This is a genomic window from Ruegeria sp. BG8, from assembly GCF_056538325.1.
Window position 1 is genome coordinate 57,672 of the sequence record NZ_JBQFSZ010000010.1, and the last position, 83,495, is coordinate 141,166.

General features: G+C 56.6%; 98 protein-coding genes and 1 tRNA gene (1 of these 99 only partly in view). 27 read left to right on the forward strand and 72 right to left on the reverse strand.

Annotated features, from left to right (window positions below; all coding sequences use genetic code 11):
- The 12 genes from ACR0DG_RS17495 to urtA form a co-directional block, all read right to left on the reverse strand.
- On the reverse strand, window positions 1-948 hold the 5' portion of the coding sequence (locus ACR0DG_RS17495; protein WP_480707246.1) for a TadA family conjugal transfer-associated ATPase. Its footprint begins 354 nt before the window's first position; only the first 948 of its 1,302 coding nucleotides appear in the window; its start codon is at window positions 946-948; the stop codon falls past the left edge of the window.
- 147 nt (window positions 949-1,095) lie between these two features.
- Window positions 1,096-2,298, reverse strand: a complete 1,203-nt coding sequence (locus ACR0DG_RS17500; RefSeq protein WP_480699616.1) for a CpaE/TadZ family protein — start codon at window positions 2,296-2,298, stop codon at window positions 1,096-1,098.
- An 11-nt stretch (window positions 2,299-2,309) separates the two neighbouring features.
- Window positions 2,310-2,948, reverse strand: a complete 639-nt coding sequence (locus ACR0DG_RS17505; protein WP_480699618.1) for a TadE/TadG family type IV pilus assembly protein — start codon at window positions 2,946-2,948, stop codon at window positions 2,310-2,312.
- The gene (locus tag ACR0DG_RS17510; protein WP_480699620.1) at window positions 2,945-3,451 is read right to left on the reverse strand and encodes a TadE/TadG family type IV pilus assembly protein; all 507 of its coding nucleotides are present in this window, start codon (window positions 3,449-3,451) and stop codon (window positions 2,945-2,947) included. The genes ACR0DG_RS17505 and ACR0DG_RS17510 overlap by 4 nt, the downstream gene beginning before the upstream one ends.
- Entirely contained in the window at window positions 3,448-5,001 is a 1,554-nt protein-coding gene (locus tag ACR0DG_RS17515) for a pilus assembly protein TadG-related protein (protein ID WP_480699622.1), read from the reverse strand. Before ACR0DG_RS17515 ends, ACR0DG_RS17510 begins: the two co-directional genes overlap by 4 nt.
- A 28-nt stretch (window positions 5,002-5,029) precedes the next feature.
- The gene (gene cpaB, locus ACR0DG_RS17520) at window positions 5,030-5,884 is read right to left on the reverse strand and encodes a Flp pilus assembly protein CpaB (protein WP_480699624.1); all 855 of its coding nucleotides are present in this window, start codon (window positions 5,882-5,884) and stop codon (window positions 5,030-5,032) included.
- A gap of 192 nt (window positions 5,885-6,076) precedes the next feature.
- Window positions 6,077-6,271 carry a Flp family type IVb pilin gene (locus tag ACR0DG_RS17525; protein WP_480699626.1) on the reverse strand — a complete coding sequence of 65 codons (195 nt, stop codon included), beginning with the start codon at window positions 6,269-6,271 and terminating at the stop codon, window positions 6,077-6,079.
- A gap of 390 nt (window positions 6,272-6,661) precedes the next feature.
- The gene (gene urtE / locus ACR0DG_RS17530; RefSeq protein WP_480699628.1) at window positions 6,662-7,357 is read right to left on the reverse strand and encodes an urea ABC transporter ATP-binding subunit UrtE; all 696 of its coding nucleotides are present in this window, start codon (window positions 7,355-7,357) and stop codon (window positions 6,662-6,664) included.
- Window positions 7,358-7,360: 3 nt separating this feature from the next.
- Window positions 7,361-8,101, reverse strand: coding sequence for an urea ABC transporter ATP-binding protein UrtD (urtD, locus tag ACR0DG_RS17535; protein ID WP_480699630.1), 741 nt, complete (start codon window positions 8,099-8,101; stop codon window positions 7,361-7,363).
- Window positions 8,098-9,327, reverse strand: a complete 1,230-nt coding sequence (gene urtC, locus ACR0DG_RS17540) for an urea ABC transporter permease subunit UrtC (RefSeq protein WP_480699632.1) — start codon at window positions 9,325-9,327, stop codon at window positions 8,098-8,100. Before urtC ends, urtD begins: the two co-directional genes overlap by 4 nt.
- Window positions 9,328-9,330: 3 nt before the next feature.
- Window positions 9,331-11,283 (reverse strand): urea ABC transporter permease subunit UrtB, encoded by a 1,953-nt coding sequence (gene urtB, locus ACR0DG_RS17545; protein ID WP_480699634.1) that lies wholly within the window; start codon window positions 11,281-11,283, stop codon window positions 9,331-9,333.
- 61 nt (window positions 11,284-11,344) lie between these two features.
- A complete protein-coding gene (urtA, locus tag ACR0DG_RS17550) occupies window positions 11,345-12,625 on the reverse strand; it encodes an urea ABC transporter substrate-binding protein (protein WP_480699636.1) in 1,281 nt (426 codons plus the stop codon).
- 339 nt (window positions 12,626-12,964) lie between these two features.
- Here urtA and ACR0DG_RS17555 point away from each other — a divergent pair, with 339 nt between their 5' ends.
- From ACR0DG_RS17555 to ureG, 8 genes are all read left to right on the forward strand, one after another.
- Complete coding sequence (locus ACR0DG_RS17555) at window positions 12,965-13,843, forward strand: urease accessory protein UreD (RefSeq protein ID WP_480707248.1); 879 nt, start codon at window positions 12,965-12,967, stop codon at window positions 13,841-13,843.
- A 1-nt stretch (window position 13,844) separates the two neighbouring features.
- Complete coding sequence (locus ACR0DG_RS17560; protein WP_170655068.1) at window positions 13,845-14,147, forward strand: urease subunit gamma; 303 nt, start codon at window positions 13,845-13,847, stop codon at window positions 14,145-14,147.
- Between the two features lie 15 nt (window positions 14,148-14,162).
- Window positions 14,163-14,324, forward strand: coding sequence for a peptidase M23 (locus ACR0DG_RS17565; RefSeq protein ID WP_480699640.1), 162 nt, complete (start codon window positions 14,163-14,165; stop codon window positions 14,322-14,324).
- Complete coding sequence (locus ACR0DG_RS17570) at window positions 14,321-14,626, forward strand: urease subunit beta (protein WP_480699642.1); 306 nt, start codon at window positions 14,321-14,323, stop codon at window positions 14,624-14,626. Before ACR0DG_RS17565 ends, ACR0DG_RS17570 begins: the two co-directional genes overlap by 4 nt.
- Entirely contained in the window at window positions 14,626-16,386 is a 1,761-nt protein-coding gene (ureC, locus tag ACR0DG_RS17575; RefSeq protein ID WP_480699644.1) for an urease subunit alpha, read from the forward strand. The genes ACR0DG_RS17570 and ureC overlap by 1 nt, the downstream gene beginning before the upstream one ends.
- A 374-nt stretch (window positions 16,387-16,760) precedes the next feature.
- Window positions 16,761-17,213: an urease accessory protein UreE gene (locus ACR0DG_RS17580; RefSeq protein ID WP_480699646.1), complete on the forward strand. Its 453-nt coding sequence runs from the start codon at window positions 16,761-16,763 to the stop codon at window positions 17,211-17,213.
- Window positions 17,197-17,850, forward strand: coding sequence for an urease accessory protein UreF (locus ACR0DG_RS17585; RefSeq protein ID WP_480707250.1), 654 nt, complete (start codon window positions 17,197-17,199; stop codon window positions 17,848-17,850). Before ACR0DG_RS17580 ends, ACR0DG_RS17585 begins: the two co-directional genes overlap by 17 nt.
- Window positions 17,847-18,506 (forward strand): urease accessory protein UreG, encoded by a 660-nt coding sequence (ureG, locus tag ACR0DG_RS17590; protein WP_480699648.1) that lies wholly within the window; start codon window positions 17,847-17,849, stop codon window positions 18,504-18,506. The genes ACR0DG_RS17585 and ureG overlap by 4 nt, the downstream gene beginning before the upstream one ends.
- Before the next feature lie 53 nt (window positions 18,507-18,559).
- On the opposite strand, the gene ACR0DG_RS17595 is transcribed toward ureG, so the two are convergent.
- The 8 genes from ACR0DG_RS17595 to ACR0DG_RS17630 all read right to left on the reverse strand — a co-directional run bounded on the left by ACR0DG_RS17595 (window position 18,560) and on the right by ACR0DG_RS17630 (window position 25,765).
- Complete coding sequence (locus ACR0DG_RS17595; protein WP_480699650.1) at window positions 18,560-20,344, reverse strand: SulP family inorganic anion transporter; 1,785 nt, start codon at window positions 20,342-20,344, stop codon at window positions 18,560-18,562.
- A gap of 64 nt (window positions 20,345-20,408) precedes the next feature.
- Window positions 20,409-22,088: a bifunctional protein tyrosine phosphatase family protein/NAD(P)/FAD-dependent oxidoreductase gene (locus ACR0DG_RS17600; RefSeq protein WP_480699652.1), complete on the reverse strand. Its 1,680-nt coding sequence runs from the start codon at window positions 22,086-22,088 to the stop codon at window positions 20,409-20,411.
- A 21-nt stretch (window positions 22,089-22,109) separates the two neighbouring features.
- A complete protein-coding gene (locus ACR0DG_RS17605) occupies window positions 22,110-22,994 on the reverse strand; it encodes an MBL fold metallo-hydrolase (protein WP_480699654.1) in 885 nt (294 codons plus the stop codon).
- Between the two features lie 22 nt (window positions 22,995-23,016).
- Window positions 23,017-23,454: a DUF6691 family protein gene (locus ACR0DG_RS17610; RefSeq protein WP_480699656.1), complete on the reverse strand. Its 438-nt coding sequence runs from the start codon at window positions 23,452-23,454 to the stop codon at window positions 23,017-23,019.
- Between the two features lie 3 nt (window positions 23,455-23,457).
- Complete coding sequence (locus ACR0DG_RS17615; RefSeq protein WP_480699658.1) at window positions 23,458-23,892, reverse strand: YeeE/YedE family protein; 435 nt, start codon at window positions 23,890-23,892, stop codon at window positions 23,458-23,460.
- Entirely contained in the window at window positions 23,889-24,101 is a 213-nt protein-coding gene (locus ACR0DG_RS17620) for a YgaP family membrane protein (protein WP_480699660.1), read from the reverse strand. The genes ACR0DG_RS17615 and ACR0DG_RS17620 overlap by 4 nt, the downstream gene beginning before the upstream one ends.
- 101 nt (window positions 24,102-24,202) lie before the next feature.
- Window positions 24,203-24,877, reverse strand: coding sequence for a Crp/Fnr family transcriptional regulator (locus ACR0DG_RS17625; RefSeq protein WP_480699662.1), 675 nt, complete (start codon window positions 24,875-24,877; stop codon window positions 24,203-24,205).
- Window positions 24,878-24,991: 114 nt separating this feature from the next.
- Window positions 24,992-25,765 (reverse strand): FadR/GntR family transcriptional regulator, encoded by a 774-nt coding sequence (locus ACR0DG_RS17630; protein ID WP_480699664.1) that lies wholly within the window; start codon window positions 25,763-25,765, stop codon window positions 24,992-24,994.
- Between the two features lie 332 nt (window positions 25,766-26,097).
- On the opposite strand from ACR0DG_RS17630, the gene ACR0DG_RS17635 reads away from it, so the two are divergent.
- The 3 genes from ACR0DG_RS17635 (at window position 26,098) to dld (ending at window position 31,041) form a co-directional block, all read left to right on the forward strand.
- Window positions 26,098-27,150, forward strand: a complete 1,053-nt coding sequence (locus ACR0DG_RS17635; protein WP_480699666.1) for a TRAP transporter substrate-binding protein — start codon at window positions 26,098-26,100, stop codon at window positions 27,148-27,150.
- Between the two features lie 128 nt (window positions 27,151-27,278).
- Window positions 27,279-29,345, forward strand: coding sequence for a TRAP transporter large permease subunit (locus tag ACR0DG_RS17640; protein WP_480699668.1), 2,067 nt, complete (start codon window positions 27,279-27,281; stop codon window positions 29,343-29,345).
- Window positions 29,346-29,358: 13 nt separating this feature from the next.
- The gene (gene dld / locus ACR0DG_RS17645; protein ID WP_480699670.1) at window positions 29,359-31,041 is read left to right on the forward strand and encodes a D-lactate dehydrogenase; all 1,683 of its coding nucleotides are present in this window, start codon (window positions 29,359-29,361) and stop codon (window positions 31,039-31,041) included.
- A 210-nt stretch (window positions 31,042-31,251) separates the two neighbouring features.
- Here the strand turns inward: dld and ACR0DG_RS17650 are convergent.
- The 4 genes from ACR0DG_RS17650 to ACR0DG_RS17665 form a co-directional block, all read right to left on the reverse strand.
- Window positions 31,252-31,328: transfer RNA gene (locus tag ACR0DG_RS17650), tRNA-Arg, on the reverse strand.
- A gap of 64 nt (window positions 31,329-31,392) precedes the next feature.
- The gene (locus tag ACR0DG_RS17655; RefSeq protein WP_480699672.1) at window positions 31,393-32,775 is read right to left on the reverse strand and encodes a sensor histidine kinase; all 1,383 of its coding nucleotides are present in this window, start codon (window positions 32,773-32,775) and stop codon (window positions 31,393-31,395) included.
- Window positions 32,776-32,793: 18 nt separating this feature from the next.
- The gene (locus tag ACR0DG_RS17660; RefSeq protein WP_480699674.1) at window positions 32,794-34,212 is read right to left on the reverse strand and encodes a dihydrolipoyl dehydrogenase family protein; all 1,419 of its coding nucleotides are present in this window, start codon (window positions 34,210-34,212) and stop codon (window positions 32,794-32,796) included.
- A gap of 4 nt (window positions 34,213-34,216) precedes the next feature.
- On the reverse strand, window positions 34,217-34,948 hold the full coding sequence (locus tag ACR0DG_RS17665) for a TVP38/TMEM64 family protein (protein WP_480699676.1): 732 nt from the start codon (window positions 34,946-34,948) through the stop codon (window positions 34,217-34,219).
- A gap of 296 nt (window positions 34,949-35,244) precedes the next feature.
- Between ACR0DG_RS17665 and rpmH the strand changes: the two genes are divergently transcribed.
- From rpmH to ACR0DG_RS17725, 12 genes are all read left to right on the forward strand, one after another.
- The gene (gene rpmH, locus ACR0DG_RS17670) at window positions 35,245-35,379 is read left to right on the forward strand and encodes a 50S ribosomal protein L34 (protein ID WP_005980833.1); all 135 of its coding nucleotides are present in this window, start codon (window positions 35,245-35,247) and stop codon (window positions 35,377-35,379) included.
- Between the two features lie 26 nt (window positions 35,380-35,405).
- On the forward strand, window positions 35,406-35,831 hold the full coding sequence (gene rnpA / locus ACR0DG_RS17675) for a ribonuclease P protein component (protein ID WP_480699678.1): 426 nt from the start codon (window positions 35,406-35,408) through the stop codon (window positions 35,829-35,831).
- The gene (gene yidD / locus ACR0DG_RS17680; RefSeq protein WP_480699680.1) at window positions 35,828-36,067 is read left to right on the forward strand and encodes a membrane protein insertion efficiency factor YidD; all 240 of its coding nucleotides are present in this window, start codon (window positions 35,828-35,830) and stop codon (window positions 36,065-36,067) included. The genes rnpA and yidD overlap by 4 nt, the downstream gene beginning before the upstream one ends.
- Before the next feature lie 48 nt (window positions 36,068-36,115).
- A complete protein-coding gene (locus ACR0DG_RS17685; RefSeq protein ID WP_480699682.1) occupies window positions 36,116-37,732 on the forward strand; it encodes an acyl-CoA dehydrogenase family protein in 1,617 nt (538 codons plus the stop codon).
- A gap of 44 nt (window positions 37,733-37,776) precedes the next feature.
- Window positions 37,777-38,670 carry a tRNA 2-thiocytidine(32) synthetase TtcA gene (gene ttcA, locus ACR0DG_RS17690; RefSeq protein WP_480699684.1) on the forward strand — a complete coding sequence of 298 codons (894 nt, stop codon included), beginning with the start codon at window positions 37,777-37,779 and terminating at the stop codon, window positions 38,668-38,670.
- Window positions 38,671-38,740: 70 nt separating this feature from the next.
- Window positions 38,741-40,282 (forward strand): putative bifunctional diguanylate cyclase/phosphodiesterase, encoded by a 1,542-nt coding sequence (locus ACR0DG_RS17695; RefSeq protein WP_480699686.1) that lies wholly within the window; start codon window positions 38,741-38,743, stop codon window positions 40,280-40,282.
- A 123-nt stretch (window positions 40,283-40,405) separates the two neighbouring features.
- Window positions 40,406-42,235 (forward strand): membrane protein insertase YidC, encoded by a 1,830-nt coding sequence (gene yidC / locus ACR0DG_RS17700; RefSeq protein ID WP_480699688.1) that lies wholly within the window; start codon window positions 40,406-40,408, stop codon window positions 42,233-42,235.
- Entirely contained in the window at window positions 42,232-42,969 is a 738-nt protein-coding gene (locus ACR0DG_RS17705) for an MOSC domain-containing protein (protein ID WP_480699690.1), read from the forward strand. Before yidC ends, ACR0DG_RS17705 begins: the two co-directional genes overlap by 4 nt.
- On the forward strand, window positions 42,966-43,619 hold the full coding sequence (gene yihA, locus ACR0DG_RS17710; protein ID WP_480699692.1) for a ribosome biogenesis GTP-binding protein YihA/YsxC: 654 nt from the start codon (window positions 42,966-42,968) through the stop codon (window positions 43,617-43,619). The genes ACR0DG_RS17705 and yihA overlap by 4 nt, the downstream gene beginning before the upstream one ends.
- Window positions 43,620-43,678: 59 nt before the next feature.
- Window positions 43,679-44,542 carry an acetylglutamate kinase gene (argB, locus tag ACR0DG_RS17715; protein WP_480699694.1) on the forward strand — a complete coding sequence of 288 codons (864 nt, stop codon included), beginning with the start codon at window positions 43,679-43,681 and terminating at the stop codon, window positions 44,540-44,542.
- Window positions 44,543-44,590: 48 nt separating this feature from the next.
- On the forward strand, window positions 44,591-45,247 hold the full coding sequence (locus ACR0DG_RS17720) for a ferredoxin (RefSeq protein ID WP_480699742.1): 657 nt from the start codon (window positions 44,591-44,593) through the stop codon (window positions 45,245-45,247).
- Complete coding sequence (locus ACR0DG_RS17725; protein ID WP_480699696.1) at window positions 45,244-45,741, forward strand: SixA phosphatase family protein; 498 nt, start codon at window positions 45,244-45,246, stop codon at window positions 45,739-45,741. The genes ACR0DG_RS17720 and ACR0DG_RS17725 overlap by 4 nt, the downstream gene beginning before the upstream one ends.
- A 47-nt stretch (window positions 45,742-45,788) precedes the next feature.
- Here the strand turns inward: ACR0DG_RS17725 and ACR0DG_RS17730 are convergent, their stop codons facing one another.
- The 33 genes from ACR0DG_RS17730 to rpmC all read right to left on the reverse strand — a co-directional run bounded on the left by ACR0DG_RS17730 (window position 45,789) and on the right by rpmC (window position 70,646).
- On the reverse strand, window positions 45,789-46,580 hold the full coding sequence (locus ACR0DG_RS17730) for an amino acid ABC transporter ATP-binding protein (RefSeq protein ID WP_480699698.1): 792 nt from the start codon (window positions 46,578-46,580) through the stop codon (window positions 45,789-45,791).
- A 12-nt stretch (window positions 46,581-46,592) separates the two neighbouring features.
- Complete coding sequence (locus ACR0DG_RS17735) at window positions 46,593-47,891, reverse strand: amino acid ABC transporter permease (protein ID WP_480699700.1); 1,299 nt, start codon at window positions 47,889-47,891, stop codon at window positions 46,593-46,595.
- A gap of 3 nt (window positions 47,892-47,894) precedes the next feature.
- Window positions 47,895-49,127: an amino acid ABC transporter permease gene (locus ACR0DG_RS17740; protein ID WP_480699702.1), complete on the reverse strand. Its 1,233-nt coding sequence runs from the start codon at window positions 49,125-49,127 to the stop codon at window positions 47,895-47,897.
- A 125-nt stretch (window positions 49,128-49,252) separates the two neighbouring features.
- Window positions 49,253-50,269 (reverse strand): amino acid ABC transporter substrate-binding protein, encoded by a 1,017-nt coding sequence (locus tag ACR0DG_RS17745; RefSeq protein WP_480699704.1) that lies wholly within the window; start codon window positions 50,267-50,269, stop codon window positions 49,253-49,255.
- Between the two features lie 207 nt (window positions 50,270-50,476).
- Window positions 50,477-51,184 (reverse strand): ATP12 family chaperone protein, encoded by a 708-nt coding sequence (locus ACR0DG_RS17750; protein WP_480699706.1) that lies wholly within the window; start codon window positions 51,182-51,184, stop codon window positions 50,477-50,479.
- Window positions 51,185-51,188: 4 nt separating this feature from the next.
- On the reverse strand, window positions 51,189-51,860 hold the full coding sequence (locus ACR0DG_RS17755; RefSeq protein WP_480699708.1) for an HAD-IA family hydrolase: 672 nt from the start codon (window positions 51,858-51,860) through the stop codon (window positions 51,189-51,191).
- A complete protein-coding gene (locus ACR0DG_RS17760) occupies window positions 51,857-52,900 on the reverse strand; it encodes an RluA family pseudouridine synthase (RefSeq protein ID WP_480699710.1) in 1,044 nt (347 codons plus the stop codon). Before ACR0DG_RS17760 ends, ACR0DG_RS17755 begins: the two co-directional genes overlap by 4 nt.
- Window positions 52,901-53,022: 122 nt before the next feature.
- Window positions 53,023-54,333 (reverse strand): replication-associated recombination protein A, encoded by a 1,311-nt coding sequence (locus tag ACR0DG_RS17765; protein ID WP_480699712.1) that lies wholly within the window; start codon window positions 54,331-54,333, stop codon window positions 53,023-53,025.
- Window positions 54,330-55,715: a trypsin-like peptidase domain-containing protein gene (locus tag ACR0DG_RS17770; protein ID WP_480699714.1), complete on the reverse strand. Its 1,386-nt coding sequence runs from the start codon at window positions 55,713-55,715 to the stop codon at window positions 54,330-54,332. Before ACR0DG_RS17770 ends, ACR0DG_RS17765 begins: the two co-directional genes overlap by 4 nt.
- A 163-nt stretch (window positions 55,716-55,878) precedes the next feature.
- On the reverse strand, window positions 55,879-56,769 hold the full coding sequence (locus ACR0DG_RS17775; RefSeq protein WP_480699716.1) for a DUF2950 family protein: 891 nt from the start codon (window positions 56,767-56,769) through the stop codon (window positions 55,879-55,881).
- A gap of 1 nt (window position 56,770) precedes the next feature.
- Window positions 56,771-58,066 carry a DUF3300 domain-containing protein gene (locus ACR0DG_RS17780; protein WP_480699718.1) on the reverse strand — a complete coding sequence of 432 codons (1,296 nt, stop codon included), beginning with the start codon at window positions 58,064-58,066 and terminating at the stop codon, window positions 56,771-56,773.
- Window positions 58,067-58,186: 120 nt separating this feature from the next.
- Window positions 58,187-58,609: a 50S ribosomal protein L17 gene (gene rplQ / locus ACR0DG_RS17785; RefSeq protein ID WP_170392888.1), complete on the reverse strand. Its 423-nt coding sequence runs from the start codon at window positions 58,607-58,609 to the stop codon at window positions 58,187-58,189.
- A gap of 118 nt (window positions 58,610-58,727) precedes the next feature.
- Window positions 58,728-59,744 (reverse strand): DNA-directed RNA polymerase subunit alpha, encoded by a 1,017-nt coding sequence (locus tag ACR0DG_RS17790; RefSeq protein ID WP_058276312.1) that lies wholly within the window; start codon window positions 59,742-59,744, stop codon window positions 58,728-58,730.
- Between the two features lie 115 nt (window positions 59,745-59,859).
- On the reverse strand, window positions 59,860-60,249 hold the full coding sequence (gene rpsK / locus ACR0DG_RS17795; protein WP_008757289.1) for a 30S ribosomal protein S11: 390 nt from the start codon (window positions 60,247-60,249) through the stop codon (window positions 59,860-59,862).
- Window positions 60,250-60,264: 15 nt separating this feature from the next.
- Window positions 60,265-60,633, reverse strand: coding sequence for a 30S ribosomal protein S13 (gene rpsM / locus ACR0DG_RS17800; protein ID WP_170332212.1), 369 nt, complete (start codon window positions 60,631-60,633; stop codon window positions 60,265-60,267).
- Window positions 60,634-60,841: 208 nt separating this feature from the next.
- Window positions 60,842-61,858 carry a DUF1254 domain-containing protein gene (locus ACR0DG_RS17805; protein ID WP_480699720.1) on the reverse strand — a complete coding sequence of 339 codons (1,017 nt, stop codon included), beginning with the start codon at window positions 61,856-61,858 and terminating at the stop codon, window positions 60,842-60,844.
- A gap of 79 nt (window positions 61,859-61,937) precedes the next feature.
- Window positions 61,938-62,582 carry an adenylate kinase gene (locus ACR0DG_RS17810; RefSeq protein WP_480699722.1) on the reverse strand — a complete coding sequence of 215 codons (645 nt, stop codon included), beginning with the start codon at window positions 62,580-62,582 and terminating at the stop codon, window positions 61,938-61,940.
- Entirely contained in the window at window positions 62,579-63,943 is a 1,365-nt protein-coding gene (gene secY / locus ACR0DG_RS17815; RefSeq protein ID WP_480699724.1) for a preprotein translocase subunit SecY, read from the reverse strand. Before secY ends, ACR0DG_RS17810 begins: the two co-directional genes overlap by 4 nt.
- Before the next feature lie 109 nt (window positions 63,944-64,052).
- A complete protein-coding gene (gene rplO, locus ACR0DG_RS17820) occupies window positions 64,053-64,526 on the reverse strand; it encodes a 50S ribosomal protein L15 (protein ID WP_480699725.1) in 474 nt (157 codons plus the stop codon).
- Window positions 64,527-64,679: 153 nt separating this feature from the next.
- Window positions 64,680-65,168, reverse strand: coding sequence for a hypothetical protein (locus ACR0DG_RS17825; protein WP_480699726.1), 489 nt, complete (start codon window positions 65,166-65,168; stop codon window positions 64,680-64,682).
- A 117-nt stretch (window positions 65,169-65,285) separates the two neighbouring features.
- Window positions 65,286-65,501, reverse strand: a complete 216-nt coding sequence (locus ACR0DG_RS17830; RefSeq protein WP_480699727.1) for a DUF1127 domain-containing protein — start codon at window positions 65,499-65,501, stop codon at window positions 65,286-65,288.
- Window positions 65,502-65,684: 183 nt separating this feature from the next.
- Window positions 65,685-66,113: a GFA family protein gene (locus tag ACR0DG_RS17835; RefSeq protein WP_480699728.1), complete on the reverse strand. Its 429-nt coding sequence runs from the start codon at window positions 66,111-66,113 to the stop codon at window positions 65,685-65,687.
- A gap of 187 nt (window positions 66,114-66,300) precedes the next feature.
- A complete protein-coding gene (rpmD, locus tag ACR0DG_RS17840; RefSeq protein ID WP_008757946.1) occupies window positions 66,301-66,489 on the reverse strand; it encodes a 50S ribosomal protein L30 in 189 nt (62 codons plus the stop codon).
- 12 nt (window positions 66,490-66,501) lie between these two features.
- Window positions 66,502-67,071: a 30S ribosomal protein S5 gene (rpsE, locus tag ACR0DG_RS17845; RefSeq protein WP_155148691.1), complete on the reverse strand. Its 570-nt coding sequence runs from the start codon at window positions 67,069-67,071 to the stop codon at window positions 66,502-66,504.
- A 174-nt stretch (window positions 67,072-67,245) separates the two neighbouring features.
- Window positions 67,246-67,605, reverse strand: a complete 360-nt coding sequence (rplR, locus tag ACR0DG_RS17850) for a 50S ribosomal protein L18 (RefSeq protein WP_170356678.1) — start codon at window positions 67,603-67,605, stop codon at window positions 67,246-67,248.
- Between the two features lie 11 nt (window positions 67,606-67,616).
- Window positions 67,617-68,150, reverse strand: coding sequence for a 50S ribosomal protein L6 (gene rplF / locus ACR0DG_RS17855; protein WP_170574987.1), 534 nt, complete (start codon window positions 68,148-68,150; stop codon window positions 67,617-67,619).
- Window positions 68,151-68,161: 11 nt separating this feature from the next.
- A complete protein-coding gene (gene rpsH, locus ACR0DG_RS17860; protein ID WP_068340741.1) occupies window positions 68,162-68,554 on the reverse strand; it encodes a 30S ribosomal protein S8 in 393 nt (130 codons plus the stop codon).
- Between the two features lie 13 nt (window positions 68,555-68,567).
- Window positions 68,568-68,873 carry a 30S ribosomal protein S14 gene (gene rpsN, locus ACR0DG_RS17865; protein WP_068340744.1) on the reverse strand — a complete coding sequence of 102 codons (306 nt, stop codon included), beginning with the start codon at window positions 68,871-68,873 and terminating at the stop codon, window positions 68,568-68,570.
- 19 nt (window positions 68,874-68,892) lie between these two features.
- Entirely contained in the window at window positions 68,893-69,453 is a 561-nt protein-coding gene (gene rplE / locus ACR0DG_RS17870; protein WP_480699729.1) for a 50S ribosomal protein L5, read from the reverse strand.
- Window positions 69,446-69,757 (reverse strand): 50S ribosomal protein L24, encoded by a 312-nt coding sequence (rplX, locus tag ACR0DG_RS17875; RefSeq protein ID WP_170356681.1) that lies wholly within the window; start codon window positions 69,755-69,757, stop codon window positions 69,446-69,448. The genes rplE and rplX overlap by 8 nt, the downstream gene beginning before the upstream one ends.
- Window positions 69,758-69,759: 2 nt before the next feature.
- The gene (rplN, locus tag ACR0DG_RS17880) at window positions 69,760-70,128 is read right to left on the reverse strand and encodes a 50S ribosomal protein L14 (RefSeq protein WP_008757934.1); all 369 of its coding nucleotides are present in this window, start codon (window positions 70,126-70,128) and stop codon (window positions 69,760-69,762) included.
- A 76-nt stretch (window positions 70,129-70,204) separates the two neighbouring features.
- Window positions 70,205-70,435, reverse strand: coding sequence for a 30S ribosomal protein S17 (rpsQ, locus tag ACR0DG_RS17885; RefSeq protein ID WP_170356682.1), 231 nt, complete (start codon window positions 70,433-70,435; stop codon window positions 70,205-70,207).
- A gap of 4 nt (window positions 70,436-70,439) precedes the next feature.
- Window positions 70,440-70,646: a 50S ribosomal protein L29 gene (gene rpmC / locus ACR0DG_RS17890; protein WP_010437082.1), complete on the reverse strand. Its 207-nt coding sequence runs from the start codon at window positions 70,644-70,646 to the stop codon at window positions 70,440-70,442.
- 245 nt (window positions 70,647-70,891) lie between these two features.
- On the opposite strand from rpmC, the gene ACR0DG_RS17895 reads away from it, so the two are divergent.
- On the forward strand, window positions 70,892-71,680 hold the full coding sequence (locus ACR0DG_RS17895) for a hypothetical protein (protein WP_480699730.1): 789 nt from the start codon (window positions 70,892-70,894) through the stop codon (window positions 71,678-71,680).
- A 17-nt stretch (window positions 71,681-71,697) separates the two neighbouring features.
- Here ACR0DG_RS17895 and ACR0DG_RS17900 read toward each other — a convergent pair whose 3' ends face one another.
- Both ACR0DG_RS17900 and ACR0DG_RS17905 read right to left on the reverse strand, forming a co-directional pair.
- Window positions 71,698-72,318: a 2OG-Fe(II) oxygenase family protein gene (locus tag ACR0DG_RS17900; RefSeq protein WP_480699731.1), complete on the reverse strand. Its 621-nt coding sequence runs from the start codon at window positions 72,316-72,318 to the stop codon at window positions 71,698-71,700.
- A gap of 40 nt (window positions 72,319-72,358) precedes the next feature.
- Window positions 72,359-72,907, reverse strand: a complete 549-nt coding sequence (locus ACR0DG_RS17905) for an amino acid synthesis family protein (RefSeq protein WP_480699732.1) — start codon at window positions 72,905-72,907, stop codon at window positions 72,359-72,361.
- 170 nt (window positions 72,908-73,077) lie between these two features.
- Between ACR0DG_RS17905 and ACR0DG_RS17910 the strand changes: the two genes are divergently transcribed.
- A complete protein-coding gene (locus ACR0DG_RS17910) occupies window positions 73,078-73,542 on the forward strand; it encodes a hypothetical protein (RefSeq protein WP_480699733.1) in 465 nt (154 codons plus the stop codon).
- An 84-nt stretch (window positions 73,543-73,626) separates the two neighbouring features.
- On the opposite strand, the gene rplP is transcribed toward ACR0DG_RS17910, so the two are convergent.
- Genes rplP through rplB form a run of 5 tightly spaced genes read right to left on the reverse strand, consistent with a single transcriptional unit; the run spans window position 73,627 to window position 76,271 of the window.
- Complete coding sequence (rplP, locus tag ACR0DG_RS17915) at window positions 73,627-74,040, reverse strand: 50S ribosomal protein L16 (RefSeq protein WP_058283513.1); 414 nt, start codon at window positions 74,038-74,040, stop codon at window positions 73,627-73,629.
- A 12-nt stretch (window positions 74,041-74,052) separates the two neighbouring features.
- Entirely contained in the window at window positions 74,053-74,763 is a 711-nt protein-coding gene (gene rpsC, locus ACR0DG_RS17920) for a 30S ribosomal protein S3 (RefSeq protein ID WP_008758042.1), read from the reverse strand.
- A complete protein-coding gene (gene rplV / locus ACR0DG_RS17925) occupies window positions 74,763-75,143 on the reverse strand; it encodes a 50S ribosomal protein L22 (protein WP_039538267.1) in 381 nt (126 codons plus the stop codon). The genes rpsC and rplV overlap by 1 nt, the downstream gene beginning before the upstream one ends.
- A gap of 3 nt (window positions 75,144-75,146) precedes the next feature.
- Window positions 75,147-75,425 carry a 30S ribosomal protein S19 gene (gene rpsS / locus ACR0DG_RS17930; RefSeq protein ID WP_005980699.1) on the reverse strand — a complete coding sequence of 93 codons (279 nt, stop codon included), beginning with the start codon at window positions 75,423-75,425 and terminating at the stop codon, window positions 75,147-75,149.
- Between the two features lie 3 nt (window positions 75,426-75,428).
- Window positions 75,429-76,271, reverse strand: a complete 843-nt coding sequence (gene rplB, locus ACR0DG_RS17935) for a 50S ribosomal protein L2 (RefSeq protein WP_480699734.1) — start codon at window positions 76,269-76,271, stop codon at window positions 75,429-75,431.
- Between the two features lie 386 nt (window positions 76,272-76,657).
- Between rplB and ACR0DG_RS17940 the strand changes: the two genes are divergently transcribed.
- Together ACR0DG_RS17940 and ACR0DG_RS17945 are read left to right on the forward strand one after the other, a co-directional pair.
- Window positions 76,658-76,885 (forward strand): hypothetical protein, encoded by a 228-nt coding sequence (locus ACR0DG_RS17940; RefSeq protein WP_480699735.1) that lies wholly within the window; start codon window positions 76,658-76,660, stop codon window positions 76,883-76,885.
- A 96-nt stretch (window positions 76,886-76,981) separates the two neighbouring features.
- Window positions 76,982-77,926 (forward strand): class I SAM-dependent methyltransferase, encoded by a 945-nt coding sequence (locus tag ACR0DG_RS17945; protein ID WP_480699736.1) that lies wholly within the window; start codon window positions 76,982-76,984, stop codon window positions 77,924-77,926.
- An 85-nt stretch (window positions 77,927-78,011) separates the two neighbouring features.
- Here ACR0DG_RS17945 and ACR0DG_RS17950 read toward each other — a convergent pair whose 3' ends face one another.
- From ACR0DG_RS17950 to ACR0DG_RS17985, 8 genes are all read right to left on the reverse strand, one after another.
- Window positions 78,012-79,049 (reverse strand): aldose epimerase family protein, encoded by a 1,038-nt coding sequence (locus ACR0DG_RS17950; RefSeq protein WP_480699737.1) that lies wholly within the window; start codon window positions 79,047-79,049, stop codon window positions 78,012-78,014.
- A gap of 112 nt (window positions 79,050-79,161) precedes the next feature.
- Window positions 79,162-80,190, reverse strand: a complete 1,029-nt coding sequence (locus ACR0DG_RS17955; RefSeq protein ID WP_480699738.1) for a fatty acid desaturase — start codon at window positions 80,188-80,190, stop codon at window positions 79,162-79,164.
- Between the two features lie 170 nt (window positions 80,191-80,360).
- Entirely contained in the window at window positions 80,361-80,657 is a 297-nt protein-coding gene (locus ACR0DG_RS17960; protein WP_008757532.1) for a 50S ribosomal protein L23, read from the reverse strand.
- Window positions 80,654-81,271 carry a 50S ribosomal protein L4 gene (rplD, locus tag ACR0DG_RS17965; RefSeq protein WP_170429267.1) on the reverse strand — a complete coding sequence of 206 codons (618 nt, stop codon included), beginning with the start codon at window positions 81,269-81,271 and terminating at the stop codon, window positions 80,654-80,656. Before rplD ends, ACR0DG_RS17960 begins: the two co-directional genes overlap by 4 nt.
- A complete protein-coding gene (gene rplC, locus ACR0DG_RS17970; protein WP_008758167.1) occupies window positions 81,268-81,993 on the reverse strand; it encodes a 50S ribosomal protein L3 in 726 nt (241 codons plus the stop codon). Before rplC ends, rplD begins: the two co-directional genes overlap by 4 nt.
- 15 nt (window positions 81,994-82,008) lie before the next feature.
- Window positions 82,009-82,323, reverse strand: coding sequence for a 30S ribosomal protein S10 (gene rpsJ, locus ACR0DG_RS17975; protein ID WP_008756422.1), 315 nt, complete (start codon window positions 82,321-82,323; stop codon window positions 82,009-82,011).
- A gap of 371 nt (window positions 82,324-82,694) precedes the next feature.
- The gene (locus ACR0DG_RS17980) at window positions 82,695-82,874 is read right to left on the reverse strand and encodes a hypothetical protein (protein WP_480699739.1); all 180 of its coding nucleotides are present in this window, start codon (window positions 82,872-82,874) and stop codon (window positions 82,695-82,697) included.
- A 295-nt stretch (window positions 82,875-83,169) separates the two neighbouring features.
- On the reverse strand, window positions 83,170-83,495 hold a 326-nt coding region (locus ACR0DG_RS17985; RefSeq protein ID WP_480707061.1), incomplete at its 5' end, for an EF-Tu C-terminal domain-related protein.

An 83,495-nucleotide genomic window follows, 5' to 3' on the forward strand; every position in this document is an offset into this window, starting at 1 on the left:
GGTCATCGAGCCGTCGTGGCCGGTGTTCATAGCTTGAAGCATATCAAACGCTTCCGAGCCTCGCACCTCGCCTACAACAATACGATCCGGGCGCATCCGCAGCGCGTTGCGAACCAGGTCACGTTGTGCCACCGCACCAGTGCCGTCCAGACCCGCTGGGCGGGTTTCCATGCGCAACACGTGTTCTTGCTGCAGCTGAAGTTCGGCCGCGTCTTCGATGGTAACGATCCGTTCATTATGGCCAATATACGAGGACAAAGCGTTCAGCATTGTCGTCTTACCAGAACCTGTACCGCCTGAGATCAGCACGTTCATTTTGGCTTCGACCAGACCCTTCAACAACTCAGCGGCACTATCGTTCAGAGCTTCGTTCTGAACCAAACGCTGCATCGTCAAAGGCACGCGTGCAAACTTACGAATGGAAAGGGCCGGACCATCCAGCGCACAGGGGCGAATGATGGCATTTACACGGCTGCCGTCTTCCAGTCGCGCATCAACCCAAGGCTGGCGTTCATCAATACGACGGCCAACGCGGCTGACAATCTTGTCGATAATTCTCAGCAGGTGCCGCTCATCCCGGAACCGTGCTGCAGTCTTTTCAAGAATACCTGCGCGCTCAACGAAGATCTGTTCATGACCATTTACGAGGATGTCGTTGATCGTCGGATCAGCAAGCAGCGGCTCAAGTGGGCCAAGGCCAAGTACCTCGTGCATCAGCTCTTCGACCAGTTGCTTGATCTCGTCGCTGCGCATAGCGCGGCCTTCAGCGCGAAGCAGATCTGTGGCGTGTTTGCCGATCTCACCGCGCAGTGTATCTTCTTCAACCTTGTCAATGACGGCGAGGTTGAGCTTGTCCAGCAACGAGTTGTGCATCCGGGCTTTCAGGTCAATCCGGTCAAGCTCACGCTCTTGCATGGCAGCTTTCTTCTCGGCGCCAAAGGCAGCCATGTCTGAAACTTTGGCCTCTGCCGGCTTTGGATCCAGGGGAACAACCTTGGCAGCGTTAGGAGTTGGACGACCCGGTCTGTCAAATTCACGAAACATTATATCAACCTTTTACTTTATCTTCCGTCACAGCTTCAGAAGCGGGTTCCGTTAGTTATTCATGCGCGGTGGCAGCGATGCTCTGGTATCGTCCGCCAGTTTTTTAATCGCACGTGTCGCTGGAGCGCGGTTGGAGACTTCCTGGAGCGGAATTCCGCGGTCTACGGATTCACGCACAGTCCGGTCATCCTTCGGCACCCAATAAGAAAAGTCCTTTTCAAGCAACTTGGTCGCAGCGCGATGATGTGCGGCTGGGAACAGCGGTTTTTTCTCAAGGCTTGCAACCAGTTGGATATCAAGCGCTGGGTTTTCGCTGTGGTAAAAATCAATCAGCTTACGCGCCGAGCGTACCGATGGAACGGCCACGTCGGTCACAAGATACAGCCGGTCGGCCTGTGTCAGCACCGGGGTGATCCATTCCACCAAGGCACGCGGCAGGTCCACGATCACATAGTCATGCGAACGCTTGAGGCTGTCGAGAATTGCGTCAATCTGTTCGTCCTTGATGGCCGACAAAGGACCATAGCGGGAAGGCGCGGCCAGAACGTCGACACCGCAAGGCGCCTTTGTCATTGCCTGCTCAAGGAAAGCGCTGTCGGGGATGCTTTCTTCCATCGCCATACGCCACATGGCGTCGCTTTCTTCAACATCCATCAGGGCCGCGATCGAGCCAAACTGGAAGTCCAGGTCGACAACTGCAACTTCATTTGCGGCTTTCTTCTTAAAGAAGCCCTCTTTCTGTTGCAGCTCGTTCGCCATATTCGCGGCAACCAGCGACGATCCGACGCCACCGCGGGATTTCGCAACGGCGATTACTTTCCCAAGGGTTGCGTGCCCGCCCCACACCGCAGGCAATTGCGCCTGACGACGGGTCCGAATTGCATCGACCTGGGGTACGATTTCTTCATTAATGGCTTTGCGCGGCAAAACCTCATCCACACCCAACTTCGAAAGCTGCCGTGCTTTTTCCAGCGGCATATCTTCGGGTGCCAGCGCGATGATGATTGCGTTGGGCATCCGCGCGTCACAGATGCTTTTGGCTGTCTCCAGCATCTTGTCGCTGTCTTCTTCGACATCAAACAGGACAACATCGTTCAGCGCAGTGAGTGAAATTGCCGATCCGTTCACACCCGAGACAGTGTCTTTTCGTCCCGTGAACTGGCAGTTCTCCTGCTCGGCGAGTGATCCCTCGATGGCCGAATAGATCTCTTCGTCCGGCGAAATCAACAATACTGAAATATTTTTTCCACTCATTATACTTCTCCTTACTCTGCTGCCCCGATGCCCAAGTCTTCGGCAGGTACCGAAGTGCTCATCGCGGGAAGGGAAATGCTGTTTGGGGTATTGGAAGTGACCGCCGGGCTGCTGGACGCAAGCGCAGCCAAACCAGCCAGCGGCATTACGAAATCAAAATTGACGTTGATAAGTTCGGCCGTAACAACCGGGGTGTAAGGTCCGCCCAGGAAACCAAGGCGCGAGTCATGTGTATAAGCAAACTGTACGTTGGCAGGCGTTGTACCTGGCGGCAAAAGCGCCTCGATCTCATCCCAGATACGCTCTCCATAAGCTGTGTTGATGTCTAGCGTACACGGCGCAGGCAATGTCGGCGTTGCGCAGATACCGCCCGTGCGGCACAGGGTGCCAAATCTTGTGTCACCCGGCGCGCCGTTGACAAGCTCGTGCGTGGCAGGCAGCGCCCCACATTGTGCAGGACCGACAGTTGCCAAGCGTGCAGCTTTCTGCATCGCCTTCTGCGCCGTCGTTGTCGACCAATACAGGCGGCCGTAGTCCACGATGCCGAACATCAACAACAGGAACATTGGGATAACCAGGCCAAGCTCGACCAGTGCGGCACCACGTTCCTGTCTGCGGAACGCGCGGAGTATATGTGTTAAGCGTTTCATATGCCAAACACCCTGCTTTGATCCGAAATTTCCATGTTCAGCGGGCCCAATGCATCACCAAACAAGCCAAACACGTTGCCAAACAGAAAATCGACCCGAACCTGTGCCGTAACTTCAACGACCGAGGCCGGATTGACCCTGTAGTCACCATCGCGGCGCACGCAAGTTGGAGTCACGTCTACGATTGACGTTCCGACGGGCATGATCGATGTACCACCCAATTGATTGGTAACGATCTCAGTTGCCGTCGTTTCAAAACTCCCGCCCAGTATGACCGGGCCTGTCGCTGTGGCGCACAAGTCGATCGGTGCGGTGCGAGCAATCATACGCGATGCATCGCGAACTCCAGCAGCTGCGGCCTGATGGGCCCAGGTTATACGACTGCCTTCAATGATTACCGCGATAAACAATATCAACAGCGGCAGGACCATCGCGAACTCGACCATCGGCGCGCCAGATTCGCAGCGCTTCAGACGTAGAATTTGAGCAACAAGACGTTTCACCGGTACAACCTCACTACATCACGGAAAATACCGTCATCATCATTACCACCCAGTCCGCCACCGCCGACTTGTTCAACAACTTCGAGAAAGATGTCGAAATCGGTGCCCGAGTCGCTATCCAAAGGTTGGATCAAGAAGCCTTTTATGTATTCTTCCACCGGGACATCTTCAGCGCGGCCTTGTACGTTGTTTGCTGCACAATCGATAGCCGCCAGGATGAACGTCCGACGATCAGGGTCTGTAGAGGCCGGCGTATTACACTGCGGTATTCCGCTCTCGGCGCGATCGGGTGACAGAATTGGTCCTCCGGCGGCCTGAGCGATTTCTTCCAAATACAGTTGGTAGCGCGTCGTGTTCGCCGGCAAATTCCGAATGGCGTCTGCTGCCAAGCTTGTGTTGACGGTCAAATCATCATTTGGTCCATTGCCATAGTTAAAGTCTTCATAGCGGGCCCGACCAGTGGACCAATCACCGTCACCGAACCGACCATCTCCGCCTGGGAAACTGCAGGAATCTGTTGCGAAACAATCATCCGGTTGTAGCGGAAGAGTATTTGTCGAGATTTCCGGCTGACCGCTGATACAGCTATTCCCACCACCGTTGCCGTTGCCGTTACCGTTACCGTTACCGTTACCACTCGGTTGAACAAACCCAGAGATTACGTTTGGTCCAGGTGCATAGGCAGGGTCGTTTCTAAAGCTATTCAAAGTCGCTTCGAAATAGTCAAACCTGGAGTTGTAGATCGCACCGGCAATACCCTGACGCTGTCCAGGCTCGGTGTCGACGCCACGTTGAGCAACGCAACCCCCGATGTTTCCCTCTGCCGCAATCAGACAAATATAAAGGCTTGAGCCATTCAAACCGGCGCACGGACCCAGTGGGTTGATGCCAAAGTCTTCAGGGTCAAGAAAGCCAAAGTTGCCGGGACCCCAAGGCGCGTTTGCCTGGCCAGTCCGCAGCTTGATTGCGGTTCCAATATTGGCGTTCGCCGTCCAACCCGGAGGGATGCAGAACATCAGTGGCGTTACATCACAGGCGTAGGACGTAAAACCGGCAATCGCCTGAGCGCTCACTTCCGAGTCACGAGGGGTCGCACCCAATAGAGTGGCCAGTGCCCTCGTAAACGGCAGGAAAACTGTGCGCGGAGTCGCTGTAACTTCGACAAGAACGGCGTCTCTGGGATTGGTAGTCACAAAGCTAGTTACCGAAGCCTCATCACGCGCATCGTCCGGAAGATTTGTCAAAAACCTCAGAGAAAAATCTGCCGCAGAATTTAGCGTCTGACTGCCTTCCGCGAAAAGCTGTTCGTCCTCGATCATCGCAGCTGCAGCAGCCTCGGCTCGGGTAATGGCGTCACCATTTCCGTCCAATTCACCCGCCGCAGCCAAGGCAACGTGATCTGCGTAGGACTGCAAATCCGTCTGGGTCGAGACGACACGGCCAAGATCAAAAGTCAGGGCGATGAAGCCGAAGATAAACACCAGGCTCATGCCGACGAAAACCAGAATTGCGCCACTTTCGTCGTTCCTGAACTTTTTAACCGTACGCATCTCAAACCCTCCGGAACACTCGTTAAACTTAGTTCACTGTGCTGGACGTATCCGTTACAGGAACCTCTTCCTCTTCATCCGCGGTGATCGCTACTTTCTGTTCCTGGACATCGGTAATCCCGCGACGAACCGTAACAACAGGTTGCACTGTTTCTTCGTCAGTCGGCGATTTTTCCAGCAGAATGTCGCTGAGACGTACAGCCTCGAGCGGTTTATCTTCCTCGCCTTGCAAGGACCGCAGCGAAAGGCTCAGTTGTCCCGCCTTTTGCGCCAGCGCTAGCCGCTGACCTTGATCAGGCGTTACCTCTACGGTGACAGTACGCGCGACACCGGGTTGATCCAGTTCTTCATCCGCCGTTTGGTCAACGCCAATGATACGGATGTTTTGCAAAATCGTGATAGCTCGCAGTTGATCGTTTTGACCACGCGTCAAAACGACATCAACATAATCGCCTGGCGTTACAAAGCCACCAACACCCGTCTGAGCGTTAACGCTGATCGCCATCGCCCGATTGTTTTCTCCAATCGTCTGAACGATTGTAACTTTCTCGCCAAATTCCGAGACTTTCGAAGCCAATAGAATTTCGCCCTGCGCCATTGCACGTTTAGCACGACGAGGTTCCCCACCAGTTTCGGGCAGCACAGACTCAAAACTTGTGAATACGCCCGCTGGAACCGAGTCCACCGGCCATTCGATCGTGGTCAACTTGTGACCTTCGATCGGTGTGCCAAACGCGATATCTTCCGCCACCGCCACAACTCGGACGATCGACGCATCAGCAGCTGCTTCTTGCTCTCTTTGCAATTGATCTTGGGCGATTAGGACGGCGCCGCCGGCCAAACCGACACCCAGGAATGTCATTAGAAAAGACTTTACACGCATTGTGCCCTCCAAACTCCGAAGTCGGTTCAGGCCATCAGACTGGGGCGAGATGCTGTTTATAACTTCACAAGTCGACTGATGAACTGAGAAAAACCATCTAAATCTTGGTGGGATGCCCCGCCCAAAAAAGGCGGGATATCAGATTTTTTTGTCTTCTTCGATCTGTTACAAATCGAAGAGCCCAACTTCGTCTTAGCCCGACGCCGCAGAGCGCTGAGCCGCATTGTCCGCATCTTCAAAGTTCGAGCTAGTTGTGTCGGCCAGGTTGGTCAGAACGCTGCCGCCAACGACAATCGCAACAAACAGCGCAATGCCGTATTCAACCAAGGTTGCACCGCGCTCGTCGTCACGCAGCTTCAGGAAAATCGAGCGAATTGAATTCTTCATAATTTGTACTCCAGACTGTTTTACCAAGTGCGAAATCTCCGCACACACACGAGGTACACATCCCCGTTAATAAAATTGATACCAATCGGTGTTCATCTAAACCTCCCCCCAAACGAAAAGGTTTTCCCGTATAACGGGAATTTTCTTTCGAATTGGGCAGATTTGTGGCCGGAGTTTGGTGGAAATCAATCAAATACACCGAGATTCCCCGGAATCAGGGTGTGGTCGAATCGTATTTAAGGAGTTTTCACAGATTTAAGGTGGCGAACCTCATATGCTGCGTAAGTTCACGGAAGTAACGCGTCGCGTGATCGTATTGAGCTGAGGAACACAAAAGCCCACCGTATTCGGCGGGCCTTAGTTCACATACTACATCAACAAAATTAGGCGTCAGACCGTGACGCCCTGTAGCACCTGATCGCGTGACAGCTCTTGTCGGGTGCCTTCCATCAAAATCTCGCCCCGTCTGAGGACGACGAACCTGTCTGCCAGGTCGTAGGCAAAATCAAAATACTGCTCGACCAGAACGATCGCCATCTCACCTTTGGTTCTGAGGTGGCGAATAACGTCTCCGATCTGCTGTATGATATTAGGCTGTATTCCTTCGGTGGGTTCGTCCAGCAACAACAAGCTCGGCTTGGTGATCAATGCCCGGGCGATGGCCAATTGCTGCTGCTGCCCCCCGGACAGGTCTCCGCCCCTGCGGTTTTGCATTTGGTTGAGAACCGGGAACAGGTCGAAAATCTCGTCTGGGATAAAGTGCTGATCTGATGGAAGGCACGCGAACCCAGTCTCCAGGTTCTCGCGCACTGTCAAAAGCGGAAAGATCTCTCTTCCCTGCGGAACATAAGCGACACCTTTCCAGGCCATTCGATGGGCGGGAAGTGCTGGCAGGGTTTCACCATTCAGCTCAATCGATCCGCCCGAACGCGGATGCGTCCCTGAGATCGCTTTGATCAGGCTTGTCTTGCCAACGCCGTTTGTGCCCATGACACAGGTCACTTCACCCACTGCGGCCTCCATCGAAATGCCGTATAGGATTTGCGAGTGACCATAGTGCAAAGTCAGATCATTCAGTTTCAGCATCGCTCAACGCCCCAGATAGACGTCGATGACGTCCTGATTTGATGTGACATGGTCCAATGAGCCCTCTGCCAGAACTGAGCCTTCGTGCAAGACTGTGACCTTGCAATTCAGGCGGCGGACGAATTCCATATCATGCTCCACCACAACCACGGCACGGGTTTTGGCAGCCTGCACCAGCAGATCAGTGGTGTGTTCCCGTTCCTGCGGGGTCATCCCGGCGGCAGGTTCATCAACCAGCAACAATCGCGGTTCTTGCGCCAGTAACATCCCAATCTCGAGCCATTGCTTCTGACCATGGCTGAGTTCACCAGATTTGCGGCTCAATTCATCCTTGAGGCCGATCTCGGCAGCCAATTCTTCAACCTTCTCCAGATCGGCCGAAGACGGACGGTAGAACAGGACACCCAGCCAGCCGCGCTTGTTCTTCAACGCCATCAGCAGGTTTTCCTGGACGGTCTGATCCTCGAACACGGTGGGTTTCTGGAATTTCCGCCCGATCCCCGCCTGCGCGATCTTGGCCTCGCTCATACGCAGAAGGGAGACAGATTTCTCGCCCCAGATCACCCTACCCTCATCAGGCCGGGTTTTGCCGGTGACGATATCCATGAAGGTCGTCTTGCCTGCCCCGTTCGGTCCAATCACGGCACGTAGCTCTGCATTGCCGATCTGGAAAGACAGGTTGTTAATCGCACGGAAGCCGTCGAAGGTGACCGAAACGCCGCTGACCTCTAGCAGAGTACTCATTCCGTGGCCTCCTTTTCGCGCAATGCGCTGTCATCAGGCCCGAGGGCCGCGCCGTGGCGCTGTGGCGCGCGGCGGTTGGTCCAAAGGTCGAACAACCCGCCGATACCCTTGGGGGCGAACAGCGTCACCAGCACGAAGGACACGCCCAGCAGCACCTGCCACCAGTCGACCCATTTGATCGTGTAGAAGCCCAGCGGAATGTCCGGGGCCTGTCCGCCGGTGAACCATGTGCTGAGCAAACTCACAAACGCCGCGCCGATCACCGCGCCATACAGGCGGCCGCGCCCGCCTATGGCGACCCAGACGGCCAGATAGATCGAGGCGATCGGGGCCATTTCCTCGGGGTTGATGATACCCGCTTGCGGGTAATAGAGCGCGCCCGCGATTGCCGCGATGCAGGCGGTCAGGGTGAAGACGGCCAGCTTGTAAACCTCGACCGAGTAGCCAAGGAATCGCACCCGTGCCTCGTTATCGCGGATGCCACGGATGACCGAGCCGAATTTGCCCGACACGACCCACGCGGCCAGCATATACCCCAGGCCTAGGGCCAGTGCCGAGGCCCAGAGGAACCACATCGACACCACATCCTGCGAGGCGGTGACGCCGGGCAGGTTCTGCAGGCCAGACAGGCCATTGTTGCCGCGCAAGCCGCTGTCGTTCTGGAACAGGTACAGGGCCAGCGCCAATGTCATCGCCTGTGTCAGGATCGACAGGTAGACGCCGGTGACACGGCTGCGGAAGGCCAGCCATCCGAAGATCAGCGCCAAAAGGCCCGGCACCAGCACGACCAGCGCCAGTTGCAGAAACAGACTGTCCGAGAAAGCCCAGATCAGCGGGAACTCAGACGAACCAACCACGCCGAAGATTTGCGTGCCGATGGCGTCTACGACCTCGGCTGAGGTTGGCGGGATGTCGGCCTGCGAAAGCGACTCGACCACGATCAGGCGAGTGCGCTCATACATCAGCCACATGCCGATCATGTAGCCGCCAAGCCCGAAGAACGCAAAATGGCCCAGTGAGAGGATGCCGGTGAAGCCCCAGACCAGATCCATTGCCACGGCAATCAGGCACAGGCACAGGGTCTTGCCCAGCGTCTTGACAAAACTGGTCGAGATCACGCCGATCCCGAACCCTTCGGACAGGACGGTTACGCCGAGGGTGAACAGGGACAGGATGGCCAGAAAGACCAGCACGGAAGGGTTCTTGGCGACAAAGCTGCGTTCCATGGCTCAATCCCCCGCCGCGCGGCCTTTGAGGGCGATAATGCCCCTTGGCCGGAACTGGATGAAAATTATGATGAAGATGATCATGTAGGTCTGCGCTGCAAGGGTATTCGACGGGTTCATCCACTCGATCCCCTTTTGCAGGAAGCCGATCATGCCTGCGCCCGCCAGCGCGCCCCAGATGTTGCCGACGCCGCCAACGACCACGGTCATGAAACTTTGCACGATATAGTCGCTGCCCAGATCCGAGGTGACCTTGGCGAACAGGCCAATCGCAACCCCGGCGATTCCTGCGATGCCGGATCCCAGCCCGAAGGTCAGCATATTCACCCGTCCCGGATTGATCCCCATTGACCCGGCCATACGCGGGTTTTGCGTCACCGCACGCATTTCAAGCCCCAGCCGGGTGCGCTTCATGATATAAAGAAACAGTCCCAGAAAGATCATCGCCAGAACGAAGATCGCGATGCGGATATAGCTGATCGAGACCACATCGTTCAGCACCCATGCCCCGTCCAGCCAGCCGGGCGCAGTCAGCGGCCGGGCCTGCGTGCCAAAGATGTTCTTGGCCAGCTGCTGCAGCGCAATCGAGATACCAAACGTCGCAAGAAGCGTCTCCAGCGGGCGAGAATAAAGCCAACGGATCACCAACCGCTCCATCGCGACGCCCATGGCGAAAGTGACGGCAAAGGCCATCGGGATGGCGACGATGATCGACAGCGTATGGTCGGGGATAAACTGCTGCACCACATAGCCGGTATAGGCGCCCATCATGATGAACTCGCCATGGGCCATGTTGATCACGCCCATCACGCCGAAGGTGATGGCAAGACCGATAGCGGCGAGGAAATAGATCGAGGCCAGAGAAATCGCGTCCAGCGTCAGATCGAGGGTCTGGTTCAGACCGACCTTCAACTCAATCTGTTCCAGTGCCTGTACCGCGGCGGCGGTCACTTCGGGTGAAGGTTCCGTATAGGTGTCAAAGAACACATGTTCAGCCAGTGCCGCGTCTATGTCGGCCTCAGTCACCAAGGCGGGAACGATCCCGGCCTCGGCCAAGGCTGCATAGGCCCGAGCGCGCGTGTCATCCATATTCAGTTGGGCAACCGGAACGTCACCAACGCGGCCACCGTCGATGTTGGCCGCAAGAGCTGCCCGGATATCATCTGGTGAAATGCGCGGAGGTGCCAGATCGCTGGTCACCAGCAAGTCATACGCCTCATCGCGCGATAATTCACTGCCGCCCGGCTCCAAAACGGCGGCTATATTCGCATCAGACGGCAATTCCGACGCTGCCTGTCGTGTCGTGACGATCAAGGGGTTCAACGCCCCACGGACGTCGACACCCAGATCGTCGGACATTTGCTCAATCGCGGCCACGCGCACGGCGGTATCCTCGTCATACCCAATCGTCAGTAACCGTTCGAGCCGCTGTTTCTGAGCCTTCAGATCAGCGTCGGGTTCATCGTCAATTGAGGCGCGCAAAGGGTTCAAAAGAACACCTTCGGGATCGCGTGCTATAGATTCAAGTGCGGCCAGTCGTTTTGCGCGGTCCGGATCAGTCAGCTGGAACTGCACCAACGCCGTTCCGATCAACGCGCGGATGCCGCTGTTGGGTTTCAACTGTTTCAGGTCGGATTTCTCGAACGTGCCGACAACCTCTCCGGTGTCGAAATCGGTCAGCTCATACGACCGCCCCTCACCCTTTTTCCCGGCAAAGAACAGACCATCCGACTTGCGCATCCACATGTCTTTGGCGGCCCATGTCTCAAGCATCACTTGCGCTTGCGGCAACCCGCTGGACGCAATCGCATCGATCGCTGGCCCGATCGTCTTGCGCGAGCTTTTGGCGATGATCTCCTGATGCTCTTGCAGGATCGGTTGCAGACCGGCCTCTTGCGCGTTGGCAGTCAGGCAGGCGCATAGAATTGCGAGGCCCGCAAGGAAAAGTCGTAACATGTGGTGAAACCCGAGGTGTCTTTAGGGCAAGGCGGGCGATAACACCCGCCTTGCGTAAGGTTTAGTAGTTCGACAGGGTCTGAACGCAGGTCTCGGTCTCGGTGTTGTACATACCGCAGCCCAGTTCTTTCCAATCCGACTTCAGAACCGCCGATTCCGGCAGGAAGTCGGTCCAGGCATCGCCCGGTACAACGTCGGTTTCGCTGATGATGTCGAACTGACCGTCTTCCTGAATCTCACCGATCAGAACCGGTTTGGCCAGGTGGTGGTTCGGCAGCATGACAGCAGTACCACCGGTCAGGTTCGGGAATTCCTGGCCGTACATGGCAGCGCGTACATCATCAACTTCGGTCGAGCCCGCAGCAGTGGCCGCGTTCACCCACATGTTGAAGCCGATATAGTGGGCTTCCATTGGGTCGTTGGTCACGCGATCTTCGCCCATGGTGGCTTTCCATGTTTCGACGAATTCTGCGTTGGCATCGGTATCGGCAGACTGGAAGTAGTTCCACGCCGCCAGGTGGCCCACAAGGTTGGTGGTATCCAGACCAGACAGTTCCTCTTCACCGACCGAAAACGCAACAACAGGAATGTCATCAGCCGATACGCCCGCAGCGGCCAGTTCTTTATAGAAGCCGATATTGGCGTCACCGTTGATGGTCGAGATTACGCCGACTTTTTTACCATCCGCACCCAAGGCGACCACGTCCGCCACGATCTTGGACCAGTCAGAATGACCGAAGGGTGTGTAGTTTACAAAGATATCCTCTTCCGCGATTCCTTTACCCTTCAGGTAGCTTTCGAGAATGTTGTTGGTGGTGCGGGGATAGACATAGTCTGTACCCAGCAGGGCAAACTTTTCAACGCCCAGTTCGTCCAGGAAGTAATCGGTCGCAGGAATTGCCTGCTGGTTCGGTGCGGCACCGGTGTAGAAAACGTTCTTGGACGACTCTTCGCCCTCATACTGAACCGGGTAGAACAGCAGGCCGTTCAGCTCTTCGATGACCGGCAGAACCGACTTACGGCTAACGGAGGTCCAGTTTCCAAAGATCACATCCACTTCGTGCACGGTCAGCAGCTCACGCGCTTTTTCCGCAAACAGCGGCCAGTCGGATGCGGGGTCGACCACAACGGCTTCCAACTGTTTACCCAGCAGTCCGCCTTTGGCGTTTTGCTGGTCGATCAGCATCAGCATCGTGTCTTTCAACGTGGTTTCCGAAATCGCCATGGTGCCCGACAGCGAGTGCAGCACACCGACCTTGATGGTATCTTCTGCCGACAGCGCAGCAGTGGCCATTGCAGCAAATACAACCGATCCGGCGAGCGTGGATTTGAGAGATTTCATGTAGTCCTCCTGGGCGGGGCCGGGAGAGAGGGCTTGCGCTTGTGCGCACTCTTCTTCTACCTGATCCCCGCAACTGTTGTTGCGATCCGTGTGGCGGTTGTGTTCGAGGTCCAATTCGCGCAGCCGTCACACACCCCCGGTAGTTGTTTGCCCGGCAGGCCCCATACGCATTCTGCAACGCGGCAAAATAGGCAAACTGGCGGGCGAAAGATTTGATCACGCTCGCCCCGTTTGCACAATTTTTAACCTAAATGCCGGATGTGTGATTAAAAATTAATCCAACAGGGCTGCTCGGCGCACAAAAGCGACAGGACACAATAGAGTTTCGACATCGCAGCGGTGAAAAAAGCGCCAGACGAAAAACACCCGAAGGCTGCCGCGATTACACACCAATCCCCGATAACGCCCGTGACGCAGGCAACACCGCCTCGTGCCGAAGGACGAATTACGCTGAGTACCAAGCCGCTGGGTAAGCGCAGCGTCATTGAAGGCTTTCGCCAGTCCGGATCATATAAGTGCCTGTTCCCTCACGGCGCGGACACACATCTGGATGCGGTGCTGCTGAATACGGCCGGGGGTGTGACCGGCGGCGATCGTTTCCTGTTTTCAGGCAAGGCGGCCTCGGGCACTACGATGACGCTGACCACGCAGGCGTGCGAGCGCGCCTATAAAGCCCAACCGGGGCAAACGGGTCGGATAAGGAACACGGTGACGGTTGAACCAAATGCACGCGTTAACTGGTTGCCGCAAGAAACGATACTTTTTAACGGCAGCGCCTTAGATCGGCGCCTGATCATCAACCTTGCGCCACAGGCTTCGGCGTTGATGGTAGAGCCTTTGGTATTTGGCCGCCCTGCTATGGGCGAGGTCCTGACAGATATTCACCTGCAAGACAGGATCGAGATTCGGCGCTCGGACACGCCGATCTTCATTGATGCCTTGTCTTTCGAAGGCGATTTGAACGCGCATTTGTCACGACCCACGATTGCTAATGGCGCAGGGGCGATGGCGCTGGTCGTCTTCACCTCGCCAACAGCCGAAGGGCAGTTGGATCCGATCCGTGAACTGTTGCCGACAACAGGCGGCGCAAGCCTGCTGCATGACGACCTGCTGGTTATCCGCTTGCTGGCAGATGACAGCTTTACCCTTCGCCGCACTTTGATGCCGATCCTTCGGCGGCTGAACAACGATACCCTCCCACGATGCTGGATGCTCTGACATGAATTTGACGCCCCGAGAAAAAGACAAACTGCTGGTCGCCATGGCCGCCGAGGTCGCCCGTAAACGGCTGGCCCGAGGCGTCAGGCTAAACCACCCCGAGGCAATCGCCCTGATCACCGACGCCGTGGTCGAAGGCGCCCGCGACGGGCGGTCCGTCGCCGACATGATGCAGGCCGGAGCCGAAGTGATCACTCGCGATCAATGCATGGAGGGTGTGCCCGAGATGATCCACGAGGTTCAGGTCGAAGCCACCTTTCCCGATGGCACCAAGCTGGTGACCGTTCACAACCCCATTCGCTGACAAAAGGAACCAAAAATGACCCGTATGCTTTTCCCCGCCCTGATCCTTGCAGGCCCCGCCGCAGCGCATAATGACACACATGTTCACGCGCATGGATCAGACTATGCCACGTTGGGTGTTGGTCTTGCCGTCGTTGCGCTGGCTGCTTTGGCACTGATGGTGAAGCTGAACAAATGATCCCCGGAGAGCTCTTCCCGGCGGACGGTGAAATCACCCTGAACGCCGATGCCGAGGCGATCACCCTTATGGTCGCCAATACCGGAGACCGCCCGGTTCAGGTCGGCTCGCACTATCACTTTGCGGAAACCAATCCGGCGCTGGATTTCGACCGCGCCGCTGCGCATGGCCTGCGTCTTGACATCGCGCCGGGCACTGCAGTGCGGTTTGAGCCGGGACAAAAACGCGAAGTCACACTGATCCCCATTGGCGGCGGACGCCAGATCTACGGGTTCAATCAAAAGGTAATGGGGGCGCTCTGATGCCAGCAACGATAAAACGGTCCGATTACGCAGCGATGTTCGGCCCCACCACTGGTGACAAGCTGCGTCTGGCTGATACCGATCTGGTGATTGAGGTTGAACGCGATTTGTCCGCCGAGCGCGCGGGCGCAGCCGCGACCGGCGGAACCGGAGACAATGCTCTTTTATATGGTGAAGAGGTCAAGTTCGGCGGCGGCAAGGTGATCCGCGACGGGATGGGGCAGTCTCAGGTTACACGCGCCGCGGGGGCCGTGGATACCGTCATCACCAACGCGCTGATCGTTGATCACTCGGGTATCTACAAGGCGGATGTGGGCCTGAAAGACGGGCGTATTGCCAAGATCGGTAAGGCCGGAAACCCCGACACGCAACCCGGCGTCGACATCATCATCGGCCCCGGCACTGAGGCTATCGCAGGCGAAGGACGCATCCTGACCGCAGGCGGTTTCGACAGCCACATTCACTTCATCTGCCCACAACAGATCGAGGATGCGCTGCATTCCGGGCTGACCACCATGCTGGGCGGCGGCACCGGCCCCGCGCATGGCACCTTGGCGACCACCTGCACACCCGGCCCCTGGCATATCGGGCGGATGTTGCAGGCGGCAGATGCATTTCCGATGAACCTTGCGTTTGCCGGAAAGGGCAACGCCTCGCTGCCCGCCGCGCTGGAGGAGCAGGTCAAAGCCGGGGCCTGCGCCCTGAAGTTGCACGAAGATTGGGGCACGACCCCTGCCGCCATCGACTGCTGCCTATCAGTCGCGGATGCGATGGACGTGCAGGTGATGATCCACACCGACACGCTGAACGAGTCCGGTTTCGTAGAAAACACCGTGGCAGCCATGAAGGGCCGCACGATCCACGCATTCCATACCGAGGGCGCAGGCGGCGGTCACGCCCCGGATATCATCAAGATCTGTGGTGAGAACCACGTTCTGCCCTCGTCCACCAATCCGACGCGACCTTTCACCGTAAACACGGTCGAAGAGCATCTGGACATGCTGATGGTGTGTCATCACCTCGACAAATCCATCCCCGAAGACGTGGCCTTTGCCGAAAGCCGCATCCGGCGTGAGACCATCGCGGCCGAAGACATCCTGCATGACATGGGGGCGTTTTCGATCATCGCCTCGGATAGTCAGGCCATGGGTCGAGTCGGAGAGGTTCTGATCCGCACATGGCAGACCGCCGATAAGATGAAGAAGCAACGCGGTCGACTGCCAGAAGAAACAGGCGACAACGACAACCTGCGTGTGCGCCGCTATATCGCCAAGTACACGATCAACCCTGCCATCGCGCATGGCCTGAGCCGTGAGATCGGCAGTATCGAAGAAGGCAAACGCGCCGACCTTGTTCTGTGGAACCCAGCCTTCTTCGGTGTAAAGCCCGAGATGGTTCTGCTGGGCGGCACAATTGCCTGCGCTCAGATGGGCGATCCCAATGCTTCAATCCCGACGCCGCAGCCGGTCTATAGCCGCCCGATGTTCGGGGCCTACGGGCGCTCGGTCGAAAATTCGGCCATCACCTTTGTTTCCGCAGCGGCCCAAGCAGATGGGATCGGCGACAGCCTGGGTCTGGCGAAACAGACAGTCGCCGTGCAGAACACGCGCAATATCGGCAAGCGCGATCTGCTGCTGAACGATGCCACACCCGAGGTCGAGGTTGATCCCGAAACCTATGAAGTGCGCGCAGACGGAGAGTTATTGACCTGCCAGCCTGCCGAGGTTCTGCCGATGGCACAGCGCTATTTTATGTTCTGACCAAAAAAGGTGCCGCGCTGCAACAAAGGCAGCGCGGTCATGAGCGAAGACACACTAGTTAATGAGGCCAGCATGATATTTACTAAAAACCATGAGAGGACCAGCGTCTCAGAGGGTCCACATGGCACATTCTGCGACAACACCACAGGCGGGTCCTTCGTTAGCCGCACTGATCGCATGGCTCGGCTGGTCAGTCATTTGCGCACTCAATTGAATAGCCGAAGCACAATCGAAGGTTCAGAAAGTCGGCAACCTATAATCGCTAGGCAACGAGGAACCGGGCAAACGCTGCCTCACACAAGATTGGATCGTAAACGGCGTTTTCGCGAACTCAGTCTGGCTCCGACCGGGTCCGCCGCAGGGGGGCTATACTGATGAATGCCCTGCTGTGTACGGCCCGCCAGTATCACGATCACACCCATGGTGAACCTGCCGACCTCTTATCGCTGACCTATGAGGATCGCTTTCTGCGGCGCAAGGTCCTGACATGCGAAAGCGGTGAGCAAATTCTGATCGACCTTTCGAAGACAACCTCACTGGACCATGGTGGCGCGCTGATCCTTGATGACGGTCGGGAAGTTGGAATACAGGCCGCGCCGGAAGCGCTGCTTGAGATTACTGCGCCCGACCTAACCCGCATCGCGTGGCATGTAGGCAACCGACATACACCCTGTCAGGTAGGGTCGGACCGGCTGCTGATACAGGTCGACCATGTCATCCGTGACATGCTTTTGAAACTCGGCGCGACAGTGCGCGAAGTGCGCGAGCCCTTTACGCCCGAAGGTGGTGCCTATGGTCATGGCAGGACGCATGGTCACGCCCACTGACGCCGATATCCTGACGCTGACGCAGTGGCTGTCGCCTGCCTATCCGGTTGGCGGCTTCGCCTATTCTCATGGGCTGGAATGGTCTATCGAGTCCGGCCGCGTGCGCAATGTAAAAGATACAGGCGATTGGATTTCAGACGTCCTGACGCACGGCACAGGCCGAAACGACTGCATCTTTCTGATTGCCGCATACAACGCGGACTCACCCCAAGACTTGTGTGATGTTGACCAACGCGCGCGTGCGTTTTGCGCCTCGGCTGAACGGCTGCTTGAGACCCGCCTGTTGGGCGAGGCCTTTGGCAACGTAACGGCCGGGATTTGGGAACTGGACGTGCAATCCTTGACCTATCCAGTGGCCTTGGGACACGCTGCGAAACTACAGAACCTACCCCTGGCGTTGACCGCGCAGATGTATCTTCAGGCATTCATGTCCAACCTCGTCGCTTGCGCAACGCGTCTTGTGCCTCTGGGCCAAACCGAAGGACAGCGTATGATCCGCGACCTGACGCCTCTTTGCCAGCAAATCGCGAGCGATGCTTTGGACGCCGATCCCGATGATCTTGGATCGACCGCCTTTCTTTCCGACATCGCGTCGATGAAACACGAAACTCAATATTCAAGGATGTTCCGAACATGAGCAGCATGAACGGCCCTCTGCGCGTGGGCATCGGTGGCCCTGTTGGCGCGGGCAAAACCACTTTGACCGCCGCCCTGTCCGAAGCTTTGCGCGACAAACTATCGATCGGTGTCATCACCAATGACATCTACACGCGCGAAGACGCCGAAGCCCTGATGCGCATGCAGATTCTTCCGCAAGATCGCATTATTGGCGTCGAAACGGGGGGATGTCCTCACACAGCAATCCGCGAGGACGCCTCGATCAATCTGGCCGCGGTTGCTGAGATGCAATCCCGCCACCCCGAGATTGATGTCGTGCTGATCGAAAGCGGCGGCGACAATCTGTCTGCCACTTTCAGCCCGGAATTGGCGGATGTGACCTTGTACGTGATCGACGTGGCAGCGGGCGAGGAAATACCCCGTAAAGGTGGCCCAGCGATCACGAAATCGGACATCCTGATCATCAACAAAACAGACCTCGCGCCATATGTCGGAGCGTCGCTTGAAGTCATGGATCGCGATGCAACGCGAATGCGCAATGGCCGACCGTTCGTCTTTACATCTTTGAAAAGCAGGAACGGCGTCGATGAGATCGTCGATCTATTGGCGAAAATCGGCGGCCTGTCTTTTTCATCAGAGGCCGAGGACGCAGCTCGCATAGCACAAGACGCTTAGGGTGTCGCAGTCATGCGAGCCGCCGCAGGTTGGGCTGCGCCACTTTGTGGGGGTTATACAACTTCTTGCCCTTTAGCTGATATCCTTGTTTTCTGATCGTGTGACGGTCGGCAGCGAAGTGCATTACCGCCCATCAGGCTTTGCCAAGCGTCAAATTGTGACAAGTAGACGTTTCCATTCAGCTGCTCCAGAAAGTGCGAGCGCTTCAGCCTGTCCATAACTGGGCCTTTGACCTCGGAAAGGTGCAAACCGACCCCCATATCAATCAGCCGCCGGTTTACGGCTTCAAGGCTTTCGAGGGCAGAAAAATCCACCTCATTCACGGCAGAGCACATTAGTACGACGTTCTGCACTCCGCCTCCGTCGGTGACTCTTTTTTGGATCAGATCTTCAAGAAAACGCGCATTTACAAAGTACAGGCTTTCATCGACGCGCAACGTGACAAGCGACGGATCCGTTTCCACTTGATGTCGAAGAATGTTTCTAAAATGCTGCGTTCCGCTCACAAGACCCACTTCGGCAACATGTGGGCGCGACGTCTTGTACAGGTGCAAAAGAACTGAAATCGCCACGCCCGAGGCAACCCCCACTTCGACCCCCAACCCAAGCGTCAGAAGGATTGTTGCGGCAACAGCGGTAAAATCTGCCCGCGAATAGCCCCAGGTCTTTTTCAGGATCGACAAATCTACAAGGCTAAGGACAGCGACAATGATCGTTGCCGCAAGTGTCGCCTTGGGCAGAAAGTAGACCAATGGCGTCAGCGCTACTGCCGCAATCGCAAGTCCGACCGCCGTAAAAGCCCCCGCAGCCGGTGTCTCGGCCCCGGCGTCATAGTTTACGACCGATCTGGAGAACCCGCCTGTTACGGGATATCCACCCGTGAAGGCCGCACCCAGATTTGCGGCACCCAGCCCAATCAGCTCCTGATCGGGGTCGATACGCTGCCGTTTCTTGGCAGCCAGCGTCTGGGCAACCGAGACGCTTTCGACAAAACCGATGATGGAAATCAGGATGGCGGGAACTGCAAGTGCCTGCAGCAACTCAACCGAAAAACCCGGCGCGGTAAGCGGAGGCAGGCTTTGCGGCACCGAACCGACGATCTGCACGCCATGATCCGCAAGGCCGAACCACCAGACGCAAGTGGTCGTCGCAACGACGGCTGCGACTGGTCCAGCTTTGGTCAGGATGTCGGCTGCAATCGGAGCAAGGCCCAGAGCATTCAGAAATGGCCTCAGGTGTTTACGGGCCCAAAACAGAAATCCAGTCGCTGCGATACCAATTGCAACCGTAATCCAGTTGGTTTCGGGCAGATGCTGTGCAAGTGATCCCAACATTTCAGGCAAAGTGTGCCCGTGCGCAGAAACACCCAGGATATGTTTAAGCTGACTGGTCGCGATCAGAAGGCCAGAGGCCGTGATAAACCCGGCAATCACCGGGTGGCTTAGGAAATTGGCCAGAAAGCCCAACCTCAACACACCCATCAGAACAAGAAACGCCCCAGACAGAAAAGCCAGTGTCAGGGCCGCCACCGCGTAGCCGACCGTACCCTGTTCTGCCACCTGCCCGATGGCAGTCGCTGTTAACAAGGATACAACGGCGACCGGGCCGACCGCCAGCGCCCGGCTAGAGCCGAAGATCGAATAGAGTATGATTGGCACAATCGACGCGTAGATCCCGGCCTCGGGCGGCAACCCCGCCAATAGCGCATACGCCAGTGATTGTGGGATCAGCATGATGGTCACGATCAACGCCGCGACAAGATCGTTTGAAAAAGCACCGCGCGTATAGGTGCGGCCCCAGTCCAAAACCGGGACATACCGGCGAAGTCGTTCGTTCATATGCCTCTTCCAGTGATCCAAGCGGGCCGTGCCGACAGCACGGCCCGCATTGGCAGGTATTCCATTATTCGGGTGCGACCTTCAGTTTTTCGGGCCGCGCCATCCACTCTTTGCCGCGTAGCATGGCCTTCCAGTAGATCGGCGGCAGTAAGCTTTCCTTAAGGAACCACGCCATGCGACTGGGCTTGGTGCCGTCAATAACGAAACGGGGAAAGCTTGGCTTCAGCGCGCCGCCATAGCCGAATTCAGCCAAAACGATTTTGCCGCGTTCAACCGTCAATGGGCATGACCCATAGCCGTCATATTGCGCCACTGCCGACCGTCCCGCGATATCCGCCACGATGTTATCGGCAACCGTTGGGGCCTGTTTTCGCGCAGCCGCAGCCGTTTTGGCGTTGGGCGCATTCATCACATCCCCAAGCGACCAGACGTTTTCGTAACTCTTGTGGCGCAGCGTTGCCTGATCCACGTCGATCCAACCGGCAGCATCCGCAAGTGGCGAAACCCGCACGAAATCCGGTGCCGTCTGGGGCGGACACACATGGATCATGTCGAACTCGACTTCGACCGTTGTGGGATCGCTTTCCGGCTTGGCCACTTGGAAAACGGCCGTTTTGGCCGGACCGTCTATGGACACCAGATTGTGGAAGTAGTTCAGGGTTGCGTCGTATTTCTCGATATATTCCTGCAGAGCGGGAACATAGTCCTTAACCCCGAACAACACGCCGCCCGCATTCATGAACTGAATGTCGATATCTTTCAGGACACCCCGCCGGAACCAAGAGTCGCCAGACAGGTACATCGCTTTTTGCGGGGCGCCTGCGCATTTGATCGGCATCGGAGGTTGCGTAAAGACAGCACGACCCTTGCGCATCTGCTGAACCAATTGCCAAGTATATGGCGCAAGGTCATAGCGGTAATTGGACGTCACCCCGTTCCGGCCCAGCGTTTCTTCCAGCCCCTCAACTTTGCCCCAATCCAGTTTAAGGCCCGGGCAGACGACCAAACGGTCATACTTGACGACCCGGCACCCATCCAACACGACCGCATTGTTCTTGGGCTCAAACGCGGCAACCGCGGCCTTGATCCAATGTACGCCCTTGGGGATCAGGCTTCCCATGGTCTTTGCCGTGGTCTGCGCGTCAAAGATACCGCCGCCAACCATTGTCCAGCCGGGCTGATAATAATGGATATCCGCGGGGTCGATCACCGCAACGTCCAGATCGGGCTGACGTGACTTAAGGCTGGCTGCAACCGAAATGCCGCCTGCCCCCGCACCAACAATCACCACCTGAAAATGCGCATCCCCGGAATCGGTCGGTGTCTTGCCGCCATTTGCAATCCGCCGGGCAACACCGTTCATGTCGTACCCGGCCTCTTTGGTGGCCATAAGGATCTTAGACATGGGGCGTTTGGGTGCCTCGTGAAACGACCAAAGCGTGGCCGACCGCGTCCCAGTGCGGCAATAGGCCAGGACCGGGCGCTGCACCTCTTCCAGCGCATCGGCAAAGGCTTTGACGTCCTGATCCTTTACCAGACCGGCCTTAACCGGCACGTACCGCGCCTCGATCCCGGCTGCCTCAGCCGCGGCAGCGATTTCCTTGAACGAAGGTTGATCGGCGCCCTCTCCGTCAGGGCGGTTGCAGATGATGGCGCGATATCCGTGCGCCGCGATTTCCTTAACGTCATCAATCGCAATCTGCGGGCTGACGGCGAATTTGTTTGTAATTGCACGAAGTTCCATGAGTCTCCTCCCTATTGCTGCTCAAAGACCGTTCACCGGCACTTTCAACATCGGGTTTCCGTCAGGGTCCTTCGGCACCTCTCCGGCGCGCATGTTTACCTGCAGTGAAGGAATGATGAGGTTGGGCATCGACAGCGTCGCATCGCGTTCCGTGCGGAACTTAACAAAGTCTTCCTTGGACTTGCCGCCGCCGACATGAATGTTGGTTGCCTTTTCCTCGGCAACGCTGGTTTCCCATGCGATCTCGCGCCCATTGGGCCCATAGTCATGGCACATGAACAAACGGGTTTGGTCGGGCAGCGATAGCACCTTTTGGATCGAGTCGTACAAGACCCCGGCATCCCCGCCCGGAAAGTCGGCGCGCGCCGAGCCACCATCCGGCATGAACAGCGTATCCCCGACAAAGGCCGCATCGCCCATGACATGCACCATACATGCAGGGGTATGCCCCGGCGTGTACATTGCAAAGGCCCGCATATTTCCGACCATGTAGGTGTCGCCGTCTTCGAACAACGCATCGAATTGCGACCCGTCGCGCTGAAACTCGGTCCCTTCGTTAAAGACCTTGCCGAACGTGTCCTGTACAACTGTTATCTTTGAACCGACACCGATTTTACCACCCAGCTTCTGCTGAATGTAGGGCGCGGCAGACAGGTGATCTGCGTGGACATGCGTTTCGATGATCCACTCGAGCTTTAGGTCTTTCTCCTGAATGACTCGGATCAATTCGTCGGCATGATCAAAAGTGATGCGTCCGGCTGCGTAGTCGATGTCCATAACACTGTCGACAATTGCGCAGGCGTCTGAGGTTGGGTCTTTGACGATATAGCTGATCGTATTGGTTGCTTCGTCGAAAAACGCGAAAACGTCTGGTTTAACGCTTAGGTCAACGGGATAGGTCGTCATGTCAGTCTCCTCCGAATAGTCATCAGGTATTGGCCCGAATACCGGGCAGTGTTGCGGATTGCAGGGTGCGGGCGATGGCAATACCCGCGATAAGGGCGCCTACGAATGCGAAGACTTCCCATCTGCCAGTGCCCAGCGCCGGCAGTGCACCACCGGGGCAAAAACCTGCGATGCCCCAGCCGATGCCAAACAGGGCCGAACCACCAACAAGTTTCGCGTCGATCTCTTTAGCTGATGGCAGATGGAAGCCCCCTGCCAAGACAGGTGTTTTGCGACCCAGAACCAGCTTGTAGCCGATGAAAGTGGTCACCAAGGCACCGCCCATGACAAAGATCAACGAGGGATCCCAAGCTCCAAAAACGTCAAAGAAATTCAGAACTTTGGCAGGGTTCGACATCCCTGAAATCGAAATGCCGATGCCAAAGATCAGCCCCACCAGATAAGTTGCGACAAGCCTCATTTCCTACCCTCCGATCACGTGACGGGTGATGAACACGGTGAGGAAGGTGAACAGCATGAAGGTGACAGTCGCGACGATCGATCGAACACTCAGCCGCGCCATACCGCACACCCCATGCCCCGAGGTGCACCCCGAGCCAAAGGTCACTCCTATTCCGACGATGACTCCGCCCAGCACAAAGGCCGCTGTTGATTGGGGGACCTGAACGGCGGGCATGTCACCGGAAAGCAGCCAAATCACAACAGGGCCGGTCACCATTCCCGCCAGTAAGGTTGCGCGCCATGCAAAGTCCTGTGCGGACGTTGGTGACACAAGCCCGGCAAGTACGCCCGTCGCGCCCATGACGCGCCCCATCAACAGCATCAGCAGGACAGACGCGATGCCAATCAGTACGCCCCCGCCAAGGGACGCCCACGGGGTGAATACCGTTTCGATCATCCGCAGTTCCGGCAGGTTTTAAGGCCAATCAGACTGTATAGCGGGCAATTGCCCACAAATGCTGTCAGTGTAAAAACAGCGGCTACAATCAGGGCCAGCCAAAACAAAGCGCCAGACCCAAGCAGATTTGCACCCAATGCCGCAAACACCAGAGCAACAGCGATCAGAAGGCGCGCGCTGCGGTCGAATTTTCCCATATTGGTCGTCATGTCTCACTCCATCGAGAATCGATGAAATGAACCTGTCACACCGGTGGCCAAACCTTTGGTGACATGATCACCAAACTCTGGAGATCGCGATTACTTACGGCTCAGACCGTCGCGCCTGCCGAATTCACCATGTGTTCCAGCATACCCCGTTGGGTCAGGCGCACCTCGCCGCGGGATTGCTCCACCCACCCACGGCGCTGGAACTCGGACAACGTGCGCGAGATGACCTCGCGCGCTGTCCCCAGCTCGGTACCCAGAAAGGCGTGGGTCGCGTGAACCGTGCTATCCTGATCCGCCAGTTCCAGCAATCGGGCGGCAAGACGCACATCCATGCGCTGGAAGACGATATCGTCGATCAAGGTGAATAAATCCGTGATCCGCCGCGAATAAGCGGTAAACACAAACTCGCGAAAGACTTTGGACTTGGCGACGAGATTATCAAAGGTCTCGCGGGGGATAGCCACAGCGCGCACATCCGTTTCGGCAATTCCATCGGCCGAGTAATCTTCGAAGGCCAGCATGCATGCCGTTGTCAAAACACAGCTTTCACCGGCGTGAACGCGATACAGAAACACCTCGCGCCCCGTGTCCGACTTTTGCTGAACCCGCACTGTTCCGTCCAGCAGCAACAAAAGGTTGTCCGCCGTCTGACCCGGAGCAAAGACCTGTGTGCCGGCGGGAACCGAGACGATCTGACTGCCTGCCACAAGCTCGTGACGTATGTCCGAAGGCAGCGCCCCCAGGCCTTTGAATTTTTCGATCCAAGACTGATCCATTGCGCCCCGTAATTGTGAAAGAGACATGGCAGCGCCGCTGCCCACGCAGTCATTATATTCCGGTTTTGGAAACCGTTTCTACCGCCTTTGTCTCACAAAGGGTTAATTCGGAACTCAGTCCGACAACAAGCGGCGCTTAGAGGCACGCTGCTCGCGGGCCTGTTGTTCCTGCCCATTTCGAAATGACATTTCGACAAAATCCATATGCACCCGCGCTGCCTGCTCAGCCCGCTCGGGCTCACCATCCAAGATCGCTTGCGCGATTTCCTTATGCTGCGCCAATAATTTGGCACCGGACCCATCCATAGTCCGCAAGTACCTGCGGTTGTAGAAAACACCCTGGCGCGTCAGATCGTAAATCGATGCCATCATATGGATCAGAGTTGTGTTCTGACTGGCGTCCACCACCGCGGCATGCAGTCGGAAATCCGCGTCCTGACTTGCGTCCTGATCATCCTCTTCCCAGGCGCGCTGCAACTCATCCAAAATCTCCAAAAGGCGCGCTTTGTCGGATTGCGTTGCGCGTTCTGCTGCGAGGCGACTGGCAAATGCCTCCTGTTCGCGCCGATACTCAAGGTAATCATAAAAGGCCGCCCCGTGCCGGGCATAAAGCGACAGCAAGGCAGGCGACATGGCGCGCCCGGTCAGCGAGGCTATGAACGTCCCCTCTCCGTGCCGCACCGATACCAGTCCTCGCTGTTCGAGCACCTGCAAAGCCTCACGCAGTTTTGGTCGCGATACGCCCATTGCTTCTGCGAGTTCCCGTTCCGACGGCAGTCTGCGCCCTTCTTTAAGGATGCCATCGACGATCATGCCCTCAATTTGATCGACCACGGCGTCTGCAATTGATTCGTGCCCGACAGGCTCGAACGGGCTGTTTCTGTCCATGTCCTGTCCTTTCCGGGTCCAAACTTGCAAAATCATGGTTGTCTATAAAGTTTACCATTTCAACCGACATTGCAAGTCAGGATACCCAAAAATACGGATAATCGCCGTTCTGATACAGGCTTGTAAAATCAGGATATTTGAAATCTCGTGCGATTTTTGTCCATATTTTCAAGGCTGATCCGCTTCAGTTAAACCCACACACATTGCCCTCATTGGTAAATAAAGTTGTTGACTAAGCGTTATGGTAAAAAATATTTACCTCCGATATCACCGCGTCTGCGGTTCTTTCGGCAACCAGCACCAAGGCTGGTCCGTATTCTGGAGGAGAAAACATGAAAACCACCCTGACATCGATTGCCGTTGCAGCGTCCCTGCTGACTGCTCCGGTCGCACATGCGGCAGACAAAATGCTGCTCAAGACACCGATCGCCTTCTCGACCGCGTTGCCCGGATTGGGATCGCCGATCCCGCGTGTCGCCGAGCAGTTGGACCTGATGTCCGGCGGCACTTTGAAGATGAAGGTTTACGAACCCGGGAAACTGGTTCCCCCGTTCGAAATTCTGGACGCCGTGTCTTCGGGCAAGATCAACTCAGGCTATACGACCGCAGGATATTGGGCCGGGAAAATCCCGGCAGCCCCATTGTTCTCGGCTGTTCCGTTCGGCCCCGAAGCGGGCGAATACATGGCGTGGCTGTATTATGGAAACGGCATGAGCCTGTATCAGGAGATGTACGATCAGGCAGGTTTCAACGTCAAAGTCCTGCCCTGCGCGATCATAGCCCCCGAAACTTCGGGCTGGTTCGCAACTGAAATCAACAGCCCAGATGACCTGAACGGTCTGAAGATGCGCTTTTTCGGTCTGGGCGGCGAAGTGATGCAAAAACTGGGTGTGGCGACCTCGTTGCTGCCCGGCGGAGAGATTTTCCCGGCTCTGGAAAAGGGCGCGATTGACGCGACTGAATTCTCGATGCCAGCCATCGACGCGCGGCTAGGGTTCCACAAGCTGGTCAAATACAACTACTTCCCCGGCTGGCACCAGCAGGCCACCGTGTTCGAGCTGATGATCAACAAGGACGTCTGGAACGAAGCCAGCGAGCAGCACAAGGCGATTATTGAAAACGCCTGTAAAGCATCGATGGCAGACAGCTTTGCCGAAGGCGAGGCAATCCAGCACGCGGCCCTTTTGGACAACGTCGAAAACAATGGCGTGCAGATCAAACAGTGGAACGATGAGATGCTGTCCACTTTCCGCGCAACATGGGAAGAAGTTGCCGCAGAACAAGCCGCAGACGATGCGTTCTTTGCCAAGGTTCTGACTGACATGAACGATTTCCGCGACGGCTATGCGGTTTGGAAAGAGAACGCGTTCCTCCCGCGCAAGTGAATTTACACATTGCGCTGATCCGGGGGCGGCTTCCTTCCGCCGCCCTTGGATCCCTCTGATTTTCTACCTTTCGTCAGCATTTTGGGGCGCATTTCCGCCTCTGTCGCCTAATTTTCGAGGAGGAGACCATGGCCGAGACACAGAGTCATCAGAACGACCCAATTGAAGTCTATGAAAGCATCCTTGAGCATGGCGAGCCCGATCGCCAAAAGCTGGCGGTCGCCATAGACAAAGGTGTGAAAACCGTAGGCCACGTTGTGATGTGGGCCAACCTGCTATTGGTTACCGCCATCGTTTCACAGGTCGCAATGCGGTACCTGTTGAATCAGAACTACCCAAAACTGGACGAAATACAGTGGCATTTCTACGGTTTGGTCACGATGATCGGTATTTCCTACGCGTTGGTCACCGACAGCCATGTGCGCGTTGATCTGCTGCATATGCAACTCAGCCAACGTGCACGGCGGATTATCGAAATCATCGGGATTTTTACGCTGCTGGTGCCCTTCATCTATCTGATGATCGATCAGGGCTATGACTATTTCTACGAAAGCTGGCGAGTGAATGAATCCTCGGACAGCCCCACTGGCCTGCCAGCCCGTTGGGCGCTGAAGGCCGTGATCCCGGCCAGCTTTGTTCTTTTGGCGCTTGCAGCGGGTGCGCGGCTGATCCACGACGTACACGCACTGTTCATGAACCTGGAAGAGGAACGCCAGGGCAAAGGGTTGCGCCTGATCTTCTGGGCCTTGCTCGGCTTTGCCGTGGTCACGACCGCATTGACCTTTTTGGTTGAAACGACCGAGGAAAAGCTTGTCATCGCGATGTTCCTGACTTTCATCGCCCTGCTATTCACAGGCTTCCCGGTCGCGTGGACTTTGGCGGGTGTCGGGGTGGCCTATTGCGGGCTGGCTTATCTGTTCGACAACGGCCTGATGAACTGGACCGGCCTTGAGGAAACGCTGACGGGCCTGGACTATCTGACGCTGGGCGCGGTGGTGAACCGTGTCTATGCCACCATGTCAAACGCAGTTCTTGTGGCGTTGCCGATGTTCATCTTCATGGGTCTGATGCTGGACGAATCCGGCGTGGCCGAACGGCTGATGTCCTCGATGCAGCGCCTGTTCGGCACGGTGCGCGGCGGGTTGGCGATCACGGTCACTATGATTGGCATAATCCTTGCCGCCTCGACCGGCATCATCGGAGCGTCAGTCGTATTGCTGGGCGTATTGTCTTTGCCGTCAATGATGGAGCAGAAATACAGCCCCTCGCTGGCTGCGGGTGTGGTCAGCGCCTCTGGGACGTTGGGTATTCTGATCCCACCGTCGATCATGTTGGTGATCATGGCCGACCAAATGGCGCTGTCGGTTGGTGATCTGTTCATGGCCGCCGTCTTTCCCGGCGTAATCATTGGCGCACTGTACCTGACCTATATTTTCGTGGTCGCCCTAATCAAACGCGACGTAGCACCGGTTCCCGAAGGTGCAACACGCCCGGATTGGGCCGCCGTGAAGGATGTTTTGATCGCCGTCCTGCCTACGCTGGCACTGATCCTTGCCGTTCTTGGTTCGATCTTTGCGGGCCTGACCACACCGACCGAAGCCTCGGGCGTTGGCGCACTGGGCGCCACCTTGCTGGCTTTGGGATATCGCAAGCTGACACTGGCTAAACTGGTGAACGTTCTGAAAGCCACGTTCAACACCACGGCCTACATCTTTGCGATTTTCCTTGGCGCGACTGTGTTTTCCTATGTTCTGCGCGAACTGGGGGGCGATGCCTTGATCGAGGAAATGATCCAAGGCACGGGTTTTGGCCCCAATGGGACGGTCTTTATGATCCTGTTCATCGTCTTCCTGCTGGGGTTCGTGCTGGACTGGATTGAAATCACGCTGATCGTCCTGCCCCTGATGCGCCCCATCGTGAACGGGTTGGGCTTGGACATCGATGGCTTTGGTGTGATCGACGAACCTGCCCTAGTATGGTTTGTGATCCTTGTGGCTGTGACGCTTCAGACCTCGTTCCTGACGCCGCCGGTCGGATTTGCACTGTTCTACCTGAAGGGCGTCTGCCCGCCAGAGATCAAATTGACTGATATCTACAAAGGCATCATTCCATTTGTAATACTACAATTGACGGGCTTGTTCTTTGTCTTCCTCTGGCCTCAACTCGCCACATGGTTGCCGTCGGTCGCGTATTAAAAGGGGTTTCAGGATGACTGATACCGATTTGATCCAAAGACTAAGGGAAATTTGCGGGCGGCGGCATGTGCTGACCTCGGCTCGCAGCACACGCCGCTTTCGTCGGGGGTTCAGGTCGGGGGAAGGTGACGCCCTTGCTGTTGTTCAACCCGCCACCCTTTTGGAACAATGGCAGGTGCTAGAAGCCTGTGTTCAAGCCGACAAGATCGTCATTATGCAGGCCGCCAATACAGGCCTGACCGAAGGTTCCACCCCCAAAGGGCGCTATGACCGTGATGTCGTATTGATAAATACGCGACGGATGGACGCCCTGCATCTGATTGATGACGGCAAACAGGTCATCAGCTTTCCCGGAAGCACGCTGTTCGCATTGGAAAAGCTGCTGGACCCGATCGGACGTCAACCGCATTCAGTGATTGGATCTTCCTGTATTGGCGCGTCAGTCGTGGGTGGTGTCTGCAACAACTCGGGCGGCTCGCTGGTCGAACGCGGCCCTTCCTATACTGAACTGTCGCTTTTTGCTCGCATCACCGCCGAAGGTGAGTTGGAATTGGTAAACCATCTGGGCTTGCGGCTGGGCGATGCCCCACAGGAAATTCTGACACGCCTGCAAAACGGTGAATTCTCGGCGGCGGATATCGAGAGCGACAACCGCAAGGCATCCGACACCGATTACGCACGCCGGGTGCGCGATGTGGACGCCGATACTCCGGCACGGTTCAACGCGGATAAGTCTCGCCTTTATGAGGCCGCCGGGTGCGCAGGTAAACTGGCCGTATTTGCTGTGCGGCTGGACACCTATCCCAAGAATGAAACGGAACGCACCTTCTACATCGGCGCGCAGGACACCGCCACATTGACCGAGCTGAGGCGTCGGATTTTGTCCGATTTCAATACCCTGCCGGTCAGCGCCGAATACATGCACGAAGAGGTGTTTGATATATCGGACCGCTACGGCAAGGATACCATGGTGATGATTGATAAGTTGGGCACAGATAGGTTGCCGACCTTTTTCGCCATCAAAGGTGCCGTCGACTCCCGCTTGTCCGGGATTCCGGGTCTGTCGAACTTTACGGACAATTTCATGCAGTTCGCCATGAAGTTCTGGCCGGATATCCTGCCCAACAGAATGCGCGCTTACCGGGATCGTTTCTCGCATCACCTGATCCTGAAAATGCGCGACGGCGGCATCGACGAGGCCCGCGCATTGCTGCAGGAAATGGTCGATGATAAAAAATTGGACTTTTTCGAATGCGATGCGCGCGAGGCAAAGATCGCCGGTCTTCACCGTTTTGCCGCGGCCGGTGCTGCGATCCGATACATGAAGGTACATGCAAAAGAGGTCGAAGACATTATCGCACTGGACATAGCCCTGCGCCGAAACGACGAAAACTGGTTTGAAGAGCTCCCGACTGAATTGTCGGACCAATTGGTCGGCAAGCTCTATTACGGACACTTCATGTGCCATGTTCTGCATCAGGACTACATGGTGAAAAAGGGGGCAGACCCCAAAGCGTTGAAGGCTGCAATGCTCGAGATTCTCGACCAACGCGGCGCCGAGTACCCGGCGGAACATAATGTAGGTCACCTATATGCCGCCAAGCCGGATTTGGCTGCGTTTTACAAGTCGGTAGACCCGACAAACAGCCTGAACCCTGGCATCGGCAAAATGTCTCGGAACAAGAACTACACCTGACAGCAGCTATCAAGCGGTGATGAAAGCCGCGCCGCTCAACATTAAACGGATGTCCATAGATCGTCTTATCAAGAGCTACGCTAATCGCATTGCAGGACAGAAGGTAATGTGGGGCTAGCGGCTCAATATGCGCAGTTCACACCTGCACTACGGGTAATCGCTGCAATTTCCGAGTGTTGGGGAAGCGCCGTTTTGCGCTATTGCACCAAGTGGCGGACCGAGGAGGATTCGAACCCCCGACCCCTTGATTCGTAGTCAAGTACTCTATCCAGCTGAGCTATCGGTCCGCGTTGGTGAGGCGCTATGTAGACCCGGTCCGCAGGAGGCGCAAGCCGATTCTGCAAAAATATTTTAAAAAGTCACGTCGCCTCTGGGCAGCCGGATTTCAAAGGTTGTGCCCATCGGTCCGGTTTCCGCAAGAACCAGATCCCCGCCATGCCCACGCACCAGTTCCTGAGAAATGGCAAGCCCAAGACCCGAGCCCCCTTTGCGCACCCCGCCCTGAAAAGGCGTGAACAAATTGTCCCGTGCTTTGGGGGGTAGACCGGGGCCGGTATCTTTGACCTCGATGCACCAGTTGGTTTCGTGTTCACAGCCTGCAATCGTGATTTTCCCCGGCTTGCCCGCCGCGACCAATGCCTGTCTGGCGTTTCTTACAAGGTTCATAAGAACGCGGAAAACCTGTTCTGGATCAGCACGCGCCACCAGATCCTCGGGTACTTCGTTTCTGATCTCGACACAGGCATCTGCAACTGCAAGCTGCTCACTGGCGACGACGTCTTCGGCAACATTGCGCAGTGGCACCATGGTAAGGGTTGGCGCCGGTTCCTCGGCCCGCCCAAAGGCCAGGGTGCTTTCACACAGAGAAACCGCCCGCGTGATCGAGTTCACCAGCTTGGGCGCCAATCGTCCCACCAACGGATCATCACTGGACTCGATCCGGTCGGTGAACAGCTGCGCGGATGTCAGGATGTTACGCAGATCATGACTGACCTTGGCGACGGCACCGCCCAGTTGGGCCAGCCGCTCGCGTTGTTTCAGCGCCTGTGTCAGTTCCGTCTGCAACTGCTGCAATGCCTCTTCGGCTTCGCGCAGCTCGGATACTTTTGAGTTGGGCGAAATGATGCCGCGCGCGTCTTCGGGGGCGCTGGCATAGCGCTGCATATACCCAACCACGCCCTTGATCGGCTTCACCAAAACCACACGAACAGCGAGGAACAGAAAGAAAGCGGTGATGATGGAAATCACAAACGACAGACCCAGGATACGCAAACCGTATTCCGTCATGGCGACACGCAACGGCATGCTGTCTGTCGTCACCTCGATCAGCAGGCCAGCACCTTTTACGGGTTCGCCGATAACGCGGATCACTTCGTTTTCGGGCGTGAACATGCGCGCGATGGCGTCGCGGATCAGGATCCAAGGACTGGCGTCGCGCAAGTCGTATGTTTTCGTAATCTGCTCGGGGATTGGGGACGAAAGCATGAGCTGACGCACCTCATCCCGACGCAGGACGACATTGTAAACACCCGCGTTGGCCAGCAGCTCGGCCTCAAGGTCGTCCGCCAGCATGTCATCTGCCAGCAGTGCCAGCGACGCGATCTGGGCGCGCTCGAGCCGGTTCAGCAGGAAGTCTTCGCGGAAACGCGCGATCGAGGGGACAAAGATCAGGATCTCGGCCAACATGACGAAGACCGTGGTCAGGATCAGAAATCGGCCCGACAGCGAGTTCACTTTGCACTCTCCTCCCCGTCAGGGCATCCAGCGCTGGACGAACCTGACCACTCGTTTAACCGTCTGATTATCAAACAGCCTTGGCGAGAAATAGGCACCCGCCACCCGTTTGTTAAGCTCTCCGATCGTCGGATAGGGCGAAACCATCGCGGCGATCTGTCCCATCTTCAGGTTATTCGCCAATGCAAGCGACCAAAAGTTGATCAATTCTCCGGCCTGATGCCCCACGATTGTAGCGCCAACGGGGCGGCCTTTTAAGACCATTACCTTGATAAAGCCCTTTGTTTTGCGTTCCGAAATCGCGCGGTCATTGTGATGGTAATCAAAGCGCGCAACCTCAACCTTGTCTCCGTGTTGCGCGCGCGCCTCAGCTTCGGTCAGCCCCACCTGGGCCAATTCAGGGTCAGTGTAGGTTGCCCATGGGATGTGGTTAGTCTTTGCCTTGGACGGCAATCCAAACAGCGCTGACCGGATAATAACACCCGCATGATATCCTGCCACGTGGGTGAACTGCAGGCCGCCGGCAACATCTCCGATCGCGTAGACTTTGCTGTTTGTGGTCCGCAGCGAGTCGTCGACCTGTATCCCGGTTCGCGTGCGGTCGATCCCCGCCGCAGCAAGGTTCAGACGGTCGACATTGGCCTTGCGCCCTGCCGCCAGCAAAAGATGCGAGCCGGAATAAATCTGGCCCGTCTCGGTCACCACTTCGACTTTTTCACCCGAGCGGCGGATTTGCGCGACCATCGCCTGTTCATGGATCTCGACACCCTCAGCGCGAAGCGTATCCAGCACGATGGCTGCGGCCTCGGGATCATCCTTACCCAGCGCCTTGAGGCCTTCGATCACAGTAACTTTGCAACCCAAGCGGATATGAGCCTGTGCCATTTCCATACCAATGGGGCCACCGCCGATGATCAAAAGGTGGTCCGGCTTTTCGCGCAGATCAAAGATCGTCTCGTTTGTATAATACGGCACCTGATCTAAACCGGGGATCGGCGGGACCAGCGGTGACGATCCCGTCGCAATGACCACGCGTCGGGCGGTTATCGTCGTATCCCCCGCCTGCACCTGCATGGGGGACACAAAGCTACCGTATTCGCGGATCACCTTGACGCCGAACCCTTCAAACCGCTCTTGGCTGTCCATTGGTTCGATCTGGGCGATGACGTCATGCACATGATCCTTAGCCGCCGCGTAGTCGATCTGCGGCACCACATCCGCCACACCAAGTGCAGATGAATGCGCCTGACCATAGGCTGCTTTGCCGCTGGCGATCAGAGCCTTTGAGGGCACACAGCCAAAATTCAGACAGTCACCGCCCATCTTGTGACCCTCCAGCAGCACCACGTCGGCACCCATCTGGCTGGCTCCGGCAGCGACTGACAAGCCGCCTGACCCGGCGCCAATCACCAGGATATCGGTCTTCAATTCTTGCATGATTTCAGCCGTCCTTTCGGCCACGCAGAGATTTAATCACGATGGGCAACGCCGCCAGGATGCACAGGCCAATGATCGGACCAATGACAAACGGTTCCCATAGCAGCGAGACATCCGGCGTTTCTCCGCGATCAAATACGCCGCCCAACCCCACTCCGATCCAGGTGTAAACAATGCCGCCCGGAATAATGCCCAGCGCGGTGGTGAACAGGAAATTGCGGAATTTGACGCCCACCAGTGCGGGCACCAGATTGGCCACAAAGAAAGGGACTACCGGGACAAGGCGCAGCAGGAAGAGGACTGAGATTTCGTTGTCACGCAACCCATCCTTGAGCTTTTTGACCGTGCCCTCAGATGATTCAAGTTTAGCGGTCAGGGATTCGCCCAATCCCCAGCGGGCGGCGAGAAAGATCGCCGAGGCCCCGATCGTGGCTGCAAATACGTTGAACACGGTTCCGGCGAAAAGACCAAAGAGAAACCCCCCAGTCATCGAGGCGACGGCAGCCCCGGGCAACGAGAAGGCCACAATCACGATGTATATTCCGACAAACGCGCCGGCCATCGCCCAATAGTTGGCATCCCGCCACGCCAAAAGCGCTTCGCGGTTATCGCGCAGTGTTTCGAAGGTCAGGTAATCGCCCAGTGTAAAGAACCCCAGGGTGGCGACTGCGAGAATCACCAGCAAGGGGATGTGCCGCGCAAGGCCGTTGCGCGGGGCCTGAGTTGTATCGCTCATGTGGCTGTCCGGTTTCGTACGTTTCATCTATTCACAACATGCGACGTCAGGCCGCGCAGCAACAGGGGCCTCACGCCGCGTTGATCTTCACATCGGGTAAAGTGAGGGTGTACGGGGATAAAACCCTCATTTTGAAACTTTTGAGCCGGTCCGGTTACAGAATTGTTGCAAAAGGAGACAAAACCCCCACCTAGGGGTTTGACTTACCCCCCGCCACCCAGTAGAGGACGGGCTTCGAACACTAGGGCAAGGCGAATCCGCGCCGCACCCGACCGCTATAGATTGGAGACGGAGCGATGAAACGCACCTATCAGCCTTCGAACCTGGTTCGCAAACGCCGCCACGGTTTCCGCGCGCGCATGGCCACCAAGGCCGGCCGCAAAATCCTGAACGCGCGCCGTGCGCGTGGCCGCAAATCGTTGAGCGCGTAAGCCGCTCGACCTTTCAGGTTATGAACATGACGCCGCCGGAGGCCCCTGAGGATGGTAAACACCAGCCGAGGGTAAAGCCCCCGGCGGCGTCCGTTTGTGCGCCTCAAACGCTGACCATTCTTAAGAAACGATCGGATTTCCTGAAAGCAGCACGCGCGCGCAAGCAGGGAACATCGTCGATGATGGTACAGGCACGCAAACGCTCTGCGGATGAGGCCGATGGCATTCGGGTCGGCTTTACCTGCTCAAAGAAGGTCGGCAATGCCGTGGCACGCAACCGTGCCAAGCGGCGTCTGCGCGAAGCGGCCCGGGCGGTATTGCCTGAATGCGGTCGCGTTGGCTGGGACTACGTCCTGATTGGTCGCGCCGAGGTAACTGCCGCGCGCCAATTTGAGGCTCTTTTGAACGACCTTCGCTATGCCGTTCGTAAATTGCATGGCGACAGCAAGTGACTTTGCTGGCGCGCATCTTTGCCCTGCCCGTTCAAGCCTATCGGCTGATTTTCAGCCCTTGGGTCGGACATAACTGTCGCTATCAGCCCACCTGCTCTGCCTATGCGCTGGAAGCACTAGAAAAGCATGGCGCGTTTAAGGGCGCGTTGCTGACCGCCAAACGCATCGGCCGTTGCCATCCGTGGGGGGGCGATGGTTACGACCCCGTTCCCGATAAACCGGACGACCTGCCGTAGGTCTCGCTTAGGCTTGACCAGAAACAAAGGCCGCTGGACACTCAATCCATGACAGTCTCCGGCAAACACACCCTTTCCACGCACGAAGTCTTCAATCAGCCGCCGGAACGTGGCGCGACAGATCTTTGGCTATCAGATCCGGTGCTGCAAGACGGCGTAAAGCACGCCCAAGGCCGTACGACCCCGTTGGCCCAATACGGTAAAACCTTGGGATTGCTTGCAACACGCGAGGCTGGGCAGACCGCCAACACTCACTCTCCGGAATTGCAGACGTTTGACCGCAGCGGGCGTCGACTGGACGAAGTGCGATTTCACCCGGCCTACCATCAGATGATGCGCCTCAGTCAGACCGCCGGTTATGCCGCCCTGCCGTGGGATGGCCAACCCGGAGGTCACACAACTCACGCCGCGATGGTCTATCTGGCCAGTCAGGTCGAGCCGGGTCACTGCTGCCCGTTGACAATGACTTACGCGGCAGTGCCCGCTTTGTCGGCAAACCCGGAAATCGCGGGAACTTGGAGCCCCAAGCTGACAGCTTTTGCCTACGACCCGTCACAGACGCCCGTCGCAACTAAAAAAAGCGCCACACTCGGCATGGCAATGACCGAGAAACAAGGTGGCTCGGACGTGCGGGCGAACACGACAGTTGCCACGAAAGACGGCGCGCATTGGCGATTGCGGGGGCATAAGTGGTTCTGCTCAGCCCCAATGTCTGACGGTTTTCTGACTCTCGCGCAGGCTCCGGGTGGTCTGACTTGTTTTCTGGTGCCGCGCTGGCTGGAGGGAGAGCGTAATCCAATCCACCTCATGCGATTGAAAGACAAACTTGGCAACAAGTCCAACGCCTCTGCCGAGATTGAGTATCACGATGCGCTGGCCTTTCAATTGGGCGACGAAGGCGCAGGCGTCCGCACGATCCTTGAGATGGTGCATCACACGCGCCTCGACACGGCCATTGCCCCCGCCGGATTGATGCGTGCAGCTTTGGTCGAAGCGCATCATTGGGTAACTCACCGCAGCGCGTTTCAGCGGCGTTTGATTGATCAGCCGTTGATGCGATCCGTTCTGGCGGATTTGGTTTTGGATTGGGAAAGCGCCCTGACATTGGGGCTGCGTGTGGCCCAGGCATTCGACGGGCAATCCGCCGAAGACCGGGCCTTTGCCCGGATCAGCGTTGCGTTGGCGAAGTTTTTAAATAACAAACGCTGCCCCGTCGTTGCCGTCGAGGCGATGGAGATCCTTGGCGGAATGGGCTACGTCGAGGACACTCCGATGCCGCTAGTCTATCGCGAGGCGCCTCTGAACGGCATCTGGGAGGGATCGGGGAATGTGATTTGTCTGGATGTCCTTCGCACCCTCAGCCGGGAACCGATGGCAAACGACGTTCTGCAGGCCGAACTGGATGCCGCCAAGGGTGCAGACCGCAGGTATGATGCAGCGTTACGCGCCTACCGTGATCGCTGGTCCACCCTTCCAATCGAGGCTGAGGCGCGCTGGTTTGCCGAGCGCACTGCGTTGTTACTCTCCGCATCACTTTTACTGCGGAAAGCCCCGAATGCCGTAGCCGACGGGTTTATCGCAACCAGACTCACGCAAGACAGCGGCCGCATTCCCGGGTCAGTCACCGGGCTGGACACGAACGCCCTGCTGGGGCGTCTGGGCTAAGCCGCGCCCTTGCCCGTTTGAGCCAACTATTGTAGGGGCTGCCCATGTTTGACGAAGCTGACGATATCCACCCGCTTTTTGCCGGCGCGCCTTCCTCTACCGAGTTCAAGAAACTGCGGAAACGCATCGTGCGCCAGACCCGTGAAGCGATCGAGCAGTACGGGATGGTGGACGCGTCTGTTCATGAAAAGGGCGGCAAGACGCCCCGCTGGCTGGTCTGCCTGTCAGGCGGCAAAGACAGCTACACTCTGTTGGCTGTGTTGTACGAGCTGAAATGGCGTGGATTGCTGCCTGTCGATCTTCTGGCCTGCAATCTGGATCAGGGGCAACCGGGTTTTCCGGCGACCGTTCTGCCTGAATTTCTGGACCGCATGGGCGTACCCCATCGCATCGAGTATCAGGACACATACTCGGTCGTAATGGACAAAGTTCCGCAGGGCCGGACCTATTGTGCGCTGTGCTCTCGCCTGCGCCGTGGAAATCTTTACCGGATCGCGCGGGAAGAAGGCTGTTCGGCAGTTGTGCTGGGCCATCACCGCGACGATATCCTTGAGACGTTCTTTATGAACCTCTTCCATGGCGGGCGTCTGGCAACGATGCCTCCAAAACTGGTTAACGAAGAAGGCGATCTGTTCGTCTATCGCCCTCTTGCCCACGTGGCCGAGGCCGATTGCGAAAAATTCGCGAAGACCATGAACTATCCTATTATCCCTTGCGATCTTTGTGGCAGCCAGGACGGGCTGCAACGTCAGCAGGTAAAGCAGATTTTGGATCAGTGGGAAAAGAACAGCCCTGGGCGGCGTCAGGTCATGTTCCGCGCGTTGACCAATGCACGCCCCTCGCATCTTTTGGACCCCAAACTGTTCGATTTTGCAGGCCTCGCGCTGGATCCGCAGGAAAAAGACAAAAATGCGGATGAAATTCCACAGCTGCGTTAACGTCTGACTCAGATTGGTTTCCTAGGGTTACCCCAAGCGCGCGACGCCCAAGGGAAAGGTCTTTAATCTGATGCGGAAAAAAATCTCGGCCAACAGAGTTCTCGACATTCTGACAACCACGTTCAGTGGCCCGCAAGCCTTGGCTTTCGTTCCTGCTATAACCCTCGCTGCTTTCTGGACCGGGGGTGAAGTCGCTTTGGCAGTCGTGGCCCTGACGCTGCCCGTGATCGTGGCAATCGCGTCCACACTGTCTGAACGGCTCTCCTCAGCTAACGGTCACACTGAAACAGGCGGTTTGAAAACCCTTGGCGCTTTCGCGAGCGAGATGGAGGTCTTTTTCAAAGCGGGCTGCAATCTGCGCGAGGAAGCCGCCTGCATGATTGTTGCCATAGACAATTTTGATGCGTTTCTGGAATTGCATGGGAATGCCGCGGCCAATCATCTTGCCGACCAGTTTTGCGGCCGCGTTCAATCAGCCGTTCGATCCAACGACATTGCTGCACGTTTGGATCAGGACAAGATTGCGATTGGCTTGCACCCCTCAAAACACCTGGATCTTGAGGCGTGTATTCAAATGTCAGGGCGCATACAGACCGCGGTTGAGGAGCCGGTAAATCTTAACGGTAGCGGCACTTATGTGTCTTGTTCCGTCGGGTTCAGCCTGCTCACAAGTGTCCGCAACGAGGGGTTTCAAGCATGGATAGATGCCGCCTCAGCCGCGCTGTCCGAGGCGCAGCGTACCGGGCCTTCAACCATTCGCGCCTATTCCAGCGAAACGAAGAGGCGTTCGCGCATTCGCGCAAACTTACGCAAAGACTTTGACGCCGCCTTGGACAGCGGGGAAATCCGGCCTTGGTTTCAGCCTCAGATATCAACGGATACGGGTCGGGTCACAGGTTTCGAAGCTTTGGCCCGCTGGGAACATCCGCAAAAAGGCGTTCTGGGCCCACACATTTTTCTGCCGTTCGCTGAACAGGCCGAGTTGATGGAGCGACTGGGACAGGCCATGCGACACCATGCATTCGCGGCAATGCGCGCGTGGGATCGCGCTGGGGTCGTTGTCCCCAGAATTGGCGTGAACTTTTCATCTGATGAGTTGCGCGATCCCGCCCTGATCGACCGGCTGAAATGGGAACTGGACCAAAACGACCTGACCCCAGACCGATTGGCTGTCGAGGTGCTCGAGACCGTGTTTTCGCGCCGCCCAGATGATGTCATCACCCGGAATGTCACCAGCTTGTCGGAATTGGGATGTTGCATTGACCTCGATGATTTCGGCACCGGTCACGCTTCGATTGCGTCAATCAAACGCTTCGATGTCTCGCGCATCAAGATAGACCGGTCTTTCGTCGCAAAATCGGACCGGGATGCCAGCCAACAGCAACTTGTCAGCGCCATTCTGACAATGGCAGAACGGTTGAATGTCGAAACACTGGCCGAAGGCGTAGAGACGCCGGGCGAACATGCCCTGATGGCGCAACTTGGCTGCGATCATGTGCAAGGGTTCGGGATCGGTAAGCCGATGCCGTTTGAAAAGACCCTCGACTGGATCGCCGCGCATCAGAACAAGGTTCAGGGTGTTCCTGCAATTGGGCGGAAGGCGGGCCGATAATCGCCGGAATCCGTCACAAAAGACCCATCCGCGACGGTTTGACAGGCGAATCCGCTTGACCTTTGGGGCTGCACTCTGTTGAACCCACCGAGTGTGTTTCACTGCTTAAGGTGGCTGTCCCAGATGGACGATCAGAATAAGAACCTCATCCTCGCAACCGCGCTCAGCTTTCTCGTGATCCTGGTTTGGTTCGTGCTGTTCCCACCGCCCGAACAAACTGCAGTCACCGATCAGGCCGAAATCAGCGCAACCGGAGCCAACGAGGTTCAAACGCCCAGTGCAACCAGCACAGGCGCGGCCGGTGAAGCGACGTCTGCGGCCGAAGAAACACTTCCTGACGCCGAAGCTCCGCGGGTTGAAATCGACACCCCCCGCCTGAAGGGCAGCCTGTCCTTGTCCGGCGGCCGGATCGATGAGCTGTTCCTGAAGGACTACAAGGTCTCAATCGAAGAAGGCGCGCCTATTGTCGAATTGCTTTCACCGGTCGGCTCGGAATCTGCCTATTACGCCTTGTACGGTTGGGCCCCCGGCGCGGGCGTAGCGGGTGAAGACGTGCCCGGTCCGAATACTCTGTGGACGCTGGAAGATGGTGAGACACTGGGTGTGGACACACCCATCACACTGGTCTGGGACAATGAAAACGGCCTGACATTTCGCCGGACGATTACGGTTGATGAGAACTACATGTTCGACGTCACCCAATCTGTTGAAAACAACACGCAGTCCGAAGTCGGAATGGCCCCATACGGGATTCTTGCCCGTCACGGCATCGGTGAAGATGGCGATCTGCCTGACCTGAAGAACTTCTTCATCCTGCATGAAGGCGTGATGGTTATGGCCGACGGCGTTCTGGACGAGATTGATTATGGCGACGTTCGTGATTTTGACATCGACCCGAACGAACGCGCGCAGGCCGAAGTGTTCCAGGTTAAAGAAGGTGGCTGGGTCGGGTTCACCGATCACTATTGGATGACCACCCTGATCCCCGAGGAAGGGTCCGCCTTTAAAGCCGCCGCGAAATACGACGCGCGGCGCAAGATTTACCAGACCGAAACGGTTCTGCCGACGCTCAGCGTTGCGCCGGGCACCACCGAAGAAGTCACGACACGTCTGTTCGCTGGGGCCAAGGAATGGGAAACCATCCGCGAATACCAGGGAGAAGGCGTTCAGAAGTTCATCGACAGCATTGACTGGGGTTGGTTCTATTTCCTGACCAAGCCGATTTTCTGGTTGCTGCACAACATCAACGCCCTGATCGGCAACATGGGCTGGTCCATCATCGGCCTGACGTTGATCATCAAGGCGATCCTGTTCCCGTTGGCTTTCAAATCCTACGTCTCGATGGCCAAGATGAAGGAACTGCAACCGCAGATGGAGGCTTTGAAAGAAGCCGCGGGCGACGATCGCCAGAAGATGCAGCAAGGCATGATGGAATTGTACAAGAAAGAAAAGGTGAACCCCGCCGCGGGCTGCCTTCCGATCTTGATGCAAATCCCGATCTTCTTCTCACTCTACAAGGTGATCTTTGTCACGATCGAACTGCGTCAGGCCCCTTGGTTCGGCCCTTTCCAGGACCTGAGCGCACCTGACCCGACCTCGATCATGAACCTGTTCGGCCTGCTGCCTTTTGCAGGGCCGCAGCCGGAAACGTTCTTGGCGCTGATCTTTATTGGTATCTTGCCGCTGTTGCTGGGTATTTCGATGTGGCTGCAGCAGAAACTGAACCCGGCTCCAACCGACCCAACACAAGCGATGATCTTTGCTTGGATGCCCTGGGTGTTCATGTTCATGCTGGGCAGCTTTGCCAGTGGTCTAGTCGTCTACTGGATTGCAAACAACACGATCACCTTTACGCAGCAATACCTGATCATGCGCAGCCAGGGCTACAAGCCGGACGTATTTGGCAACATCAAATCCGGGTTCAAGCGTACGCCAAAGACGGATGACAAATGACAGGTAAAGTGACCAGCCTCTGGCGGCACCCTATCAAAAGCCATGGCCGCGAAGCTGTGCAGAGCGTAACAATGACCCCCGGGCAGACCATGCCCGGGGATCGCGTTTGGGCGGTTGCGCATGAGGCGTCTAAAGCGGATGGATCAGAATGGGCGCCCTGCCAGAATTTCAGCCGAGGGTCCAAAGCGCCTGGTCTGATGGCAATTTCCGCGGAAACGGACGGGGACATGGTCACGCTCCGGCATCCAGATCTCAAGGACATCCGCTTTCAGCCAGATACCGAGCAGCAAGCGTTCCTGGATTGGGTCAAACCTCTGATGCCCGCTGACCGCGCAGCCTCGGCCCGCATCGTCCGTGTGCCGGGGCGCGGCATGACCGACAGCGATTATCCATCCGTCAGTCTCTTCAACATGGCGTCGCATCGAGCGGTTGAGCAGAAATTGGGGACGCAGCTGTCGATCAAACGTTGGCGGGGCAACATCTGGTTCGATGGCCTGCCGTTGTGGGAAGAGTTTGAATGGCTGGATCGCGAGGTTCAGATCGGTGAAGCGGTGTTCGTTGTCCGCGAACGCATCACGCGGTGCCTTGCAACGACGGCAAACCCAGAAACCGGTGCGCGCGATGCCGATACGCTGGGTGCGCTGGATACATGGGGCCATCAGGATTTCGGTGTCTACGCCGAAGTGCTGCGCGGCGGCACTATCGAAATTGGCGACAAGGTGCATGTCTTATGACCACCCTGCCCTTTCCATTGGCCGAAGACCCGGATGAATTTGCGATGGAACGCGGCCGCAAGCTGTTCGCGGGACCATCCGAGTTTGTTAAAGGCGTCGTCGCCATGAACGGCCTGCCAGCACCAGACCGGCTGGAGGTCTGTTTTGCGGGGCGTTCCAATGTCGGAAAATCGAGCCTGATAAACGCCCTGACCGGAACAAAAGGACTTGCGCGCGCGTCAAACACGCCCGGCCGCACACAGGAAATCAACTTTTTCACCCAAGGCCCTGAGCTTTATCTGGTTGACCTGCCCGGCTATGGCTATGCGAACGCACCGGTCAAGGTCGTGGAAAAATGGCAACGCCTTCTCAAGCAGTACCTCAGCGGCCGACAAACCCTTCGCCGGGCCTTTGTCCTGATCGACGCACGCCATGGCGTAAAGCCGGTGGATACCGAAATCATGAAGTTGCTGGATACCAGCGCCGTTACATTCCAGTGCGTGCTGACCAAATCGGACAAGGTCAAAGCCAAGGAACGTGCCCAGGTTCTTGAACAGGTGCGTGGTGCCTTGTCCAAACACCCGGCTGCTTTTCCGGAAATCGTTCTGACCTCGTCCGAAAAAGGCGACGGTATCCCAACGCTCCGCTCGATCATTGCGCATCTGGAATAGCTAAGCTCTTGGCAGCACCGTGCAAAGGCCCTAACACGGGACGTCAGAGGGACTTAGCCATGAAGACACGAGATATGAACCGGGACTGGATCGCTACCGCTGCAACCTTGAACAGCGCCTTGCCTTACCTGCAACGTTATGACGGGGCAATTGTGGTCATCAAGCTGGGTGGTCACGCCATGGGCAGTGATGAGGCTATGGAGAGCTTTGCCCGTGACGTGGTGCTCATGCGCCAGGTTGGCGTGAACCCGGTCATCGTGCATGGCGGTGGCCCGATGATCAACGCGATGCTCGACAAGCTGGATATCCAGTCCGAGTTTGTGGGCGGCAAGCGTGTCACGGACAAAGCCACCGTTGAAGTCGTTGAAATGGTGCTGTCCGGCCTTGTGAACAAGCGGATTGTACAGGCGATAAACGGTCAGGGCGGTTCAGCGGTTGGTCTTTCAGGAAAGGACGCGAACCTGATGATCTGCGATCAGACCGACCCGTCACTTGGATTTGTCGGCTCACCCTCGCAGATGAACCCAAAGGTTCTGCATGACTTGTTTTCACATGATATGATCCCCGTGATTGCCCCGCTGGGTGCGGGTCGTGAGGGTGAAACATTCAACGTGAACGGCGACACTGCCGCTGGCGCGATTGCATCCGCGTTGAAGGCGGATCGTCTGCTTTTGCTGACCGATGTCTCGGGCGTCAAAAACGCAGCAGGTGAGGTCGTGACCGAGCTTAAGGCAGGTCAGATCCGGGAAATGACGCTGGAAGGCACCATCGCGGGTGGCATGATCCCAAAAACCGAAACCGCGCTTGATGCGCTGCACAGCGGTGTTCGCGCGGTGGTTATTCTGGACGGGCGAGCACCCAACGCTGTACTGCTTGAGCTTTTCACAGAACATGGCGCAGGATCGCTGATCCGGCCGGACTAAGTGACCATCAGGGAGGGCGCAGTGGAACATTCAAAGGCCTCCGCGGATATGCCCAGCCTCGAATATTCCAACGTTGTGCGGGCAGCCGAAGACACCGGTCTGATCGTCATGGGCGCGCTGCACCCGCGCGTTACTGACGCCAAGCAACTGGAAAGCGGAACTCTCGTTCTATTAGGGGCGGCTGGCGCGTTCTGGGAGGTGCTGAAAGCATCACCGGAATGGGGTGGACCAGACCCGGTAGACAGATGGTCCACCCGCGTCATTGGCCAGATGGCACAGGATCTCGGGGCAACTCCGCATTTCCCATTTGGCGGCCCGCCCTACGCACCTTTCATAGATTGGGCGTTAAAATCTGGTCGGACATTCAGCAGCCCGGTTGGCGCTTTGGTGCATGACACCATGGGGATGCTAATCTCGTACCGGGGTGCCCTGCATTTCAGTGATGAATTTGACATCCCCTCAAACACAGCCGAGTCACCTTGCACAAACTGCCCGGCCCCCTGCACCACGGCTTGTCCGGTCCAGGCGCTCAACGCGCATAGCTTCTATGACGTCGCAACTTGCCATGACCACTTGTCCACCGATCAGGGGCAGACCTGTATGACCGGCGGCTGCCTTGCGCGCCTATCCTGCCCGATCAGCAGCGGAGCGGGTCGCGACCCTGAACAATCTGCACATCACATGAAGGCCTTCCACCCATCATGAGCCTGACCTTAATCCTGACCCGCCACGCCAAGTCCAGTTGGGACGACCCAAACCTTGAAGACCATGACCGCCCCCTGAACAAACGCGGGCGAAAGTCGGCGCAGGCAATAGCGGGTTGGTTGCGCCAGAACGGCTGGATTCCAGATGAAGTGCTCAGCTCAACCTCTGCGCGGACACGGGAGACCTGGGATCAGATGGGCATGCAGGCCGAGAAGATTTGTTTTCACCGCACCCTTTACCATGCAACGCCCGAAGACATGCTAATCGAATTGTCAGGGGCGACTGAACCAGTTGTGCTGTTGCTGGGTCACAACCCAGGCATCGCCGCTTTTGCCAGCCAAATCGTGCGCGACACCCCAAACCATGCACGGTTCTACGACTATCCCACTTGCGCGACCACGGTGATCCGCATGCCGATTGCCCAGTGGTCGGACGTTCAATGGCATATCGGAGAGGTTCTGGACTTCACCATCCCCCGCGAGTTGATGGCATAGAAAAAGGCGAGGCCAAAGCCCCGCCTTTCCTGATTGTTCAACGCGGGTCAGTGACCCAGAATTTGGCTCAGGAACAACTTGGTCCGTTCGCTCTTCGGGTTGTTGAAGAACTCTTCCGGTTCATTCTGTTCCACGATCTGCCCGGCATCCATGAATATCACGCGGTTGGCGACCTGACGGGCAAAGCCCATCTCGTGCGTAACGCACAGCATGGTCATGCCTTCCTCGGCCAGCTCGATCATGGTGTCGAGCACCTCTTTGATCATCTCGGGGTCCAACGCCGATGTTGGTTCGTCGAACAGCATGATCCGCGGCATCATGCAGAGCGAACGGGCAATCGCCACACGCTGCTGCTGACCACCTGAAAGCTGACCGGGATATTTCAGCGCCTGATCGGGGATCTTCACCTTTTCAAGAAAGTGCATCGCACGTTCTTCGGCCTCTTTCTTGGGCGTTTTACGCACCCAGATCGGGGCCAGTGTGCAATTCTCCAGAATGGTCAGATGCGGGAACAGGTTGAAGTGCTGGAACACCATGCCGACCTCGGACCGGATCTTGTCGATGTTCTTGAGGTCATTCGACAGCTCAGTCCCGTCCACCACGATCTTGCCCTGCTGGTGTTCTTCCAGCGCGTTCAGGCAGCGGATCAGAGTGGATTTGCCCGACCCCGATGGCCCTGCGATAACAATCCGTTCGCCCCGATTGACGGTCAGATTGATGTCGCGCAGCACGTGGAAAGACCCGTACCACTTGTTCATACCGTTGATTTCGATGGCGACCTCGTCGCTCACCTGCATCTTGGAGCGGTCGATTTCGCGTTCTATTGCAAGTTCAGACATGTGTTGAACTCCTTAACGATGATCGGTGGCAAGGCGACGCTCGAGCCACTGAGAATATTGAGAGATGCCGTAACAGACGACGAAGAACAAAAGCGCGGCAAAGCCCAGAAGCTCCCAATAGACGCCGTTCCATTCGGTTGACGCCAGGATGGGGCCCCGGATCATACCCACCAGATCGAACATCGAAATGACCGAAACCAGCGTGGTATCTTTGAACAGGCCAACGGCCACGTTCACGATACCAGGGATCGAGATCTTCAGAGCCTGCGGCAGGATGATCAGACGCATCGCCTGCGGGTAATCCAAGCCAAGACTGTCGGCAGCCTCGTACTGTCCGCGTGGAAGCGCGGCCAAACCACCCCGGATCACCTCGGCGATATAGGCGGCCGAGAACATGGTGATCATGATCACAACGCGCAGGAACAGGTCGACTGTGCTTTCAGGTGGGAAGAAGTACGACAGCATCACCGAAGCCACGAACAGCAGCGTGATCAAAGGCACACCGCGGATGAATTCGATGAAGATGACGCAAACCCACTTGATCAGCGGCATGTCGGACTGACGACCCAAGGCCAACGCGATGCCCAGCGGCAGCGACAGCGACACACAGGTCAGACCCAACATCATGTTCAGCATGAAACCACCAAGGTCACGGCTGGGTACGGCCGTCAGCAGCGCCCCTTCGTTGGCATCTTCGGGAATTAACGCCCCGCCGACATTCCAGACGACCAGCGCGACGACGATGGCTCCAAAGAACCCGGCTGCAAAGCTGTTGCGGCCAAACTTTTGGAATACTGCGCCACCCGCTACAAAGCCCAGAAGGGCGACGATTGGCACCATAATCGTCCCGCCCCAGATCAGCCAGAAGGCGATGAACGGGTACAAGGCCGTAAACAGCAGCAATTTGCGAGGCAGGTCAAAGAACAGCACAGGGGCCACCGCGACCAGCATCAATACAAACGCCAGGTTCGGGCGCCAGTATGCTTCGGCCGGGTATTTGAACCCATAGATCAATTGATGCCAGCGTTCGGTAAGAACCGCGAAACAAGCGCCGGTTCTGCCATCCAGAATCTCGCGACATTGTGCCAGCGAGTCCGCATTCCATACGCCATTCAAAATCCACGGCAGCGTGTTTTTGAGCAGCACATAGATCAGCAGGATCGACAGAACTGTCAGGATTGTGTTCGCGACCCCTGAGAACAGGTTCTCACGCAACCATTTGACAATGCCAGTCTGGTTTGCCGGTGGAGGAGACGGAGGGATGGTTCCTTCGGCCACAAAGGCGATCGGGTTTGTTGTTTGATCAGCCATGCTTCAGCGCTCCTTCAACTTGACGGATGCGTTGTAGATGTTCATCGCCATCGAGATCAGCAGCGAGGCGGTCAGATAGAACAGCATCAGCAGCAACACGCATTCAATCGCACGACCCGTCTGGTTCAGCGTAATACCACCCAGCGTGGCGGTGATATCCGCGTAGCCAACCGCAATCGCCAGAGACGAGTTTTTCGTGATGTTCAGGTATTGCGAGATCAACGGCGGGATAATCACACGCAGAGCTTGCGGCAGGATCACAAGGTTCATTATCCGACCAGAGCGCAGACCCAACGCGGCCGCAGCCTCGGTCTGACCTTTTGAAATCGCCTGAATACCTGCTCGCACGTTTTCCGCGATAAAGGCACCGGTGTAGATCGAAAGGGCGAACCACAGCGCGATCAGCGGGCCGCCAACCTTGATCCCTCCGCTAAAGTTGAAGCCCTTCAGCGCGGGGACATCCCAGGTCAATCCCATCAGAACCATCAACAGTGCAAACGGGACAAGCCAAACGGCCAGCTTGACAGCCAAAGTATTGGGACGCTCCCCGGTTTGTTCCTGCTTAAGAGCTGCCCGCTTCTCAATCTCGCGAGAGGCGAACCAGGATCCGACCAGAACAACAAGAACCAACAGCCAGTTCAAAACCGTCGCACCAAACAATCCGTTCGCGAATTCCGGGCGCGGGATATAGACACCGCGGTTGGTAAAGGCGAAGAGATCGAACAACATGCTCGATGTTGGATTCTCACCTCGGAATGCCCTCGGCCCCGGCAAAACGGCGGTCATGATCGTGAAGATGATGATAATCCAAATCAAGACCGGGATATTCCGAAAGATCTCGACGTAGACGGCCATCAGCTTGGACACGAGCCAGTTGTTCGACAGACGCAGCACGCCCGCAATGACACCGAACACTGTGGCTGTGACACACGCCAAAAATGCGACCAGCAGGGTATTCAGAATACCGACTACAGCCGCACGTCCGTGTGAGGACTGACTGTCATATTCGATCAGTCGTTGGTTGATGTCATACCCGGCAGAGTCGCCAAGGAATGTGTAAGAGATGTTGAGCCCTGCGGCCCGAAGGTTCTGGATCAGGTTGTTGCCCAGATACCAAATACAAAGCGCAATAACGATTGCCGCAATCACCTGAAAAGTAAGTGAACGATAGCGGGTATCGTTTATGAGCATAGACAACCGAAAGTCAGCTTTCGGTGGGTCAGTCATAGTCGACATATTATGGGATCCCCGTGCTTCTCGGACGCTTCCTTCCCGGCGGGGTTTTCCCCGCTCCCGAGCAGTCCGTAGCATTCTGTTTGGGAAAAAGGGCGCAGGTTACCCCACGCCCTTTTCAATGGATATTAGCGGAACGGCGGCGAGTACAGCAGGCCGCCTTCGGTCCACTGTGCGTTCAAGCCGCGCGCAAGGCCGATCGGAGTTTCTTCACCGATGTTCTTGGCAAAGACTTCGCCGTAGTTGCCACCGGCTTTGATCGCTTTCATCGCCCAGTCAGCATCCAGACCCAGCATCTCACCCAGCGTACCTTCGGTACCCAGCAGGCGGTTCACTTCGGGGTTGTTGGTGCCGGCTGCCATCTCGTCGATGTTGGCCGAGGTTACGCCCAGCTCTTCAGCCGAGACCAGCGCGTTCAGAGTCCAGCGGACAACGTCGCCCCACTCGTGGTCGCCGTGACGGACCAGCGGGCCCAGAGGCTCTTTCGAGATGATTTCGGGCAGCAGAACGTGCGCCGACGGATCTTCGAACGTGGCGCGAGTTGCGGCCAGGCCCGATGCGTCCGTGGTGTAGACGTCGCATGCGCCAGCCAGATACTGCTGCTGCGCTTCAGCGTTGGTTTCGATCGGAACCGGTTCGTAGCTGATGTTGTTCGAGCGGAAGAAGTCCGCCAGGTTCAGCTCGGTGGTGGTGCCGGTCTGGATGCAAACGGTTGCGCCGTCCAGTTCTTTGGCCGAGCTTACGCCCAGTGCCTTGGGAACCATGAAGCCCTGACCGTCATAGTAGTTCACGCCCACGAATTCGAACTTCAGGTCGACGTCGCGGCTGAAGGTCCAGGTGGTGTTACGGGCCAGCATGTCGATCTCGCCCGAAGCCAGCGCGGTAAAGCGTGTTTTACCGGTCGTCGGAACAAATTCAACAGCGCTTGCGTCACCCAGAACGGCGGCAGCGACTGCGCGGCAAAGCGAGACGTCAAAGCCTTGCCATTCGCCATTCGCGTCGGGTGCGGCAAAGCCAACCAGACCGGTGGTCACACCGCAGTTCAGCTTACCGCGGGCTTTGACGTCGTCCACTGTGCCCGCCATGGCAGCACCTGCGGCCAGACCGGCAACTGTAGCCGCGCCCAAGATTACGGATTTTTTCATTTTTACCTCTTCCTGATTTTCCGCCCCGGTCCAGGGACGGTTCTGTCCGGCACCTCTGGCACCAGAAAGGTTACCCCAAAGGTGTCTCCCCTTTAGTGGGCATGAGTTTGGTCGCAATCATAAACAAACGTCAAGGGTCGGATCAGCGAAAACGATGGTTCAATCGACAGATGTTTGCACAAGCGGTGCAATTTCCGGCAACAGGGCTCAATCCGAGATATCAAAGAACCGTTTGGCGTGTAAAAAAGCCGCCTGTTTGACCAAAGCGGCCTCGTGCGCTTCGTCATCGTGGCCCCATTGTTCAATCTGCCAAAGCTCATCCAGCCTTGAGATTTCCCATATCCGTTCTGCGTCGCGCCACCCTTCTGTGGCCGCAAAGCCAAGGATCAGTGAGCCGGACAGGCTGACCAGATCGTGAAAAGCTGCAAGCTGGAAGTTGTTGAAATCATGGACTCGTTGGCGCAGGACCGCCAAGGCAGAACCGTCTTGTGGCTGGTGTAGAACACCCGCAACGGGCACCAATCGCGCGGAAAGTGTCTCTGCCGCCCAATCCAGTGCCGGGTCCCATTGGGTGGCCTGACGGTGCTGCAACTCCTGCGGGTGCGTGGCCCGGTAACATAACAGATCCGAATCGCCATAGTCGGCCAGCATATCTGCAACTTCAGCGTGCTGGCTTTGAACCTTGTCGATTGCGGCATTCGCCGACCGCGTGAACGGCATCACGGACGGGTCGATCTCTTTTTCCTGTGCGTCCCACTCTGCAGCGATTTCTTGTGCCATTTCGCGCGTGGGAACGACCAGACCCGCCTTGGCCGGTGTCTTGACCGGACGCCCGTCCAGCTTGATCGTAAACCCGCGATCCGTCTCAACCACGGCACTCTCGGTCCAAAATCGCTTTGGCTTCCACTCGCTCATATCTTCAGGTCCAGATTTGTTCCAGCGCACCCGGCAGCTGGTCGAAAGTTTCGATAATATGCGTCGCGCCGTCCAGCGCCGGGCGATCATGATAGCCCCAGGTTACCCCAATCGCACTAACGTCGGCAGCCGCCGCCATATCCATGTCAAAGCGTGTGTCACCGATCATCACGGTATCGGCCGCCTCAACCCCGGTTTCAGCCCGGGCAGTGTCTATCATCGACGGGTGCGGCTTGGACGGGTGATGATCTGCCACCTGCCGGGTCACGAAATACCCTTCTAGCCCGTGCCCTTCGATAAGCGCATTCAAACCACGCTGAGATTTCCCGGTCGCGACACCCAGTAATACCTCGGGGATCGCGTGCAAAGCCTCGATAGCTTCCCGCGCACCCGGATAGAGCGGAGAACTCGCCACGCCCTGTTCCAAACGATGCGCGTGGTAAGCCTGTTTATACCCTTCGACCAACTGTTGCTGCGTTTTCTGGCTTTGGTCGGGAACCAGTTTCGCCATCGCGTCGGGTAAAGACAGACCAACAATGGACAAAACGGTTTTGCGGTCTGGAACCTGCAAGGAGAGCGCATCAAAACTGGCGGTCATTGCCGCAACGATACTGCCCTGACTGTCGACCAGCGTGCCATCGACATCAAACAACACCAGACGCAGAGCTTTGCTCATTGCAATTCCTCAAAAGGGTCCTCTGCGGCAAGATCTTCGGTCCAGCCGAACGTATCCCAACTGTGCTTCATATGATCGGGCAGAGGCGCCTTGATCTTGATTGTCTTGCGCGTCACAGGGTGCTGGAACGAGGCCTGCCGGGCATGCAGATGCAACTTTTTACTGATGATCCCGCCCAACTGAGCCCCCCAACCATCGCCGAGGTTCTCTTGCCCTGACCCGCCATACTTACCGTCACCAACGATCGGATGACCGATAGCCGCCATATGCGCGCGCAGCTGATGCGTCCGGCCAGTGATCGGCTCGATCGCAACCCAAGAAGCGCGACCAGCAACACGATAAAGTGTGGCATAGAGTGTATGGGCTCGTTTAGCGCCAGGCGTGTCGTTGATTTCATTCAGGTGCACGGCGATCATTTTTTCGCCCTCCCCCTGTTTGCCGTGCCCAGCTGCTTTGACCAGACCGGTCTTGATCTCTCCCAGATAGGGGGTCGGGACACCGGCCACCAAAGCCCAATAGATTTTGCGCGTGTCGCGGTGGCGGAATGCGGCTGTCAGACCCTTGGCAGCCTCACGCGTGCGCGCCAACAAAAGAACGCCTGACGTGTCTTTGTCCAGTCGATGCACAAGACGCGGGTTTTCGTCATATCCGAACCGCAAAGCCTCAGACAGGCTGTCCACATGCCGCGTCTGACCACTGCCGCCTTGAACCGGCAAACCGTGCGGTTTGTTCAGCGCCAGAACATGATCATCGCGGTAGATCACGCAAGATTGGATCATCTTTGCGTCCGCGTCCGAGATACGGCGCTTGACCTCAGCCGGTTTGTGATCTGCATCCGGCAATGGTGGAACGCGTACTACCTGGCCGACCTCAAGCCGGGTAGATGCCTTGACCCGGCCACCTTCGACACGTAGCTCACCCTTGCGGCACATCTTCTCGATACGGCCCTGGCTGACATGTGGAAACAGACGGCGCAGCCAACGGTCAATGCGCTGGTCGCCATCGCCCTCTGCCACTGTGATCATCTGTACGCCGCTCATACCGGTATCCCCTGTGCCGCGCACATCGGGTGCCCGGCTTGCATGTCAGTAAGTGTCCAAGAAAACATGCGCGTCTCTGGCGTGCGACGGGCAAAGAGTCAAGCAGGTCTGGGATCTGTGGCCTATTGGTTTCGCTGGGCCCGCAGTTTGGCGAAATAATCCAGACGTTTCTTCAACTCACGTTCGAAACCACGCTCAACAGGTTGGTAAAGGTCAGGGCGTTCCATCCCATCGGGAAAGTAATTCTGTCCGGAAAAGGCATCTTCGGCATCGTGGTCATAGGCATAGCCTGCCCCGTACCCCTGATCCTTCATAAGCGAGGTCGGCGCGTTCAGAATATGCTTGGGCGGAGGCGCGCTGCCGGATTGTTTTGCCAGTCGCATGGCAGACTTGAACCCCACATAAGCGCCGTTTGATTTAGGGGCGAGCGCCAGATAAACCAAGGCCTGCGCCAAAGCCAACTCTCCCTCTGGCGAGCCAAGCCGCTCATATGTCTCCCATGATTGCAGGCAGATCGCCTGTGCTTGCGGGTCTGCCAAGCCGATATCCTCGACGGCCATGCGCGTTATGCGCCGCGCCAGATATCTGGGGTCTTCGCCGCCTGTCAGCATCCGCGCGAACCAATACAACGCCGCGTCAGGGTCTGATCCCCGCACTGATTTATGCAAGGCCGAGATCAGGTTGTAATGCTCATCTCCGGACTTGTCGTATTTGGCAGCCCGACGCATCAACCGGGTCGACAAAGCATCAGGATCAAGCGGCGCGTCCACCTTCCACGCGGCGATCTGTTCGATCAGGTTCAATAGCGCCCGCCCGTCCCCATCCGCCATTTCCTGTAGCGCGTCACGGGCCTGACCTGTCAAAGGCAAGGAGCGGTCCAGTTCTTTTTCGGCCCGCTGGGTCAGACGCTCAAGATCAACAAGGCTGAGCCGTTCCAGAACCATGACCTGAGATCGGCTCAGTACCGCGGCATTCAGTTCAAAGGATGGGTTTTCGGTGGTGGCCCCGACCAGAAGGATTGTTCCGTCTTCCATATGAGGCAGGAACCCATCCTGCTGCGCCTTGTTGAAACGATGGATTTCGTCAACAAACAGCAGCGTACCCTGCCCATTCTGGCGGCGTATTTTTGCAGCCTCGAACACCTTCTTAAGATCCGGAACTCCAGTGAAAATCGCGCTGATCTGAACGAAATGCAGATCGGTTTCCTGTGCCAAAAGACGCGCGATGGTGGTTTTACCGACACCGGGCGGGCCCCAGAAAATCAGGCTCGATAAGCTTCCCGACGCCAGCATTACCCCCAACGGCGCGTCTGGACCCAGCACTTGTTCTTGCCCAATCACTTCGGACAGGGCCCGCGGGCGCAGACGGTCGGCAAGCGGCCGATGTCCGGACGGTGCAGTTTGGGTTTCCCCGGTATCGAACAGATCACTCACAGGCGGAACCGAAGCGACACGGGTCGTCCGCCGCGCAAAAGGTCGAATTGCAGTCTGCGGCCCGGATCGGTCAGCGCATTCGTCACATCATCCGGGTGTTCCACTTTCACTCCATTCACACCGTTCACCACATCACCCACACGCAGCCCGGAACGCCCGCCATACGGGCCCGCATCGACCACCACGACACCTGTCTGCGACAGACTTAACCCCAACCGGGCAATAACCGCCGGGTTGATGCGCGAAACAGTCAGGCCGGGCATGACCGTTTGCTCGCCCAGCGTCGTTTTGTCGGCGGGCGGCGTCTCGGGCGGGGGGATCAAAGCAACCTTGACCTGGTCACTTTGCCCGCCGCGCAAGCGGGACAACTCGGATGTTCCCCCGACACCGGCAACCGACATCCTGAACTTCATCTCGGCCGGAGAGTTCACCTCATCCCCGTCAACATGTGTCACGACATCGCCCACGCGCAACCCGGCCTCGGCCAATGGGCTCAGTGGATGCAGATCGGAAATGACCACGCCCAGCGGTATGACCAGACCCAAAGATTCCGCGATATCGGCGCTCATGTGTTGACCGCCCATACCGGCCCAGGGGCTGACAAAACGATCGTTGCCCGCTTTGGCTTGCCGCAAAAACTCGGCCACCAGATTGGCCGGTATCGCGAAACCTATGCCGTTTGACCCGCCCGAGCGTGTCAGAATGGATGTGTTGATACCGATCAGATCGCCGTTCACATCAATCAACGCACCACCCGAATTGCCCGGGTTGATCGCGGCGTCGGTCTGAATAAAGTAACCACGGGCATTACCCGTAGCCGTTCCAGTGCGCGCCAAACCAGAGATGATACCCGAAGAGACCGTCTGCCCGACACCAAACGGGTTGCCGATCGCCAGCGCCAATTCTCCGACCTCTACATGATCGGAATCGCGCAGTTTCAAAAACGGAAGGTCCTCGGCGTCATCCAGACGCAGAATGGCGATATCGCTTTCCTTGTCACCCAGAACAACCTGCGCCGAAAACTCCCGCCTGTCCGTCGTTACAACGCGTATTTCCGTGGCCAACCCAACGACGTGATAGTTCGACACCACATAACCGTCTTGCGACAGGATCACGCCGGAACCCAGCGAGTTCTGAACGCGCTGACGCGGTTCGTTGAACCCCCGACCAAAGAAATCCTGAAAGAATGGGTCCGAGAACAGCGTATTTGCCCGCCCTTGCCGCACGATCTTTGCATAGATGTTCACAACCGCCGGTGAGGCTTGTTTGACAACCGGCGCAAAACCAAGGGAGATTTCGGCTTGGGATTGTGGAACGCGTGTTTCAGCCCAAAGGGGCGCAGAACACGCAAGGAAAATGGCAATCAGTGTCGCGCGAAACATGCATAACCTCGGCAAGCGTCGTTGCCGTTGGATATGCGGCTGCTGGCGATGTAATGCAAGCTTCGGCAAAGTACTAACGCTTAGGAATACTGGCATGGTCAGAGTGCTTTTGCCCTGAGACCGTTGGCAAAACGGGGCTTACCGACCACGGAAAACTTATGAGCTACTCGACCGGTGACCAATCCGGGCCGGGGTCATAAACGCCGATCTGATCCGCACGGTCCAATGTCTCGGGGCCAAGGTCTGCTTCGTAGACAACGCCGTTTTCACCCACCAGAAACGAGTGAATGCCTGTCTCACCATAGTCTGCGGGAACTGCAAGCATCGCATGCCCGCCGACGAAATGATCGCCTACGAAATAAGAATACGCACCGCCCGCAGCATTTGGTCCCTGCCCGTCCAGAATGGTGTAGTAATACCCCAGAAACGGCTCTGCCTCATAATCGCTTTCTCCGTCGCTCCACCCTGCTGCTGCAGCGCGCGCAAGAGCTGCGCCAACGAAGCTGTCTTCGTCTGGCCAGAACAGCCCATCACGTTGGCCGGGGTTTGAGATGATGGTTCGCGCGAATTCCATCACACCGTCGTTGTTGTGATCGACCAGCCGGAAAGCGGCCTGAAGATCGACATAGGCCTCAAGCAGCTCGATAACTTCCAATTCATTCAGACCGATCTCGCGCGCGGCAAGCTCTTCTATTCCGGCGTCCAGATCAAACTGCCACTGCGCGCCGTCACGTACGATCGGGATTGGAAATGGCCAAGCGTCTTCCCCCAACAGCAGCAAGACACCATCGTCCTGCGGCTGAAAGCGGTACCCTTCCGAATATAGACCCAGTACTTCTTCTCGTCGTTGGCGGTCCTCTTGCGGATCACCTGTCCCGATCAGATCGGCTGCGTCCGGGCCAAAGACTTGCAAAAGCTGGCTTTGATCCCCCGCCTCCAGCGCACCGACAAAAGCGTCCAGCGCGGCTTGTGGCGTGTCATATCGCGCGGCGTCTGCCCAAGCAGATCCACTTGTGGCGACCAAAACCGCGAAGGCTAGAAATGAATTGCGCATGTTATCTTCCCCGCTTTGCTTTGGCCGCACGTCCGCGCTGGGATGCTTTTTGCGTTCTGCCACCCGACGCGCTTTTCTTCATCGCCTTACCTTTCGAGGTACTGGCTTTTCGCTGCGTGGTCGTGGGCTTTTTCTGGACCTGAGGCTTTTGCTTCACGGGTTTCTTTGCGGTCGTCGGTGGTTGCTTGGTGCGATCAACAGCCCGCTGTTTAGCGGCTGCCTTGTCCACGTCGACACCCCCGCGATTCACCTTGGGCAACGGTTTGTTCTGGCCGCTCCGACCAGCCAAGGCACCACCGGCGACGGCACCGGCCCCAACGGCAGCTGCCGCGCCACCGCGGCTGATATCCACCGCCCCGGATTCCTTGCTGAGTTTGGCGCGCAATTCATCTGTTCGACCGTCGGGCCGGTTAATGGGAATATCCCCACGCCCTCCTTCGGGTCGCTTATGGTCAGTGATCTTGTCACGCGCCTGATTTTTTCGATCGGGGTCTGGCTGCCAACCAATTTCCGTCCGGTCGCCCAAATCAATTTCGTTGCCAATAATGACGTTGCCATCAATGTCTATGTCGATATCCGGGTTCCTGATAATCGGCTGACCATTCCATCCGCCACAGTTTCGGCATCCCCAATAGCCATACCAGTCGTCGTCATCGTCAAAAATCTCGTCGATAAGCGCAACTGTGCCGAACGTGATCAAAGCCGCGCCAACAATATCTCCGGTAGACGGGCCGGTATAAACGGTCTGCGGATTATACTGCGGAACGTAAACCGTCTCCGTGTTTGTCGGTGTGATTACGACGGTGTCATCGTTGCTGACTTCGACGGTTTGTTCCGGCCCGGACACCAAAGCCCCACTGTTGATCGCCTGATCGCGCATGACCTGCACGGCATCCATAACGTCGTCAGATTGCGCCAGCATTGCCGTACCCATCGTTTCGGTCCAGTCGATATGCGTGGCCATTTGCCCGACAACTTCGGGAAATGCAGTCGCCAGAACCGTAACCGAAGGGTCCCAACCCATCGCGTCAATCTCGGGCTCCAGTTCGACAGGGTCACGATCGGCATTATCCAGCAGAAACCGCTCGGCTTTCACGATTTCCAAGGGCTGGGTGGCCGCGACAAAAATCTGGATCAACAAGGTATCAGGATAGAGCGCAACCGGAGCTACTAGCGTTTGCAATTCCGCATCCGTCAAAAGATCAGAGGGCGTGCCCTCGGCTTCTTCAGATGTCTCCTGTGCGGACAGAGCAGTCGAGAGGCACAAGGTGAAAACAAAAGCGGCTAATCTAGACATATTGCAATCCTTCAATTCCTTGAAGGATCACCTAAGTTTCCGATTCCCGCAACTCAACGCATAAAAAAACCCCTGCGCCCAAGACGCAGGGGTTCCAATCAAAAAAACGCTGAGCGTTTCTTATTCTTCGTCTGCGGCCTCTTCGGCTGCAACGCGGGCTTTGTCAGCCGCGCCTTTGGCATCGATGTCACGGTCAACGAATTCGATGATCGCCATCGGTGCCATGTCGCCATAGCGGAAGCCTGCTTTCAGGATGCGGACATAGCCGCCCTGACGCTCGGCGTAGCGGGGGCCAAGAACTTCGAACAGCTTGGCGACGTCTTTGTCTTCTTTCAGCTGTGCTGCGGCCTGACGGCGGGCGTGCAGGTCGCCGCGCTTGCCCAGGGTGATCAGTTTTTCAACGATCGGGCGCAGTTCTTTTGCCTTGGGCAGAGTTGTTTTGATTTGCTCATGCTCGATGAGCGAGCCAGCCATGTTCGCAAACAGAGCCTTGCGGTGCTCATGAGTACGGTTCAGGCGGCGGTAACCACGTGCGTGACGCATTTTCTAGTTCCTTCTTTCGCGTTTTGCTTTGTCTGGCCGGCGATGCGTGTCACCGGCTCTCCTTGGGGCATCATCGCCCATACAGTCCCCGGAACCCCGGGCATTGAGGAAGACGCGTTTAGAACGCGTCTTCGAATTTCTTCGCCAGATCTTCGATGTTGTCGGGCGGCCAGTCCTCGACATCCATGCCGAGGTGCAGACCCATGCCGGACAGCACTTCTTTGATCTCGTTGAGCGACTTGCGGCCGAAGTTCGGGGTGCGCAGCATCTCGGCTTCGGTCTTCTGGATCAGGTCACCGATGTAAACGATGTTGTCGTTCTTCAGGCAGTTTGCCGAACGGACCGACAGTTCCAGCTCGTCCACTTTCTTCAACAGCAGCGGGTTGAACTCCAGACCATCGTCCTCGTCCTGGCGGCCAGCCGATTCCGGCTCGTCGAAGTTGACGAAGATCGACAGCTGGTCCTGCAGAATACGTGCGGCAAAGGCCAGCGCGTCTTCCGGCGTGATCGAGCCATCGGTTTCGATTTTCAGGGTCAGCTTGTCATAGTCCAGAACCTGACCTTCACGGGTCGGTTGAACGTCATAGGCAACCTTTTTGACCGGCGAATAGATCGCGTCGATCGGGATCAGGCCGATGGGCGCGTCTTCGGGCTTGTTCTTCTCAGCCGAGACATAACCCTTGCCGGTGTTGACGGTCAGTTCCATGAACAGATCGGCGCCATCGTCCAGATGGCAGATGACGTGATCGCGGTTCAGAACCTCGATACCGGCGCTTTCGCTGATGTCGCCTGCGGTGACAACTGCGGGGCCCTTGGCATTGATCGACAGGCGCTTGGGGCCTTCGACTTCCATGCGCAGGGCAACCTGCTTGAGGTTCAGGATGATGTCGGTGACGTCTTCGCGGACACCTGCAACCGAGGAGAACTCGTGCAGGACGTTGTCGATCTGAACGCTGGTGATGGCCGCGCCTTGCAGCGAGCTCATCAGAACGCGGCGCAGCGCGTTACCCAGAGTCAGACCAAAGCCACGCTCCAGCGGTTCAGCAACAAGGGTTGCCTGACGCGCAGGATCGTTGCCCGGCTTACCTTCCAGCTGGGTCGGCTTGATCAATTCTGCCCAATTCTTGTGGATCATGTAATCCCTCCATTCCTGTCCGCGCCCCATGACCAACAAGGTGCAGACGCCCGAGGTTCAAAATGACGTGCTGGGGCCGTGCAAAAACACGGGCCCCAGCTCAATTCAAAATCGCTTAGACGCGGCGGCGCTTCGGCGGGCGGCAGCCATTGTGAGCAATCGGCGTCACGTCGCGGATCGACGTGATGTTGAAGCCCACGGCAGCCAGCGCACGCAGAGCCGATTCACGACCCGATCCGGGGCCCTGGACTTCGACTTCCAGCGTCTTGACGCCATGTTCCTGCGCCTTTTTGCCTGCGTCTTCTGCAGCCATCTGAGCGGCGTAGGGGGTCGATTTCCGCGACCCTTTGAAGCCCATGGTACCGGCAGACGACCACGAAATGGCGTTGCCCTGTACGTCCGAGATCAGGATCTTGGTGTTGTTGAAGGTCGAGTTCACATGGGCAACGCCCGATGCGATGTTTTTACGCTCTTTGCGCTTAACGCGAGTCTTGTCACGTGCCATCGGTTAGACCCTCCCTTATTTCTTCTTACCAGCAATGGCCTTTGCGGGGCCTTTGCGGGTACGAGCATTGGTGTGGGTACGCTGACCGCGAACCGGCAGGTTGCGGCGGTGACGCAGACCGCGATAGCAGCCCAGGTCCATCAGGCGCTTGACGTTCATCTGAACTTCACGACGCAGGTCACCTTCGACGGTGAAGTTTTCGTCGATGTATTCGCGAATTTTCAGAACTTCGGCGTCGGACAGTTCGTTGACGCGACGGGTCGCTTCAATGCCCACGGCTTCGCAGATCGCTTTGGCCGAGGTGTTGCCGATACCGGTGATATATGTGAGGGCGATTGGTACCCGCTTTGCAGTCGGGATGTTTACGCCGGCAATACGTGCCACGTGTCACTTTCCTTTTCGTTGCGGTTCCGTAACTCCAGAACCTTTTTTCACAACGCTTTACCGTGGCAGTGTCGCCAGAGGGTTCAGCATTTTCTGATATGATCATGTGAACGGTTCACCCGCGCACAATTCGATTCTCTTCCGAGATAGCGTCCAATAGTGGTGCGCGACCCGCGCGTCAAGCGCAGATCGCGTTTTCATAATTAATTCACCCTGCGGGCTCGATTTCAGGGAACGTCCATGTCCCGTCAATCACGTCGGGCGCGGGTTGGTAGAGACGCACGGTATAGTTCCACCCCTCCATAATCGGCACGCAATTCAGGCGACCATCCTCGCACGCTCCGAAATGCACCGTCATCGACCCGTCCGGGTTTCTGTCCCCCGTGACCGAGTTGATCACGTAAACGCCCATATCATTCTTTTCAAAGAACCCGGCCGCGTTATACAGGCTCACGGACCAAAACGCGCCTACAGGAACTTCGGCGGGAACCTCAATCTTGAACGCGCCAAGACCGAGGCCCGGTTCGACGTTCAGGTAGAACGCCTGCTCCTCGGGCAAACCACCCCAGCCAAAACCCGTGCCCAGCAGGTGGCGCACAGGGTCAACGGCATTCTGCGGCCCGAACGTGGCAGTGCTATCGGGCGAGAATCGCGCAAGCTCCAACACTGCACTCAGAACATCGTCAAAAGCATCCTTGTCGTAATGTGCTTCGTCAAAAGGACGGTTGGAATTGGCCTGCAGCGTCACCTCATCCTGCAGCGCGGTCACTTTGGCTATGTCCTCGGGGTCTTCAGAGTCGACCAGATACCGAAACAGCAACGCAACATAGGGTGTATCGAACTGATCAACGCTCAGCTCATATGTCCCGCCGCCCAAGAACACATCATTGACGTAGTGATCTTGATTGACCACCTGAACCGAGACATAGCGATCGCCGGTGTCCGGCACAGTCAAAACTGCACCTTCCGAGATATCAACCACCGCCATACTATAAAGTGTATCCCGGTTCATTCGGATCGTCGGCTGCATGTCCAGCGGTGTCGGCTCACGCACATGGAACAGAGCGTTTACGCTGCCCGATTGCGCTAGGTATTTCCGAAACTCGATATCAGTCGCCGCGCGGACAAAGTTGTCGATCGTCACCGGTGTAGAATCCGCACTTGCACCGATCGCGGACACCGTCAGAACCGACGCCACCGCGAGCGTTTTCAGCACTACGCTCATATCTATCTCCCAATAAAAAATGCGCGCGTCCGAAGGAGTGATACCCCGTCACACGCACACATTCAATTATTAAGAGGTGTTACCTTAGGGCAGCCTTGATCGCGTCCCGGACCTCTTCAATCTCGCCCAGACCATTGATTTTGGTCAACTGACCCTTGGCGTAATAATAGCCAATCAGCGGCGAGGTCTTTTTGTAGTATTCCATCAAGCGGGTTTTGAGGCTTTCCTCATTGTCGTCCGCACGACGTTTGAAGTCATTCTCTTTGCCGCAATTGGTGCATTTTCCATCGGCAGGGATTGGCTTGGTAATGTCGTTATAGACCTCACCGCACCCGCCACATGTGGACCGCGCAGTGATACGTTCAACCAAAGCCGCGTCGTCGACTTCCATCTCGATCACAGCGTCCAGACTGTTGCCTGTGCTCTCAAGCAGCTCACCCAAGGCATCCGCCTGCGCCAGCGTACGGGGGAAGCCGTCAAAGATGAAACCACCTTCGGCGCCTTGATCCAGCTTTTCGCGGATCAGGCCGATGACAATCTCATCCGTCACAAGCTGACCCTTTGCCATCACTTCAGCAACGCGGTTGCCCATTTCGGTGCCACTGTCCTTGGCCTCACGCAGCATGTCACCTGTGCTCAGCTGAACCATGCCGCGGGTTTCAACAAGGTGACGCGCTTGCGTGCCTTTGCCTGCCCCCGGGGGGCCAAGAAGAATGATGTTCATCGACGAGCAGCTCCCTTTCTGCCGCGTTTCTTACCTTTGCCGCGCAATTGGGACTTTTCGATCAGCCCTTCGTATTGATGCGCCAGCAAATGGCTCTGGACCTGCTGGATCGTGTCCATGGTCACCGAGACGATAATCAGAACCGAGGTGCCGCCGAAATAGAACGGGATGGCAAACTGGCCCCTAAGAATTTCAGGCAACAAGCAGACGGCAGCCAGATAGGCCGAACCCAGAACCAGAACGCGGTTGACCACGTATTCCAGATACTCGGCCGTTTTCTTGCCCGGACGGATGCCCGGCACAAAGCCGTTCTGCTTTTTCAGGTTGTCCGCCACATCGTCCGGTTTGAACGACACGTTGAAGGTATAGAAATAGGCAAAGAACACGATCATCGAGGCGAAGAACAAAAGGTACAACGGCTGTCCGGGGCCAAAGTTGGCCAGCAGCCACGACATGACCGGCCCATTGGTAGCCCCCGACGAGAAGGTCGAGATCGTCACCGGCAACAGCAGCAGCGAGCTTGCAAAGATCGCCGGGATAACGCCCGCCGGGTTCACTTTGACCGGCAGGTGGCTAGAGCCGCCTTCGTAGATCTTCATACCGGCCTGACGGCGCGGGTATTGAATGTGGATTTTACGCAAGGCGCGTTCCATGAAGACCACAAAGGTAATCACGGCAATCACCATCACGATCACACCAATGATCACGGCAGGGCTGATTGCACCCGAACGGCCCGAGGCGAAGAACTGCGCCAGAGCGGCCGGAACTTCGGCAATGATGCCGACGAAGATGATCAAAGAGATACCGTTGCCGATGCCACGCGCGGTGATCTGCTCACCCAGCCACATCAGGAACATGGTGCCGCCAACCAGCGTAATCATGGTGGACAGACGGAAATACAGGCCCGGATCGGTCGCAAGATCACCGGATTCAAGCGAAACGGCCAGACCATAGGCCTGAACGGTGGCCAGTGCCACGGTGCCGAAACGCGTATATTGGTTGATCTTCTTGCGACCCTGCTCGCCCTCTTTCTTGAGCTGTTCGAGCGCGGGCACCATGGATGTCAGCAGCTGCACGATGATCGAGGCCGAGATGTAGGGCATGATGCCAAGGGCAAAGATACCCATTCGCCCCAGCGCCCCGCCGGTGAACATCGAAACCATGCCGCCGATGCCTTGCCCCGCCTGTTCCATGAATTCACGCAGCGCTTGCCCGTCAATCCCCGGCACCGGAATAAAGGTGCCCAGACGATAGACGATCAGCAAACCCAGCGTGAACAGAATGCGGTTGCGCAGATCGGTGGCTTTACCAAGGGCAGACCAGCTTGTGTTGGCTGCCATTTGTTCTGCTGCTGATACCATAAATCGGTCTCTCTTATGAAAACACCGCCCGGAACCGTTTTCCGGCTCGGGCGGCGTCTGGGAAAACTTATTGGTCTATGTAAGCGGGTCTTGGCCCGCTCACAAGCGCTTACTCTGCCGCAGCAGCTTTTGTGACCGTCAGTGAACCGCCCGCTTTCTCAACTGCCTCGACGGCAGATTTCGAAGCACCCGTCACTTCCAGGTTCACTTTGGCGGTGATTTCGCCCTTGGCCAGAACGCGGACACCGTCCAGCTTGCGGCGCACCAGACCGGAGGCAACCAGTGCATCCTCTGTGATCGCAGCTTTGGCGTCCAGCTTGCCTGCGTCGACAAATTTCTGGATCAGACCCAGGTTGATAACGGCGAATGCCTTGCGGTTCGGCTTGTTGAAGCCACGCTTGGGCAGACGCTGATAGAGCGGCATCTGGCCGCCTTCGTAGCCATTGATGGCCACACCCGAACGGGATTTCTGGCCTTTGATACCACGGCCACCCATTTTACCTTTGCCGGAACCCGGACCACGGCCAACGCGGGTGCGTTTCTGGCTGGCGCCAGGATTGTCGCGCAATTCGTTCAGTTTCATTTCGCTTCTCCTTAGCCGGATGTGATCCCCGAAGCGTGATGGATCAACCACGGCATTTCTTGGTTTTGATTCTCATGGCAACAAAGCCACCGCAGCCCGATACAGCGTTGCGTCAAAGGATGCAAGTTTTGATCGCACCTTGTGCGCAAACCGTCAGGTCCCATGCGCGAAAATCGGTGCCGCTGCAGGGTCTATCCCATGTTTTTCGACGAGTTTACCGATCAGGCTATCGGGATCCGGCACTCCACCGTATTTATACAGCAGAACTGAACGCATTCGACGACCATAAAAATGGATCGACACGGTGTCATCTTTGATAAACCGGGAAAGATTGGTGCCCGGCCGCGCCAAAGCTCGTCTGCGTGTGTAGTTCACTGGGTAAAAGACGTGCTCGGGCAGAGTATACCGTATCTCACCTGTCTTACGCAGCGCCCAAGTAATCGCATCTGGCCCCCAAGCCCCCCAATACGCTTCGGGCACGTTTAGCGGAGTGCCCTTATCGATCGCCTCTTGCAGAGTTCTCTTGTGTCGTCTGGGCAGCCAGGGGGGAATGCGGTACGGGTCCTGAGTAAACTCGTTCAAAAGACCCAGTGTCTCACAGTCCGGTGGCAAACCCAGCGTGCCAATCAGGTATTCGCTCACTGGGTTTGATCCTTCACGCCCTGCCCCCTGGAATTCGCCTGACTGTGGCGAACCGACAACCTCAAACAAAAAGAGACGCCAAATGGCGCCTCTTTTTTCTAACGGGTGTGACCCGGGTTACGAGCAATAAGCGTGCTCGCGAGCGATGTCCTTGATATCGCAACGGCGTACGCCGATGTCATTCAGTTCGCGATCCGAAAGGCTCTGTAGTTCCGCGTAGGTGCGGTTGTACTCGGCACGGAGGGCATAAGCCTCTTTGACGCGAGCGGCGAGAGTTGCGATGCGGGCGCTCAGGCCGAAACCTTCGCGAGTAAATGTTGCTGTGTTAGCCATGTTTCTATTCCTTTCTTAGCCCGAGGCGAATTCCTCAGGATCCTGATTGTGTTCCTGTTTGGGACACGGCTCAGATAGGGGTGACAGGTATCGCTAACAACGGATGTTTCGGTCTAGCCGCTATGCGTTTGGGGAATAACTGCACGGTTACAACGCATAAATGCGGTAACGAACAAGAAACAGCTACGTGGAATAATCCCTTAGATCATCCGGAGCGTTCAGCAGCGTACCTTCATACTTTGGAAGATCATCGCTGAACTGCAACCACGGAAGCTTGTTTTCGTAATTAACGTGAAATGTGGGCGCAAATGCCTTGGGTTCATCCAATGAGGCCGCATATAAGTGCATGCCGCCCGGGTAATGATCAGCTTCAAACCCCATTGGGGAACCACAAGTGTCGCAGCAATGCCTATAAACACCTTTGGAGCTTTCATACGTTTTGGGTGTCTGACCGAGCCACCTAAAGTTACTCAGCGGCACGCCAAGCCATGCCACGACGGGTGCTGCACAGTTCCGTCGACAATCATCGCAATGACAGTAACAAGCCCAATTGACCTCACCTACATATTCCCACTTTGTCTGCCCACAAAGGCAATGACCTTGCGTCGCCATATTCTTCTCCTGCGCAGCGTGGCTTTTTGTTACAAAGACAACGGCTTTCCACGAACGTTTTCCAAATCAGCATGGGCTTGGCACAAATATTGGACCTGCGATTTACGACATACATACGTTCATCCGCGCCATAAGAAAACGCCCCCGACATCGTCGAGGGCGTTTCAGCTTTTGATAGAATTCGCGCTTAGCCGCGCTCTTCGATGATCTCAACCAGATGCGGGATCTTGTTGACCATGCCGCGGACCGAAGGGGTATCTTCCAGCTCACGGGTCTTGTGCATCTTGTTCAGGCCCAGACCGATCAGGGTTGCGCGCTGTTCAGCGGGGCGGCGGATCGGAGAACCGATCTGCTTGACGACGATGGTTTTTGCCATGGTACGCTCTCCTTACGCTTCTGCTTCAGCAGCAGCCGGTGCTTCGTCCCGCTTGGGCAGGATGTCAGCAACCTTTTTGCCACGACGTGCGGCAACCGAACGCGGGCTCTGCTCTTTCTGCAGTCCGTTGATGGTGGCGCGGATCATGTTGTACGGGTTCTGCGAGCCCAGCGACTTGGACACAACGTCCTTAACGCCCAGCATTTCGAACACAGCACGCATCGGACCACCGGCGATGATACCAGTACCTTCAGGTGCGGTGCGCATAACCACTTTACCAGCGCCGTGACGGCCCTCGATGTCGTGGTGCAGGGTCCGACCTTCGCGCAGTTGCACGCGGATCATCTGACGCTTGGCTTGTTCAGTCGCTTTGCGGATGGCTTCAGGTACTTCTTTCGCTTTACCCTTGCCAAAGCCGACGCGGCCTTTCTGATCGCCGACAACCACCAGAGCGGCGAAGCCAAAGCGCTTACCACCTTTTACGGTTTTCGACACGCGGTTGATTGCGACCAGGCGATCTGCAAATTCCGGTGCTTCTTCACGGTCGCGGCCACGGCCCCGACGGTTTTCACGTTCTGCCATTTGGCATCCCTTTTCTCATGTGGCGCATACGGCGCCGTTTTCTTCAATCCAAGTGAGCCCCGACTATTGCCGAGGCCCCCGGATCATCGGGGCAGCCGTCAAGCTGCCCGCAATCTTTCGTATCGCGCATCTTGATCCGAAAACCGGTTCCCACTTTTCGGGATGCGCTTGGTCTTAGATCTTCAGACCACCTTCACGCGCGGCGTCGGCTACTGCCTTCACCTTGCCGTGGAACAGGAAGCCACCACGATCGAAATAGGCCTCTTCGACGCCTGCCTTCTTGGCACGCTCGGCGATGGCCGCGCCCACCTTGGTGGCCGCTTCGACGTTGTTCTTGCCAACAACACCCAGATCTTTTTCCAGGGTCGAAGCTGCAGCCAGGGTCACGCCACGAACGTCGTCGATCAGCTGAACGCTGATGTTCTTGTTCGAACGGTGAACCGACAGGCGTACACGGCCCGCGTTGACTTTGCGAAGTTTGTTCCGAACGCGCAGGCGGCGCTTCAGAAACAGGGTTCTTTTGCTGTTTGCCATTGTCTGCGTCCTTACTTCTTCTTGCCTTCCTTGCGGAAGATGAACTCGCCTTTGTAGCGGATGCCCTTGCCTTTATATGGCTCGGGACGGCGCCATTCGCGGATTTTGGCCGCGACTTCGCCCACCTGCTGCTGGTCGATACCTTCCACAACGATCTCGGTCTGCTTCGGCGCGGTGATGGTGACACCTTCCGGAGCAGTGAAATCAACATCGTGGCTGTAGCCCAGGTTCAGCTTCAGGGTGTTGCCCTGCATCTGAGCCCGGTAACCAACACCCTGGATCTCCAGCTCTTTTTTGAAGCCTTCGGTCACACCGGTTACCAGGTTGGCAACCATGGTGCGGCTCATGCCCCACTGCTGGCGGGCACGCTTTGACATGCCACGAGGGTTGATTTGCACAACGTTGTCTTCGACCGACAGCGTGACGTCATCGGTTGCGGTGAAGCTGCGGGTGCCTTTCGGACCTTTAACTTCGATGGTCTGGCCGGACACAGAGGCGGTAACGCCGCTGGGCAGCTCGACCGGTTTTTTACCAATACGAGACATTGCAGACCTCCTTAGAAGACGGTGCAGAGCACTTCGCCGCCAACATTGTTGGAGCGAGCGTTTGCGTCCGACATCACACCTTTCGGAGTGCTGACAATCGACACGCCGAGACCCTGACGGACCTGCGGGATGTCATTGACGCCCATGTAGACGCGACGACCGGGTTTCGAAACCCGCTTCAGTTCGCGAATGACAGGGGTGCCTTCGTAGTATTTCAGGCTGATTTCGATGGCCGGATGACCGTTTTCACCGGTCGTCTTTTCATAGCCACGGATGTAGCCTTCGTCCGCCAGCACGTCCAGAACCCAACCGCGCAGCTTGGATGCGGGGGTGGAAACGGTGGACTTGCCGCGCATTTGCGCGTTGCGGATACGGGTGAGCATATCGCCGATAGGATCATTCATATCTATGTCTCCCTTACCAGCTCGATTTCACCATGCCGGGGATCTGACCAGCAGAACCCAGCTCGCGCAGCGCGATACGGCTGACCTTCAGCTTACGGTAGTAAGCGTGGGGACGACCGGTCAGCTGACAGCGGTTGTGCAGACGGGTGGCCGAGCTGTTGCGCGGCAGTTTCGCCAGTTTCAGACGCGCTTTGAAACGCTCTTCCATCGGGCGGCTCTCGTCATTCGCGATTTCTTTCAGCTCGGCACGCTTTGCGGCATATTTGGCCACCAGGCGTTCGCGCTTCTTTTCGCGTTCGATCATTGCTTTTTTAGCCATGTCTCTATCCTTCCGGCGCTTACGCGTTGAACGGCATGTTGAACGCTTTCAACAGTGCCTTTGCTTCAGCGTCGGTTTTCGCTGTGGTGGCAATTACGATATCCAGGCCCCAGACCTCGTCGACCTTGTCGAAGTCGATTTCCGGGAACACGATGTGCTCTTTCATGCCCATGGCAAAGTTGCCCTGACCATCGAAAGACGGCTTAACACCGCGGAAGTCACGAATACGCGGCATCGCGATTGTGATCAGACGATCCAGGAATTCGTACATCCGGTCACCGCGCAGGGTCACTTTCGCGCCCAGCGGCATGTCTTCACGGACGCGGAAACCCGCGATCGACTTCTTCGCCTTGGTTGCAACGGCCTGTTGACCAGCAATCGCAGTCAGATCTTCGACAGCAGCTTTCGCTTTCTTCGAGTCTTTGACCGCCTCAGCACCACAACCGATGTTCAGAACGATTTTGTCCAGCTTGGGCAGCTGCATGTCGTTCTTGTAGCCGAACTCTTCTTTCAGAGCGGCACGGATGGTTTCAACGTACTGAGCTTTCAGACGCGGGGTGTAGGTTGCGGTATCAAGCATCGATCACGTCCCCTGTGGTCTTGGCGAAGCGCACCTTCTTGTCACCTTCCATGCGGAAGCCAACGCGGGTTGCTTTGCCGTTTTTGTCCAGCAGCGCCAGGTTCGACAGTTGGATCGGGTTTGCCTGGGGCAGGCGACCACCTTGCGAAGTTTGCGACTGACGGGTGTGACGGATGGCAATGTTGATGCCTTCGACAACAGCTTTACCGGCCTTGGGGTCAACCGAGGAAATGGTTCCCTCTTTGCCCTTGTCCTTGCCGGCCAGCACGACGACCTTGTCGCCTTTGCGGAGTTTAGCAGCCATGATTACAGCACCTCCGGAGCCAGCGAGATGATTTTCATGAAGTTCTTGCCGCGCAGTTCACGAACAACGGGGCCAAAGATACGGGTACCCACGGGCTCGTTGTTGTTGTTCAGGATGACGGCGGCGTTGCGATCGAAACGGATCGCGGTGCCGTCTTCGCGACGGACTTCTTTGGCGGTGCGCACGACGACGGCCTTACGGACGTCACCTTTCTTTACGCGGCCGCGCGGGATGGCTTCCTTCACCGAGACGACAATGATGTCGCCAACGGAGGCGTATTTACGCTTGGAACCACCCAGGACCTTGATGCACTGAACTCGGCGTGCGCCGGAGTTGTCAGCGACATCCAGATTGGTCTGCATCTGGATCATGTGGTTTCTCCCGACCTGTGGGGGCTGGTCTTGTTAAATCCCCCAGGGTTTCGACAAATGGAAAAATCCCGGAAGCTTATGCTTCCAGAACTTCCCAACGTTTCGTCTTCGATTTCGGCGCGCATTCGATGATGCGGACTGTATCGCCGACCTTGAAGGCGTTCTTTTCATCGTGAGCCCGGTATTTCTTGGACTTACGGATGGTTTTCTTCAGAACCGGATGTGTAAAGCGGCGCTCTACCTGAACGGTTACGGTCTGTTCGTTGGCGTCGCTGGTCACGGTGCCTTGCAGGATACGCTTGGGCATCTGATTACTCCTCGGATGCCGCTGCAGCGGCCTTTTCGTTCAGAATGGTTTTGACACGGGCAGCATTGCGGCGGGCCGCTTTGATACCGGCTGTGTTTTCCAGCTGACCGGTTGCCTGTTGAAAGCGCAGGTTAAAGCTTTCTTTCTTCAGGTTGGCCAGTTCCTCGCGGAGCTGGTCCGGGGTCTTGTCACGCAGTTCTTGGGCGTTCATCGCCTTTTTCCTTTGCTCAAAACACCAGAAGGCCCCGTACACGGGTCACCTTTGACCTGGTGGATGAATGATAGACATGCGAATCCCCCGACTCGGCCGGGTGATCGCAGGATGCCGCCGTATAAGGGTTTAGGGGGTGGGTGGCAAGAGGAAGTTTTGGTAGTGACGCCAGAAACCCATCATCTTAACTTATGTCAATGTTTCGGCTTCGAATCGGCCTCAGATCAATAAACGGAAACTACTTAATGATTTGCATTCTGCTGTCCCACGAACGTTCAGGGAGTCATCTTGTTGGAGAGTTCCTTGCCAACCTAAAAGGCGTCAGGATGTTTGATGAAGTCTGTAATGCCGATGCAGCAGCGCACAGCGATTTTTCATTTCACAGATTCCAGATGGACTACGCGCAAAAGGACACCAACGCGTTCTTAGTGCAAAGATATCCAGACCGTATTGAGTTTATACATCAGTACTATAACAAGCTGGCCACGCTGACACACATGCCGATAATCGCTACAGACATCAAGTACGGGCACCTGCATAACTTTAATTCTTTCTGGTGTCCCCCATTGAACAGGCCTCTACTTATGACATGGATGGAGCAAACTGGGGCAAAACTTGTTCATTTAAGGCGCAAAAACCCGGTCGATGCAGTTGTATCGGCAGCAGTAGCTTCCAAACGACAAATTTGGAATTCGAGCCTTGCAGGCGAAAAGGTACCGATAAAAGAAAAGTTTCTTGTGGATACAGCAGAGACTACATACCAGGCAAACCTTTTACACCGACAGTCCACACTAATCTCTGAAGAATGGATAGGTAACATTGCGTGCTTCAACCTATTTTACGAAGACTTTGTAAGTTCAATGTCGTCTGATAGGACAATTCTCAAAGATCTGTCTAGCTTTGTTGATGCCCCATTCAACGCAGGCTGGGAACCAACCCTGAAAAAGCTTGGGCGACCGCTCAAAGAACTTGTCGAAAACTACGAAGACTTGCGCGACGCTTGCATCGCTGCGGGTATGGACCAATTCGTTTGATATCTCAAAAGCCGCAGTCACTCCCACTTGTAGTTAAAGCTTATACTAATCCGCTCGTCCTCAGCCATGTTCATCGGCACCTCGTGGCGCAGCCAGCTTTCCCACAGCAAGACGTCCCCCACCTGCGGCTTCATATAGATGAACGGTTGCAAATCCCGCCGCCCGCCTTTGATCCGCGTCGGTGCGGCCATCATGCGGCCTGAGCGGGGGTCTTCGAGCTTCAGCGCGCTCGCCCCTTCGGGCATCGCCACGTAGGTCGTGCCGGATATCACACTATGGGGGTGCAGATGGCTGGAGTGCATTCCGCCCTCGGGCAGGATGTTGATCCAGAGGTCTTCCAGCTTCAACGCACCCTCGCCCAGATCGAATTCCAGATCTTTGGCAAAGGCCGCCACGTGCTGGTCCAGTGCCGTCACCAGATCGGCAAAAATCGGAAACCGCCAGGGCAGATCAGTCAACGAAGCATAGCTGGTATAGCCGGGATAGCCGTTTTCCTCGCACCATTCTTGTCCGGCCTCATCATCCTCGGCGATGACAAGACACGAGCTTTCAAGCTCTTCCGCATCAATCTTAGGATCGAACTCGGACAAGGACGCCCGATAAAGACGGGTAACGAAGAGTGATTCAATCTGTGCCATGGGCCGGGCATACCGCAGTGTTTTCGGCAAGACCAGCCGATTAGCTTTTGAGGGGCCCTTTGCCACAGCGCGGGATTGGACGGCCACCATCGGCATAAGCGAGACACAACACGATCTCATCCGGTTTGGGCGCGTCAGAAATATTCAGCGTCATCGTGTCGAAATGATCAAACGACCACGGATTGTCCTTATGCCCAAGGGGTAAATCAATCGCACAGCCCGGCGCACCCAGCTTGGCGTTCGAGGGTATCACCGCCTCTCCGCCACCGGCCGCGGCGCGCATGGGCGCACCAAGTTTGGGATGGATCACCGCCCCTGCCTGCTCGAGATCACCGTTTACACCGACAATTGCGGCCTTACCGTATGAAATCGGGGCACTCTCCAAATGGGCAATTGCTTCGGCGGCCAACTCAAGACCCAGGGCACCACCAATCTCAAACAACTCTGAAAGATCCTCAGAGAACCGTCCGGCCAGTGGGTTTTGGAATACCGCCAGCGCAGCAACCCGGCTGATCGGATCACACGCTTGGCCCAGTTGGTCGGTTGTTATGACTTCCTTAATAAACATCTTCTTGCGTAGCTGAACCATTGGCCCCTCCCTCAGATCTGCTGCAGAGCCTAAGTAATGGTTCAGATTAGGCAAGGGCACTTCAGACTTGCGTTACTTGGGCCAAATTCGGCCTCTTTGGCGCTGATAATCCACGGTCGGATGAATAGATCGATTGCTGCTTACTTTTGCTCATTATCGGATTATTCCCCATGCCCCAGCTTCCCTTAGTCATTCCTCTTCTCCTTGCCGGGCTGATCGGCGAGCTCGCCTTTGAGTTCTATGCCTGGCTGGTATCTCCGCTTGTGTTTGGCGTCACGCTTCAGCCAGCCAATTTGGTCATAGCGCTCACCGCCAAGTTCACTGGCCTTGCTCTGCAATACGGGATGGCTTTTGCGATACATTTCCTCATCGGCGCTGTTGGCTTTGCTGGGGTCGTCTGGGCCACCAAGAAAGTTACCGGATTGGGCTATATCGTTTCAGGCGCAATCGCAGGAATTGCGCTGTGGTTTGTTGCGCAAGGCATCTTGGCGCCGACGGTTGGCCGCAGCTTCATGATGGGGTTCGGCGCCTACACCCAATCCTCGTTTGTTGCGCATGTCGGGATGACTCTGATCCTGGCATGGGTGTGGCAAACTCTGGCAACGCGCAGTTCAGCCGAACCCGACCCAACATAAGACGACCTGAACCCGAAAAAACAAAGGCCCCCGGCGCGATAACGCCGGGGGCCCTATTTCAAACCGGGGTTTCCCCCGATTTTCTTACCAGTCTTCGCGAACCACGACGCGAGTCTTGATCGGCAGCTTCATCGCGGCCAGGCGCAGGGCCTCACGCGCGATGTCGTCATTGACGCCATCGATCTCGAACATCACGCGGCCAGGCTTGACCTTGCATGCCCAGCGGTCGACCGAACCTTTACCTTTACCCATACGAACTTCGATCGGCTTTGCAGTGACCGGAGTGTCGGGGAAGATGCGGATCCAGACACGGCCCTGACGCTTCATGTGGCGCGTCATGGCACGACGTGCAGCTTCGATCTGGCGTGCAGTTACACGCTCAGGCTCAAGAGCTTTCAGGCCGTAGGTGCCAAAGTTCAGATCAGAGCCGCCCTTGGCGAGACCCTTGATCCGGCCTTTGTGCATCTTGCGGAATTTAGTACGCTTTGGTTGAAGCATATCTTTCCCTCCTTAGCGACGACCGCCACCAGCACCACGAGGTGCAGGGCCGTCCTGGAGTTCCTGTGCTTTACGGTCACGTGCCTGCGGATCGTGCTCCATGATCTCACCTTTGAAGATCCAGACCTTGATCCCGATGATCCCGTAGGGGGTCATCGCTTCGGCATGTGCGTAATCGATGTCGGCACGCAGAGTGTGCAGAGGCACGCGGCCTTCACGGTACCACTCGGTCCGTGCGATTTCGGCGCCGCCCAGACGACCAGCGACGTTCACCCGGATACCCAGGGCGCCCATGCGCATGGCGTTCTGAACCGAGCGCTTCATGGCGCGACGGAACGAAACACGACGTTCCAGCTGCTGAGCGATGGACTCGGCAACCAGCTGCGCGTCAAGCTCGGGCTTGCGCACTTCGACGATGTTCAGGTGCAGTTCGCTGTCGGTCATACGCGCAAGCTTTTTGCGCAGAACTTCGATGTCTGCACCTTTCTTGCCGATGATGACACCGGGACGTGCGGTGTGGATCGTGACGCGGCACTTCTTGTGCGGACGTTCGATGATCACACGGGCAACACCGGCCTGCTTGCACTCTTTGTTGATGAACTCACGGATCTTGAGGTCTTCCAGCAGAAGATCACCGTAGTCCTTGGTGTCGGCGTACCAGCGGCTGTCCCAGGTGCGGTTGACCTGCAGGCGCATGCCGATCGGATTTACTTTATGACCCATTAGGCTTGCTCCTCAACTTGACGCACCTTGATGGTGATCTCCGAGAACGGCTTCATGATCTTGCCGAAACGGCCACGGGCACGCGGGCGACCACGCTTCATGACCAGGTTCTTGCCAACCCATGCTTCGGCGACGATCAGCTCGTCAACGTCCAGGTTATGGTTGTTCTCGGCGTTGGCGATTGCGGACTGCAGGCACTTTTTGACGTCCTGCGCGACACGCTTGTTCGAGAAAGTCAGGTCGGTCAGAGCCTTCTCAACTTTCTTGCCGCGGATCATTTGCGCAACCAGGTTCAGTTTCTGCGGGCTGGTGCGAAGCATGCGGGTTTTCGCCATTGCTTCGTTTTCAGCCACGCGGCGGGGGTTCTTTTCCTTGCCCATGACTTACTTCCGCTTCGCTTTTTTGTCTGCGGCGTGGCCATAATAGGTGCGGGTCGGCGAATACTCACCGAACTTCTGACCGATCATGTCTTCCGAGACGTTTACGGGGATATGCTTCTGGCCGTTGTACACACCAAAGGTCAGACCCACGAACTGGGGCAGAATGGTGGAACGACGCGACCAGATTTTGATGACTTCGTTGCGGCCCGACTCGCGCGCTGCTTCGGCTTTTTTCAGCACGTAAGCATCGACGAAAGGACCCTTCCAAACAGAGCGAGACATGGATTAACGTCCCTTCTTCTTGGCGTGCCGCGAGCGGATGATCAGCTTCTGGGACGCTTTGTTCTTGTTGCGGGTACGCTTACCCTTGGTGTCCTTACCCCACGGTGTAACCGGTGTACGGCCACCCGAGGTACGACCTTCACCACCACCGTGCGGGTGATCGATCGGGTTCATTGCAACACCACGAACCGACGGACGAACGCCCTTGTGACGCATACGACCGGCTTTACCGAGGTTTTGGTTGCTGTTGTCGGGGTTGGACACGGCACCAACGGTGGCCATGCATTCCTGACGGACCATGCGCAGCTCGCCCGAGCTCAGACGGATCTGAGCGTAGCCGCCATCGCGACCAACGAACTGAGCATAAGTACCGGCCGCACGTGCGATCTGACCGCCCTTGCCGGGCTTCATCTCGATGTTGTGGACGATGGTACCAATGGGCATGCCCGAGAACGGCATTGCGTTGCCCGGCTTGATGTCGGCTTTGGCGGATGCCACGACCTGATCACCAACAGCCAGACGCTGCGGAGCCAGGATATAGGCCTGCTCGCCGTCTTCGTATTTTACCAGTGCGATGAATGCGGTCCGGTTCGGGTCATATTCGATCCGCTCGACGGTTGCCGCGACATCAAATTTGTTCCGTTTGAAGTCAACGATCCGGTAGAGACGCTTTGCGCCACCGCCGCGGCGGCGTGAAGTGATCCGTCCGGTGTTGTTCCGGCCGCCCGATTTGGTCAAACCCTCAGTGAGAGACTTGACCGGACGTCCTTTCCAAAGCTCCGAACGGTCGATCAGCACCAGCCCGCGCTGGCCCGGCGTCGTCGGCTTGTACGACTTGAGTGCCATGCTTTCTGTCTTCCGTTTAGCAAGTGCAGGGGGTTTCCCTGCTATGTGATAGGCCCCCGTAGGTGCCAAGGGTATAGGGCCCCGAAGGTCCCCGGTTACAAATATCAGAGGCCCCGGAACGAATCCGAGGCCGCAAGATTGGGTGCGTTTAGCAGTGTTGGGGGTGGGTGTCTATAGCCGCCCAGTGAAAAAAAAGACCTTGATACTTCGCAACCGAAGCGGTGGTTGACCTGAAACCATTGCCGGGTCGAAAGCGTTGGGACCATAGGCCCTGGTAACACTGCAAGCTGACATTAACGAAAGTTAAGGTTCAGTTCACTTTAAAGCTATCAGCGACCCCCACTTCCTATTTTACAAAGCACATTTTTTGGAAGGAGCAAGTGGCGATGGCTTATCTGGATTTAACATCAGGCAACCGATTTTTCCCCCGTTTTTTTGCCTCCGCTGAGGAGAGAAAGGCGAAGCGTGAGATAAAAGCGAAGTACAAAAGGCAGCTCAAGGAACTGGACAAAATGACGGTCAGAGACCTGAGGGATTTGGGATACTCCAAAACAGAGCTCAGGAACTCTATTCGTCAGGAGTATCAGGAACTCCGTTCGTCAGAGGTATTTTGAAGGCTGAAAACCTAAGATGCCAAAGCTTAGTCTTTAGCTTTCTTGTTCAAGCGATTTCCGCGGATCTCAGTAGCCTCAATAACCGGAGAATTTAAGATGTATGATCTAATTCGAAATGTTGGACACAGCTCAACCGATCTCTCGCGCAGTGAATTGATCACTGCTGGTCTGGACGCTGCTGATCGAAGCCTTCGCGACCAGGTTCAGACTTGGGAAAAACACACCAATGAGAAAGCTGACGTCGCGCGCGACCTTTGTCGCGGTGTCAACACACTCTTGCGCGAACGCCCTTATGGTGAACCGCTTCGCACCCTGTCGATAGGATCTAGTGAAGAACCTCAGTTTCAGCTTTTACACGCACTGTCAGACGGCGGCCTGTGGTTGTATGACCGTGATCCGGCCGCTTTGAACGAAGTGCGCGCACGCACCGAAAGAACCCTTATCGACGATGTTCACCTGATCGAGGGCGATTATCTTCAGGATTTCAAGTCTGAGCTCTCCACAAAAGCAGCCCTGACAGAGCGTCTGGGCGGAGAAACCTTCGACCTTATGACTTTGCACCATTCGCTCTACTATTGTGAGCCCGAAGACTGGCCGAATTTGGTGTGTCAACTGTATTCTCACCTGTTGAGCGCCCCAGGTACGATGCATCTTGCGTTGATGTCTTCTTCGACCGAGCGTCCTCATACTACGACCTGGCTTTACAACCGGTTTGCCCAAGAATTCTGCGGCGTCCGCAACACACAGAACCTTCTTGAACTGCCCAAGCAGCTTGTTGGTTTACTTGGGTCTGAGAATTTTCAGGTCGCAACACGCAGCAGTGCAGTAAGATGTCGTCCTCAAACCTTCGAAGACCTGATGGCCGTCGTTTGGATGATCACGCTCTATCCCCATGTGCACGACTTCAGCACGGATCAGAAGGTTCAGATTACTGAGTTCGTTTTGGACGAATTCTGGCTGCCAGGTCGTGATCTGGTGCAGGTTCAGGACTACCTGACAATCACCAAGCCGAAGCAAGCCTGGCAGGGTTACCTCGGATAATCCAAACGCAACTTGGTGATGAACAGTCTTCTAATCAGCCAAGAGACCACCCGCGCCAAAGTGGCTCGGACTCCATAGCAATCTGCTACCACCGCTTGACCTGGCCCAGAACCTCGCGAAACGAATATCGCGAGATATGGTGATACACCTCACCTGCATGCAGCACAGCATTGGGGAAATTCGGGTGGTTCGGGGCATCGGGCCACACCTGAGGCTCTAAGGCGATCCCATCGAATGGGCGATAAGATGTGCCTGCGTGACACTCCCCATCTTCGTCCAGATAAGCGCCTGAATAAACTTGCAACCCGGGTTCGGTCGTTGCCAGATGCATCGATATCCCGGATTCCGCTCCGGTTAGGACCGCGATTTCTCGACAATCCTCTCTGCGATCAGACACACAGTAATTGTGATCGAAACCCTGCCGACCCAAAAGCCTCGGCGACCTGAGGTCCATCGGTGTGTCCGCCACCGCGCTTACTTCTCCGGTCGGGATACCCTCATCGTCCACGGGCGTATAATGATCAGCGTGAATTGTCAGGCTGTGCTGTGAAATGTCACCCGAACCATCAAGGTTAAAATAGATATGCGGTGTCACATTGCAAAGACTGCGCGTTTTGGTTTGGGCTTTGATCTCAATACTCAGCGTGGCGTTGGGTTCAATTCGAAAGGTCGCGGTGGTGTCCAAATCCCCTTCAAACCCCATATGCCCGTCCGGCAGGCTGAGCCCCAGTGTCACCGCGTCGCCAGCGCAATCCACGATTTCCCAAACCTGTCTGTCCATTCCATCGCGACCACCGTGCAAGGTATGCTTACCCAGAAAGTTGCGATCGGTGTGGAAAGTCTGGCCGCCTAATTGGTAGGTCCCACCTGCGATCCGGTTGGCCACCCGCCCGGCCAGAACGCCCAGATAGCACGCGCTGCGTTCATATCCTTGCAGATGCGTCCAGCCCAGTACCAACGGATGCGCATGGGCGACCAATCTCAGATCCTGCAGCGCTGCACCATAGGTCAGCACACTGGCAGAGAGAACGCCGCACGCGAGGTCAATGCTGTGTACTTGCTGCCCTACGTTAGTTTCGCCGAATTCGCGGATTTGCGGCTCTGTTGATTTTTGGCCCGTCATTGGCTCTCCACTATCGAAGCTTTCAACAGGGATAACCGACTTAGACACAACTTTACACGTAAACGGCAAAGCAATTGCTAGCCCACGTGGTCACGGATCGATGACTGGCTTTTCAGCCATAAAGAGCACGTGCTTCAGAGAAGGACAGCAACCGGCGGGTCTTTTCATCCCAAAGATGGAGTTTCGCGTTGGCTAAGCTTTGGCGGATTGTCATTTGGTTGCTGTTTGCCAGTTCATCGTGATCGCGCAACACTTCCGGCAGGCGATAAAACGGAATTCGGCTGTACAGGTGATGTACATGATGAATTCCGATATTGGCACTGAACCAATTCAATACTTTCGGCAGAACGTAATGTGAGCTTCCATGCAATGCAGCTTCGTGCAATTGCCAGTTGCCATCTGTATCCCAATGCGTGTCCTCGAACTGATGTTGAACGTAGAACAGCCAAACCCCAGCCGTCGCGGCGATCAATGTGGAAGGCAGGAATACAAGCAAAACCGGCATTATGCCGCCAAAGTAATAAACGGCCATGAGCGCACCCAGAATGGCCGCGTTGGTGACCATTGCGCTAACCCAGAACTTAAAACTGTCGGTCAGGCCAAGTGGCAGACGGTTCTGAAACAGAAAAAGATACCCGGGTCCAAAGCCGAAAAGCGTAATGGGATGCCGGTAAACGCGATACCAAAAGCGATTGGCTGGTGACATCGACTGGTATTCGGCCACGGTAAGGGTGTGGACATCACCCATCCCGCGCTTATCCAAATTGCCCGAACTGTTGTGATGCGTGGAGTGCGTACGACGCCAAACGTCATAAGGGGTCAGGGTAAGCACGCCAATCAATCGTCCCACCCAGTCGCTCAATGCGCGGTTTTTGAAAAACGCCCCATGTCCGCAATCATGTTGGATCGCGAATAATCGCAAAAGAAAACCCGCGTTCAAAACGGAAATCGCAAACGCCAACCAGTAGCTGATAGACAGCGACCACCAAGACAAAGCCCATAGCAAGAAGAAAGGGACAATGCTGACGCCAAGCTCAAACAGGCTGCGCCATTGGTTCGGCTCGCGATACTTGGCAAGCGTCGAAACCCAGTCGCGCGCCGCCGTCGCGCCGTCCTGGTTCAATAGAGAAGGTTCCGCCATGCACCTGCCACGTCGTTTTTGTTTGTTTCAACCCGGATAGACTACCGCCCGGTCATAGCAAGCGAATTCTGGACCGAACGTATTTTTCACGTTCAATTTTCAGTGTCGCCTGCAAAGAAAAACCCCCGCTTTCGCGGGGGTTCTTCCATTCTCTCCAAAGACGGGTTCGATCAAAGACCGGTGGACACGTCGATGGTGTTGCCCTCTTCCAGGGTCACATATGCTTTTTTGACGTCTTTCCGACGGCCCAGCTGGCCGCGGAACCGCTTGACCTTGCCTTTGGTCACGGTGGTGTTCACCGCTTTGACCTTCACACCAAACAGCGCCTCAACGGCCTCTTTGATCTGCGGTTTGTTGCTGTCGATCGCCACTTCAAAGACAACCGCGCCGTTTTCGGACGCCATGGTCGACTTCTCGGTGATGATCGGCTTGCGGATCACGTCGTAATGTTCTGCCTTCGCGCTCATTTCAGACGAGCCTCCAGTGCTTCGACAGCCGCTTTGGTGAGCACCAGGGTGTCACGCTTGAGGATGTCATAGACGTTTGCGCCCATCGACGGCAGGATATCCAGACCTTCGATGTTCTTGGACGCTTTAAGGAACCCTTCGTTCACGGTCGCGCCGTCGATGACCAGAGCGCGTTTCCAGCCCAGGTTTGCAACCTGTTTGGCCAGAGCGGCGGTCTTGCCTTCGGCTTCGGCACTCTCGATCACGACCAGCTCACCTGCCTTGGCTTTGGCCGACAGAGCGTGGCGCAGGCCAAGCTTGCGGAACTTCTTGGGCAGGTCGTGGCCGTGCGAACGCACGACGGGGCCTTTGTAGATACCACCACCACGGAAGATCGGCGCGTTGCGGTCACCATGGCGTGCGCCACCGGTGCCCTTCTGGCGATAGATCTTCTTGGTCGAGTAGCTGGTTTCCGAGCGGGTCTTGACCTTGTGGGTGCCGGCCTGCGCGTTGTTGCGCTGCCAACGGACCACACGGTGCAGGATGTCCGCACGCGGCTCAAGGCCGAACAGATCGGCGTTCAGCTCGATGTCGCCGGCTTTACCGCCGTCCAGTTTGATTACATCAAGTTTCATGCTTCACCACCTTCCGCGGGCGCTTCTTCCGCAGGTGCTTCGGTTGCAGCCGATTTCACAGCAGCCGGGAAAGGCAGGCCTTCCGGTGCTTTCTTCTTCACGGCGTCCTTGACGGTGACCCAGCCCGATTTCGGTCCGGGAACGGCGCCTTTGATGAAGACCAGGTTCCGGTCAGCGTCGGTTTTGACGACTTCCAGGTTCTGGGTGGTTACACGGGCAGCACCCATGTGACCGGCCATCTTCTTGCCTTTGAACACCTTGCCCGGGTCCTGACACTGACCGGTCGAACCGTGCGAACGGTGGCTGATCGAAACACCGTGCGAGGCGCGCAGACCACCAAAGTTCCAACGCTTCATAGCACCGGCAAAGCCTTTACCGATCGAGGTGCCCGAAACGTCAACCTTCTGACCTTCCAGGAAGTGTTCTGCCGAAATCTCGGCGCCCACATCGATCAGGCCATCTTCGGAGACACGGAACTCGGCCAGCTTACGCTTGGGCTCAACCTTTGCAGCGGCATAGTGCCCGCGCATGGCTTTCGAGGTGCGTTTTGCCTTGGCTGCACCGGCGCCCAGCTGAACGGCGGTGTAGCCGTCTTTGTCAGCGGTGCGCTGTGCAACAACCTGCAAGTTGTCCAGGTGAAGAACGGTCACAGGAATCTGCTTGCCGTCTTCCATGAACAGGCGGGTCATGCCAACTTTTTTTGCGATAATACCAGAGCGCATTCTCATACCCTCCGATTACGACTGCAACTTGATCTCGACGTCCACACCAGCAGCGAGGTCGAGCTTCATCAGCGCGTCAACGGTCTGGGGGGTCGGATCAACGATGTCGAGCAGACGCTTATGCGTGCGGATCTCGAACTGGTCGCGGGATTTCTTGTCAACGTGAGGGCCACGGAGAACCGTGAACTTCTCAATCTTGTTCGGCAGCGGGATCGGGCCGCGCACGTTCGCGCCGGTCCGCTTGGCAGTGTTGACGATCTCTTGCGTGCTGGCATCCAGAACGCGATAGTCAAATGCCTTCAGCCGAATACGGATGTTTTGGCTTTGCATATTAACAGCCTTTTATCAGGCGTTGAGGTTGAGAGGAGGACAGACGCGCATCGTCAACCCTCTTCGAACCCAAAAGGCGGGAATCACCCCGCCTTGACGTTCTTATCGAGAACTCGCGCGTAGTAGTGGGGTTGGTGGGGTTTGGCAAGGGGTTTATTGGCTTGGTTCCACCTTAAAGGGCGGCGCGAGCCAGCACCAATTGCCAATCTTTAAAAACCCACGTCGCAACGAGAAAGTGCTACAGGCCAATGAGCGAAATATACATTCTGCGCGCGGCAGTTGGGAAGCCAAAGAAAACCACTATGGCGTTCGAGGGCTTTCATCCCACCCGACAGTGTTTAGTCCGCTTAGCGACAGCGCGCGTTGATGTTTCAGGTTCTGTTAGACAACTCCGCAAGTGTGACGTCAAACCGCTTACGCTCGCGGCAAAAATCACTGTTTTCACAGTCGATTTCCTGGTCGTCATCACCAAGTATAGCGGCGCGCATGTCGTCCAAATCCTTGCTGTGAAGGACTTGCGTTCCATAGTTCAAGAATTCAAAACCAAACATGATTTCCTCCTGCTTACTGCAGCGGTTCGCCCTGTGCATGCCCCGCTTTCTGTTTCAGATCACATGTGGGCTTCCTGTCTTTGGGTGAGGTGGACGTAATATTAAGAAAACTCCATCCGTTTCTGCCCCAGCACGACGGCGGGCATTCTAGGCGTGATCTCGGTTCGAACACATTGAGGCTAGGCGCGTACTCGTTTGCCCCAAAGAAAAAGGCCGCCCCATGTGGGACGGCCTTCTTTCGTTCAACCGGTTGGGTCCGAGATTATTCGACGAACAATCTCAGCACCGTCACCGGTTACTCGATGATTTTCGATACGACGCCGGCGCCGACCGTGCGGCCACCTTCGCGGATCGCGAAGCGCAGACCGTTTTCCATCGCGATCGGCGCGATCAGCTCAACGCCGAACGACACGTTGTCGCCAGGCATGACCATCTCGGTGCCTTCGGCCAGGGTCACGGTGCCGGTCACGTCAGTTGTACGGAAGTAGAACTGAGGACGGTAGTTGGCGAAGAACGGAGTGTGACGACCGCCTTCTTCCTTGGTCAGGATGTAGGCTTCGGCTTCGAACTTGGTGTGCGGTGTAACCGAACCCGGCTTACACAGAACCTGGCCACGCTCAA

Excerpts from the sequence above, each read along its gene's own strand:
- ACR0DG_RS17500 (WP_480699616.1), bottom strand. The coding sequence starts at position 2,298 with ATGAGTGGAAAAAATATTTCAGTATTGTTGATTTCGCCGGACGAAGAG.
- ACR0DG_RS17505 (WP_480699618.1), bottom strand. The coding sequence starts at position 2,948 with ATGAAACGCTTAACACATATACTCCGCGCGTTCCGCAGACAGGAACGT.
- ACR0DG_RS17515 (WP_480699622.1), bottom strand. The coding sequence starts at position 5,001 with ATGCGTACGGTTAAAAAGTTCAGGAACGACGAAAGTGGCGCAATTCTG.
- cpaB (WP_480699624.1), bottom strand. The coding sequence starts at position 5,884 with ATGCGTGTAAAGTCTTTTCTAATGACATTCCTGGGTGTCGGTTTGGCC.
- ACR0DG_RS17525 (WP_480699626.1), bottom strand. The coding sequence starts at position 6,271 with ATGAAGAATTCAATTCGCTCGATTTTCCTGAAGCTGCGTGACGACGAG.
- urtE (WP_480699628.1), bottom strand. The coding sequence starts at position 7,357 with ATGCTGAAACTGAATGATCTGACTTTGCACTATGGTCACTCGCAAATC.
- urtD (WP_480699630.1), bottom strand. The coding sequence starts at position 8,101 with ATGAGTACTCTGCTAGAGGTCAGCGGCGTTTCGGTCACCTTCGACGGC.
- urtC (WP_480699632.1), bottom strand. The coding sequence starts at position 9,327 with ATGGAACGCAGCTTTGTCGCCAAGAACCCTTCCGTGCTGGTCTTTCTG.
- urtB (WP_480699634.1), bottom strand. The coding sequence starts at position 11,283 with ATGTTACGACTTTTCCTTGCGGGCCTCGCAATTCTATGCGCCTGCCTG.
- urtA (WP_480699636.1), bottom strand. The coding sequence starts at position 12,625 with ATGAAATCTCTCAAATCCACGCTCGCCGGATCGGTTGTATTTGCTGCA.
- ACR0DG_RS17560 (WP_170655068.1), top strand. The coding sequence starts at position 13,845 with ATGAATTTGACGCCCCGAGAAAAAGACAAACTGCTGGTCGCCATGGCC.
- ACR0DG_RS17565 (WP_480699640.1), top strand. The coding sequence starts at position 14,163 with ATGACCCGTATGCTTTTCCCCGCCCTGATCCTTGCAGGCCCCGCCGCA.
- ACR0DG_RS17570 (WP_480699642.1), top strand. The coding sequence starts at position 14,321 with ATGATCCCCGGAGAGCTCTTCCCGGCGGACGGTGAAATCACCCTGAAC.
- ureC (WP_480699644.1), top strand. The coding sequence starts at position 14,626 with ATGCCAGCAACGATAAAACGGTCCGATTACGCAGCGATGTTCGGCCCC.
- ACR0DG_RS17580 (WP_480699646.1), top strand. The coding sequence starts at position 16,761 with ATGAATGCCCTGCTGTGTACGGCCCGCCAGTATCACGATCACACCCAT.
- ACR0DG_RS17585 (WP_480707250.1), top strand. The coding sequence starts at position 17,197 with ATGGTCACGCCCACTGACGCCGATATCCTGACGCTGACGCAGTGGCTG.
- ureG (WP_480699648.1), top strand. The coding sequence starts at position 17,847 with ATGAGCAGCATGAACGGCCCTCTGCGCGTGGGCATCGGTGGCCCTGTT.
- ACR0DG_RS17595 (WP_480699650.1), bottom strand. The coding sequence starts at position 20,344 with ATGAACGAACGACTTCGCCGGTATGTCCCGGTTTTGGACTGGGGCCGC.
- ACR0DG_RS17600 (WP_480699652.1), bottom strand. The coding sequence starts at position 22,088 with ATGGAACTTCGTGCAATTACAAACAAATTCGCCGTCAGCCCGCAGATT.
- ACR0DG_RS17605 (WP_480699654.1), bottom strand. The coding sequence starts at position 22,994 with ATGACGACCTATCCCGTTGACCTAAGCGTTAAACCAGACGTTTTCGCG.
- ACR0DG_RS17610 (WP_480699656.1), bottom strand. The coding sequence starts at position 23,454 with ATGAGGCTTGTCGCAACTTATCTGGTGGGGCTGATCTTTGGCATCGGC.
- ACR0DG_RS17615 (WP_480699658.1), bottom strand. The coding sequence starts at position 23,892 with ATGATCGAAACGGTATTCACCCCGTGGGCGTCCCTTGGCGGGGGCGTA.
- ACR0DG_RS17620 (WP_480699660.1), bottom strand. The coding sequence starts at position 24,101 with ATGACGACCAATATGGGAAAATTCGACCGCAGCGCGCGCCTTCTGATC.
- ACR0DG_RS17625 (WP_480699662.1), bottom strand. The coding sequence starts at position 24,877 with ATGGATCAGTCTTGGATCGAAAAATTCAAAGGCCTGGGGGCGCTGCCT.
- ACR0DG_RS17630 (WP_480699664.1), bottom strand. The coding sequence starts at position 25,765 with ATGGACAGAAACAGCCCGTTCGAGCCTGTCGGGCACGAATCAATTGCA.
- ACR0DG_RS17635 (WP_480699666.1), top strand. The coding sequence starts at position 26,098 with ATGAAAACCACCCTGACATCGATTGCCGTTGCAGCGTCCCTGCTGACT.
- ACR0DG_RS17640 (WP_480699668.1), top strand. The coding sequence starts at position 27,279 with ATGGCCGAGACACAGAGTCATCAGAACGACCCAATTGAAGTCTATGAA.
- dld (WP_480699670.1), top strand. The coding sequence starts at position 29,359 with ATGACTGATACCGATTTGATCCAAAGACTAAGGGAAATTTGCGGGCGG.
- ACR0DG_RS17660 (WP_480699674.1), bottom strand. The coding sequence starts at position 34,212 with ATGCAAGAATTGAAGACCGATATCCTGGTGATTGGCGCCGGGTCAGGC.
- ACR0DG_RS17665 (WP_480699676.1), bottom strand. The coding sequence starts at position 34,948 with ATGAGCGATACAACTCAGGCCCCGCGCAACGGCCTTGCGCGGCACATC.
- rpmH (WP_005980833.1), top strand. The coding sequence starts at position 35,245 with ATGAAACGCACCTATCAGCCTTCGAACCTGGTTCGCAAACGCCGCCAC.
- rnpA (WP_480699678.1), top strand. The coding sequence starts at position 35,406 with ATGACGCCGCCGGAGGCCCCTGAGGATGGTAAACACCAGCCGAGGGTA.
- ACR0DG_RS17685 (WP_480699682.1), top strand. The coding sequence starts at position 36,116 with ATGACAGTCTCCGGCAAACACACCCTTTCCACGCACGAAGTCTTCAAT.
- ttcA (WP_480699684.1), top strand. The coding sequence starts at position 37,777 with ATGTTTGACGAAGCTGACGATATCCACCCGCTTTTTGCCGGCGCGCCT.
- ACR0DG_RS17695 (WP_480699686.1), top strand. The coding sequence starts at position 38,741 with ATGCGGAAAAAAATCTCGGCCAACAGAGTTCTCGACATTCTGACAACC.
- yidC (WP_480699688.1), top strand. The coding sequence starts at position 40,406 with ATGGACGATCAGAATAAGAACCTCATCCTCGCAACCGCGCTCAGCTTT.
- ACR0DG_RS17705 (WP_480699690.1), top strand. The coding sequence starts at position 42,232 with ATGACAGGTAAAGTGACCAGCCTCTGGCGGCACCCTATCAAAAGCCAT.
- yihA (WP_480699692.1), top strand. The coding sequence starts at position 42,966 with ATGACCACCCTGCCCTTTCCATTGGCCGAAGACCCGGATGAATTTGCG.
- argB (WP_480699694.1), top strand. The coding sequence starts at position 43,679 with ATGAAGACACGAGATATGAACCGGGACTGGATCGCTACCGCTGCAACC.
- ACR0DG_RS17720 (WP_480699742.1), top strand. The coding sequence starts at position 44,591 with ATGCCCAGCCTCGAATATTCCAACGTTGTGCGGGCAGCCGAAGACACC.
- ACR0DG_RS17725 (WP_480699696.1), top strand. The coding sequence starts at position 45,244 with ATGAGCCTGACCTTAATCCTGACCCGCCACGCCAAGTCCAGTTGGGAC.
- ACR0DG_RS17730 (WP_480699698.1), bottom strand. The coding sequence starts at position 46,580 with ATGTCTGAACTTGCAATAGAACGCGAAATCGACCGCTCCAAGATGCAG.
- ACR0DG_RS17735 (WP_480699700.1), bottom strand. The coding sequence starts at position 47,891 with ATGGCTGATCAAACAACAAACCCGATCGCCTTTGTGGCCGAAGGAACC.
- ACR0DG_RS17740 (WP_480699702.1), bottom strand. The coding sequence starts at position 49,127 with ATGTCGACTATGACTGACCCACCGAAAGCTGACTTTCGGTTGTCTATG.
- ACR0DG_RS17745 (WP_480699704.1), bottom strand. The coding sequence starts at position 50,269 with ATGAAAAAATCCGTAATCTTGGGCGCGGCTACAGTTGCCGGTCTGGCC.
- ACR0DG_RS17750 (WP_480699706.1), bottom strand. The coding sequence starts at position 51,184 with ATGAGCGAGTGGAAGCCAAAGCGATTTTGGACCGAGAGTGCCGTGGTT.
- ACR0DG_RS17755 (WP_480699708.1), bottom strand. The coding sequence starts at position 51,860 with ATGAGCAAAGCTCTGCGTCTGGTGTTGTTTGATGTCGATGGCACGCTG.
- ACR0DG_RS17760 (WP_480699710.1), bottom strand. The coding sequence starts at position 52,900 with ATGAGCGGCGTACAGATGATCACAGTGGCAGAGGGCGATGGCGACCAG.
- ACR0DG_RS17770 (WP_480699714.1), bottom strand. The coding sequence starts at position 55,715 with ATGTTTCGCGCGACACTGATTGCCATTTTCCTTGCGTGTTCTGCGCCC.
- ACR0DG_RS17775 (WP_480699716.1), bottom strand. The coding sequence starts at position 56,769 with ATGCGCAATTCATTTCTAGCCTTCGCGGTTTTGGTCGCCACAAGTGGA.
- ACR0DG_RS17780 (WP_480699718.1), bottom strand. The coding sequence starts at position 58,066 with ATGTCTAGATTAGCCGCTTTTGTTTTCACCTTGTGCCTCTCGACTGCT.
- rplQ (WP_170392888.1), bottom strand. The coding sequence starts at position 58,609 with ATGCGTCACGCACGTGGTTACCGCCGCCTGAACCGTACTCATGAGCAC.
- ACR0DG_RS17790 (WP_058276312.1), bottom strand. The coding sequence starts at position 59,744 with ATGATCCACAAGAATTGGGCAGAATTGATCAAGCCGACCCAGCTGGAA.
- rpsK (WP_008757289.1), bottom strand. The coding sequence starts at position 60,249 with ATGGCACGTGACAAGACTCGCGTTAAGCGCAAAGAGCGTAAAAACATC.
- ACR0DG_RS17805 (WP_480699720.1), bottom strand. The coding sequence starts at position 61,858 with ATGAGCGTAGTGCTGAAAACGCTCGCGGTGGCGTCGGTTCTGACGGTG.
- ACR0DG_RS17810 (WP_480699722.1), bottom strand. The coding sequence starts at position 62,582 with ATGAACATCATTCTTCTTGGCCCCCCGGGGGCAGGCAAAGGCACGCAA.
- secY (WP_480699724.1), bottom strand. The coding sequence starts at position 63,943 with ATGGTATCAGCAGCAGAACAAATGGCAGCCAACACAAGCTGGTCTGCC.
- rplO (WP_480699725.1), bottom strand. The coding sequence starts at position 64,526 with ATGAAACTGAACGAATTGCGCGACAATCCTGGCGCCAGCCAGAAACGC.
- ACR0DG_RS17830 (WP_480699727.1), bottom strand. The coding sequence starts at position 65,501 with ATGGCTAACACAGCAACATTTACTCGCGAAGGTTTCGGCCTGAGCGCC.
- ACR0DG_RS17835 (WP_480699728.1), bottom strand. The coding sequence starts at position 66,113 with ATGGCGACGCAAGGTCATTGCCTTTGTGGGCAGACAAAGTGGGAATAT.
- rpmD (WP_008757946.1), bottom strand. The coding sequence starts at position 66,489 with ATGGCAAAAACCATCGTCGTCAAGCAGATCGGTTCTCCGATCCGCCGC.
- rpsE (WP_155148691.1), bottom strand. The coding sequence starts at position 67,071 with ATGGCAGAACGTGAAAACCGTCGGGGCCGTGGCCGCGACCGTGAAGAA.
- rplR (WP_170356678.1), bottom strand. The coding sequence starts at position 67,605 with ATGGCAAACAGCAAAAGAACCCTGTTTCTGAAGCGCCGCCTGCGCGTT.
- rplF (WP_170574987.1), bottom strand. The coding sequence starts at position 68,150 with ATGTCTCGTATTGGTAAAAAACCGGTCGAGCTGCCCAGCGGCGTTACC.
- rpsH (WP_068340741.1), bottom strand. The coding sequence starts at position 68,554 with ATGAATGATCCTATCGGCGATATGCTCACCCGTATCCGCAACGCGCAA.
- rpsN (WP_068340744.1), bottom strand. The coding sequence starts at position 68,873 with ATGGCTAAAAAAGCAATGATCGAACGCGAAAAGAAGCGCGAACGCCTG.
- rplE (WP_480699729.1), bottom strand. The coding sequence starts at position 69,453 with ATGCTTGATACCGCAACCTACACCCCGCGTCTGAAAGCTCAGTACGTT.
- rplX (WP_170356681.1), bottom strand. The coding sequence starts at position 69,757 with ATGGCTGCTAAACTCCGCAAAGGCGACAAGGTCGTCGTGCTGGCCGGC.
- rplN (WP_008757934.1), bottom strand. The coding sequence starts at position 70,128 with ATGATCCAGATGCAGACCAATCTGGATGTCGCTGACAACTCCGGCGCA.
- rpsQ (WP_170356682.1), bottom strand. The coding sequence starts at position 70,435 with ATGCCCAAGCGTATCCTGCAAGGCACCGTGACCAGCGACGCCAACGAA.
- rpmC (WP_010437082.1), bottom strand. The coding sequence starts at position 70,646 with ATGAACGCCCAAGAACTGCGTGACAAGACCCCGGACCAGCTCCGCGAG.
- ACR0DG_RS17895 (WP_480699730.1), top strand. The coding sequence starts at position 70,892 with ATGATTTGCATTCTGCTGTCCCACGAACGTTCAGGGAGTCATCTTGTT.
- ACR0DG_RS17900 (WP_480699731.1), bottom strand. The coding sequence starts at position 72,318 with ATGGCACAGATTGAATCACTCTTCGTTACCCGTCTTTATCGGGCGTCC.
- ACR0DG_RS17905 (WP_480699732.1), bottom strand. The coding sequence starts at position 72,907 with ATGGTTCAGCTACGCAAGAAGATGTTTATTAAGGAAGTCATAACAACC.
- ACR0DG_RS17910 (WP_480699733.1), top strand. The coding sequence starts at position 73,078 with ATGCCCCAGCTTCCCTTAGTCATTCCTCTTCTCCTTGCCGGGCTGATC.
- rplP (WP_058283513.1), bottom strand. The coding sequence starts at position 74,040 with ATGCTTCAACCAAAGCGTACTAAATTCCGCAAGATGCACAAAGGCCGG.
- rpsC (WP_008758042.1), bottom strand. The coding sequence starts at position 74,763 with ATGGGTCATAAAGTAAATCCGATCGGCATGCGCCTGCAGGTCAACCGC.
- rplV (WP_039538267.1), bottom strand. The coding sequence starts at position 75,143 with ATGGGCAAGGAAAAGAACCCCCGCCGCGTGGCTGAAAACGAAGCAATG.
- rpsS (WP_005980699.1), bottom strand. The coding sequence starts at position 75,425 with ATGTCTCGCTCTGTTTGGAAGGGTCCTTTCGTCGATGCTTACGTGCTG.
- rplB (WP_480699734.1), bottom strand. The coding sequence starts at position 76,271 with ATGGCACTCAAGTCGTACAAGCCGACGACGCCGGGCCAGCGCGGGCTG.
- ACR0DG_RS17940 (WP_480699735.1), top strand. The coding sequence starts at position 76,658 with ATGGCTTATCTGGATTTAACATCAGGCAACCGATTTTTCCCCCGTTTT.
- ACR0DG_RS17945 (WP_480699736.1), top strand. The coding sequence starts at position 76,982 with ATGTATGATCTAATTCGAAATGTTGGACACAGCTCAACCGATCTCTCG.
- ACR0DG_RS17950 (WP_480699737.1), bottom strand. The coding sequence starts at position 79,049 with ATGACGGGCCAAAAATCAACAGAGCCGCAAATCCGCGAATTCGGCGAA.
- ACR0DG_RS17955 (WP_480699738.1), bottom strand. The coding sequence starts at position 80,190 with ATGGCGGAACCTTCTCTATTGAACCAGGACGGCGCGACGGCGGCGCGC.
- ACR0DG_RS17960 (WP_008757532.1), bottom strand. The coding sequence starts at position 80,657 with ATGAGCGCGAAGGCAGAACATTACGACGTGATCCGCAAGCCGATCATC.
- rplD (WP_170429267.1), bottom strand. The coding sequence starts at position 81,271 with ATGAAACTTGATGTAATCAAACTGGACGGCGGTAAAGCCGGCGACATC.
- rplC (WP_008758167.1), bottom strand. The coding sequence starts at position 81,993 with ATGCGCTCTGGTATTATCGCAAAAAAAGTTGGCATGACCCGCCTGTTC.
- rpsJ (WP_008756422.1), bottom strand. The coding sequence starts at position 82,323 with ATGCAAAGCCAAAACATCCGTATTCGGCTGAAGGCATTTGACTATCGC.
- ACR0DG_RS17980 (WP_480699739.1), bottom strand. The coding sequence starts at position 82,874 with ATGTTTGGTTTTGAATTCTTGAACTATGGAACGCAAGTCCTTCACAGC.